Genomic DNA, 115,343 nt, shown 5'->3' with positions numbered 1-115,343 from the left:
GTGTATGTATCACTAAAACCAGCGATCACTATTGGCATTTCAAGATCTGTGTCATTGGCACTTGGAACCTTGACCGTACCTGTCCAACGGTCACTTTCACCGCTAGCAGCACCCCAATTGATTTTGGTTGTGCTGGTATTGAGATACGACTCCGAAGGCTCTGAGACCGGCTGTGAAAATTCCACTGTCACATTGATGGTATCCCCTGTATCTGCATATTCAGGATTGAGCGATAGTGATTTTACTGTTGGCAATACACCTTTAACCTCTAGATTAAACGTAGACCCTTTACCCTTGATTCCCTTGTCACTTTGATAGGCATCGTCTTCTAGGGTAAAGGTGATGGTTTTATCTTCTCCTTGCGGCGCTTTGTAGTTTGCGGTCCAATCAATGTTGTTTGTTGTAGATAATTCACTCAGGGTGCCAACGTCATCGCTTCCGCCCACTTGGGTGAGTTTTATATCGCTCAGAATAAAGTCTTGGACCTTTTCAGAAAACTTGATATTCAGCGTAGTCGTTTTGTTACCGCCAATCGGACCTTGCGGTGCGGCTGATATTGCTTTTACCTCTGGGGTCGTGGCAGCAACAACCTCGGTCTCGATTTCTTGCGCTGGATTGACCTTTCCGGCAAGATCACTAGCTTTAATCGCAACCCGATAAACACCCGCTGGGACCGAGAAACTGAAGACGTACGGCTTACTATCGTCCGTCGGTTTTGCTACAGATTTAGGCCGTATTTTGTCGCCACCTGCTTTCAACGCAAGCTCTGCATTCACCTCATTCAAGTTCGTATCCAAGACATTTGCAGTCACTTCGACTAAGTATTCGCCATTATCATTGGGTGCGAAGGTTGTTTGCTCGGCTTTTAGGTTACTCACGCTCGGGTCTTGGGTATCAACGACAGACTTTATGCCTTCAGCGCCATAATCTGTCGTCGCGTAAGTGAAGGTTTCAAGCGTGCGATCAATCGAGTCCGTTACCGCCACTTTCAACATGTACTGGCCTTGATCCGTGTCTTTGAAGCTAAATGTACTGGTCGCAGACGTGCCGCTAAACGTCGCCGACTGTTCGATTGATTCTCCAGCTGAAACAGGCACAAGAGTGATACGGTAACTTTTTGCGGTAATACTATTCGTAGCATTCGCTTTTAGTGTCATTTCTTGACTGGTACCGCCAAGTACAAGCCATTCCCCTTCTATACGCGCATTATCCGCCAGAGATAACGCTACAGTGGGTAGCGCTATATTGACGTTCATATTGGGCACTGTAACCCGGTTGCCCGCTTTGTCTTCAGCCGTGACAGTTACGGTCAACTCGCTCTTGTTAGCCAGTTTCGATGCCTCGACCTCAAAGTAGGTAGGGTCATCACCTTTTTTTACTTCTCTGGTGAAAGTCCCCAACTCTGCCACTGTGTAAGTGACTCGAGCTAACCCTCCGATGTCGGTAATGGGGAAAGTGAACCTGACTTTGTCATTCGGTTTGGACACTTTCACACCATCAGGGCCACCAACGGTAGGTTTCTGATTATCAACGATAAACGTTACCTTATTAAGATTCGTATCAACATCACTTTTGCGGTTAAACACATCCATCGCTCTCGCTGTAACCTCCAAGGATTGGGCGCTAGAGCCAGACAGATCAGCGGTAAACTCCGCACATAAGTATTCGTCATTCTCTCCACACTTTGTGACTGCCTCAAAGTTATCCTTATGATTGGTATTGGCAGTAGAATAAGTGGTGCCACCTACCTTGACAGTTAATACTTCCAGCTTCGAGCCATTAGGTAAACGCGTTTTAAGGTTGATGCTTATCAGGTCCTTAACGACGGTGTTTTGAGCAAGGGGGTTCTCAATATCGTCTTTACTGGTGATTGCAATTGTCGGTTTGCCTTCCGGAAGCTTTAATGAAAGCTGAGAGACGTCGGCCGTATTACCTGCCTTATCACTTAAGTTCTTAACGTTAAAGATATGCTCCGTGTTATGTGGATCGATGAAAGTTGTGTAATTCTCAATATAGCGACATGTCACACCATCAGAATTGCGTTCACACTCTTTAGGCTCTATTGGATCATTATTGTTGATTCTAACAAGCTGTGGTCTAAAGTCTTGCGGATCTGTATTAATATTGACCCCTGATTCTTTGTCAGTAAATCCGAGCTGGATGCTTAATTGCTTGTCTTTATTTGCAGATGGACTCGCTGGAATAACGTTTTCACCCTGTAATAAGTAGTCTTTTTGCACAGACGTTGGTGGGTTGACATCCATTTGATTGAACGTAAACCTTTGCACGTTCGGAGTTCCATTTTTGCCTTTGGTTTTAACAATTAATACCACAGGTGACTCTGTAAAGTTCTTGTCAGACTTCACCGTACAACTTGGGGTGTTCCCAAGCTCACCTTCTATTAGCCCAGAGGTCGCTACTTTAACATCTGTTGGTGCTTGGTTCGAATTATAGTTTTCACGAACCCAACATTGGAGCTCATTTGGTGTGACTGCGCTTATTACATTAAAATCCACCTTTAGCTCGCCATTGGCTATAAAGTTTTGGAAATCCTCCGGCGATTTAATCTCAAGCTTAACAGCCTGTTTTTGAACACTTAAAGACTTTGTTATTTTTAGAGGTATTCGCTGTGCCGGATGCAAGTATTTGGCGTTGTTGTATGCGTAAATAGATAGATCGTAGATACCGTCTTGAGTCAGCGCGCTTTCTTGAATAACAGATTCCCATTGATCATCGTTCTTATTAAAATTAAAGCTGAGCGTAGTTCCGGCTTCTTCACCAGTCGTAGTTCCGGCTTCTTCACTCCTAAAGCGGTAAGAGCCGGTTACCTGACTTATGCCGCTGATATCTGAAATCTTCAGAATAAGTTTGATATCGCCAGCCTTAGTAACTACATCTTCAATAGGGCTATTATTATCGCTTGCGTACTCAAACTTAAATATTTCTACTAGTTTTGGTGGATCCCTTGGATATGCAGTTTAAATGGCACCGTGGAAACATTGCCGCGGATATCTTGCGCCTTCAGTTTTACGGTAATAGCATCTGCACCCGTTGTATCGGGAATTGACGGTAGTGGGATCTTATATTGGCCACTAGGTTTATCTAGGTTTGGCTTGGTTCCTTCTCCATTTGGCGCAACATCGCCCGCGAATATCCAATACTCAAACTTGTCCTTCTTTACACCATTTGAGTTTATCGAGCCGTTGTCGTCATAGTCTTCCGCAATGATCGTGAGCTCATAACCGGGAACATAAAAATCACCGTCAGTATGCCCATTCAATTTTAGTGATGGGCCTTGCGTATCAATGATCACATTAGACACATTGGAACTTGATACAAATCCATGAATGTCGGTCGCTTTAACAAAAAGCTTAGCGCGGTTACTGTCGTCTGTAACAATCTTGTTCTCGTCATTGCTTTCCGGGTATGTGCCCTCAAAGCTGGAGCTCCACTCGCTTGCTGTCCAATCTTTTAAGAAGGTTTCACCGGAATCTGTTTTCTGATAAAGCGAGATTTTCTCTACGCCGGAGTCATCTGTGACGCTATTAAATTTCGCCGAGAACTTAGCTCCCAATACACCAGTCTTTTGTGAGACATAGTCGACTAACCATGGGTCTTGGAAGTTGATAACGGGCCCTTGTTTATCGACTTGAAATTTGATTTCTCCTCTCCCACTGGTATTCGGTGGGTATGCCTTATCTGTCGCTGTATAGAACAAGGTATTGGTTTGACCATGCGTAAAGGCATCGGCTACGAGCTTGACGCCAACGTTAGGTTGAGTCCCTTCCAAACAAGGCACAGTATCGTCATTAATACAAAGGCCTAAATTGGGTACAAGGACATTACCTATCTTAAGTTGCAAATCAAGTTTGTCACCTGGGCTATGATCGCCCCAGATAGGCGCAGGATCTAATGTAGTATTGCCTCCCAGCATTTTTTCTGCGGTCCTGTTTTCAACTTCAGGCGGTACTGAATCAACCCGAACTGTAAATTTCGGTGCTGATATTGAGTTCTCATTTACCTCATTGCCCAAGTTATCGATCGCTTTTACATATACCTCCCAATCACCTTCACCTGGATAGACGGGTTTAGTTTCGCAAACGACTTCCTTACACAGGTTAATAACAAAGCTGTCAGGGTCATTAATAGCAAATTTATTGGCATCATAACTCTTAATTTTACCCGAGCTATCTTTGAATAGCAGAACACGCTTTTCTTTTTGGTCATTGACAGTATCCACAACGTTAAACTGTAGCTTCAGTTCGTTGTTGGTATTAAGGTATACGCTGTCTTCAAGCTGATTCTTGGTTTTTGGATCCTCAGGGCGAATCAAGGAGATTTTAGGAGGTTCGTTATCGATGTAGAGAGAATCTTTACGCTTATTATCTGGGTAGCCATAGCCGTTCCCTTGGTTATCCATTGCACTGGTATGGATAGCCAATTCCACTTTGTCTTTATGCTCACTTAACGCGGTATTTACAGAAAAAGCGAACTGTTTGACGTATTCATCATTAGCATTGTTCTTGTTTGGCGTGATCGAAATACCGGCTGATTCTTCGTCATTAGGATCTGAGCGTTTGTACCACATCGGAGCGACAGTTAACGGAGTAGATGCATCATCTTTTATGCCCGATGGATCAGAGACAACCAATGTTGCATTGATATTACCTGCGACATATTGATTGTTGTTGTTAATCGGCGTATAGGTTCTACCCTCTACTACCGTGAGTTCCACGTTAGGCGCGTATTTATCAATACTGACTCCATCTTTACCAAATAGGTCGAGAGTACCTAACATGGGCCTAGCTTTGGATATATCATCCGCAAACAACTGGGCGATGTTGTCTGCTACCCAAGGTTTATTATTATGATATTTGCCAGTGAGTACATCATAGTAAGCTTGAGCCAAATCCTTACGATAGACGTCTGCATTCAACTCGTCGCCATCCAGTTCAATGACAGTTTGGTCTTTTCCTTTTCCATCAGGCTTACCATCTGCCCTTAGATCTTGATAAAAAGCGGAGGCAAGTTCATGAGGAGAAACTCGCGGCCATTTTTTAGACATATTTGCCATTGATTCTGCAAGGAAACGATGCTGATATTCGACAGCTAGCTTACTGAATGTGTCTTTGATTGGACGCAACATTTCGTTGGTCGCATAACTGGTAGTGGTAGGGTCAAAGCCAAAAAAGCTACCTGGCTTTTGTAACGCCACTGCGTTATTCACTTCAGCTAAAAATGACTTCGCCACTTCTGTGTTTTTCGTACCTTGATAGTTGTCCCAACGATAGTCGAATAGGCCAGTATGATAGGTAGAGAGTTCCGTTACATAATAGGTTTGAGAGCCTTTAGGCTTCTCGAAGTAAACTCCAAAATTAGCATCTTGTAGGTTAACTTTTTCGGAGTTACTGGTATCATCAGTCCAGTTATAGGAGTGTGTGTTTTTGCCCTTTGGGCTTGCCAATTTAATTCGTAAGAAGTCGTAATTAGACTTTTTGCCACGCAACAGGCAAGACGCAACATCAAGAGCCGGTTCTCCAGTCGACTCAGAGTTTTGTGTTGTTGTACACTTATCAATATAAGCAAAGTCCGAACCTTCTAACCCTTCTAACTGCGCTTGCGCACCAACAAAAGGCGTTACAACTGTATAGGTAGGTAAGTTAAAAGTTGTCTTGAAGTATACTGTTATCGGATCCGACACGTTTTTCGAGCCATCGAGCGTACTAATGACCAGCTTTTGCGCGTCAGACTCAGATATGTTACCGAATGACTCTCCGAGTATATCTTTGGTAAAGGGGATATAGTAGGTCATGAATTCTACCCACTTATCTTCTCCTTCTTGAGAACCTTCTTCCTCATCTATCTTTGCGTGAGGTATAGTAACGCTTTCTTGTTGATTATACGCATTGGCGATAATCGTCTTTCCGTCGCTGTAGTCACCTGAACCACCTTTTTTAACGGAATAATTCACCTGTAATGTTAACTTGTTAGCCGGAGTACCAACATTAACACCATCTGGCGCCCTCTCGTCCCTTACTGTTACCTTGATGTAGGGGATCTTGTTGTCATGTAGGTATCCAGGATCAAACGACTGGAAATTAACACCGACATTATTTCTTATATTGTTAGCAGCATACTGATAATCAATATTGAGGTAGTTTTTTGCAGTCGTTACCGATGATGCGTTGTAGGTATTCGCCGTGAAATCTCCAGGGTATGGGTCGCTAAAGGCACCGGACTCATCTTCAAGTACAAATGAAACTTCCTCCTGCGGATAGCTTATCTCCTGCTTTGGCTCTCTAGCATCTTGGGTGACAAAATGGTATTCTCGGCCGACATTGCCCTGGGCATCCGTAGCAGTTATCTCAAACTTTGTCGATGTCCCGAATTGCTCCAACTTATACTTGTTAGAAAATTGGCATACGCCGTCATCTGCAGTAGGAGAACACACTAACCCTTCTGGCGTATCCCCTTTAAATGAAACAGTAACCGTAACGCCACCAGACGTGGGTTCAGTAACCGTACCCGTCAAGAGGTACTCAGTCTCGCCCGTGTCCTTTTTAATTCCCGGATCTGAAGTCACTTTAATGATTGGGTTTTGGTTATCCCATTTGAAACTCACGATATGAGCTTCTGAGCCGGTCTCAATTTTGTTGCCAAGTACGTCTTCGGTATAAAATACCAGACGCGCCTGACCAGAGCTCATTTTGAGGTCGTCAAGGGAAACAGTATTGACGTTAATTTTAACATTCGAGCTTCTTAAACCTTGCTGAAACTCAGTGGTGTCGATGGCGCAGTAGCTCGAACCTATCTCACCCACTGGGCAGGTTTCTAATTCGCTCCAGGTGCCACTCAAATATGACTCGAGTACCACTTTTGGAACCGCAACGCCGACTTCATCCTCAAGTTTGACTTCTATACTGCCGGTACGCGCAATAATATCGTTTTCGGTTGCTTTTGGTCGACTCGCGACTGGAGGCGTAGAATCGATCGGAGAGGGTTTACGTTCCGGAATGACACTGGTATCTCCCTCACCTATTTTATTAACTTTATCACTAAAAGGTTTAAATTCGTCCGCCTTAATACTCGATTTATTCAACTCGGGGCTATTGGCGGCGATCATTACGTGCTTAGCGAGCTCTTTGGTGTATAGCTCGCTGGTAACTTTAACCGCACCAAAGTCCAAACTCTGGCTATGGTTACCAACTTTACCCTGCCCATCCAACTTACCATCCAACTGGATATCGTTATATTGAATCCGTGCAAGGTTTATTGACGAGTATTCGTTTTCGGCACCATTGTTTTGTATCTTCATATCCTTCGCATAGGAAGAATAGGCCGTTAGCAAGGCTCCGTATTTATGGCCATCTGTCGCATACGCACCTTGAGGGCCATTGGTAATATCAACAGGTCGGGTGGTATTGGCGTCAAAGCCGTACATACCCTCGATCGCACTAATGGATTGAGACACCGCCGTCGATGCACTTGAGCCTTCCCTAATTTTATATTTCGCTAAACCAGCGGCCATGTTAGTGAGAGGCGTTACCATGACTGACTGCTGTGAGCCTTCGACATAATTGGCGACACTGTCTAACCGGATACTGCCCTCTTGACTGATAGACACTTCCTGTCCTGTAGCAGGATCAATATACGACCCGCCTTCAGCTCGAATCAATACCGGGCGGGAAGCCGATTCCACTGAAACACTATAATTACCGCTTGTGTCTGTTTTGGTCGAAGCAATCAGGCGCCCTTGCTGGCCATTATCATACTCCCAAATATAGACATTCGCGTTCGATACTGGTGCATCAAACACATTGCCAGAAATTGAACCAATGGTTCTTGACGGTGGCGAACTGTCACCACCGCCATCACCACCGCCACCACAAGCGACAAGTAGTAGAGATGCACTCAGTGCAAGATAATTATAGTGTTTCATTTTTTAAGCCAATGCCAATGACAAGTTAAATTTTCAACGATTATATTTACTAAATTATTTTTCTCAACGTGGCATATTGACTATGCAAAACGTCATTTTCACTAGCAATAAAACGCTTTTAATTATTTATCGGCGCTGGTTAATGGCATAAAGTATATATAAGCCTTCAAAGCGACTAATTATGACTCGTATCCATTGATTTTTTATATGGATTTTATTGTTTAAAACCCTATCATTAGCCGAAAATCTCAAATAACTATTAAAATGCATTCAACGTCTGTCCCTCAAAAAACTTATCGAGACTATTTGTCTTTCTGGTATCTGGCGCTTATTCCATTAAGCCTATGCTTGTTAGTCGAAATATCTCCACTAAGTGACGTTCCGACTAGCCAAACCAACAATGTGCACACCAATAAAGTCAATAACACTATTCAAAACGACACAAGAACACCAAAGAGCCCCGTAAAAAAAGATAAGTTTATTAGCAGCCATGTCGGCTACTCTTTTTATGGCACTGCGTTAGGTTTAGGTATTGCCCCAAACACGATTCAAGATCTCACCTCCCTGTCGGCAGGTAAGTTCGACTTTATTAACTCCGTTTCTGGCTCTGGACAGTTTGCTTTCAAGCTTGATGAAAACGACCAACTTGTCGCATTCTTATATCGCGACAAATCACATGCGTATTATGTCTACAGTACCAAAACAGGATCTTTGTTTAGTACCGATGGAAAGCGCTTTTATAAAGATAAGTTGCTCCTGTCTCCTGTCTCTCGCCAGTTCAGGATCAGCTCGCAATTCAGCCATTCTCGCTTACACCCAGTGACTCGCACCATGGCTCCCCATCTTGGAACGGATTACGCCGTACCTGTAGGCACACCAGTGGTGAGTATCTCTTCCGGTGAAGTTATCGCCTCTCGATACCATCCGATTGCGGGAAACTATTTGGTGATTCAACACCCTGGCGGACTGAAAACACGCTATCTGCACCTCTCTAAACGTTATGTAAGAAAAGGCGACATTGTCTTACAAGGGGAAACCGTGGGTGTGAGTGGTAATACAGGGCGAACGACTGGTGCTCACCTGCATTTTGAACTTTGGAAGAATGGACGGCCGATCGACTTTGAGAAAAAACGCGCATTTGCCGAAAAAGTTGCGGTGCAACTGGTGTCATCCAAGTATCAAGATGCTCAGAACGCCTACCTGCAGTTAAGTCAGCAGCTCAATTAACTGCGGTTTAGCGACTCTAAATGATTGGGTATAAGGTGTATCCTTCGCAGAACAACAAGGTCTGTCTGGGTTTGATGGGGCCCAGACTAGCCCAGTGTTGGGCAGAGATTTTAGGGTGACTGTCCCGTTAGTGTCTCGGGTTTTTAAAGTGACTGTCCCATTAACTCTGTTTTTTCTGTTCAAAGTGTTCGAAGTGCCTGTCCTTTTAACTATTTCTGCTGTCATTCCGTCTCTTTTCGTTTTTGATTTACATTTGAATAGAGGTCGATGAAGTTCTCTTTTAACGCTTTTGACTGAGCATTTATCTTATCCAATGCAGCTAGATAAGAGGCGTCACCAGTCTCTATAAAGTTGGCTAGAGCAACTCCACTGGCCTGCTCCAAAAGCGTATTCATATCGCGATACGAATTCTCTGCATCTTCAACGTTTAAAGCTCCCTGCTGAGCTAGTGATTTATCAGCAATATCGACATTTTCTTTAGTCTTATCTTTAGACATGATTTGCTCTCCCAAATTAGGTCAATATAGCGGTTCCATCCCTATTAGTCTTATCTCGCTCGATAAAACTAATCGGAAAAGCTCGATTAAACTTGGTGCAATCTACGCTTTTCACATAGCTTCCGCTCATAACCGACCCCGATTGTGCTTTTAAGAGTGCCTGTCCCTTCAATAGTTTTACTGTAACTATGTTTCTTCGAGCATTTAAAGTGCTTATGTTTAATGTATGTTTAATGTGCCTGTCCTTTTAACCATTCCTACTTTCATTAGCTCTCTTTGGATGGTTTTGACCATTTAAAATAGTACCTAACCCATTTTACTATCTTCAAATCGAGCCACTTATTGATTGTATTAATGATTAAGTTCTGGGAGTTTCTTTAGGGTGTCTGTCCCTCTATTTCTAATCAGTTAATCATTGAAAAGTATAGATATCATAGCTAGAATTTGGCATTTAAAAATTCAGACATCGTTTCTCAGTAGGAACTCTAGCATTAGGGTTTATTCGCTTATTTCTGAGGTGATATATCAAATCACTTGTTCGTGAGTGAACATCTTGACGTATAGATAAAGCTTAAATCGATTTATTTCTTCAGAGATAGAAACATACTAAGAATATCGTTTTCCTGTCGCTTTAAACAGAAAACTGACAATCATAAAACAAAGAGGCAAATGTGAATATAAAACATCGAGCGTTAGCGCAATACCGACAGCGAGAGCAGCTATGAACGAGTTTATTATTACTGTGGTTATGGGGCTCATCGCTTTCTTCTTTGCCACTAGTTTTATGAACTTGATTCTATGGCGCTCAACGTCGAAGAAACTCGCTAGAAAGCCTCCGCACAGAATGGCGACCACCCAAGAACAGCAAACTCTGAATATTGTTTACAAACGTTCCTTTGGACTTGGTTCTGTTTATCAAGTAAAAGGCAAATTTAGACACGCTGGTTCAACATACTACAGAATAGATTCTGATGATGTTTACTATGTCAAAGCTCATCATCCACATTTAAAACGTGAGAAGGCTGTTTCTGACGATGACAACCAAGCAGAAATCCTAGTCGATAACAATACCGCCTACCTGATGAGTTTAAATGGTGAAGCACTAACAGAGCTGTATCAATTACAGTGGGAAGCGAGCTTCGCCATGCCAAGTGACGAGGTCTCGGCGCTCAATATAGAGGTAAAAGGCCGACGGGCATTGACTCCTGATGAAACCCTCCAACTTAAATTTGAGGAAAAAGCGACCGATCATGTCATAATCATACTCCTACTGGGTCTCACTCTCGTTTTTTCTTTTCAGTTGTACCCCTTCTATAGCGATTTTGATTTTTTTGCTGCCCTAGTGCCCCTAGCTATTGGCCTATATTACCTTCCGCGTTTGCTTACTCATCAATGGCCTCATTTGAAAATAGGTAGACCCGGCGGCTATTGCTCAGAACACATCGTCACTTTGGCACAAGGAACTGTCGCAGGGTGTGATGGCAAGCAGGTTTGGTTTAGCGGTGAAGCTAACACTCCCCCTGAAGACCCCAATTTGCGCTTTCGCTTGCCTTCTTTGCACCCAAACACCACGCTCAAACCGGGTGAAACAGTGGATTTTGCCTTTGTGGGAAGTCACTGGCTAAGTAAAAAGGAGTGCAGCCCTGCTCTTGTGTTAATTGAAAACCACTATTCAGCTGAGAAAGAATATTGGGATGCTCCATTTATGTGTTGGGATGAACCTGTCTGTACCTTAATATTAGGCCTTACTCCTCTTTGCCTAATTATCGAAACTTTCTGGGGATATTGGTCTTTTGCGCTAGTTTTTGACCTCATTGGAGTTCCATTGTTGGTTCTGCTTATGTCTGTCGGTTGGGTGCTACTAGGGGGGACTATCCTCTTATCTCGATACCAGAGGCTGCGTCGTTCTATCCGGTTGGCAAAGATTTGTCTAGGCCCAGATTACAAGCCTTTTAAGAAGTCCTACCAAGAATCCAAACGAGCAAGCCAGAGTAACTGATCAACGCAAATCACCCGCCCTAAAGGGGCGGGTTCACTAAATACCTGAGCCTTTCTCATCCCCCATGCCTCAAACCAGTTTTAGTTTATTCATTGGAAACCATTAGCGATAACTAAGGAATAATTAACCCTGCCACTCGTCGACGTTGTAATTTTGGCAACGCGCTATTGACGCTCTGTGCGCTTCCAACAATGGTGCCGCGTTCGATGTTAAAACACGTGTTAAACCAAATGTGGCTTTCGAAACCAAGTCGGCTAAGTATGGGAGGAATGGATTCAGGAGTCACCCATTGCTTATCTTTACGAAGATGACGGCTAGTCCAATCCACCAACTCTAAGTAATCTATGAGCCTAAAGGGTAACCCTTCGGGCCTTCCTTGTCGTGGATACCCGGAAAAAGGGAACAAGTTTGGTGGCGAGGCTTGATTGTTGCGCACCGATTTAATGCGTAACTGAAGCGAGGTATATTCAGAATGTTCTGGCGTATCGGCGATTCCCGCTCGCACTGGGTTGAGGTCTACGTACGCCATGGCGGCAGCGAGCGCTTTCTCATCAAGCAGCGCCTGGCTTTTAAACCGCCCTTCCCAAAAGTGCCCCGTGCAGTTGTCTTCTTTATTGGCTTCATTCGAAACAAACTGATTGATCAGGCGCATAAACCAACTAACGGAATACAATCGTTCGCGCCACGTATCAATGATGCCTTGGTAGACGTGCTGCTCTGGCTTGGTTAGTTTGTCACCCCGTAATTTTCTTTGGACCATTGCGGGTGCTATATGAAAGGATGTCCAACGTTCAATGACCTGTTGATCCGTTAGCGCTTGTGCTTTACGACGGTTTATATGCAAGACAACATGATAATGATTACTCATCACCGCGTAGGCGCATACATCAATGCAAAACACCTTGGCGACCGTATTTATACGCGCTTCAACCCACCCTCTTCGGTGTTCGTAGTTGGTTTGGGTAATCGCATCATAGCCACAAAGAAATGAGCGCCGTACACAGCGCGAAACACAATGATAATACGGTGTGGCTTCTAAACTAATTTGTTGGCTGCGTGCGATGGTCATGCGTCCTCCTATTCGTGATACGCTGACTTTAGTTCACACAGTTTTTCTAGAAAAGCCCACTTTCTCTATTTCACGAGGACCCTAGTTTTTTGATGTAATTGACTAGTTTATTGGTAATCGAAAGGTATTTCTTAGGGTGACTGTCCCGCTATTTTCTATTTTTTCTATTTTTTAGCTATTTTTTTAGGGTGTCTGTCCCTTTCTAAGGAGAGGCATAGGAATTCAGCAGGATCGGGGCTTGAAAGTACTAGGGATTTAAATAGGGATGGAGAATTGTAATATGACGCTAGGAATTGGAGCGTGCAGCGGGAATCGAACCCGCATCATCAGCTTGGAAGGCTGAGGTAATAGCCATTATACGATGCACGCATCATCGTGAAGACCCGTTCAATATGCCACATCTGACTGAAAAGAAAAGTAATTTCTACATAGTTTGCGCTCAAGTGCGCAAGGATTGGACAAATCGTTGAAATTACCTTCGCTCAGTGATCGATAAGCTCAATTACTGCTCTATTTTTTCCTTGTTGTTTGGCTTTGTACATCAGTTTATCTGCAGCGGCTAAATCGACTTTTTCACTTCCATGTGGATAAAATGCACACCCAACGCTCACTGAGATATGCCTATCACACTCAATCTGTATTTTAGTGGCTGAGACTTTGACACAAATATTTTGTGCTAACTCTAGCGCAGCTTCTTGACTCAGCTCTCTCGCGACCAGTGCGAACTCTTCACCACCGATTCTGCCAAATAGCATGGTCGGCGTTAATATGGATTCTATGCTTTGTGCTACTTCTCTAATGACTTCGTCCCCTATCGCGTGGCCCCAATTGTCATTCACTGATTTAAAGTTATCGATATCAAAAACCATGACCGTTAACGAGTGACTTTTCGTGTCTAATTGACGAATGGCCTCCATAAAGCTGCGACGGTTTTTTATTCCAGTCAACTCGTCTGTTGTAGACAGTACGGTGAGTTGCTCGTTAGCCAGCTCTAACGCTCTTGTTCTGGATCTAACGGTTCGTTTAAGCATAATGATATACATCAGCACAACAAAACCACTGACCCCAACTACAGTAGCGAAGAAGTATTGAGGGTACACCGTTTCGATGTGCATCCATTTATGTAAAATCGTTTCGCGCGTCGGTTTACCGACTTTTTTAAACCCAAGATTTACTTTATCAAGCATGGCTAGGTTACCTTCTGCCACGGCTGGATATAGATCACCGGAGTATAAATACTTCACAGGTACAAAACTCATTGGATCGCCTGAGGAATAGAGGTAGAAATTAGCGACTTGTAAGTCAGCGACAAATGCGGATATTTCTCCCTTAAACGCTGCGTTTATAAGTCTTTGGTTGTTAGAGTAGACTTTGAGGTTGGCGTTCGGAAACTCCTTACGTGTGTAGTATTCTTCATAACCACCTTTCACCACTCCCACGTAGCGCTCCACTTCACCGTCAAGGAGCTCATCGATGCCAGAGCCAACCAAGGACTGGCTATAATAGAGCTGAGTTTCTATATTGATCAGGGCATCGCCAAAGTCGAGGAATTGCTCACGTGGCTCCGACCATAGCAGTCCCGCATGCACATCAGCTTGGTTGCTCTTCACCGCTTGTAGCGACTCATTCCAATCCATCAAAACAAACTCAATCTTTATTTGATTTCTTTTACCGTATTCACGCCATAAATCAATGAGAATGCCGTCTGGCTCACCGTCATTGTTGATGTAAGAAAAGGGTTTCCACGCTTTTGAGTTAGCAACCTTGAGTGTTTGTTGTTCTGCATCCGCTGTGCTAGCAATGATTGGAGAGCTTGAAAATAATGTCGTAAGCAGCGTAAAAGCAAAAAGACGCCACGGTGCAACTGGCGTCTTTTTGTCTGCAATCCCTTGATGTCCCATCACACTCATCACTTAATTACAAATAACATAATATAAGTAATAGACTAAAAAACGCACGTAAGGGACGAGTTTGATCGCTATGGTGTCTTAGCTGTCTATTGAACTACATCGTACTGAACGCAAAATATGCACCAAGGAACCGATAATACGCGTTCTGCACATTGGGACGCGCCGCTATATCTAAACTCAATCGCAATTGACGACTTTTTGTTCTATGTTGCCCTGCACGTTGATTTGTTGGATCACCGCTCTATCTTTGCCCAGCGCTTTCGCTCGATACATTAACTGATCAGCATCAGACAGTGTAATGTTGAATGACGTTAAGGGATAGTAAGCGCAACCTAAGCTGACCGTAATCGCCTTGTCTTCAATAGCGACACTTCTGACTGAATAACAAACTTTATGAGCAATTGTGGTGATTTGACCTAACGAATGCCCACTAACAACCAACGCAAACTCTTCGCCTCCTATACGTCCAAAAAGGTGCTCGTTCTTAATCACGGTTCTGACTGCTTCAGCCACCTGCTGTATGACCCTGTCTCCAACCTGGTGCCCGAAGTTGTCATTGATAATTTTAAAGTCATCGATATCAAAAATCATAACGGCGAGCGATTCGGGAACGACAAGCCTTTGCTGAAATTCTTCTACGAAATGTCGGCGATTACTCAGTTGGGTTAATGGATCAGTCTCAGAGAGCACCCTCAGTTCCTTGTTTGCTTTGGCGAGCTCGCGTGTTTTGGCGTTAACAGAAAAACGTAGGCTAACGATGTAAGCCACCACTGTCAGTAATATGGCCACTGCGGCCAATGGCCAGAGGTAATCAGGATACACAGTATTGATATACATCCAACGGCCAAAAATACGCTTCTTCTCTTCATTGCTGATCTGGTTTAGCCCTTGTGATAGTTGATAGTTTAGGTCGTCGTTACCTTCCGCAACCGCTGGCCTTAAATAGCCAGAATACAGGTGCTTTATCCCAATAAATGTATTTTGTCGGTCGGCGGTGTGGAGGTAGAAGTTGGCAACTTGCAGATCCGCCACAAATGCCTCAATTTCACCGGCGAAGGCGGCTTCTATCATCTCCTCATTATTGCGATAAGCCACAATTTGAAGGGATGGGAAATGAAGGCGAGTAAACTCTTCTTCATAAGCACCTTTTATTACCCCAGTGAGGTGATGATGATTTCCGAGTAAAAATGAGTTGACGTCCATGCCGATCAGTCGACTGCTGATGTAAAGCTGTGTATCAATGGGCATGATAGACGCATTGTAATCAAGGAAGGCTTCACGGGTTGCAGACCAAAGCAAGCCAGAATGCACATCAGCCCTGCCAGATCGAACCGCTAGAATTGAATCATTCCAGTCCAGCAACAAGAACTCGATGTTCTTGTGATTCTTTAGACCATATTCATTCCAGTAGTCGACTAATATGCCTGCAGCTTTACCATCTTCATCGATATAAGAGAAGGGCTTCCAAGCTTTGGAGTTGGTGACTATCAGAGTCTGTTTTTCGGATCCATTGGCGAAATTTGTCAAGAAAATCAACATACACCATGCAGCAAACACACGTAACACAACTAACCTCAAAGAATAAAATGAGCTCAAACAACCTAGGCTGCTTGAGCTCTATTGCTATACATTTCATTGCATTGAGATTATGTATAGATTATCTGTCTCACATCTGCAGATTTTGAAAATTTAACTTTGAAGCGTCTCGCACATATTTACTTTTATATTAATAAGGAATGCTGCACTGATATTTATTCTGTCCTAAAATGCCTCATCTCTTCATTCAACGCCTCTACCTGTTGACGAACTTGCTGAGAAACCTGAGAGGATGAATTGGATATATCAGCCACTTCTTCGACGCGACTTGTCACTTCAGACATCAAACCATGAATCTCCTGAGTGGCCACAGATTGGCTTTCTGCAGAATGCAGTAGCTCTTTCATCTGTGAGTCAAGGCTTTCAATCTGTTCAGTCGTCGCGCTCAATGTTCCGTGCGCTTGCTTGGTGTGATTTGCACCCTCTTCAGCCAGGATTTTACTCTTGTCAATTTCAGACACGACACCCGCTGTCGAGGTTTGGATAGCATGAACGATGTTGTTGATTTCGGTTGTGGATTCAGTAGTTCTTGTCGCTAGAAGTCTCACTTCATCGGCCACCACAGCAAAACCTCGGCCATATTCACCCGCTCTTGCTGCCTCAATCGCCGCATTCAATGCAAGTAAATTGGTTTGTTCGGCTAAGCCTTCAATCACTTCCGTGACACGACCAATGGCTTCACTTTCTTTGCTCAGTTCAGTGACCTGCTGGCTTGCACTTTCAATCGTCCGATGCAGGGAGGTGACCGTCTGCATGTTCTGCTCTAACGCTTGTGAACCCGTTTCAATTTGGCTTTTCGATTCTTGTAGGTTACTCGCAGAAAGCTTGGCTTGGTTTGCTGTTTCATCCGCCGACAAACTCACTTCAGAAAGTTGCTGGCCGACTAGTGTCATGGTCGACATTTGGCTATCGACTTTGTTCGAGGTATTCACGTTCGCCTCAAGTAATGAGGTCATACTGTCACCCACGGTGCGCGCTTTCATGCTAACACCGCGCACAATATCCAACAATGCCACATTCATTTTGTTGATTGACTTGGTCAAACTAGATAACTCATCACTGCCTTCTACGCTGAGTGCTGGCTGAGAGACATCACCAGCGGCAATAAGTTGAGCACGCTTTGAGACAACTTGGATCCGCCGACCTATATTTCTGCCCATGTAAGTGGAAACCGTCAGTGACGCCAAAAGAAAAATGACCGAAGAAGCAATGAGTAATGAGATTACACTGGTTAAAGAGCTAAAAATTCCTTGCCCGCTGAGATCCGCTTGCTGTTGTTGACGTTGAATTAGGGTTTCTAAGCTGGCATTGAGTTCACTTACCGCAGGAACTAGATCTTTGGCCATTTTTTCATTCACTAGGTTCCAGCTACTCGCGGTTCTTAGCTCAACAACCTGATCGGCAAGAGGGAAATAGAGTTGCTGCATCTCTTTAAACAGATCCCATAAGCCTTGATCGCTGTCGCTCATCAGGCTGACTTTAGAATCTATTTCTGTCACATACTTAGCGTGAGATTTTAGAAAATCCTGATACTTGCTCAGATGCTCCTGTTTGCCGTAAAGAAGAAAATCACGCATCGAAGAGAGCGCATTGGCAAGCGAGGTATAACTGTCTGCATATAGGCGGAATAAGCGCTTTCTCTCGCCCCCTCTTTGTTGCTGGCTTCATCATTGATAAGACCTTGAAGCTGGTCCAGCGCCACTTCGGCAATTGGCGCGGCTTCGTTAATAAACAAGGAATGGGCAGGAAGGTTCTCATCGGAGTGACTGGTTTCAGAGATCTCATTGACCAGTCGTTTGACCACCTCCCATTGGCTCAACACTTGTTGATAGGAAGATTGGTCCAACAAGCTTTCCAATTTGGGCAATGCTTCATCGGTTGATGTAATAACGCGATTCAGTTGCTCAAGTTGGCTAGCACCAATAACCTCATCACTCCCTAACAGCATATAAGCCCTAAGGGTAGAGACGGTCGCCTGAAGTGACTGCTGTAATGAGCGACCGGTATCAACCGTCGGCAGATCAGACTCTAACAATGATTTGGTATGCTCTTCTACAGTGTTAACACTGCGAAATATAAATAGTGCGGCAACGATAAAAAGTACTGCAAGCGACAGAAAACTCAGCTGTAACTTCCCTGATATCGTGAGTTTCATCCTAATAACTCCTGATTAAATAACCTACTAACTATAGCGTTTTGACTTTTATTGTTAAATATAAGTTAACTCTTTTTATTCACTTTTGAATGATGGGTTTAATCCATTGCATTCCTCCCTTTGTAAAGCGCTCACATCAAGTATTACTTGTTGCCTAACACCACAAAAAAGACACGTAAAAACAACAATAAATACATAACATTAACAGATAAAATTAATTTTAAATTAGCCACAAAAAGAGATTCCAATCACATATAGATTGGTTATAATTCGCGCCCATTACGATTTGCGTTGATAAACGCAAACTTAATTTGAAGAAATCGACTGTTAACCTAACCTCTCTAATCAGAGGTGAAATTGAGAAGAAAAATGAGCAAGATTGATAAAGCTACACGTATCCTGCTGGCGGGATTCTGTATCAACCTTTGTCTTGGCATCCTGTATGCTTGGAGCGTGTTTAACAAAGCCCTTGTGACTGAATCAGGCTGGAGCGCAGCTGAAGCATCTTCCCCTTACGCAATTGCAACCATCACTTTCTCTGTTTGTCTTCTTGTTGCAGGTATCCTTCAGGATCGTATGGGGCCACGTAAGATACTAATTCTCGGTACAACTCTAACAGGCCTTGGCATGATTGCTTCTGGCTTTGCCACTACGCCACTCATGCTGAACCTGACCTTTGGCGTTATTACCGGTGCAGGTATTGGTTTCGGCTACGCTTGTCTATCGCCATCAGCAATGAAATGGTTCCATTCCTCGAAGAAAGGGATGGTAAACGGTTTGATTGCAGCGGGTTTTGGCCTTGCCGCGATTTATCTTGCACCTGTCACTTCTGCATTGATCGAGAGCATGGGCATCCAGACCAGTTTTATGATTCTTGGTGCTGGCGTATTGGCGATTGCGGTTCCTCTTGCGGCGACCATTAACAATCCACCAACGGGTTACACGCCTGCTGAGCCTCGACTAAAAGCGGGACAGGCACCTAAAGCGGTCAAGAAAACCGAAGATCTGACCTGGAAATCCATGCTTAAAACACCTCAGTTTTATTCACTGTGGATTATGTATGCTTTTGCCGCCTCAGTTGGTCTTATGATCATCGGCAACATCACAACCATTGCGAGTGTGCAAGCAAACTTGCCAAACGCTGTCTATCTTGCTTCTATCTTAGCCGTGTTTAATTCGGGCGGTCGTGTTGCTGCCGGTATGCTTGCCGACAAGATTGGTGGCGTTCGTACCCTTCTGCTTGCTTTTGTGTTGCAGGGTATCAATATGGTTCTGTTCGCCACCTTTAACACTGAGTTGACCCTAATCATCGGTACTGCTATCGCCGCTGTTGGCTACGGCACTTTACTTGCGGTTTTCCCAACGCTTACTGCGGAGTTCTATGGCCTTAAGAACTACGGCACTAACTACGGTGTCCTTTACACCGCTTGGGGTATTGGTGGTGCAATCGGTGCCGCTGTAGTCGGTTTCTCAATGACCAATGGCGAAGGCTACGGCTTAGCTTATACGGTTTCAGCCATCATGATGGCGGTATGTATTGTACTGGCGTTTATCACTAAACCCATTACCGAAGCCAAGGTTGCCAAGCTTAAGAACGCTTAACGATTGCAAACTTCTCTGAAAGGCTTAACCTTGTGGTTAAGCCTTTTTTGTCGCCATCCATCATGCCTGAACCTATTGTATTGCCCTCAAATTACTACCTAAGTAACTTTTTAACGCTGATTCATCACGCGCTCGACATGTATCCTGATTTACTCTCTGGCGCAGAGATGCAGTGGCTGGAAGACTTCGACCACCTATCAACTCAGGCTCAGTGCTTGATGGTCAGACTGCTTTCACGCAAAGGGGAATGGTTTCGAAGCGACAAACTCAAGTATGAGGAAATTGACGATGTTCAAGCATCGCTCAATGAACTTGAGATGTCGAAATTTATCGCTCTCAACCCCGACATATCGAACTCTACATTGGCTACTCACCTACTGACAAAGCCAGAAGTGATCGAGCTGTTTTCTATTACCAATAAACAAGCCAAGAAGGAAGTAATCATAAAGGCGTTAGCCCCTGATTTTTTCTCTCAATATGGCGCACTGGGCTTTTTGATTATTAAGCTAGAATCGCCACAAGTGATTGATGTGTTGTTGGCGCTCTTTTTTGCCAATACTCACCAAGATCTCAGCCAATTCGTACTCGACGAACTGGGATTACATCAATTTGAGCACTATCCACTTAGCCATGAGCGGCGATTCTTTTCGTCACGCAATCAACTGGATAAACTCCTCGCCCTGTCGCAAACACAAAAAAGCTACCAAGATGGCGATCGGCAGTGTGTTGACACGCTGATTAATCACCTTGAGCAACTCGCCGTTCCTATACAACACCACTACATAGAACGTAAACGTCAGCATCTTATCAACGACATCGCTCGAGATTTGGAACGTCGAGACGAGTTTGATCTGGCTATTCACTGGTTTGAGCAGACGTCATTACCTCCTTCACGAGAAAGACGGGCTAGGATCTTTGATAAGCAAAACAAGATTGGCGAAATGAGTGACGTTGTCACATCCATATTGGATACACCGCATAATATTGCAGAGCTAGAGGTGGGCAATAAGCTATACCAACGTTTGCAGCGTTTAAAGGGAGAACGAATTCAAAGAGTGAAAAAGCCCGTCTTTACCGAACATCACCTCTCATTGGATTTATCGCAACAGCGAGTTGAACTCATGGTAAAAACGCATTTTGAGCAAAATGGCTATGAGGTATTTTACTCAGAAAACATTTTACTCAACGGCTTGTTTGGGTTGGCTTTTTGGGATGTCATATTCAGTCCAGTAGAAGGGGCGTTTCTAAACCGCTATCAATATCGCCCTCTTGATCTCTACCATCATGACTTTGCGCTCAAACGTCAGATTCTTATCGACAATGTATTCGCGCGCCTTGAAAAGGATGGATTTTCACACCTTAGGCAAATCTACCGAGACAAAGTGGGCATTAGCAACCCATTTGTTGTTTGGAATATCTTCACTCCCCAGTTACTGGAATACGCGACCACCTACATGCCGAGGTCTTTGCTGTGCCAACTGTTTCGAATCATGCTACGAGACCTTAAATGTTATCGCAATGGCTTGCCAGATTTGGTGCTGTTCAAGAATGGAAAGTTTGAGTGGATGGAAGTAAAAGGTCCAGGCGATCGCCTTCAGGATAATCAGTGGCGTTGGATTTACGAGTTCAAAAACTCAATGTCCCCTTTTCAGTCTGCTATGTTACTGCGGCATGACCGACACGAACCATTAGTAAAACATGTCTCCAACTTCGCCACTTATAAGGCAATGGGTTGACATTAACCGCCGCTAAGTCATGGTGTTGTATCGACTTTTAAGCAGTTTCTCACATTTTGAACATTGTTTTATTTGCCAATTCTGTCACCGTCTGCTGCAATTATCAAACCTTGGCAATACAGTTATTTTTCAAATGAATATACGCGTTTTCTTGATTCTCTCCTTAGTGACTGTCTTCGCTGGCTGTGCGACTTATGCAGGCCTCAACTACGACCAACTGTTTGGCGATGCTCAAGCAAGGGACAGACAAGCTGATATCGGCACTTCATCAAGTGATTTTTTCCTAAACGACGTCAAGCCCATTATCGATAACCGATGCGTGGTTTGCCACGCCTGTTACGATGCGCCTTGCCAACTTAAAATGTCTTCAGTGGCTGGTATTGACCGAGGTGCCAGCAAAGAAAGGGTTTATGAAGGGACACGTCTAACCGCAGCGACACCCACTCGGCTTTTCGAAGATGCACAAACGACAGAGCAGTGGCGTTCAATCGGCTTTCACCCTGTGCTCAATGAACGCGTTCAAACGCCAACTGCCAACATAGAAGCTGGCCTAATGGCTAAGTTGTTGATGCAAAAAAGAAGCCTACCCTCAACCAGAACAAGTTCAGCTTGAAGGGTTTGATTTTTCGATTGATCGACAACAGATTTGTCCGACGGTTGAAGAATACGATAGTTACGTTCAGGATCACCCTAACTGGGGTATGCCCTATGGTATGCCTAACCTATCGTCTAACGAGTACTCTACACTGATCAACTGGCTCCAAGGTGGCGCACTCATGAGCGCTCCCATTCCTCTCTCTGCAGAGCAACGTGCGTTGGTTACCCAGTACGAGCTATTTTTCAACAGAAGTTCTCGCAAAGCGCAGCTCACCGCGCGTTACCTTTACGAGCACCTATTCCTGTCACATCTGTACTTCTCAGACCTCAATGAAACCGCGCCACGATTTTTCACGCTTGTTCGTTCTCAAACCCCACCAGGTGAGCCCGTTAAACGAATCGTAACGCGCAGACCCTACGATGACCCAGAAGTAGACCGCGTCTATTACCGCCTAATTCCTGAGCAAGCGACGATTGTCGACAAAACTCATATGCCTTTCGCTCTTAATAGTCAGCGGATGGTTGATTGGCAAGAGTGGTTTGTTGACACGGCTTACGATGTTGCTGAACTCCCTGGGTATGAGCCTGAAATCGCAGCAAATCCAATGACTGCATTTATCGATCTACCAGTAAAATCTCGCTTCAAATTTATGTTGGACAACGCACAAAACACCATCAACGCCTACATAAAAGGACCAGTTTGTCGGGGTCAACTTGCGCTGAACGTTATCAACGATCGCTTTTGGGTCTTCTTCCTTGATCCTGATAAATCAGACATTCCCGAAGTGAACGAGTTCTATCGCTCGCAAGCAGACAATTTGAAACTCCCCGGCGAGTTGGAGAGTAACACTTTACCTATCACAAGCTGGGTGTCTTATTCCCGCCAACAAGCCCGATACCTTGAAGCTAAGTCGGACTTTATTAATCACTGGTTTAAAGGAGGGAAGCACTTAACGACCGATGTCATATGGTCAGGTAACGGAACCAATCCAAACGCCGCCTTAACCGTTTTCCGCCATTTTGATAGCGCATCGGTCGTTCAGGGATTAGTCGGCTCACCTCCCAAGACAGCTTGGGTCTTGGATTACGCTTTGATTGAACGCATACACTATTTGCTGGTGGCAGGGTTTGATGTCTATGGCAACTTTGGTCATCAGTTGATGACGAGAATGTTTATGGATTTTTTAAGACTCGAAGGAGAAAGCAACTTCGTTGCTCTTTTACCAAGAAACGTCCGTCATATCGAACAGTCCAGTTGGTACCAAAATCAAAGTACTCAGTTGAGCGACTTCTTGCAACGCAATGTGAAGCCGTTTGACCAACCGACTCAGGTCCCTTATCAGACCAGCGATCCCAAACACGAACTGTACGATATTTTACGAACCCAACTTTCTCCTGTTCTGAGCAATCGATACGCGCTCGAACAAACGGGCTTTAAACCAGAGAATGAAGCCGTGTTGCAGAGCATTGATGGCATTAAAGGCCATGGATTACGCTACTTCCCTCAGATCATCATGCTAATGATTGAGTCTGATTCCGGGGACAGTCAGCTGTTCACACTACTTCACAATAATGCGCATACCAACGTCTCCAGCTTGTTTGATGAAGAAGCCAATCGTGATTATCAAAATGATGACTTCACCTTAGTGAGAGGAGTGATCGGAAGTTATCCAGCTGCGTATTTGACCTTAAATGAAAACGAGATTTCTCAACTCGTCGACATGATTAACAATGTTCGCTCGGAGAACGATTACGTTAAGTTATTGGATAGATTCGCAATCCGCCGAAGCTCAGACAAATTCTGGCCTTTCAGCGATCAAGTGCACGCTTGGTACAAAGAAAATCAGCCTGTCGAATTTGGGCTACTTGACTATAATCGTTTTGAGAATAGGTAGAACTGTTCAACCGAGCGTTTTCAAACGCGGGAGGTGGGCATGAATATTAGAGATAACATTCGCGCTATTGAGCAACAAATCTATGTGGCTTGCTCAGAGGGTGATTACGACACGGTACAAATGCTTGAGCATCAATTAGAGAGTTTGCGGGGCAAAGCCGCACAACCTTTCGATGATGACCCCTACGCACCAGAGGGAAAACTATTCCCCGAGGATGATTGGTATTAACGACGAATGCCCTGCTTTGCAGGGCTTTCTTTTGCAATCTAACCTAAGTCACACTTATCATCCTTTCCGCTACCAAAGCCAAGCAACAGTTAGCCGTGTTCAAACCACATGGTTTTGATCACTTGGCTGTAGGCTTGCCACTTTCTATTTCTACTGACGGCTCTATAAAAGGGGTTCCCTCACAGTTTGACGTCCCTATTAGAGAATAAGTGTTTTGTCGACAGCGCTTTGGTTTCAATAATAGGTGCACATCCTTTTACCATCAACTTCAATGATGTTAAACGGCGTTTCGTAGATCTTCTCTAATATGTCTGACTGGATCACTTGATTAACCGTCCCCTGAGCCACCACTTTACCCTTCTTAAGCGCGATAATATTGTCCGAATAACACGCAGCAAAATTGATATCATGAATGACGACCACGACGGCTTTATTCATCTCATGTGCGAGGCGTCCAACGTTGCGCATAATTTGTAATGAGTGCTTGATATCGAGGTTATTCAGAGGTTCATCCAGAAAAACATAATCTGTATCTTGAGCCATCACCATGGCAATAAAAGCCAGTTGTCGCTGACCTCCACTCAGCTCATCAAGATATTTATGTTGGATGTCCAACAAATCGAGATAAGATATCGATGTTTCGATCACCTGTTGATCGTCGTCCGTGAGCTTACCCTGACTGTATGGAAATCGACCAAATGACACCATTTCCCTCACGGTAAATCGCATTGTAATGTTGTTGGCTTGGCGCAGCACCGCCAGCCTTTTCGCCAACGCTTTGGTATCCCAATCTGTTAAAGATTTGCAGTCGATGAACACTTGCCCTTCATCTTGAGTGATCAGTCGGCTAGCCATTGAAAGTAAGGTGCTTTTGCCTGCACCATTCGGGCCAATGATTGACGTCACCTTACCCTTTTCAAAATCGGCACTGGCATCAGAGACGACTTTTGATTGACCAAACCACTTGGTCAAATTCTGCAATTTAATCATAAAACCTCTATATGATTCGGTTACGCAGCAACATAGTGAGGAAGTAAATACCGCCCACAAAGTTGATAACCACACTGAGTGTCGTAGAAAAACCAAATACTTTTTCTACTATCCACTGACCACTGAGTAGAGCGACAACTGAAAGTAGAGAGACCCCCAGCAACAAAACTCTATGTTGATAGCTATTGAACCATTCACGAGTCAAGTTAGTCACCAAAAGACCAAAGAACATAATCGGCCCCACCAATGCAGTCGAAATAGCGATCAGCGCGGCCGACAATAGCAAAACGCATAGCGTCGTTCGTTTCACATCAACCCCAAGGCTAGTGGCATTGTCTTTATCTAACCAGAAGACATCCAGCAAACGGTTCATTCGGTACAACAGTGCACTAATTAACAAAAGCAGTGGCGTACACAAATAGACAAGTTCAACGCTGATGTTGTTAAAACTGGCAAACATGTTGGCTTGTACCGACGCGAAGTCACTCGGATCCATCAACATAATAAAGAAGGAGGAAACGCTGCCAAACAATTGTCCTAATATCACGCCTAGCAACAACAAGACCATTAAGTTCTGTGTTTCTCCTTTGAAGTAGAAACTGAACAACAACAAGGAAAAAGCCAGCATAACCACAACAGACACACTGAAATTAAAATACGCATTCATCGCGATACTGCTTAAGCCGCCAAATATGACCACAACCAGTACCTGAGTAAACATGTACAGCGAGTCGAAACCCATGATACTCGGCGTGAGAATTCGGTTGTGCGTGATGGTCTGAAAAGCCAACGATGACTGTCCTATCGCGAGACCAGCAACAATCATTGCCAATACTTTCGGCACACGCCGAGAAAGAAAGTACTGATAGTTGTCGGCATTTAACCCGATTCCAATAAACAAAAAGCAAAACAGCAATGCAGTGGCTACTAGCCCTATCAGCTTCATCTTATCCTGCATGTTTGTGTCCCTTTAAGATGAAGTAGATAAACACACTACCGCCCAAAATACTGATAATGGTCGAAATTGGAATTTCATAGGGGAAGATAATCAATCGACTTGCTAGGTCACAGCTAAGGACGATCAGAGCACCGATAATCGCAGTAAGCGGAATGTTGCGACGCAGGTTGTCTCCATAAAATCGACTGACCAAGTTAGGAACAATCAGCCCAAGGAAAGGTAACATCCCTACGATCATCACCACGGAAGCAGACATCACGGAGACCAGCAAAATACCGATAATCAGCACTTGTTGATAGTTCAAACCTAGGTTGACAGCGAAATCTTTCCCTAACCCCACCGCCGAAATCCTTGCCGCATACAGATAGCTGAAAATGGCCACTGGCACCGCAATGTAAAGCAGCTCGTAATCGCCCTGTAGCAGGTTGGCAAAGTTAGCCACTGTCCAACTCGATAGGTTTTGCAATGCATCGTATTTGTAGGCGACAAATGTCGCGAGCGAATCGACCACGTTACCAAAAATGATTCCAATAAGCGGGACAAACACTGCATTCTTAAACTGAATGCGGTTAATGAACTGTACAAACAGTAATGTACCCAACATTGAAACGGTGAAAATCAACCACAATTGCTGACCATTGCCAAAGACCACTAAGCTAAGTACATATCCCAGCATCGCACATTCAATCGTCCCAGAGGTGGATGGCGAAGCAAATCTGTTCTGGCTGATCTGCTGCATTATCAAGCCAGCAATGCTCAGTCCTGCACCTGCCAATAGCACAGCGACCAGTCGAGGGATACGACTGGCAAGCAACAAATGCCAACTGTCCCTATCACCTGCAATTAAACCAGTGATATTCAGTTGCCCAACGCCAACAAAAATTGAACATCCGCTCAGGAGTATTAGAGCCAATAACAGTTTTTTCAATGTAAACCCTTACGACGCAAAAAAACCTCAAGCCACTTTGGCTTGAGGTGGCGTAAATCTTGTTAGGAGGATCAGTTGATACCAGAGGCGATTTTCACGTCTTCGATCATTTGCTCTGTTGCGCGCATACCTGAAATCGATAAATACCAAGCATTGATGTCTAGGTAGGCCATTTTTTTGTTTTGGTAGGCTTGAGTGGCTTTGACCAACTCATTTTCGAAATCACGTTTGACTGTACTGCCTTTACCTTTGTTAATAAGGATATCCTTATCAATTACTAACAGAGCTGAGGGATCGGTTTCGCGAATAAACTCGTAAGAGACTAGGTCGCCATGGCGGCTCTCTTTGATCCCTTTTACCGACTCTTGAAAACCGAAATCTTTGTAAATGGCAGAAAAACGTGACTGCGCACCGAAAGTGGTGATATTGCCGCCAGCGCTCATCACAGTGAGTGCATCTAAGCCGTTTTGGCTGTTGGAGGCTTGAATCGATTTGAATTCTTTATCTAACTGCTCAATTTTTTGCTCTACAAAATCCTGCTTTTCAAACACTTTACCAAGATTGCGCCATTGCTGTTGGGTGCTTTCCCAGTAGCCTTTACTGGCATCTGAAGCGTAAACAATGGTGGGTGCAATTTCAGAGAGCTCTTTGTATTTTGCTGCCGCACGTGTACCTATGATGATCAGATCAGGCTTTTGCGTATAAATAGTTTCAAAATCGGGTTCGTGAAGACTCCCCGCCGAAGTGAATTCATAGTCACGGTATTCGGACAAATAATCGGGGAACATGCTAACAGTCGAAATCGCAACTGGTTTGACATTAAACGCTTTCACCGTATCTAATGCGCCTAGGCCTATCACCACAACCCTCTTAGGGTTGGTTTCTAACTTGGTCACACCTTGTGCGTGTTCAATTTCCACTAATTTAGCATTGACGTTGAATGCCAATAATCCTGCGGTCAGCGCGACGGTAGACAATTTCATTGTTCGGACTCCATAATCACAAATGCAAGCTATTATCATTTACGTTTATGAGGATGTCATCAGTGCTTTACGTTTTTTACATTTGTTATGGAAAGGAAAAATATAATATTTTCTGTAAGTTAGGTAGTTATCGGTGGTGTATTTGCGTGCTCCAGAATTGAGCACGCTGAAGGGTTAAGCGTTAAAGAAAATCAATATTTGAACGCCCGATTTCGTTTTTCTTGGTCTCTTTCTTCTTGTCGCTTTTGTCTTTGTGGGCTTTGCGCTTTTGTGATGGCTTACTCTTGTTATCTGGTCTAAGCGCTGGCTGGCTAGCAGCCTCTTCTTGCTCTTCAGTCACTGGGGCATCGCAGACAACAACATAATACTCTTGGTTAAATTCGAAGAAGTCACCATCGTACATTTTACGACGTTTACGGGTTTCAAGTTCTCCATTAACAGCCACATAACCCTCTGAGATAATGTGTTTCGCTTCACCACCTCCGCCAACAAGGTTAGCAATTTTGAATACCTTATACAGTTCAATTGGCTGAGATGAAACCTCAATCCCTATTGCTTCGATCTCAATTTCTTGCTCATTTTCGTAGTCATCTGTCATGTTTTGTTTCAACGGTACTTGGAAAAAAACTGAGTCTAATGCCTATCTGCTCATAAATAAACTAAAGTTAAACATAGAAACCGCATCGTAAGGGTACTCGCTTTGCTCAAATGGACACTTGTTCTGTTGCTATTTTCATGGCAAACAATGGCTTATCATCCACCAACGAAAGTTGTGGTGTATGGAGACGATTCCTACCCTCCTTACAGTTACGGTGAGGATGGGGTTGCCAAAGGCATCTACAGTGACATACTCCGTCGAGTCTTCGAACAAATGCCGGACTACGATATAGAATTGGTCCCTGTCCCATGGAAGCGCGGTCTCAAGATGCTTAAAGTGGGTCAAGGCTTTGCACTCTACCCTCCCTATTATTATTCCGATCGACGCCGTTATATTTCTCCATATTCCAAACCTATTCTTGATGAGGAAGTGGTCGTATTTTGTCACCCAGACAGGATAAAAGAACGCGCTTTAACTCAGTGGCCCCAGGATTATCTAGGGTTAACAGTGGGTGTCAATGAGGCCTTCGCGCTTGGTGGGCAGACGTTTTGGGATGCCGTTAAGTCAGGAGACATCACTCTTTTAGAAGCCAAGGGAATCGCCCCAATATCATCAACCTGTATGAGAAGAAAACTGACTGCTATATGAACGATAGGCTGTCGATTTTATGGGAAATTAAACGCATGACCAATGAGGGCTTATTACCACAGGACTGGCAACTAACACTCGGTGCAGTAGTCAGCAGCGAGCAAGGCTATCTCGGTTTTACCAACCGTGCCCCTGATAGTTATCCCTTTAAAAAGATTTCATCAAAAAATTCAACCAATCACTGAACAAGCTGAAAGAAACTGGTGAAATTGACAGCATTATCAAAGCCTATTTTGAAAATGGAATATAACCGTCTCAGATCAAGATTGACTTGTGGCGAGACAGGCCAGCCATTTAACTTAACCTGATGCACGGCAAGACGACATTATACTGTCGACAGTGTGCGATTGAATTTCTGCTTCGCCAGATTGAGATGCTTCAGTGCATCAAGCCGCTCAGTCTTTCTTAAACTCGATGTGTAGCTAATCGCGGCTTGGCAGTCAAAGATCGCCTTTTTTACCTCTTCTGGACCAATCTTTTTGGGGATTTCTCGGTTAAGTAGTAACAATAACTTATTGGCTACCTGCACACATTGACGCCTAGATTTAAATACTTCTAAGCAGAGTCCGATCGCCTTCTCTGTTGATTGAAATGCATATTGATCAACTTGCCATAGAAGACGATCTAACGTGGACTTACGTTTTTGACTACGTTCAATCTGATTCTCCAGCATAAGCTGCAAAGAGCATGCTTCCAGCGAAGGTGTCTCATCTATCCCGCGATTGCGAACCCAATTCGTCACTTCATCAAACCAATGGTAATTGTCTGTCTCGTAGAGTAGATACAACAGGTAATGGAGCCATGACAAATCTAATTGATGATAGTTCTTGAGCAAATCAGCTAGCTTAATTCGAGCAACTTTATAGTTGCTATCGTGCAATTCAATATGTACCTCGACCAACGTCAATGCAAGTCTCTCATTTTCAGATAAGTCGACCTTCATGAGTTTATGCAATTCATTCTGCGCTGACATTGAGATAGAACATCCTTGCGCCTTTGCAACCGTCAATTTTAGTCGCAAAGCATAGATTGCACTCGATAAAGTGTTGTGGCGAGTGTTGGCAATTTGCTGACGGTATAGTGCAAAACCACTCATCGCTTCCTCAAGGTTATCTTCGATTTCACACAGTCGAGTATACGCTAATAGACGAGGTACATTGCCTTTGGAAAACTTAAGCGCTTGAGCTAGGGCTTGCTTTGCTCCCCGCTGGTCTTTTCTTAGTAAACAACACAGCGCTATACTATCTGACACTACTGAAGGTTGTTTACCCGTATCATCAATCCATTGCTCAAGAAGAGACTGCGCTTGACTTAGCTCCCCCATTTCGATTAAAGCCATTGCATGACCAGTCGTTGCCCATTGACTATTGCGCTTTGTTCGGCAAGCCTGAAAGTGCGCTATCGCTTGTCGCGTCCGTCGCTGGCTGAGGTATAGATCACCTTGAATACGCAAAATATGAGTGGCGTATTCAGGATAACACTTCAGCGCTTTAAAGAAGGTTTCCTCAAGATCCGAAACATCACACTGTTGTGCACTCAATAACAATGAGGACATCACTTGCTTACGCCTGTACACACGTAAAATACGCTTCTTGAAGGCATACAAAGAATATGGCTTAAGCACATACTCATCCGGCTCCACCTCAAGAATTGAACGCACCACTTCTCCATTCGTCTCGCTAGTGAGCATGACAAATGCACATTGAGGACGAAGCAATCCATGATAGCGGCACTCTTCAAAAATTTGTTTACCTGTGAGCACTTTGCCAAATCGATAGTCGCAGATAAACAAGTCGATCGAAATCTCTCGAAGGGTTTTATAAATCGAGCCGACATTCTTAGCCGTATAGATCAGACGGTCACTAAAGCCCGACTCTCTGAGCAGCATTTTGAGATTAGCTATGACCAATGGAGAATCGTCGGCGATCAGTACGCCCGCTTGGCTCACGTTTTGGATTTGGCCGAACATTATTCAACTGTTTTCATCTTGAGAAATGGTTGGTTAGGGTATAGAAACCAGGAGCGGATTAATACGATAGTTTTATCAGAGTTCTGTCAAAATCAAACAATTGCAGTAACTCTCTAAATAACTGATAAATATATATTTAAATAGGAAATAGTTTGGTGAATTTACGCACAGTTCTCTCTTTCACATCTCATCATCTGCCTCTCATGCTGTCTTCTTAGTCATCCTGTTAAGATGATTTGACAGAGCCTCATTGAAGACAAAGGGGTAACATCTCATTTTTACCAATTACTCAGCTAAAATAAGAGTATTTAAGTGCAAAAGATGAACGCATATCAATAAAAGCTTAAAATTACTGTCTCATACTTGACTCACTGCTGGAGCTCAACAAATATTTCATGTTAAAACTATAGGTTACATCGAATATATTTTTAAATTCATAACTTTAGCTTATGAAAGGCTTTTCGCGTGATGGATTTAGGTACGTCGAATTACATGTCACATAACATCAAGAACAAAACGTCACAATCGAACGCTTCGTCTGTCTCAAGTAGCCAGTCTATTAGTGACACATCACAAAGGCCAAGCTCCGTTGCTCTGAGTGGCGCCGAACTTGATCAGCTAATGGATAACCACTTTAAGCATATGTTCGACGTGTTTAATGATGGTCTTTTCTATATGACCGACGATGATAGACTCTTTTTTTACAATCCGACGTTTTATGAAAACTATGATATAGCCTCAGGGCAGTGCCATCTCGATGCGTGGCTCAATCTTGTTCACCCGCTGGACAAAGCCATGTTAAAAAATGCAGTCGACGCACACATCCAAGAAGACAATCGTAAGATTTCGACTCAATACCGAGTAAAAAACAAGGCCGGTCAATATGTTTGGGTTGAGGGTACCGCAGTGACCAAAACCATCAATGGCAATCGTTTTATGATTGGTTGTCATCGTGATATTTCAGATCGAAAACTGATGGAAACCTACGTTCAGCAGGCTGCATTTAGAGATAATGCCTCTGGGCTGTCAAACAGCCAGAAGCTGAACATTGATATTGACGGTTTAGTTGATCAACTGCCTGGTTTGCATTCATTAGTCTACATCCAGATTGGCGATATTCGTTCCTATCTCAGCGCTTATGGCCCTCACATTTTACGCGACGTGATGTCACACCTTATCACAGCGTTAAATTCATTCACGGATGACTTCGTTGATATCTATCGTGTACGTTCTGATGATTTTGCCGTGCTAGTTAGAGGCCACTATTCAACCAATGAACTCACCCAACTGGGCGAAAATATCGCCAAGACTTATCTCGAATCCCTTCAGAGTAGCAGCTACATGTATGGTACCGATATCAGTATTGGTATTTTCCCCAGCTTTGATATCGGACTTGCAGCGGAGGAAATCATCAAGATCGCGGCTCGCACCTGTCAATTCGCTGGGGAAAAGAAGCGTAACCGAGTTGGCGTATACAGTAATGAGACCAAAAGCAAAGTTGACCGACACTTCTATATCGAGCGCGAACTGGCCAATGCGATTCATAACCAAACCCTATCGGTAAAGTTTCAACCCATTATCTGTGCTAAAAAAAATCGCGTCGCCAGCTTCGAAGCATTAGTTCGTTGGAAAAGCGATAAAATTGGAGAAATTTACCCGGATGAATTTATTGAAGTGGCAGAGAAGAAGGGGCTGATCGTTGAGCTGGGGTACCTTATCTTTTCTAAAGCGAGTCAATTCATCAAGCGATACTTATCCGTTCATCGCACCAATATTCGAGTCAATGTTAACGTGTCCGTTTTACAACTGTTGAATCATCAGTTTCCAGATCGGATCAAGCAAATCGCGGATCAGCATGGCGTCGAAACTAGAAACATTGTCTTGGAATTAACCGAAACCATCATTCTCGATGGTAACAAAGGGGCGATATCTCAGTTAAGTCGTTTGAGTCAGTATGGTTTTTTACTTTCCTTGGATGATTTCGGATCCGGTTACAGCTCCCTCAATAGCTTTTTTGACCTCCCCCTAAATCAGATTAAAGTCGACAAGTTGATGGCTTGGCGATGTCTCGACAACCCTGCCACTATGGAATATCTGACCTTCATCACTCAATTGTGCCAATCACATAATGTAGATATTGTGGTAGAAGGTATTGAGAATGCTGAGATGCAGAAACGTTTCACTGAAATGGGGGCTTCATTCCTCCAAGGTTACTGGTTTTCTAAGCCTCTTTCTGTCGCTAGTGCAAGTCAATATATATCCGTCTAACGGCCGCCTCTTTCACCCACTCATCAAAAACTCGAGAGTTCGACCAGTTTTTGGGTGTAGATCTGTTGTGGCTGTTGGAATAGAGTCACGGTTTCTCCCTGTTCAACAATTGCGCCTTGCTGCATGACAATGGTGTAGTGACATAACGACTTGACCACATTCAAGTCATGGCTGATAAACAAATAGGTCAGCTGATACTTTTGTTGCAGCGATTTCAGCAAGTCCAGAACTTGCGCCTGAACCGTGCGATCTAATGACGATGTGGGTTCATCCAGTAAAATAAACTCCGGTTTTAAAATTAACGCCCGTGCTATCGCGATACGCTGGCGCTGACCTCCTGAGAATTCATTGGGATAACGATGGCGAGTCTCAGGATCGAGATCAACTTCCTCCATCACTTCGCATATCATCTTGTCGACCGTGGGGTCATCATAATCATAATGAACACGCAGCCCCTCACCGATCACCTGGGCCACAGACATTCTCGGGTTCAGAGCTGAAAACGGATCCTGAAACACCACCTGCATTTTACTGCGGTACGGTAGCATCTCTTTACGATCTAAGCCTTGCAGTTCATGCTGCTGATAAGAAATCGAACCTTGGGAGTGAACAAGACGCAGAATCGCCATTCCCGTTGTTGACTTACCAGAACCACTTTCACCCACCAAACCAATCGAATGACCACGCTTTAAATCAAATTTCATGTCAGTCACGGCTTTTATATGCGATACCACACGTTTAAACAGACCACCCGTAATTGGGAACCATACTCTAAGATTGGCGACAGATAAAAGGCTGCTGGCATCAGCGGAGACTTCAACGGGCAAACCTCTAGGGTCTGAGTTTATTAACTTTTGGGTATAGGGGTGTGTTGGCATGGCAAAGAGTGACTGGCAGTCCGCTTCTTCTACCAGCTCACCATTTTGCATGACGGCTACACGGTCTGCGATGCGCCGAACAATACTTAAATCGTGGGTAATAAATAACATCGCCATGCCTAACTCTTGTTGCAGCTCTTTTAGCAGGTCCAAGATCTGCGCCTGCACAGAGACATCCAGTGCGGTTGTTGGCTCATCTGCAATCAATAACTCAGGCTCATTGATAAGAGCCATGGCAATCATCACTCTCTGTCTTTCACCGCCAGATAACTCATGTGGATAGGCATTAATCTTTACATCTGGGTAACGTATGCCAACTTTAGCCAACCACTCGACGGCTAACATTTCGGCTTTCTTTTGCCGCACACCACGATGAATCGAGAGTGTTTCGACCAACTGCTTGCCCACTTTATGCAAAGGGTTAAGCGATACCATAGGTTCCTGAAAGATCATTCCGATCCTACCACCGCGAATTCCCCTTAATTGCCTCTCCGAGCAGCTCAGCATGTCGATGCCATCAAAATGGATGCTGCCCTCCAAATAATGGGATGAACCATTGGGCAGTAATTTCAACACTGAATTCGCGGTCACAGACTTACCCGAGCCACTCTCTCCAACCAATGCAAGCGTCTCGCCTTTGTTGATCGACAATGACACCTGATTGGTCACTCGCTCGATCGCTTTTCCACGACCAAACCCTACAGATAAGCCGTCTATTGTTAATACTGGTTTGGTCATGGTTATCTCCCTTGATGATGAGGGTCAAAGGCGTCGCGAACCGCTTCACCGACAAATACGAGCAAGGTTAGCATTAGCGACAATACAAAGAAGGCTGAAAAACCTAACCATGGTGCTTGTAAATTCGCTTTCCCCTGAGCCAATAATTCACCCAATGAAGGCGAACCCGCAGGCAAACCAAAACCCAGAAAATCAAGAGAAGTGAGGGTGGTTACGGAACCGGAAAGAATGAAAGGCATCATAGTCAAAGAGGCGACCATCGCATTGGGTAACATATGGCGTCTCATAATACGGCTATCACTGACGCCCATTGCCTGCGCGGCTCTAACATAATCGAAGTTTCGACAACGCAAAAACTCTGCTCTGACAACCCCAACTAGACTCATCCAGCTAAACAAAACCATAATGCCGAGCAACCACCAGAAATTGGGTTCAACGAAACTAGACAGAATAATCAACAAGAAAAGGGTCGGCATTCCGGACCATACTTCGATAAAGCGCTGACCTAACAAATCGAGCCAACCACCGTAGTAACCTTGAGTCGCGCCAACAATCACTCCAATTACACTGGAAATGATGGTCAGCACAAAACCAAACAACACAGAGATCCTGAATCCGTAGATGATTCGTGCTAGGACATCCCGCCCTTTATCGTCAGTGCCAAGCAGATTGACGCTATCGGGCGCAGACGGCACCGAGCTAGAGATGTTGAAATTGATCGTATCATAGCTAAAACGAATCAAAGGCCAAATGATGTGCCCCTCTTCTTCGATCAGCTCAACAACATAGGGGTCGGTGTAATCCGCTTCCGTTTCAAACTCCCCACCAAACTCAGTTTCCGCATATTGAGTGATGACTGGGTAATACCAACCTCCTTGATACTTCACAAGCAAAGGCTTGTCATTGGCGATCAGCTCAGCAAACAAACTGATCAAAAATAACGTCATAAAAATCCACAGTGACCAGTAACCACGTTTGTTTGCTCGAAACCTTAGCCAGCGCGCTTCATTTAACGGATTACGTCTTTTTTTTTGTCAGCATTAACGCGCCTCAAAATCTATTCTTGGGTCAACCCAGGTGTAGGTTAAATCAGAGATGATGCTCAGAATCAAGCCAAGCAGTGTCATAATATATAAAGAACTAAACACCACTGGATAATCTCGTTGGATCGTTGACTCAAACCCGAGCAAACCAATGCCTTCAAGTGAGAACATGACTTCAATCAACATAGAACCGGTGAAAAAGATACTGATGAACGCCGCAGGGAAACCAGCAATGATGATCAACATCGCATTACGAAACACGTGTTTGTAGAGAATACTTCTTTCATCCAAACCTTTCGCTCGTGCTGTTACAACGTATTGTTTGTTTATCTCATCGAGAAAAGAGTTCTTGGTCAACATGCTCAATGTTGCGAATCCACCAATAACCATCGCCAGTATCGGTAACGTCAAATGCCAAAAATAATCGATGATTTGCTCATACCAAACGAGCTGCTCAAAGTTGCTGGATACCAGTCCCCGAAGCGGGAACCAACTCAAGTAGTTGCCACTCGCAAACAAGATGATCAAGATGATGGCGAACAGGAAACCGGGGATCGCATAGCCAACAATCACGACAGCGCTTGACCAAATGTCAAATCGAGAGCCATGGTGGATGGCCTTCATGATACCCAAAGGAATGGAAATCAAGTAAATGATCAACGTGCTCCACAAGCCCAATGAGATAGAGACAGGTAAGCGCTCGACAATTAAATCAATCACGTTACCGCCTTTGAACAAGCTTTCACCAAAGTTGAATGTGGCGTAGTTTTTGAGCATATCAAAGTAACGCTCATGCAGAGGCTTATCAAAACCAAACTGCTTTTTTATCTCCTCAACGACTTCTGGATCCAGACCTCGTGAGCCTTTATAGCCCGTCGAGTTAGCATCACTGCCTACATCAAGGTCAACTTCACTGCCGCCACCAGCAAAACGTTCCATAATGCCAGAGCTATGCCCTTCTAACTGGGCAATAGCCTGTTCCACCGGTCCTCCCGGTGCAATCTGAATAATGAAGAAGTTGATGGTGATGATCGCCCACAGCGTGGGGATCACCAAGAATAAGCGACGAAATATATAGGCTGCCATCTATCCCTCTGCTAACGTCGTTTTTCAGGTAACTTGGCAGCTTTATCCTTTGATATCCACCAAGTATCAATACCTAAGTCATATCTCGGCATGTTGTCAGGACGCTCGAATTTGTCCCACATCGCCACACGATACTCACTCACGTGCCATTGTGGAATGATGTAAAAGTTCCACTGCAACACTCGGTCGAGAGCACGCCCTAAAGAAAGCAACGCATCTGGATCTTGCTGTTTTTTGGAAATTTCCATCGTCAGACTATCAACAACAGGATCAATGACGCCCGCCGTGTTGTAGGTTGAGTCGATGTAGTTAGAGTTCCAGACAATCATCAAGTTTGGACTCGGATATGGATTCGCCGAATAAGCCGAGGAAACCATGTCAAAGTCGCGATCACGAAGTCGCTTAATATACTGTGTGGTATCAACAGAGCGGATCTTCATGTCGATACCCATGCGCTTCATATTTTTTTGTACTGGAATCGCAATACGTTCCGTGGTCGGGCTATAGATCAATAGTTCAAAGCTAAACGGTTGACCCGTTTTGGTATTGGTGAGTACTTTGTTTTTCAGCTCCCAACCCGCTTCTTTAAGCAGTTCAAACGCAGTACGCATCTGAGTACGAATACGCCCCGAGCCATCGGTCACCGGGGGCTGGAACGGTTCAGTAAACACGCGAGGAGGGATTGCGTCTTTAAAGGGCTCTAGCACTTTTAATTCCTTAGCACTCGGGACGCCCTTCGCTTCATAGTCGGTATTCTGGAAATAACTGCGCGTGCGTGTGTACTGACCATAGAACATATTTTTGTTCATCCACTCGAAGTCCATTGCATACGTCAGAGCCTCACGGACTCTAGCATCTTTGAACACTTCACTTTGTGTATTAAAAACAAAAGCTTGTGTATTTTCTGGCTTCTGATGAGGAATTTCTTGTTTGGTGATATACCCCTTATCAAAATTCACGCCTGAGTACGAGTTGGCCCAAAACTTCGCTGAGTTTTCCAGACGAAAATCAAATTCACCGGCTTTGAACGCTTCCAGCATGACAGTGTCATCGCGGTAGTAATCGTATTGTACTTCCTTGAAATTATTACGACCGACGTTGACTGGCAGATCTTTAGCCCAATAGTCGTCTACTAGCGAATAAGTCACACTCTGGCCAGATTTATAATCAGCAATTTTATATGCTGAACTACCAACTGGAGGAGTAGCAAGAGGTTCTGAAAATTTCTTATCTTTCCAAAAGTGTTCTGGCAATACACGGGTCGTTTGGGCAAAGCTGAACATCTTTTCGCGATTAGGCGTTGCCATTTCAATACGAACAGTCAGATCGTCTTTTGCCGTGACCGACTTAATATCCTTATAGTAAACGCGATACTGAGGTACACCTTCGGTCATAAATTTATCAAACGTGAAAGCGACATCGTGCGCAGTGATTGACTCGCCATCGTGGAAACGTGCCTTGGGATTAATATCCACCTCTAGCCAGGTGTAGTCATCCGAGTATCTCACTCTCTCTGCGATCAGAGGGTAGTAGGCATCGATTTCATCACTGGGAGAAAACATGAGCGTGTCATACAACTCTCCTGTTGCGGCAGCGGCGACACCTCTGGAAGCGAATCGGTTGAAGTTATCGTACGTCCCGACTCGGCCATAAGTCATTTTGCCAAATTTCGGGGCGTCAGGGTTGACATAATCAAAGTGAGTAAAGTTGCTTGGGTATTTCGCCTCGCCAAAACCAACTAAACTCGTCGTTTCGATAACTTTGGCATAACCGATCGAGCTTAAGCTCGCAATCATTGTCCCTAATAAGACACTGCGCATTCTTATCATTACCATTCCCTCGGCTGAAATCGCTATTCTCAAATAAATAATTAATATTAATAATTCAATTACTTGAATAAGTATAGGTGTTCAACACAAACCTTTCGAAGAGTTCACGTAAGAATGGGCATACGTCACTGGTGAGTGGCGTGTTTCAATGTCGAGTTGTGAACTGATCCTAGTTCTGAAGTTACTCGACGAGCCACTCCGAACGCTGCCAGCTCAGAAAGCCGAAACGTATATGAAGACTTGATAATTGTGGGTGACGAAACACGATACACAACCAACCTTTTCTAGTTGTTGTGCTGTTCAAACATCACATACCTTTGGGTGACTGTCCCCAAAGGTGACTACATTTGAGTGACTGTCCACGAAGGTACTGTACACGAAGGTACTGTACACGAAGGTACTGTACACGAAGGTACTGTACACGAAGGTACTGTACACGAAGGTATGACTTGATAATTGTGGGTGACGAAACACGATACACAACCGACCTTTTCTAGTTGTTGTGCAGTTCAAGCGTCACATCCATATGAGTGACTGTCCCCATCCATATGGAAGGTACGATATGAGTGACTGTCCCCGAAGGTACGTGCCGAAGGTACGAAGGTAAGGTCATTTGAGAACATCAGCAATCAAGATAGGGCTGACGCACTGCAATGGTGGCTCAGTCGGGCATGATCTCAGAGCTATCTTTGTGCCGATGTTATTCCCGACTCATTTAATCAATTAATTAAGTATTAAACCCACTAAGGCAGTGAAATCAGTACGGTTTAGAGCATTTCTTTAGCAATCATGTGTAGCAAAAACGTTTCACGCTCAATGCTCATGCCTTTTTTTGGGCTCTCCGCCATCGTTTTTTCATTGTGAGCAATGGCTTGATGAATATTCATCCAGACCGCCTTCATACCGTTGTTAATTTCATAGTCTTCGTAAGCGGTTTCACCTAATTCACGATCGACTTTGCAAGTGTAACAATATGAATGCATGTGAATGACATCCGCATCGTCTTTGTACCAAGGTCGGAATTCTTCATAGATTCCATATGGCTTGATATTGTGAATATTTTGCGCTCCGGTTTCTTCCTGCAGCTCACGTACCATACCGGCAATCACATCTTCACCCTCATCAATACCTCCGCCAGGAATGGTGTAATCATGATAGCGCTCGGTATACAAAAGAAGAATATCTTCACCATCAACGACAATCGCTCTTGCCGCATTGCGTTGGAAAACCGTTTTATCGTCTAAGTGACCAATATCAGGGTGAATGGCCGTTTTGAGATGTCGCATGAAATCGTCGTCATTAAAAAATGTGTCGCGATTCTACCATATCACCCTGCTGTCTCAAGCTAAGCAAGCTTAAAGCGATTTATCATTGCCATCAGATCATCCGACACTCGCCCAAGCTCCTTACTGGAACTGGCCATTTGTGCCGACTCCCCAGAAACGGTCGATGCCATATCACTCAGACTCACAACATTGCGATTGATATCATTCACCGTCACCGTCTGCTCTTCCGCAGCGGTGGCGATGTGCTGATTCATGTCCTCAATCGTATGAACTTCTTTGTTGATCTTGTTCAGAGCCTCACCAGCTTGACTCGATAGCTGTGATGCGTTGGTGGCTTTGCTGTGCCTTCATCCATGACTTTCACCACATTCTCAGCGCCGATCTGCAGTTTCTCAACAATGTTCTGAATCTCCAAAGTAGACTCGTGGGTGCGAAGAGAGAGGCTTCTTACTTCATCAGCCACCACCGCAAAGCCGCGCCCTTGCTCACCTGCCCTTGCCGCTTCAATGGCTGCGTTCAGCGCGAGTAAATTGGTTTGCTCGGCAACACCTCGAATCACTTCAAGCACGGTGTCAACATTGCGTGCATCAGAAGCAAGCTTCTGTACCACTTGACTCGCAGACTGTATTTGCCCTGCAAGCTCATTGGCCCCCTCAACGTTTCTGTCAATGATAGTACGGCTGTGATTGGCTTCCTGTGCAGCTAAACGACTGGCATCATTCGCTTCCACAGTGCGAGCCGCCACCTCTTCAACCGTTGCTAGCATTTCAGTCATCGCCGTCGCGAGCATATCTACATCGCTCCGTTGTTGGTTGAGACTGTCGTCGATATGATGAACGGAATTAGAAAGTTGATTCGCTGCGCTCGAAACCTGACTGCCTGAATCGCTGATGCTGAGCATGATTCCCTGAACGGAAGCCACAAACTGGTTGAAATAGCGAGCCAAAAGCCTCAATTCTTTGCTGCCCTCTTCAGGCAACCTTTGTGTCAGATCACCCTCCCCCTTGGAAAGGGTCTGCATGGCACGAACCGTACGCTTGATTGGAGATGTGATGGTTTTAATGAAAAAGCCAATGGCAATGGAAAGTCCTAAAAGAATACTGATCGCATAGCCCGCGGATGCAACTTCAGAACGATGCATATCAGCTTGAAGTGCAACCATATTCATTCCCGAGCCAATCATCCAACCCCATGGCTGGAAAATCAACGCATAACTGGTTTTAGGATCCAATGCCTCACTGTCTGGATTCTTCCAGCTATAGTCGACAAAACCACCGCCACTATGAGCAACTTGGTAAAGTTCCTGAACAAAGAATTTACCTTCACTGTCCTTCAGCCCAAGAATATTTTTGCCGAGCAAAGACAGCACGCCACTGGCTAGCTGCACACCATCAGCATCACCGACAAAAATATAGTTGTCACCATCAAAACGCATGGAGGAAATGGTCTGTAACGCTCGGCCTTGAGCCTCACTTTCTGAAATTTGACCCGACTGATAGAGTTGATAGTAATGTTTCGCGACACCTGAAGCGGATTCGACCAGAGTCGAAACACCTCGCTCATAGTTTTCGCGCATGTGCTCGCGGGACTGTGCAATGTTGAGGAGAGTATTCGCAAATAAACCAATAGCAAACAAGCCCAATATAGACCAAGCTCGTGCTGCTATGGACACTTCAGAAAGCTTTTGTTTAATCATATCCATATTTCCTAGCCAAAGAACAAAATCCCACTTGCCCTTAGCTTCACCTTTATTTAAGTAGATGATTAATAAGCTAAGAGCTATTTAATTTATAAATACCACTTTAGCAGCAAAAAAGTGATCTTGAGATGAAAAATGAGCAAATTTTGCTCGCAAAACTATTAATAACAAAAGAGTCACTGTAAGCATTTGAGCAATATAAGCGTTTAATACTCCATATAAAATTTATGGTTTAATTTTTCTTGAAATCACGGTTCAATAGAGGCCGTTCTATTTCCTCCCGTAATATTTGAGAGAGGCCTACCATGTTAGATGTCGCGGTGTTTAGCGCTAAGTCTTATGACGAAGCGTCGTTCGCCAAAGTAAACAAGCAGTATGGATTTGAACTCCATTTCCATGAGTTTCAGTTAACCAAAAAAACCGCCAAAATGGCTCACGATTGCGAGGTGGTTTGTGCGTTTGTTAATGATGATTTATCTGCACCTGTATTAGAAGTACTGGCAGAGCAAGGGGTAAAACTGATTGCAATGCGCTGCGCAGGTTTTGATCGCGTGGATTTAGATGCAGCCAAGCGAATTGGCCTTCAGGTGGTTCGTGTGCCCGCTTATTCACCAGAATCTGTCGCAGAGCATACGGTTGGTCTAATGATGAGCCTGAACCGACGTTTCCATAAGGCCTACCAGCGTACCCGAGATGCCAATTTCTCATTGGACGGTTTAGTTGGCTTTAACTTTCATGGTAAGACTGTGGGCGTGATTGGTACAGGTAAGATTGGCATCGCGACTATGCGTATCCTTAAAGGCCTGGGCATGAACATACTTTGCTTTGATCCATTTGAGAACCCTATCGCCATCGAACTGGGAGCGCGTTACTGTTCAAAACAAGAGTTATTTGAAAAAAGTGACATCATCACCCTGCACTGCCCAATGTCAGAAGAAAACTACCACCTTCTGGATGAAAAAGCATTCAGTCAGATGAAAGACCGCGTTATGATCATCAACACAAGTCGTGGAGGATTGCTGGATGCCGCTGCTGCCATCGAAGCTTTGAAGACTGGGCGGATTGGGGCCCTCGGACTGGATGTTTATGAAAATGAAAAAGAGCTCTTTTTCCGAGACAAATCTAATGACGTCATTGTCGATGATGTCTTTCGTCGCTTGTCCGCTTGTCACAATGTCCTCTTCACTGGGCACCAAGCTTTCCTCACCGAGGAAGCGCTCGGCAACATCGCTGATACTACCTTAGGTAACATTGACGCTTTCGGAAAAAACCGCGCTTCTGGTAATGAGCTGGTGGAACGATAGGATGAAAAGGGCTTTCAGATGAAAGCCCTTTTGAGTTACTTCCTTAATGCGTTGAGCTTGGCTTGGGCAATGCCAAATACCGTATCGATTGGATAACTGCCCTCATCACTTGGTTCACCAGCAGGTCGACCCATAAACAATTCGATGGCCTCAGTCACGTGGTCAATCGCCCAGATTTGAAACTCACCTCGTTCAACCGCCTTGACAACGTCAGGACGTAGCATAAGGTTGTGCATGTTGGCTCTTGGTATGATCACACCTTGGTTTTCGCTACGGCCTTTAATTGAGCACACATCGAAGAAACCCTCAATTTTCTCGTTAACACCACCAATAGGCTGTGCTTCACCAAATTGGTTCATTGAGCCAGTAATGGCGATGTCTTGTCGGTTCGCTTGTTTAGAGAAGGCTGATACGACCGCACAAAACTCAGCCATACTGGCGCTATCGCCGTCGACGCCACCATAAGACTGCTCGAAAGTGATGGTTGTGGTTAATGGTACTTTCGCCGTTTTGCCAAAAACCGAAGAAAGGTAAGCGGTTAATATCATCACACCTTTGGAGTGAATGCTACCACCTAAGTCGACGCTGCGTTCAATGTCGATCACTTCACCGCCACCATAGCAAGTCGTCGCCGTGATACGGTTTGGTGCACCGAACATGTACTCACTGGTGCTCAACACAGATAGCGCGTTGACCTGACCAATCGCTTCCCCTTCGGTTTGAAGCAAGGTCGTTCCGTTAATAAATCCTTCCATCACACTGTCTTTGAGACGACTGACTCGCATCTCCTGATTGGCCAGAGCCTCTTCAACATGACTAGAACGAATCATGTTCGAATTGGCCTGACGAGCAACGTAATTGGATTCTCGGATCAGGTTTGCGATATTGGCTGAGTGTAATGATAGCTTAGTCTGGTCACCTGACAGCCGAGAACTATGCTCGATAATCCGGGCGATGGCCTTCTTATCACAATGGAGCATGTTGTTGTCGTTGACGACACTGGAAATAAAACGCGCATACTGCAGTTCAGACTGCGGGCTGCGGGTCATTTCGTCTTCGAAGTCAGCCGTGACACGGAACAGCTCACTAAACTCCGGATCGTAATGTTGCAGCAATTGATAAGTACGGTAATCACCAAACAGGATGATCTTTACATCCAATGGGATAGCTTCAGGGTCCAGCGAAACCGCACCTGTTAATGTGACTTCTTTTTCGAGCGAGGTAAAGCTTAGTTTTCGAGCTCGCAGCGCACGCTTCAACCCATCCCAGACATAAGGTTGTTCAAGCACTTTTTGAGCGTCCATCATTAGTACGCCGCCATTGGCTTTATGTAGGCTGCCTGGGCGAATCAATGAGAAGTCGGTAAATACGGTACCTTTGAAGGTGGCTGTTTCAATGTAACCAAACAAACTGTGATAGTTAGGGTTCTCTTCGACGACAATAGGAAATTCATCACCCTTACGGCTTACAAGAACATTAACTTTATAGCGACGAGGGAGTTTCTTATCTAGAGATGCCGTAGCAACCTCTCCTTGCTCTGCACTTTGTTCAAGAAAAATATCCGCATTTTCAACAATATCTTGCTGGAGTTCTGTCAAATAAGCTTTTATTTCGGCGTAGCCAGAGTAGTCCTTTTTCAGCTGTTTGATGAAGTGAGTTATGACATCCAAGGTCACGTCGTCGTTCAGCTTCTTGATTTTTTCACTGTACGCTTCTTCCCATTCCGTCAGCTGACGAACCATGTCTCTCAACTTAATTTCAAGCTCATCAATCGTAGAACCAAAATATTCTTGTTCTTTTTTAGTCAGTTCCTCAAAAGACTCTTCAGTGTGCATCTCCTCACCATTCATAGCGACAAACTGGTAGTCACCCTGAGTCGTAATCGTGAGACTGATGCCTTTGGTTTTGGCTTCTTTGGTGATGACGGCTAACTCTGCTTCCTGTTTTTGCGCTAATTGGTTTTTAAGCTTGTCAGCTCGACTGTAGTAGAGCTCATTATCGAATGCGAGAGGGATTGCATTGACTAATTTTGACATCAGTTTTTCGATGTCTTGCTTGAGTTGGCTGCCAATTCCACAGGGGAGTGCCAGTACTTTTGGTGTCCTGATATCCTCGAAATTTGCCACATAACACCAATCATAAAGTGCTTTCGCATCATGCTGGTGGCGATTGAGATAACGCAAAATCATTGTTCGCTTGCCAAGGCCATTCTGGCCAATAGCATAGATGTTGTAGCCTTTCTCCTTAATGGACATCGCGAACTCTACTGCCTTTTGCGCACGTTCTTGACCGACGATTTCGTCAATGGGTGCCAGCTCTTTTGTAGACTTACTCGGTAGCATTTCCAGCTCCGCAGCATGATACAGCTGGCTCATTTCTAGCCGTTGAATTGCCATCTTTCTTTCCTTATTGTTATTTTCCATCAACTCTATAACGACCTAGTGTAGGCCAGTTTTGGTTATATTTTAGTGACTTAGGCAGTATTAGAGTTCAACTGGCTAAATATCCACCAATTATGCTGACAAATATCATTTAAATGATAATTGTTTGCAATAGATAATAAATTGCATTTAAATATGCCTTGTTACGATTTTGGTGGAGTAATTGAACATGGATCTACAACAGTGCTGGACACATTACCTAAAAGCTGAACAGTTATTAGAACAAGGTCATTGGCCAGAGGCGCACTACTTGTACGATCAAGTTCTGCATCATTTACCGACGCATATCCAAAGCGCGCTAAGTGACGACCAAATCAAACCTTGCCAATTCAGCTGTTTATTAACTGGCTTACGAGATGCTGCTGTCTCTCAATCAGAGATCCTCAACAAGATGGGTCAGCATCAAAGTGCCTTCGATTTACTCAATCAAAGTTATGCTTTGCTTCAGTTTATGTCGATTGAATCTGCAGAGTTGGTTCAGGCGACCCACCACGTTCTTGCTAAAAACTGTGAGGATCTTTTGCGCCATATGGGCGCGTTTTGTAGTGCTCAACGTAATGCACAGTGGATGTTAGAGTTTCAACAAGTTCAAAAGGCTCATCACCACTTTTCAGCATTGAAGAGCTATGGCAATGCAACGGAAAGCTCGCATCAAATAAATTAAAACAAGGAATGCAAATGTCACAGATGCCAATTCTAGAGGTGAAAAACCTTTCAGTAAGCTTTACAACCAACGACGGTATTGTAGACGCAGTAAAGGATGTTAACTTTGAACTCTTTCAGGGGGAAACGCTCGCTATCGTAGGTGAATCCGGTAGCGGTAAGTCCGTTTCGACCAATGCTCTGATGCAGTTACTACCAAATAACGCCATTGTTCACTCTCAGTCCAGCATCATTTTTGAGGGTGAGCAACTGGTCGATAAAGCCGAAAAAGAGATGCAGTCCATTCGCGGCGACCGCATTGGTATGATTTTTCAGGAACCAATGACGTCTCTCAACCCGTTCATGCGAGTGGGTATTCAGGTGGCGGAAGCCATCATGTGTCATCGTCCAGTCTCGCGTTCTCAGGCTAAACAAAAAGTACTTGAGCTGTTTAATCTGGTTCATCTTCCAAATCCAGAGCAGGCGTACACTAAGTATCCGCATGAATTCTCAGGCGGTCAGTTGCAACGTATTATGATTGCGATGGCATTGATCAACGAACCTGACATTCTTATTGCTGATGAACCGACGACTGCGCTTGATGTAACAGTACAAGCCGAAGTCCTGAATCTAATTAAAGAGATTCAGGCTAAGATGGGCATGGCTATTTTGTTCATTACACATGACTTAGGGGTCGTAAAACACCTTGCTGACCGAGTCATCGTTATGTGTAAAGGCGATGTGGTTGAGGAAGGACAGTGTCAGGCCTTGTTTAACCATCCTCAGCATGATTACACAAAGATGTTGATCAACTCGATTCCAAAAGGCAGTAAAGATCCGGTAGAAGATGGCGCACCGCCATTACTTAAAGCCGATAATATTCGCGTCAAATTCCTCATAAAGTCTCATTTTATTCAGAGCAAAAATGAGTACTTTGAAGCGGTTAAGGGTATTTCCCTTGAGCTTAAGCAAGGTGAAACTTTGGGTATTGTCGGCGAATCAGGATCAGGAAAATCGACGCTTGGCCGCGCACTTATCGGCCTGTTACCTTGTACAGGTGGCATTGAATTTAAAGGTCAGGATGTTAAAGCGCTAAGTGAAAAAGAACGCTTTGCGCTTAAGAAAGACATTCAGATGGTGTTCCAAGACCCTTATGGTTCTCTATCTCCACGTATGACCGTCGGCGACATCATTACTGAAGGTCTAACCGTGCATCAGCCTCAGATGGGCCGTGCTGAACGCATGCAGCGCGCTCGCAAAGCATTGGAAGAAGTGAGACTCGACCCTCACTCAATCAACCGTTACCCACATGAGTTCTCTGGTGGTCAGCGTCAGCGTATCGCCATTGCTCGTGCTTTGATCCTAGAACCGTCATTCATTCTATTGGATGAACCGACGTCTGCACTCGACCGTTCGGTACAGTTGACCGTTATCGACCTGCTTAAAGATATTCAGAAAAAGCACAACATTGGTTTCCTGTTCATCAGCCATGACTTGAGCGTAGTGAAAGCACTTTCTGATCGAGTACTCGTGATGCAGAAAGGCGAAGTGATGGAAGAAGGCACCGCCGATGACATCTTCCACTCGCCGAAAAATGACTACACTAAGATGCTTATTGATGCATCTTTCGACTTAGACGAAGAGATCGTTGCAGCATAAAACAGAAATATATTGGTTTGGCCGCCAATCAAAGCCGATGCATGGACGCATCGGCTTTTTTCTCTTAGAAATAGTGCGAAATAGCTAAATAACGCGCCCGAATATGCTCAATTAACAGCTTAACTTTATTGGGCGGTTGACGAGTAAACGGATAGACTGCGTAAATTCCCAACCGCTTGCCGACCAATTCTGGAAACAGATCCACCAATTGACCATTGCGAATGTCGTGATAAACCAAACATCGTGGTACGTATGCAATCCCATGCCCGCCCATTGCTGCTTTTCTTAGTGCCGTCGCATTATCCGTCGAGAAGGAGCCTGACACCTTGACCGTATAGTTCCCTGACTCAGATTTAAATTCCCACTCAGAGGCGCCTGTTGTTTGATAGGCGTATTGCAGGCAGTTGTGGGTAACAAGATCTTCGGGCAGGATAGGTTTTCCATTCCGTGCAATGTAAGAAGGTGAGGCACAAACCACCCATTGAGAATCAAGAATATGACGAGCAATAAGACTCGAATCTTCAAGGTAGCCGGTACGGATCACAAGATCATACCCGCCTTCGACAAGATCAACAAAGCGATTATCGAGAGACATATCGACCGTTAAGCCTGGATGCAAGTTGCAAAATTCTGCCACTGCATCAGCCAAAATCAGGTCACCAGAAATTGAGGGCACCGACATTTTGATGTGACCGCTGATATTCTCACCAAATCCCGATACGGCATCCATCGCTTCCTGAGCGGCTTGCTTCACATTTTTCGCGCCGTGGGTCAGCGCCTTACCAGCCTCCGTTAACGTCAATTTACGCGTAGTTCGATATAATAATTGAACGCCAATTGCTTCTTCTAATCGAGCTATTCTTTTGCTAACTACCGAATTTGTAAGGTTATTCATCTCTGCAACTTTACTAAAACTACCCAGTTCTACCACCTGAGAAAATAAAATTATATCGTCCGCACGCATATCATTATGTCATTTTTGGAATTAATTATTTTCATTATTTCCCTATATCAATAAAAAATAAAGGGGTAAATTCACCTCGAATTAACACAAATATCACAATTATAAAATCTAAGAGATTCTAGAGAATCCTGATTTGTAAAAGTAAAAGCCTGTACGAGGATGTACCAATGAGTGAAACCTTACTGGCCTTAGTGGCCTTTTCGCCGATAGTGGTTGCGGCTATATTATTAGTCGGTCTCAACTGGCCAGCGAAACGCGCGATGCCTGTTGCTTTCGGATTGACCGTAGTGATTGCCCTGTTCTGTTGGGATATGTCTACTGCGCGAGTTCTTGCCTCCATTTTTCAGGGACTGGGCATCACTGTCTCTGTACTGTGGATTGTCTTCGGTGCCATTTTCCTGCTCAACACACTAAAACACACTGGTGCGATATCAACCATCCGCAATGGATTTACCAATATCTCGCCAGACCGTCGAGTTCAGGCGATCATCATCGCTTGGTGTTTTGGCTCATTCATTGAAGGCGCCTCTGGTTTTGGTACCCCTGCTGCCATTGCGGCTCCGCTTCTTGTCGCTATTGGTTTTCCAGCCCTTGCCGCTGTTCTAATGGGCATGATGATTCAGTCTACACCCGTGTCTTTCGGTGCAGTGGGAACCCCGATCATTGTCGGCGTGAACAAAGGCCTAGACACACATAACATTACTGAAGCGCTTGTGGCTAACGGTTCAAACTGGGACGCCTACCTTCAGCAGATAACGTCCAGCGTTGCGCTGATCCACGCTTGTGTTGGCACCCTAATCCCGGTACTGATGGCGATGATGTTAACACGCTTCTTTGGTAAGAATAGAAGCTGGACAGAAGGCCTAGACATCATTCCATTTGCTCTTTTTGCAGGCCTTGCTTTTACCATTCCTTACGCATTAACGGGTGTGTTCTTGGGCGCGGAATTCCCATCACTTATCGGTGGTCTGGTTGGCTTAACGATCGTGGTTTCTGCTGCTAAGCGTGGCTTCCCTTGTTCCAAAATCAACGTGGGATTTTGAAGACGAGAAGAAATGGCCTGCAGAATGGTTAGGCTCTCTTAAGATTGATCTGGCGGATTCTAAAGACAAGCCAATGAGCATGGTTATGGCTTGGCTGCCATACGTACTTCTTGCTGTCGTCCTAGTAGCAAGTCGCGTCAGCGCTGAGTTTAAAGCCATGCTGCGTAGTGTGAGTTTGTCGTTTGGTAACATTCTTGGCGAGGTTGGTATCAGTACCGCTATCCAACCTTTATATCTGCCTGGTGGCATCTTAGTGTTTGTCGCTTTGATTGCAGTACTTCTTCAAGCACGCAGTGCTACCCCATTGACGAAAGCATTTGGTGAATCGAGTAAAACACTGATTGGTGCAGGCTTCGTACTTGTGTTTACCATCCCAATGGTACGTATCTTTATCAACTCTGGAATCAACGGTGCTGATTTAGCCAGCATGCCTGTGACTACTGCAAACTTCGCTGCAGGTTTGGTGGGTGAAGCGTTCCCAGCACTCAGCGCAACAGTGGGGGCTTTGGGTGCATTCATCGCAGGCTCAAATACCGTCTCTAACATGATGTTTAGCCAGTTCCAATTTGAAGTAGCCCAAACGTTATCTATTTCAAGTGCCGTCGTCGTCGCCCTACAAGCCGTCGGTGCGGCAGCGGGTAACATGATCGCGATTCATAACGTTGTAGCCGCTTCCGCAACCGTCGGTCTTCTGGGTCGTGAGGGTGCGACACTGCGCAAGACCGTTATCCCAACGTTCTACTATCTTGTAGTGACTGGTGTTATTGGTCTGGTTGCCATTTATGGTATCCAAATTACCGATGCTCTAATGAAGTAAACCTTTTTGCGCGAATACCCGTCCCTGACAAGACTGGCCACTGGTGTCGAATCACTGCGGGTATTAACGCCTTGTTAATCTATTAAAGATGTCGTTCTTGCCTTATTTAGGCCCCCAATATGTAAATGTAGGACTGAATTTATGATCATCTCGGCTTCAACAGACTACCGTAAAGCGGCTAAATCTAAACTTCCGCCGTTCTTGTTCCACTATATTGATGGCGGTTCTTATGGAGAGCATACATTAAGACGCAATACCGAAGATCTCGCGGATATCGCGCTAAAACAACGTGTGCTCAAAAACATGTCTGACCTGAATCTAGAAACCGAAATCTTTGGTGAAAAATTCGCTCTGCCTATTGCTCTGTCTCCAGTTGGTCTAACTGGCATGTACGCGAGACGCGGTGAAGTGCAGGCTGCCATTGCTGCGGAAAACAAAGGCATTCCATTTACGATGTCGACCGTGTCTGTCTGCCCTATTGAAGAAGTCACCCCAAAGCTGGCACGACCCATGTGGTTTCAGCTCTACGTGTTAAAAGACCGTGGATTCATGAAAAACGTGCTCGAGCGCGCGAAAGCAGCCGGAGTCACAACCCTTGTCTTTACGGTTGATATGCCAGTGCCGGGAGCGCGCTATCGTGATATGCATTCTGGTATGAGCGGACCAAATGCTGCAATGCGCCGAGTCTTTCAAGCGATGCGTCATCCTTCTTGGGCATTCGATGTCGGCCTGTTTGGGAAACCACACGATCTAGGCAACATTTCAACCTACCGCGGTGAGCCAACCAAGCTCGAAGACTATATTGGCTGGTTAGGTGAAAACTTTGATCCTTCCATCTCGTGGCAAGACCTAGAGTGGATCCGTGACTTCTGGGATGGCCCCATGGTCATCAAAGGAATTCTGGATGAGCAGGATGCAAAAGATGCGGTTAAATTTGGCGCTGATGGCATTGTGGTTTCCAACCACGGCGGTCGCCAGTTAGATGGCGTGATGTCGTCGGCTAAAGCATTGCCGAGCATTGCTGATGCAGTAAAAAGGTGATCTGAAGATCTTTGTTGATTCTGGTATTCGCACTGGCCTGGATGTAGTCAGAATGCTCGCCTTGGGTGCAGATTGCGCCATGCTTGGCCGTTCTTACATTTATGCACTTGCCGCACAGGGACAGGCAGGTGTAGAAAACCTTCTCGATCTCTACGAAAAGGAAATGCGCGTTGCCATGACTCTGACGGGTGCACAAAACATTAACCAACTCAATCAAGATTCTTTGGTACGGTTTACGTAAAACAACTCGTCGTGGCCCGATGGAAATCATTTGGGCCACAACGCCTTTCTCTAATTCCAGCCTATAATTTCAGGTTCCCTCTACTAATTCATTTAAAGAAATGCAACAAAAGCATTATTCTGTGTGAATCTATTCTCAATGAGAAACAGTACACCGTTACAAAGCATTGCCTTTATGAATACCATTAAAAAAACAAATTCAAACAACGTATGGAGATAGATATGGAACTGGAAATGTTCACCTGTGACGCATTTACAACACAGCGCTTCAAAGGTAACTCCGCAGCAGTCGTTCCTTTGATAGACTGGCTCAGCGACGAAACAATGCAAAATATTGCAACGGAAAACAACCTTTCTGAAACCGCGTTTATTAAACCCACTGGTGCTAACCAATACGAAATTCGCTGGTTCTCACCTAAAGCCGAAGTTGATTTCTGCGGTCACGCTACACTCGCTTCATCCTTTGTCCTTTATCAATTTTTTGAGACTAGTGGCACTATCGAGTTTGAGACTCGACAAGTGGGTAAGCTCAAAGTAGAAAAAGACCTTTCAGGTCGAATATTGATGACATTTCCCATCAGGGAACCAGTAGAATGTGACATTCCTTCAGCGTTGTATGAATCGGTCTCTCTCTGCCCAAGCAAGGTCCTGAAAAGCCCGCAGGCCTACTTTGCTATCTATGAGAACGAACACGATATCAGGGAACTCACTGTGCGTAGAGAGCACCTGGAATCCCTCGCTCCATTTGATCTGGTGGTCACCGCGCGAGGAACAGAATACGATTTTGTATCTCGCTATTTCTGGCCAGATGTCGGTGATTGCGAAGATCCAGTGACGGGATCAATTCATGCTGGGCTAGCCCCTTATTGGTCTAAGCAACTCGGTAAATCTCATTTAAAAGCTTACCAAGCATCAACACGTGGAGGCATCCTATACTGTCACATCGAAGAGAGTGAGGTTATCGTTTCTGGCGACGCCGTGTTATACTCTCGCAGTAAAATCTACATTTAAACCTGTGTGTAAGGCAGGCTAGTTAGCCTGCTTTTATCAGTCACGCGCTTAAAAATAACTCTGCAAGTCACCGCCCTTGTCCCTCGCCAGCGACTCGCTTTGCTATTGTCGCAGGCTCGAAGCTGATTCACTTCTTTATCATCATATCAATCAAGCAGATTCGTCAATTACTGTCAGCGAATTATCAAATATGATAATCCTTACTGGTTAAGCCAGTACAGAATTGGCAAAATAAGGGGAAGATTTTGTATTGAGGCACCCGATGAAAATAGTCATTCTTCATGGCCTGTACATGCACGGATTGGCGATGCAGCCATTGAGTCAAAAGTTGCGTTCATACGGATATGAGACTCAGACCATCAGCTACAACAGTGTATCAATTGATGAACACAAGGTTTTTAATACGATAGACCAAGCACTATCCCCTCATCAGCCGAACGTTCTTGTGGGTCATAGCCTTGGCGGCTTGATCATCAAGCACTATTTAGCCTCCAGAGAGCCAGATACTCACAACGTATCGCATGTCGTTGCCGTAGGTTCTCCTTTAAGAGGCGCTTCTATCGTTAGCCGTATCCAAGACCTTGGTATGGGTGCGATGCTCGGCAATGCTGCTGAGTTTGGTTTAAAAGAACATGAGGATGTTTGGCGCTTCCCGCAGAAACTCGGCAGTATTGCAGGTACACTGGCGTTGGGGGCCAGAGCGCTGCTAATGATGGGTAACAAGACACTGTCTGATGGTACGGTCACCGTCGATGAAACAAAAATTGAAGGGATGAGTGACCATATAGAAATGAAAAGCGCGCATACCAGTATGATTTACACTTCGTTTGTACCAAAACAGATTGATCATTTTGTTCGCACTGATCATTTCTATCGTTGACGCTGAAGTGGTATTCAAGCGGTAAGCGCCCCAAGACACGGCGCGCAATGCCTACACATCATGCGCCGTTGGACTTTTTTAGTATTTAGTACTGTGCTAAGCCGCTTTTGAATGATTGAGCTTTCCTAGCAAGCCCGCATAAAAATCGCTGTCGTCCAACACGCCAATCAACTCATCATTTTCAACCAATAGTATCGGTTGACCACTGCGTTGTTTTAACTTGATCGCTTCTCGCATACCGATATCTGGGCTAGCAATCACCACCGATTCTTGACTGATGTCGCATAGCTCAGTGGCCTCATCACGCCAATCCACCAGTTTGAGATCGGCTTTATTATCCAGATGCAACTGATTATTACGTTCTTCAACCCACACTTTTTTCGTCGGACAGATTTGCCATCTCGCGTCTTCCTGTACTAATTCACTCGCAGGTTGCATCAGAGAACGGCCTTTTAACACATTGAGCGGATTGGTGTGAGACACAAAGTCTTTAACGTAGTCGTTTTCTGGAGATAGCACGATTTGCTCTGGCTTACCGTGCTGAATCAATTTTCCCGATTCCATAATAGCAATGTTGTTACCAATTTTAAGTGCCTCGTCGAGATCATGACTAACAAACAGAATCGTCTTATTGAGCTTTTTCTGTAGCAGGATGAGCTCGTCTTGCAATTGTGCACGAATCAAGGGATCAAGGGCTGAAAACGGCTCATCCATTAAGAGAATATCGGTGTCCATGGCGAACGCTCTTGCTAAGCCAACACGCTGCTGCATACCTCCAGATAGTTCATGCGGATACTTGTGTTCCCAGTCTGAAAGCTCGACCATTTCCAACTGCTCTCGTGCTTTCGCTCTTCGTTCAGCTTTCGGAATGCCTTGCATTTCGAGACCAAATGCAACGTTATCGAGTACGGTCAGCCATGGCATTAAAGCAAATTTCTGAAATACCATGGACACTCTATGAGTGCGCAGGTGTCTTAACGTTTCTTCATTGCAAGAAGAGAGCTCGACCTGATTATCGCCATCCTTGACCTGCAACGAACCACGGCTGATGGAGTTCAAGCCATTCACCGCCCTAAGCAGGCTGGATTTACCTGAACCAGACAAGCCCATTAACACGCAGATTTCGCCTTCTTTGACACTCATGGTGACATTATCGACACCTACTACCTGCCCTGTTTGATCAATAATTTCCTGACGGGCTTTGCCTTCATCGAGCAGAGCTAAAGCCTTGTGCGGCTGATCACCAAATACCACATCAAGGTTCTGAATCTTAATCGCGTCCATGATTACACTTCCTTCTGATTTGGAGATTTACACAAGCGGTCTAGGATAATCGCAACCAGCACGATAGCCAGACCAGCTTCAAAGCCCTGAGAAATATTCACTGTATTCAGAGCGCGAACCACTGGTTTACCCAGACCATCAGCACCAACAAGAGCAGCAATCACCACCATAGAAAGCGACAACATAATACATTGGGTGATACCCGCCATAATGCTTGGTAGCGCCGCAGGTAGTTCTACCTTGAATAACAGTTTCATTTTGCTGGCACCAAATGCTTGCCCCGCTTCAATCAACTCTTCCGGCACTTTGGTAATACCCAGGTAAGTCAGGCGGATAGGCGCAGCGATCGCAAAGATGATGGTTGAAATTAGCCCAGGAACGATGCCCAAACCAAACAACACCAAAGTAGGTATCAGGTAGACAAAAGTAGGAACGGTTTGCATCAAGTCCAAAATTGGCCTCAATAAGGTATATAACCACGGACGATGTGCTGCCATTACGCCAACTGGAACGCCAATTAATACGGAAATCGTTGTCGCAGCAAACACTAAGACAAAGGTTTCCAGCATTTCTTGCCAGTAGCCAAGGTTAAGGATCGTTAGAAGTGCACCGATGATAAACAGCACTAAAGGAATGCTGCGATGTAGATACCAAGCAATAGCCGCCGTAAGAAGAATAGGCAACGCCGGTGGCATCCATTTAAAAAGATCGACAACAAAAAGAATGATGGTTTCAAGAAAATAAGAAACAGAGTCGAAAAAACCCGCTGCATTCATTGTCAGCCAGTCGACGCCCGTTTCCATCCACTCACCCACAGGGATTTTGTTGTTGGTAATAAAATTCACAATAAAACCTTACGTTGTTAGGTGGGCGAAACCGCCCACCTAGTCACTTTATGCATTTGATTTGACGTAGTTGCTTACAGCTTCAGCTGCATCACTACCAGAAAGAGTCTTCACACCCTTAAGCCAAGATTTCACTTGCTCTGGGTTTGCTTGCAACCACTTGAGAGCCGCTTTTGATGGTTTGACGTTTTGGTTAAGGATCGCTTCCATCAACTCATTCTCCATCTCTAGGCTAAATTCAAGATTCTGAAGTAGCTGACCTACGTTTTGACATTCATTTAGATAGTTAGAACGTACGTTGGTGTAGACATTCGCACCACCGTAGTTCGGGCCGAAGAAGTCATCACCGCCATCAAGGTATTCCATGTCGACATTGCTGTTCATTGGGTGTGGTGCCCAACCGAGATAAACAATCCACTGGTTGCGACGAGCCGCTCGTGATACCTGCGAAACCATACCCGCCTCACTAGACTCAACGAGGCTGAAATCTTTAAGGCCAAACGCATCACTATCAATCATTGACTGAATCAGGCGGTTGCCATCATTGCCAGGCTCAATGCCGTAAATACGATCTTTAAATTTGTCCGCATTTTTTGCTATGTCAGCAAAGCTTTTTACGCCTGCGTCATAAACATATTTAGGTACGGCTAACGTGTATTTTGCACCTTCGAGGTTTGCTCGAACTGTTTCTACTGTACCCGCTTGACGGTATTTAGCGATATCTCCCTCCATGGTTGGCATCCAGTTGCCAAGGAAGATATCGATATCACCGTTTGCCATAGATGAATAAGTGACGGGAACAGACAATAAATCCGTTTTCGTTTTGTAGCCCAGACCTTTAAGTAGCTCGCTGGTGACTGCTGTTGTAGCGGTAATATCAGTCCAGCCGACGTCCGCAAATCGAACGGTTTCACACTGGTTGGCATAGGTCGCTGTGGCCATCGTACTTAGAGCGACAGTCGACAGCGTTTTTGTCATCATAGACATAATCATTTCCTTGTAATATTTACTGACTTTACGAGATAGACGACACGTCTCTTTTCGGTGTCTTGGGTCTCTGTTTTTCTTCCCAGTCCGGAGCAATCCATACTGGTAATTTTTTTCCTTCAATCAGCGGCTTACCCAATATCAAATCAGCAGCACGTTCCGCAACCATGATAGTCGGGGCGTTGAGGTTGCCATTTGGAATCGTTGGGAAGATAGAAGAATCCACAACTCGCAATCCTTCGATGCCACGGACTCGACATTGCTCATCTAACACAGACATCGGATCATCTTCTGCCCCCATTTTGCAACTGCATGATGGGTGGTAGGCACTCTCTACGTTTTGTTTCACCCACTCATCAATCGCCTCATCAGTCACTATGGTTTCACCCGGCTGTATTTCGTTACCGCGATAGGCATCCATGGCAGGTTGAGAAAGGATTTCACGGGTCAGACGAATACAGTCACGCCAGTCCTGACGATCTTGATCCGTTGAAATGTAGTTAAACTCGATGTTTGGTTTGTCACTTGGATTAGCAGAGGTAATAGCGACACGCCCACGGCTCTGTGGTTTGTTCGGCCCAACATGAACCTGAAAACCATGGCCATCAAACGCCGCCTTACCATCGTAGCGCATCGCGGCAGGTAGGAAATGATACTGAATGTTTGGCCACTTCAGCCCTTTGCGAGAACGGATAAATGCGCATGACTCAAAATGGTTCGTCGCGCCTAAGCCTTTACGGGTCAGGATCCATTCAGCGCCAATCATCCCCTTACTCACGAGACCAAGCTTACTGTTGAGAGTAATCGGTTTTTCACAGTGGTACTGGAAGTACACCTCAAGGTGATCTTGAAGGTTCTCACCTACCCCCGGTAAGTCATGCTTGACTTCAACACCGGCATTTTTGAGTACGGATTCAGGTCCAATGCCTGACAATTGCAGCAGTTGAACCGAGCCGATTGAGCCTGCACTCGATACCACTTCTTTATTGGCATAACTCTTGACGACTTTTCCAGAGCGTTCGAACTCTACGCCAATCGCTTTTTTGCCATCCAGTAACACCTTGTGGGCAACAACACCTTTAATTAGTGTCAGGTTAGAACGTTTCAGTGCGCGCCTTAAGTAGGCGTTAGAGGTCGAAGCACGGATGCCTTTATCCACCGTCATGTGCATAGGGCCAAAACCTTCCTGCTGATAACCATTGTAGTCCGCAGTTTCCGGATAACCCGCTTCTTTACCCGCTTCAATAAAGGCTTGGTATAGAGGATTAAGCTTCATGTCGTTACCATTACAGGTTCCGACCGGACCGCTTCCTCCACGATACTTATCTTCGCCGCCAATCCACGATTCAGCACGGCGGAAATAAGGTAAACAAGACTGGTAGTTCCAACCTTTTGCTCCTTGTTCTTCCCACTCGTCAAAATCACAGGCATGGCCACGGACATAAACCATTCCGTTGATGGAAGAGCTGCCACCCAGCACTTTACCTCGAGGACAATGTAGCTTGCGCCCATTCAAACCCTCTTCCGCGGTGGTCTCAAATTGCCACGCATACTTTTCTGTATTCATCGGGTAAGACAGTGCAGTCGGCATTTGGATGAAAATGCTTTTGTCCGTACCTCCAGCTTCAAGCAGAAGCACTTGATGCTCACCACTTTCAGACAAGCGGTCAGCCAGTACACAACCCGCCGACCCTGCACCAACGATAATATAATCGTAGCGTTGCTCCATTTCCTATCTCCGTTGCTGCTTAGGCGTAAGGGCTGGCGTAATCGCCAAGTTCAATTAGGACACTCTTTGTCTGAGTGTAATGGCGAAGCGTTTCTGGTCCGTTCTCACGGCCAATACCAGAATGCTTATAGCCACCTACTGGCATTTCAGCTGGAGAGTCACCCCAAGTGTTAACCCAGCATATGCCCGCTTGCAATTGGTGAATCACTCGGTGCGCGCGAGACAGGTCCTGCGTAAATACCCCGGCAGCCAAGCCATATGAGGTATCGTTAGCTCGCTCAATCACATCCGATTCCTGTGAGAATTTCAGAACAGACATAACAGGGCCAAAAATTTCATTTTGAACGTGTGGCATGTCATCGGTGCAATCGGTGAATACCGTCGGAACAACAAAGTTGCCATTCTCCAACCCATTTTCTTTGACTTGATAACCGCCCGTCAGCAGCGTCGCACCGCTTTGTTTCGCTTCTTCAATCGCACCTAAAACTTTACCCAGATGTTCTTTGGAGATCAGAGCGCCGATTTGAGTATCCATATCCATTGGATTACCCACAATGAGCTTTTCAGTTCGTTCTTTCAACTGACTAACAAACGCGTCGTAAATGGATTCATGAACGTAAACACGTGTGCCATGAGTGCACACTTCACCTTGGGTATAGAAGTTGGCAACCATCGCAGCAGAAACTGCATTGTCTAGCTTAGCATCGTCAAAGATCACCATTGGAGATTTGCCACCGAGCTCCATCGTGACTTGTTTCAGTGTTTTGGCGCTATCCGCCATCACAAGTTTGCCAGTACCCGACTCACCCGTGAATGAGACTTTTGCAATCTCTGGGTGTGCCGTTAGCATTTGTCCGACGCGATGGTCTCCCTGCACGACGTTAAACACACCATCTGGCAGACCAGCTTCAGAGAAAATTTCTGCTAGTTTTAAAGCGGTCAGAGGTGTTTCTTCCGACGGTTTGAAGATCATGGCATTACCTGCCGCCAAAGCTGGCGCAGATTTCCACATTGCAATCTGGATTGGGTAATTCCAGGCACCGATGCCAGCACAAATACCGAGTGGCTCGCGGCGTGTATAGAAAAACTGATTCTCACTCAGCGGTTGCTGCTCACCCTGCATTCCAGGCACCAAACCTGCAAAGTATTCGATAACATCGGCGCCAGTAACAATATCCACTTCAATCGCTTCCTGAAGCGGCTTACCTGTATCAGCCACTTCCAAAGCAGCTAGTTCATCATTGCGCTCACGCAAGATTGCAACCGCTTTAAGCAAAATACGGCTGCGCTCCGTTGGAGTCATGGCCGACCAAATTTTAAAGCCTTGCTTGGCGGATTCGATAGCGCGCTCCAAGTCTTGAGGGCTCGCCTGACCAATAGTAGCCAGCGGCTCGCCATTGGCAGGGTTGTAAGTTGTAAAGCTTTCACCTGATGTTGCGTTACATGCGCTGCCATCGATGTATAGTGATTTCATTTCCATTTGATAGTTCTGACTTTTCGTTATTTTTGAGAATAGAAAGTAAGTTGCTTGTCCAGATAATCGTTGATGATCAATCTAGCTTTGTTGGCATCTATGCCATCAGGATTCATTGTCCCGCGGAGCCAGATCCCATCGATCAAAGCCGCGATACCATGAGCAATGATTTCCGCCTGCTCTTTTTCAAACAGCGCTTTTAGCTCAATGCTCAAGTGAGAAAGAAGTCGCTTTTCATTAACACGTTGGAGGCGTTTCAGCTCAGGTTCGTGAACAGAATAGGACCAGAAAGCTAGCCATGTTTTGGCCACTTTGTTTTCCGCTTGATAGCCGACAAAGTTCCCATCAATGATGGCGTTAATACGCTGTTGATGGGCATGTTTTGGTAGCTGACTTAAACGCTCAGTCACAGTAGTGGAAAGCTGGCGAAGTACCTCTCTCATGGTTTCATGAAGCAAACCCTGCTTGCCACCAAAGTAGTGATTAACAATGCCTGTAGACACACCGGCTTCTTTGCTAATCAGCGAAATACTCGCAGCATACAAGCCGACTTTATCTATCACTGCCATAGTGGCTTGTACCAGTTGAGGCTTCCTGATGTCTGGCATCCCTACCTTAGGCATTACCGCACTTCCTTTTTTAATTGAACGTTCAATTAAATATAAAATGCCTGAAAATTAGTTAGTACTCAAACTATTTTTCACAAAACCGATACATTAAACCTAAATTTTAGAGAATTTTGATTAATAACTCGATCAATCAATTTAGTCAAAACCAATCAATCAACAAAGCAGAAAACACATCCAACCCGCTGAGAATATCTAATTTAAAACTATAAATATCAATTAGATAAGATAAACCTAAATACTTAAACACTTGAGCACAAGGCTTTATATAAATACACAAACGTCACTCACCCAAGGCTACGACCTTTGCTAATATGCAATTTATTATTTAGAGCACTAAAGATAAGAATTCTTTCGTTCTGTAAAAGTCAAGCTGGCGAAATAGGCATCAACTTGAAACTAGTCAATCAAGGCTTTATTGACTATTTTAAGAACAGTTTACTCATTGCATGGGGCTGAAAAGGTATGAGGTTGTTTTTACTGGCTTGTGTTCCATTTCTTGCACAGGGTTCCTTGATAAGCGTGAAAGGGACACAAGACGTATGGCCACCTTACTTTCAAGAAGCGCCAAACACAGGAAAGGCGCAGCTGATTCTGATTGATATTTTTGAACAATCAGGTTTTCAACTCGACATTAAGCTGCAACCTTGGAATCGAGCATTAAAGAGCGTGCGAACCATGGAAAACGATGTCATTTTAGGCGCATGGAAGACTGGAGAGAGGGAGCGCTTTCTTTATTTCAGCCAACCTTATTACTGGAATGAAATAGTGTTGCTGAGTCGACATAAAAGCCCACTACAGTATAGCGGTCGTGAAAGTTTAACTGGATTCACCATTGGTGTTCAGAGAGGTTACCGATACAGTGACGATTTTGAACAGCTTACCCATTTTAAAAAGTATGAGATAAGCAGTGCAGAAGAAGGTATTGAAAAGCTGATCAAGCAACGCGTTGACGCCATATTAGTCGACAAGAACGTGCTGACTTACACATTAAAAAATGCTCAGATAAACCGCGATCTTTTCCATATCAGCACGATTCATTTCAGTTGTATTCCTTTACACGTTGCGACAAGCAAAGAAAATAGCGCGGCCAAAAAGCATATAGATAAAATCAACACCACGCTCTCAGAAAGACAGGTAACAAGCCCCTGCATAAAAGTAAATCGTTGACTCAGTGTGAACGGCTTAATCTGATACTAAACTTCGTTGAATGTGAGATGGCAGTCGCCCAGTATTGTAGCGCCAATGAATCGCCCCCAGCACAGAGACGTCATAATAGCGAGTGACCCAATTTTTGCCCTTTACGCTTTGTAGGAATGAGGTTGGTAACACTTCAACATAGGACCCAGGGTTATAGTTTACAATCCCGGCTTTCTGAGCAATGGCCATAGACTCATGAAAACTATGCATACCGCCACCAATTAGATACCCAACAATCGCCAACATGTATTGTTTACAAAGTTCAGCATTCCAAGTGTGCAAACCGCCAAATGCACATGCTGCTTGAAGCAATGTGCCAGTTGTTCCCGAGATTCCCGCGCCAAACAAGAGGTTACGGACATCAACATCATCATAGAAGCTATCTGCCGTTGCATGCTCTTCTCGGTTTGGGTCTCGCTCAAACATATCAACACCACGGTTGCGCTTCTGGTCAACGGCTCCAACGATATCCTGGCTTGAGGCCGGCACAATGCCCCCTACCGTGCTTGCAGGTGCAGCATCACCCATTTTTTTTCGGCGGCCACGATAGCGGCTGTCATCAAACCAAGCTTCTCGAACTTTGTTGGCCAATACTGCATATTTGCCTGCTTCTGGCCCTTTGAGTTTTGGCAAAATTTTTCGCCCAACCGCATCGTGAATGGCGAGCTTCTGCTCCAGCGTTCCACTATCTAGCGCTAGAATCAGTTTTTCCCAAATCACAGAAGCGGCAATATCTTTGGCTTTTTCCTCACTAATACGGCCAAAACCCATTCTTCCACCAGTGAAAAAATAGTGTCCAATCTGCGCTTTGACCATTTCAGTGACACCTTGAGAATCGTTACGTTTGTGTGTTTGGAGATATTGCTTAACACCGGTTGAAACCTTATTCACCGCTTCTTCTGTATACTCTGTAACGTTCAGTGCCATTACACCAAGCACAGATTGCGCCTCCGCCCGGCGTGTCTGACTGATGTTCGTATCGTAAGGCTTCAGTCGATATTTTCCCCTGCCCATGTTGAAGCCCGTATGCTCGCCTGTTTTGGCATAAACAACTTTAGAGTCTAACGTCACACCCCATGGCACATAAGACTCGTGGCGGCTACGTGGAAGCCTACCGTTCTGAGTGTTTTTTGTTGTGTACCCACCTTGGCTACTAAAATCTCTTACTAAAAATTCAGACATGTCTTTATTACTCCATTCGGCATACCAATATACGAGTAGACCTTTTTAAATGCCAAATGATTTCAGTCTGACAATAATAATGAGATAATGATTCAATAATTAGGCAAATTATTCTCGCTGTTTCTAGGTAGGTGATTCTCAGGCCAATGACGCTTTGTCTTCTGAAATCAAAAAATGACAAAAGAATAATGATTGATGGGTTTCATCTATAGCACGCTGAATCAGTCGCTGAGCCTGCTAAAGTTGAGCTGTTACTATTAGGCAAAGGTGTCAAGCTCTATATCGCCTTTCGATGTTAAAACTCGTCTAAGTTCACGCTGGACCACTGCATCTTTTGCCAAAAACTGCAGTCTTACGCCACTGACAAAAGACGCTTGCTTCATCTCGACGTATTCCATCAATGCGTCTGCTAATTCAAGATAGAGCTGAGCCTTAACATAGATTTTTAACGTTCCCTCATTCACCTCTCCACATATATCTTTGGCATAAATGTCAGCAATATTGTAGAAGGTGAGCGCTTCATCAAGAATTTCTCCCGATGTTTTGTTATGCACAACCTTTTCAAAAACGGTACTGACCGCCGAGCCAATATAAGGAATTTTACCAAGAAGAATGGTAGCGACTTCTTTAGCGGCTTTTTGAGCATTTTCTTTGCGCATACGCTCTGAGACCTGAAGTTTTGCCACCTCATAATTTTTTCTAATAAATGTTTCGACAATATTACGACCTGCTAAACGACTCTTTTCTGCCGAGAGTATTTGGTTTAACGCAGTTTTAGATAACATAACTTTCTCCCTAGCTGCTGAAATAAGATCTAACATCAAACACAGATAGTCGGCACTATCGAATATCTGTGTTTGGAACGCATTACTGGTCGCGTTTACGCAGGCGTAAAGTCGCCTTTTTCCACCTTAAGCTGCTCAATGCTTGGTACATGCTCTGGCACTTGCAGAGTAACGCGTTGATTTTCGACCTCAATCCATTCGCCCGAGCTGTTTTTGTATTGATACGATGCTATACCTGATTTCCAGTCATCATTGAGTAGGATATTGAGTGTTACGTTGTGAAGATCGACTCCCACAGGAGGAATGCCTGGATAAGGCTGGTAGCCCTGCAACGTCACCATGATATGGCAATCACGCATCGTACATTGATAATTGAAACTGCCATTGAGATCAGTCAGCACATTTAACGGTGGATTAACTGCCTGAAAAATATGTCCCTTACCCAAAATTGATTTGTCTTCGCTGGCGACGAGTAGCTTAATGTCAAAACTCACTCCTCCAAGTAAACCGTTACCAATATGATAATGCGCAGCCAAAATTTCTTGTGATTCCATTTTCATTGTTTTCTCCAACTGAGTTGTCGTTAGTGACTCATTCAATGTAGATACACTGTCATTCACATTCAGTATCACTTTAGGCTCAGTTCCATTTCCCAATATAAACCCCAACAGCCACGCTGATGCTGGCCGTTTCTTTTTATCAACAAGCTCTTTGCCCTCTCACATCTGTTTTGGCGATTCGCAGCGACCAACTGATACCAAACTGATATGGCACAGTTGTGCACTTAAGTTGATAAATAACCAAACATTCGACAACAAAGATTAATGGAAGAGAAAATAATTCAAGAAACTCAAGACAGCCACGCCCTCGCCAAACACCCTAACCCCGAAAGACAACGCCTTGCGGTACTCGGTGCCTGCTCAATTGCGAATAATAGACTCGCTTAGCGCAAAAATAAGCGCGATTGACATAGCGCGCTCACCAAAATAGCGCAAGGCTTCAACGTTGACTCTACTGATTAAGGAACAATCGAGCACCTTGCTCATGTGCGATTTCATGGGACCTTTTGATCAGATCAATGTCATCATCAACTAAACGACCCAAAAGCGCATACATTGGAGATAAATAACAGGCTTCATTCTTTTCGAGAGCGACTGCGATCCCATCTTGCAAAATGTCCTGTGCTTCTTCTGAACGGCCGACTTCACAATAGAGTTCCGCTTTCATCAATGAATAAAGCGAGTGCGCTATTTGGTCGCCGCTCGATGCTAACCAATGCTGATAACCTTCCTCAAAAAGCGTGAGCGATGTTTCTTGGTCCAATGGTGCGGTGAAAAATAGCGCCCACCCCTTGAATAGAGAAGCTATGCCTGTATAAAAAGGAAAGTCGTTGACGGCAGCAATGACCAACAATTGTTCAGAAAGCGTGATGACCTGCTGGAATTCCTGCAGATGATAAGCAGACCAGATCTCTCCTTGTAACACGATAGCATAGCTGAACGGCTCATTCTCAAGGCTGATGTTGGATTGGAAACGCTGGAAAAATCGGATATCTTCATCACAACAACACAATGTCGCGGATAAACGGCCAAAGCACCCCGCCAACGCGATCGGATTAATGCCAATAGAAGTATAAAAATCCTTATTCACATTTTTTTGGTAACAATCAAATGACGCTTTTGCATGACCAATAGCAGCCTGATGCTTGGCAAGCCAAAACTGCGAATTAGTCAAACAGCTATAGGCCAGAGATTGACAGCGAGTATCATTTGATTGCTCAGCAAGAGAAAGCATTTCATTTGCTGTCTCCTCAGACAACTTAAAGTCCATCGCCATCAATTGCCTAACCCATAATCCGCTGAGTGAAATACAGTGCCGAAAGGTACAACTCAGCTTTTTGCCAATTCTATACATCGTTGATAAGCCACGACCGTACTATGACTTACCCACCCTTTTGTCGTTCGAGCGACTGTTGCCTGTGCCAAGTAAATATCAAACAATAATTCCAGCCACTGTTCAGGGTTTGGTAAGCGTTGGTAGTTTTCCAGCGCCGTATTAAGGTCAAGCTTGGCACTGTTATAATCACCTGATTCTATGCATCGTCGTCCGAAAGAGAGCGACAATTGAGCCGCTTGTTGCCACTCCTCTGCCTTCGTATAGTAGCCGATGAGCTGTCGTTGTGTCCCTTGACAGGGAGAGGAATCACCAGACGCCAGATAATCGGCAATGGTTAAATTAATCGCCCGTTTCTCTCTATGGCTTGTTCTTCGTTGAATAACGTCCTTCAAAAAAGGATGATTCAAATGAATCCCCTTTTCTGAAGACAGACTGATAAGCTTCTTTTCGAGCAGTGCTTCTATCACACCAGAGGTAGGATTCGACACCGCATAGATGTCCGCAGATGTCACGTTACCGTCCCAAAAAGATATCAATGACATCACGCTTTGCCATTCACCGGGAAGTTCATCAACTTTGCTTTCAAGGTCTAGAGTAACCTCATTGGGTATTTTGTTTTGGCTATATGATGTCAAAAGCTGATAAAAATGAGATGGGTTCCCTTGGGCCCTTTCTAAAACTGAATTCATGACCTCCGTTGTGACGTTAAATCCCTCAAGAGATAACTTTTCCATTTCTTGGTGCAGAAGCGGTGTCAGCGTCATGTTGATCATAGGCACTCTGAATGAACTGAACGCTTCAACATGATGATTTGCTGTACGGGTCGGCAAAAAAGCGGCACCGATCAGTAGCGTCTCATTGTCAGACATCGCTATGAATCGGAGCAAGGTAGCAAGCGTGTGCTCATCGATTAAATGAAAATTGTCCATTAGTAAACATACCGGATCATTATCTCTTTGACGTCGCTGCTCTGGTTCTTTTCGTATGCTGGAATCGTGCTCATTGCTTTCCTGCATACTCGTATCGATAGCCGTGCCTGAGCGCAATTCTTGTAATGCAGTCAACAGCGATTCACTCGGTGATGAAGCAAGCTGAAAATCGACCCTGACCGTTTTCCACCTGCGCTGGTCAGCCATATCTGAGAGAACGTTCAGCAAGTGACTTTTTCCAATTCCCTGAACGCCTTGAAGCGTTAAAAGGCAATGTTCGTTGATGCGCTCTACCTTATCGATGGCATAATGAAACAACTCAATTTCATGAGTTCTACCTTGTGTTTTGCCAAAACAAGCATCACTTCTTTTTAACAACGCCTTGTAACCTGCGACAACAGCTTGGTCAGCATAACAAAAACACTGAAGGCTGGCTTCGATTAACTCATCTGAAACCAGAACTGTCGCGCTTTCAAGCTGCAAAGCGAGTTCTGACATTTCGTGAATGTACGCTTCGTTAAAATACCAAAGGTTGTCAGTCTGTAGAGATAAACCTTGAGTTGAAATGATCGCTCGAAAATAGGGCGTTACACGGTGAGAAAGGTTGAGTAGGATTTGTTGAATCGTCAAATACAACTTCTTGCCATCATAAATACACGGCACAGCGGCAACTAAGGTGTTACCAAAACGTTCAGTAATCAACGGGGACAACAAGGAAATATGGTCTAGTATTTCGTTTATGATTATTTTTGAATCAGCACGAACCCACAACGCCAAAGCCATTTTTTCAACACAAGGCTCTTTTTCTATCTCAGAATCGGCCAGTGTAGTACTCAATAATTCTTCAATAGGGACAGAGAAGAAAGTGGCCAATCGCCCAACGGTTCTTTTACTCAATTTGTTACCAAGTTCAGCACGTTTTATCGTGGCAATGGAAACACTACACCCCTTTTTTTGACTGCATGCTTGCTCAAGCGCTTCCTGAGATAACGCATGCTTTTCTCTTAATGCTTTCAGCTTCTTGCCATTGATCAAGACAGTGTCTGCCATTTTCGCTCCCTAGCATCATCTCCGTATGATAAATCATACTAGCTAACAAAGTGATATTTTCAAGGTGAGCAATTTTGTAACCGAATGATTTACATTGCTAAATGGACAAATTGATACTCGGTGATACTTTGTCATCAACACATGATGCTGGTTTGATACAGAAACATTCTTAGGCTTGTTTTATCTTAATCATGTCGTCCGAATAGTGAAATAGAGGTTCAATATATATAGCTGACAGGACTTGCCTATCCTGTGGACTATAGATTGCGGATATAAAATCACTCAAAGTTTATTTTAAATAACAACGTCAACTAGGTAATATGGAGATACATGATGGAAAATATGCGACTGGTCGATCAGGTAAAAGTGAAAGTAGAATGCAAACCAAGGTATAATACACAGGCAGAGGAAATTAACGGTTTTCTAAAACTTCAGCCAAATAAAGCAGGAGAAGTCGCTCAAAGAAAAATCTTTGTCGCGACAAACAAAGAGGAAGACGCCACTGTTTTTTGCCGCTATACAACATTACAACCTAAAGACACTGGCTATTACTATGTGGTGAAGGATTCTGAAGATGATGATGGTACCGTATTATACATGGATGAAGAAACCGCATCTGGTATAGTATACGCAAATAGAAGTTCACTAAATGACGAGTTTACCGCGCAAAAAACGATTCACTCATGGAAAATTACCGAATCTACGAAACACAAAACACCTCGATTAAGCGCATTTCTAACCGGACACAGCCCAGACCTATTTAACGAAGCTCTTGCTGTTGCCCGAAAAGATCAGCTGGCTATTAGTAAACAGAATGGTGGTAAAGAAATCTTCTGTAATTCCAAAAAAAGCCGCGATGGACTTGTTGTAGAGATTATAACAATTAATGTAAATAATAAAGAATTAGAGAATGCTTAGATAATTCAATATATATTAATTAACCTCACTATCTTAACGTTAAAAGCAGCCTTATATTGGCTGCTTTTTTAAAATGATATTTTTACTTTTTAAATTGGCATAAAGTATCATTTTCCTTGATATGGATAACTCAACCCACTTTGATACAAGTTATTTTCCACCAACATAATTAAATACCCTATCGCACAACAGTTTGGATCCATTACCGGTACATTTTGTTTATATTTAGCCATCAGTAACTCATGTAACGGTGCTGAAAAATGTGTAAATCCGGTACAACCAAACATAATGCTGTCGGCACCATCTTGGTCAATGGCCTGACAAGCCAGCTCGAATAACTCCTCAAGAATTTTAGCTTCCGCTTCTAAAGAGGGTTCTTTCAATTCATTCACGTTTTTGTTTAATGGCAATATAGAAGCAAGATTCTCGGTAACGCCAAAAGCTCGCACGTGTTCGTTCTGAAGGTCAACCACATCGCGCACCGTTAGAATAGAAACCTTCTGACTCAGCAACATGGCTGTAAAAAAGCTCGGCCTGAACCCGCCGATAACCGGGATCTTGACTGCTTGTCTTGCTGCTTCCACCCCACACATGTCCATGTCCGTCACAAATACACCATGATATCCATCTTTTTCTGCCTGAATCACTTTCTCTAGGACATAAGGTGCATTAATAGTCAGATCAATTCTAGATTGAATAAATGGAGTTCCTTGATCAATATGCTCTAAATCAATGGTGACTTTATCACTTCTAAAGCGATTCACACTGTTTGAGATTTGTTGTGTAAACTCAGTTGTGTTTACCGGAATAATTATCTTAAGTTTCATCCTCATCGACATTTCAACCTCTCAAGTTATTTTTTAGTGGGGGGTGATAGCTACCAAAGAAACCGAATCTTTTGAATATTGTGGAAAAATGCTGATGGAACCAAGGCTGATTAATTTGTGGAGCAGCATCCACGGTAAAAATCGCCATCTCTTTGAGTCGAGGGTCAGCGCAATCTTTCTTCCATGCATCGATAATTTCATCATTGCTCATTAGCGAAGCATCACTAGACAAACAGCAAATTAAATCAGGAGCCATAGCGATTGGCGTACTTAAATCATCTACCCACAAAAGCATATTTTCATTTTGTGAAATGACGTAATATTTTTTACCACTACCCTCTTCCTGATATTCTTGCGCGACCCAGTCAAAACCATTGCTTGTCATGGTAATAACGTTGCTCAATCTGCCTTTCATCACACAATGTGCACCATCTAACGCCTCTATCGCATTAAAACAAGACAGCTGATCTTGAATACACTCTCTGATGTGCCGACCAAGTGCTCTCGCTTTCAGTAACATACCTGGGACAACGGCATTATTTTGCTTTAGTTGCTCCCCTGACATAGCAAATGAAGCAAGGGAGGCACGATCATCAAAACTCTTCGATGTGCTAATGATTCCTCTGGTCATCGCATCGACATCCGAACTCGATTCACATTCAATAAGGATGACCCCACCATCTTCTGTTAAAGACTTTTCTGATGTGAGTACACAAGGTGAAACAGAGATTGGGCTTTCCAATGCCAAGTTTGCAAACGTTGATAGCTGTAAGCATGGAAAGGCTCGCCCTCCACCATCACCATTGATGATCGGTATTTGTCTCTCTGCGGCAACCAGTAAACTCATACCATAGGCAATCGGACCAGTTTCAACGGGTGACAATGTGGAAAAGGCGACCTTTTGGATTTTTTCTAGGTCGTGAAATGCCGTAACGGGAGAGTATCTATATCCTTTTTGAAGAAACTTTTGTGGTGCTCCCATAGCTGCGAGTACTGGAAGCATATCAGTATCTTGGACGTCATTAACGTCAATATACTGCACTGTAACCTCAGATTTTGACGCGAATAGCTTGTCAATTTCCTTGAGCAATTCTTCGCCATTTTCCTGTGCCCCACCGCCGCCACACGCATAAAAATGAGCACCGCGAATAATATCTTCCAAATCTAAGCGATTTAAGCTTTTTACTCCTGATTCCATAAGTAGAGTCCTTTTTCCAAATCAGTGGACACAATAAACAGATGTCGAGATCAGTTCAGTATCACGTTGGTATCAAATCAGTATCATAAGTAATGTTTCCCCATCATATTCATGAGAAAACGCCTTTGCTCGAGCAAAGCGTGAGGTTTGTTTAATGTGGGATGCAAAGAGTTACAGCTTTGTTTTCAGAGGGTGAACAGCCGTTATTGTCTCTTAATACAGGTAAGTCGTTTGAACTGGCGATGAAAAGAGTCTTGGTCGATATCGTTCGTCAACGCAATAAAACCTGTTAACTCTATCAACTGATACTAATCTGCTACTGACGTTTTTTGGTTGAATACGTAGCTTAATCGCATGCACTTATCTCAAAGGGTCAAATCCATTGGTTAAGCGCAAATCTTTTTATCCACGATATTTCTAAGTATCTGATGTAAAGAGTGTCTTGGGTATACATCATTCAAATTAAGCAATAAAGAGCATGGCTATGTGTACAGATTTCAATATCAACTTTGGTTGTAACAATCGCCCCCTAACCCTATCCGCTCGGACCATGGAGTTTGCAGTAAACCTTCAGACCGAGATTTGGTTTAGAGCTCAACAACACTTCCAAATTACTACCTTGACAACTAGCGGAAAAGCCGATCGTGTTTTTAATGGTCAGCCGCCAGAGTGTCATAATAGTGAGCATGAGTTTAAAGCAAGCTGGAAAGGAAAATTAAGCTTCATCCACTGTAACGGCGTTGCCCAATACAACAATCCTCTTATTACCGCTGATGGTATAAATGAGTCAGGCCTTTCAGTGGGCTCACTCTACTTGCCTATACTCAATCAAAATGTCTCAACCTCTGACATACCTGAAGATGCCTTTGCGTTAGGCAGCAGTCTGTTGGGCACTTTTATCCTGTCTAAGTTTACGACTGTGGAAGACATGGTGAACTACTTCACTACCCACCCTGTCTACGTGTTTAACTCAACGATTTCAACAGGGGAAAGAGCGAGTGACAATATGCCTTTAGACCAGCACCTCGTGATTCACGATGCAAATAATGACAGTGCTGTCATTGAGTTTCTCAACGGCAATATACATATTTATCGAGCATTTAAAGAGAGCGAGACGGTCAATCAGCAATGCCGATATCAAACTATCGAATATGCTTTCAATGCTTACAAAGTGATTGTGGACCATTCCTACGTGGGCGTTATGACCAACTGCCCGAATTATCATTGGCATGTCAACCATCTTTCCTATTTTTCCAATTTACGCAACTACAATCCACAGCCGGACAAAGACGTATCCATGCAACGTCATGTCCAGATCCCAGGACCACTGCAAACAGTCAATGGGGCTGGATTAATGGGGCTACCCGCCGACCCTACACCGCCATCTCGATTTGTACAAACCTATGCAATTAAGCAATTAAGCGAGCAACCAATCCACTTCGATGAAGCATTCTCCCTTGCACAAAAGCTGCTCAATCGCGTCGATATCCCTTTGGGCATTATGGCGAATGATCTGGACACATCAGACAACCCTGAAGTATTTTTCAGCGATATTACCCAGTGGAGTGTGATTAGAAATAACAGTCATCATTCACCTGCATTATATCTGCGTACTTATGGAGACATGACTTGGCGAGTCGCGAACGTCAAAGACTATGTGGGATTAAATAGAGATTATCAGATTTCAAGCGTCTTACAGCTCATGCCAACGACAACAGCATTACCGTTTGAACAAGTCGAATCTAGACCAACGGTCAAAATCGCCTAAATCGAATTTCAATACCACACGCCCCATGGACTCATGGGGCAGATACCACTAGAAGAATATGAGAGACCAGTGCCGAACGTTTGGTAGCATATCAGCTAAAAGTGCTTGTTCCCGCACAGCCATCCAGTGCGGGAACAAAACAAGTGGAGGGTTTAGTTGATGTATGGTAGACAGATTTCTGGGATGATTGGTTCGCTAGGTGGACCCATAATATATAGATAACTTTCTGAGTGTTCCCCTTCAAGTAAACCAGAGCCACGCCCTTGCCATAGAACACCATTACCATTACCATAAATCATAGGTAAAATTGTCTGGCTCGAAGGTTTGCCTGTCCGCTGTGATATACTGGGCTGAATCATCTTCTGATGAATGCGGTCAAAATAAACGACCTGATAAGAAACACTGTTCAAAGCTAAGTAATCGCTGTTTCTGGTTGAAAAGGCAAAGCTTTCGGCATCATTTGAAACAGAGGGCTTATAAATCGCTTGAATCAGTTCTTCGTTGATATCTTTGACGTATTCATATTTCTTCGTCGCAATATGGTATAGGACAAGATAGCTTTGATATTTTTCGTAGTGGCTGTATTCAGGAGAGGATGGCTTTCTAGCCTCGTAAACAACGTACTGACCATCGGGACTGATACTAAAAGCACTAGTATAAGCTGAGTCTAATGCATAGTTTTCTCTGTGTAAGGACGATATTTTGATGTGTTTATCCTCGATACGATCATACAAATACAGATTCTGACTATCTATATCACTAACATTGTCTGGATCCATTTCCGATTTATATGCCACATAAACTGTGTATCTACCGTCATCACTAAACGGACGTATCGAACTTATCTTTATTTCTGCCTCGTTTCCATAAATATCTATATTGACTTTCTTCGTCACTTTTTCTTTTAGATCCGTAATAGATAACTTGCCTAATACATGGGAAAGCATCACAATGCGCTCGTTGATTGGGTAGACAACTGATGTCATTTCGCCCTTGTCTTGAATATATGGAAGGTGGTTCTCGTCATACTCTGCTGGCATTACTTCATCAGTCATTCGATCCCACACAGCTGTCTGTGAACCCGATTTATGGGAAAAACCTATATAACGTCCATTAGGAGATATCCTTACCCAACTCATCAAATCTCTTGGGCCTAAAAGGGATGGTCGCCCTAGTGGCTTTAGTTCTTCAGTCTCTGTGTTTTTGATAAACCACTCAGTCTCAACACCCTCTGAAACCCAGTCTTTATCCCTAGAATTAAACACAACATATTTATTGTCGCGTGTCATTTTTGTAGATAAAGCCCAATTAACTCCCTGTATCCCGTATTGTGAAGTTACAGAATTTGAATCTGAGGCCACAGAATGTGGAGCACCTTCCATCACCCTATTTTGGGAGAGAAGCTCAGGGTTGAATTCAACGGCATAAGCTGACTGCGATAAAACCGCTAGCAAAGCAAAATATAGTATGCGCATAGTAATGGCTCTTAGTAATTGTTCAAGAAACAATTAAGGCGACCACTTGTCACAAAAATTAAATAACAATAGCTAAAAGTTTTCAGGCAAAGAAAGCCGCAAAATACGGCTCTTAATTATTCGAATTTTTCGAAGTGTTGGATTACTTCTCTTTACCGAAAACGTTGTTCTCTTGCTCTTGTACGCGGAAGAACTTAAAGGGACAGGCACTTTATCTCCAATTCAGACTAGTTCCAAGTTTGCGGAAACTTAAAGGGACAGGCACTTTATCTGGTTTAACAAGAATGAGCTTTTGCCGCTGATTGATATGATGCAATAGTTGCATGAGTTTGTGGGGCAAGAGGTGATTGCCCCAAATGAGTACGAATCTTTAGAAGTATTGTAGAAAAAGGGAACGCAAAGAAAGCACATTCTGAGAATTGAAACTCATTCAATTGAATTGTTCATACTTCCGTTTATAGGCATCTGCTTGTTGTTGTCTAAGGATTCTATCTATATTTTCTTGAGATTCTATGTACTTTCTATTTTCTTCAGCTTGTGCTGCAAATCCTTCTGCGTCACACTCGAGCAATATATCAGCCGCATTCTTTGCCCAAATCATAAAGTCTGGGTTTTCACGATCGGCTCTCATTTTGTTTATCCACTCTTGGAAATTAGGGTTCTCGCGGTAACAACGTTCACTGGCACTCTCTTTTACAGTTTCTTTTGGCGGGGTCGCACAGCCAAAAAGAAAGAGCAGAGGAAGCAAAAATCTAAGTATTGTCATAATTATCTTAACTAGTGGAATTGTGGTTTACATGAGCCTTAGTAGAACTCACCAATAACATCATTAAACTTAAAGGGACAGGCACTTTATCTGGTTTAACAAGAATGAGCTTTTGCCGCTGATTGATATGATGCAATAGTTGCATGAGTTTGTGGGGCAAGAGGTGATTGCCCCAAATGAGTACGAATCTTTAGAAGTATTGTAGAAAAAGGGAACGCAAAGAAAGCACATTCTGAGAATTGAAACTCATTCAATTGAATTGTTCATACTTCCGTTTATAGGCATCTGCTTGTTGTTGTCTAAGGATTCTATCTATATTTTCTTGAGATTCTATGTACTTTCTATTTTCTTCAGCTTGTGCTGCAAATCCTTCTGCGTCACACTCGAGCAATATATCAGCCGCATTCTTTGCCCAAATCATAAAGTCTGGGTTTTCACGATCGGCTCTCATTTTGTTTATCCACTCTTGGAAATTAGGGTTCTCGCGGTAACAACGTTCACTGGCACTCTCTTTTACAGTTTCTTTTGGCGGGGTCGCACAGCCAAAAAGAAAGAGCAGAGGAAGCAAAAATCTAAGTATTGTCATAATTATCTTAACTAGTGGAATTGTGGTTTACATGAGCCTTAGTAGAACTCACCAATAACATCATTAAACACTTTCCAACCTGGACTTAAAATTTTAGTGTTCTCTTTATCTTGAATGTATAAGTTTGTCGTATCTCTCATAAGAACTGTTCGCAAAGACTTTAATCCTGCAAATCCGGTCATGTCTATCCAGGACCAATCTGTCCCTTCAAAGTTCAGCGTGCGCAACCGTGTGGAGTTGCGAAATGGGAATGAACTGAACTGACCAATGGACTCACAATCAGTTATCTTTAACACTTCTAGGCCTTTTGCCATTTCATCTGAGAATTTTAGCTCGCACTCAAGTAGCCTTCTTAAGGCTAGCCTTTGAAGTTTGAGGTGATCTAAGTCAGCCAAGTCAAAATCAGTAATTGGACCATCAATGGACAGGCCTTGAATGCTTGCGGGTAGGAGGTCAAGAGATTGATGCATCAAAGGGATGCGAGGCTCAGGGTTTTTCGCCAAGCCAAATAGGCTTTTTACAGCAGTCACCAATCTATGAGATATAGATTTATTGTTTTCACTAGCCACCTGTTCTTTTTCAATATCTAAAAAATAGATGGATAGTTTTTTTAGCTTTTGCAAACTCATGATTGACTGATGGGGATCACAATTGCAATAACAATAAACGACTAACTCTTCGATATTTGTGTTTTCTAATACTGAGAAATCTAAATCAAAACGCGTACCTACGTGTAGTTTTTTTAGGTTCATGCATTTTGCGATATCATTAAGGTGCTCTTGATTTAGGACTTTAGTGAAGGAGAAAATGATTTCTTCAATATTTTCAACTTGCGATAAGTTCGAAAGATCAAGCGAAGAAAAGGTACTGCGAGCCTTAGCGACTTCCTGATCCATTCTTAAAACGCGAGTTCTTTTTGTTATCAGTTTTTTATAATCGTTACCGTCAGAAAAGGTACCTGTGATGTACGGCATTACGTATCCCTGCTTGATTCATTCATATCAAAATACAAAAATTGATAATTGCTAAGAAGTGCAAGCTCTTTAGGTAAAAACCAACTTCTTTGCATGACTTTATATAGTGATTAAAAAGAGTCAAACATTACCTGTACACATTAAATTGGTCAATCAATTGAAATTAATTATGTCCAATTGATTTCTTAAACTCACATTTGACCATTTATCCATCTTGCAGAACAAGCAACTGCCATGCATTCTCTGTACAGTTTTCTAGATTAGCTACATATTCGGCTAGGACTTCGGCGTCTAACTGGTGACCTGGAGTGGCTGTGGCGATATCATCAGCGAGGGTGGCGGATGGCTGAATACCGATTGCTCGATTATGCGATCGCACAAAAAACTTAAAGAACTTATTTTTGTTCGTGCTTGATGCCAGTAGCAAGCTCCCATGCTCGAGTCCGCAACTCACTAAAGACTTCGTTTTGCCGAGTGATTTGACTTAGATACACATCATTGAATGAGCCCATGCCACCATATGCGAGCAACACTTTTTCAACCCCATAAAAATCAGATTCAAGTAGCCAATTTCTAGCTTGTGACATCCAATCACACCAGTGTTCTTGACCATCCTCATCCAACATTTGGATCAGCCTGTCTAACACATCTATCAACTCTTTCGTTTTCGGTCCCATAGATACCTAAATACAATGCCCTGTTATATTTTGTTACGTGAGACGACTTTATATTCTAGAGCGTAGTTTCTTAAATTTGTATCCGCCTCACTCGGAGCTCGGCAGTTTCGTAAATCCTTCTTTTCAGCTGATCCAAACACCAAGAAGTTAAATCTTGCTTCACTCAAAGAAACACCATTAGGGCCACCTAGACAGTGTTCAGAATCTGGGTCATCTTGTCCATCATCCTCCCAAAAACAGATTTCACATATTTCGTACTCAGCAGGCTCTCCAATCGTCGCGTACCCACAACAAGGGCAAGCATACAAAGTGTTCTTAGCTTGCTCTCGAGTTTTAGTCATGTAGCCTCCTGACATATAAAAATTTGAATAGAACGCAGTCTCATTTTTCTGTCTGCCTAGCTTGCCATCAATTTATCATAAGCTTCACAAACGTAAAGGAACACCGACTTAATGACCTTCCACACCGCTTTTTCTTGCGGCTTTCGCCTGTTCTTGCACAGCCTTACTCTTTCTAAAGGCCGCCATATCCATGACAATACGGTCTGGGTTAACCATTTTCAGCATTGGGTAAGAACGCTTTTTACTTTTATCTTTACCAAACAAATTTCGGAAACTATTCTCAATCCAACTCATAAACACCGCCTAGATAACATCACATCATCAAGAGAATGACCACCAAACAGCGGACACCAATTTAAGCGAATTTTCCGCGCTTTCTGCTTATCTTGCATCAAATTAACTGATATGAAAACGAATGGGCTTGGTCAGGCTCAATAGATAGGAGCTGATACAAGGCTTCAAACTGAGCCGGTTCGGTTTGATGGCTAAACCAGATTGCACTTGTATCACCGAGCGTAAGTGTAATTTGATTGGCCACTTTGATGGTGACCTTATGGCGCTTGTTAATCTCTGAGTTTCTCTCATATAGCTGCCCATCAACAACTTCATAAGCGATTTGTTTTCGGCTACTGTGACCAACATTAGCCACATGATCCAGAACTCTTGATGTAATCTTTAAATTTATGACGCTCATCTCAACTCCCTTACACCTTTAAACAACTTACTTTCAACAAATCACAAAGCAGCACGAAGCATTGCGCATTTGTTCGTTATGGGCCACTTCAAACATTGCGCGCGACTATACAATAAATTACTGTCCATTTATACAGTATAGATTGGTAATTTATGTCTGTCCGCAACTTAACGGCTCTCAGCTCACTAAATACAAAGTCACCTATACCAATACTAAAACTAAGAAGAATCGCTCTGTGCCCATCTCTGAGGCGCTTTACCATGAAATCCATAAACCAACTTCAGGTAAGTTATTCGAAGAGTGCTACACACCCTTTTGCTACATCCTTAAGAATAAACTCGGTATTACCCTACCCTCAGGTCAAGCTTCGCACGTTCTTCGCCATTCATTCGCCAGCCACTTTATGATGAACGGCGGTAATATTCTGGTACTGCGAGACATCCTTGGCCATGCCGATATCAGCATGACCATGCGCTATGCTCACTTCGCTCCAGACCACCTTTCAGAAACTGTAGAAATGAACCCACTTGCAGCTCTTGAACTTGAATAACTGATGCATTCTTATGCAAACCTGCCAAATAACGCAAAGCAAAAATGTTTCAGGTGTCGCCACTTTACAATTTTCGGGCAAAAAAAGAGCCGCAAAATGCGGCTCTTAGTTATTCGAATTTTCCGAAGTGTGGGATTACTTCTCTTTACCGAAAACGTTGTTCTCTTGCTCTTGTACGCGGATGAAAGTCGTACGCTTGGTAAGCTCTTTAAGCTTTGCTGCGCCTACGTAGGTACAGGTTGAACGCACGCCACCAAGGATGTCTGAGATAGTGCCATGAACACTGCCACGGAATGGCAATAGTACGGTTTTTCCTTCAGCTGCGCGGTACTTTGCAACACCACCTGAGTGCTTGTCCATCGCCGACTGAGAAGACATGCCATAGAACTTCATGAAGGTCTCTCCGTCTTTCTCAATTAGCTCACCACCGGACTCTTCGTGGCCTGCCAGCATACCGCCTAGCATAACGAAATCAGCGCCGCCTCCGAAAGCTTTTGCTACGTCACCCGCACATGAACAGCCACCGTCACCGATGATCATACCACCTAAGCCGTGGGCAGCATCACCACATTCGATGATTGCAGAAAGTTGAGGATAACCAACACCTGTTTTAACGCGAGTAGTACATACAGAACCTGGGCCAATACCCACTTTCACAATATCTGCACCAGCCAGGATAAGCTCTTCACACATATCACCAGTCACAACATTGCCCGCAGAGATAACTTTGTTAGGGAATGCCGCACGTACCTTCTCGATGTACTCAACTAAGTGCTCAGAGTAACCGTTCGCGATATCAATACAGATGAAGATAAGTTCTTCAGATAGCGCCATGATTTCTTTTGTCTTTTCGAAATCAGCATCTGAAGTACCCGTAGAAACAAACACGTTGTTTAGTGTTTTTTGATCCGCTGATTTCACGAAGTCAGCCCATTGCTCTACGGTATAATGTTTGTGAATTGCAGTCATCACGCCATGTTCTGCTAAAGCCTTAGCCATGTCAAAGCTACCGACTGAGTCCATGTTTGCTGCAATTACGGGTGTGCCAGACCATTGACGACCACTATGCTTGAATGTAAAATCGCGGGTTAATTCAACTTGAGAACGACTTTTAAGAGTAGAACGCTTCGGGCGGAATAGTACATCTTTAAAGCCTAACTTAAGTTCTTGTTCGATACGCATGATAAATTTTCCTATAAGCAAATTTACGTGTCGTGCGTTTTCGGGAAACGTTGGCAGACGCTTTACCGAGTTTCGGACACAAAAAAACCGGAGCGTTGGCAGACGCTCCGGTTTTCAGCATTATAGGCTGTGATTTATTTCCCGCAAGACTGATATTTTCAATTTTTTTGTGATACCATTTTGTCATCTTGCAAATCCAATTCCCCTATCTTCAAGCATAAATCAAAACAAACGTTAATAAACAATAACTTAACAAACAAACCCTATCACCGCGCAACCGTTTTCCGGAATCGATAACACTGTTGTTTTTGAACATTTCCATCTCGGGCAGCACTGGCCGACTATTTTTCATTAACTAAATGGCGAATATGAGGCAATAAATCACGTGCACAGAGTCCTCGTTCACCGTTTATTTCAGCGTCTCTGTCAGCAGCAAGACTATGTATCATGACACCTCTCACGGCAGCATTGACCAAACTTTCACCTTGCACCAATAACCCAACGATGACACCCGTCAGAATATCCCCCATTCCTCCTGTCGCCATACCAGGGTTCCCTGCATTGCAGATATACGTTTCCTTACCGTCAAAAATGAGAGTGCCTGCTCCCTTTAATACAACAACGCCACCATATTTTTTGTAAAGGGCCTCTGCTGCACTGAACCTGTCACTCTCAATCTCTTCAACTGAGCACTTTAAGAGTCGAGAAGCCTCACCGGGATGAGGCGTAATAATACGCTTTGCATCATAATTTTCATTTTGGGCGAGTAAGTTGAGTGCGTCTGCATCATACACTTTTGGCAATGTAGAAAACGACAGAGCTTTAAACATCTTGGTAACATTGACGTCCATCCCTAACCCTGGACCAATAGCAAAACAGTCACACCATTGGTTCAACCTAAAATCACTCACCTCGCTATCCAGCCAAGAGGATATCATCACTTCGGGACAGGATACTAAAGCGGGTTGTGTATTCTCCGGGTGGGTAAGTAATGCCGTTAAACCAGCTCCCGCTCTCTGGCAAGCCAGTGCCGAGAGTATTGCAGCACCTCCTAAACCTTGGTTCCCACCTATAATAACAGCTTTGCCATGAGAGCCTTTGTGGGCACTTCTTGAACGAGCTATGACGGGGGCAAAATCGACGATACTATTTAACAGTAGTGACGACGGCGCGTTCTGTTGCTTAAAGACGTCGTCAACACCTAGACCAGCGAAATGCACTTTTCCTGTGTAATCGCGAGCTCGTCCGGTAAACAAGCCTTGCTTCAAGCCTATAAACGAGACAGTATGTTCAGCCTGAACACATGTGCCTAAAACCTGTCCAGTATTGCTACATAACCCAGAAGGAATATCCACTGAGACTACCGGGACATCTGCTTGATTAAGCATCTCAATGATAGCAAAAGCCTCTGCCCTGACATTACCGATCACCCCCGTACCCAACAAGGCGTCAAGAATACAAGTGTAATCGAGTACAGAATCTAAGCTGGGCAGCTCAGTACGGCCGCCCACTGAAATAAAATCCAGATATGCCTGCAGCGCGTCACCTTTTAGTCTGCTCGATTCGACACACTGCCACAGGGTCACATCTATGCCAGCTTCAATCGCCAGTTTTCCCACAACATAACCGTCTCCACCGTTATTTCCACCACCACAAACAATGAGCAGTGAATGGCAGTTCGAATATTGGCTTCTCACCACTTCAAAAACCGACTGGCCTGCGCGAGTCATAAGTTCATACATAGTGACTGATTTACTTTTCGCAGCAGTGGCTTCACCTGATTTCACCTGCTCGCCACTATAGAGAGGAATGGGTACTGACATTGGCTCTCCTTGGTTAAAAATAAAGCCAGAACAACTCTGGCTTTCATTAACGAGGTCAGTTGAGGCTATTTATTTTGATTCTGTGACACCAAAGCTTCGGCCGTCGCATCTTGTATAGACAAGAACAAAGAACGAATTTCACCTGTCGGCGTTCTCATCGGGTTGAGTGTAATATTTTGGTACATGAATTCCGACTGTTGCGTGACTGGACGCACATTGCGGCATTTGAACAAGTAAGGACGCTGTTGCCACGTGATAAAGCTTCGGCACCCAAGATCATAGACAGGTTTAGTCTTAAGCTTAAACCAGTCTTCTGGTATTTCAGGGAACAACTCGAATAGCGGCTTTTCTATCGCATCATGGGCTTGTACACCACTATGATGCGTCATAAAACCGTTCCAAACCTGAACTTTATATTCTCGGTCAATTACAATCAGCCCAAGATCGACATTTTGTACCATGTCCACCATCCAGTGGAATTGCTCAAATTCTGCGGGAAGATTTATCATTAAAAGTCCTCCATCAAGTAAGACAACTTGTTGTCGAGCAATGGGAGGGACTCATCAACAAACATAAACAACAAATCACATCGAATAGATGTACCATCAATGTTGTAACTCACCTCAAAGGTCATGGTTTTCTGAAACGAGCCAGTCGTTGACTGAATTACCGAGTCAATGGAAATATGCTGGCCTAAAAGCACGGGTGAGCTTTGGAAAAAACGCACCTCCGCTTGCTTGCCCAAACCATTCAAAAACGAACCAACAAGGATATTTGAAACATCCATGAGAAGTTCCAGTTCTTCCAGCTCTTCACTGTCAGCCGGAACCTTCATAAGTTTTTTAAGATCACAAACACTAGAATCACTCAGCAATACTAGGGCCTCACCGGCAATACCCTCACCACTAAATCCCTGACACACTCCTGAAACTTGATCATTTTCTGCTAGGTCACGCAGTGCCATATGCAGCTCACTGACTTCAAAGATATTGACATTGGGAAGAGGAAGGTGGACAAACACATCAAAATGGCGAGCTAAGGCATCTGCCGCTCGGCCGATAGACACATTGGCCACCTCCATATAGATGTCTCGGCGACGAAGAATAGGCAGTTCAACAGTAACAGGCGTGACAATTTGTGGTTGACTTGGTTTTTCAACCAACTCTTTCAGCACAGCGTTCAGAGCATCTTTATCAATCGGCTTTTGGATAAACGCTTTTGCACCGAGCGTCATCACTCGCTCTTTCGCTTTGGGTTGGATGTCACCCGATACGACAACGACTTGGATATCTATACCACGCGTACCGATTTCTTCGAGTGTTCCAAAACCATCGAGCTCTGGCATGGTCAAATCAAGGAACATTAACTTGAAGTCGTTTTGTTCCAACTGCTCCAAGGCATCCAAACCATGAACAGCAAAAGTAATATCTGCATTCAATGAAGCAGGTAATGAACGCGCCATTTGCTTTCGAGCTAACGCGGAGTCGTCACAAATAAGGACAGGAAAAGCCATGCATATACCTACTGCTATTCTTGTTACTAATAGTTTCAGTGTAACAGATAGTTAGATCATCAGGCATGAATCTAAACAGATTAAACGTATCTATTTTGAGAACGCCGAGCAGACACTCTCATGCTGCCAAAAGACGCTGAACCTACTACCAACAAATTAAACAAAACTACAACCAATAAAGCCTAGAGTCATTTTTCTTCACTAGCTTTCAACTGAAACAAATCTTCATCAGAACCTACCCTACCCCATGTACTTAGGTGCAATCTTTTTGAAAATCCGCTCTGTGTGAAGAAAAACATCGATGAGCACTAGTTCCCAAAAGGATACGGCTCCTTCGACCTAAATTTCGCCTGTTTCCGTATGAAGGAAAGCTGGCTTTACGCTAAAACTCGGTTGTCTGCGGCATCATACAAATCAAGAACGCTGATTGAGTGACCAACCGTATTTCCACCAAAGACTTTATCCGTATAAAACAAACTGTTCTTCTATAGGCAACACAGACAAGCATATATTCACAGTCGTCAATATGCTTGAAACATGTGTCAGACTCTTCCGAACCTAGTAAAGTATTGAAGTACATGTAATGCTCGTCAAGGCAATCAAGTAAGTGAACGCCAAACTCTTACAAAACTACTTATGCCTAATTTGATATCAAGCCGATTATCACCACGGCACTATTTGGTCACTCGATGTAAGCTACTTTTGACATCTAAGCAACCAAGATAGAGACTATTAAATTATCCCAAGTTCCAAAAATTGTACTTACGTTGATTGAGAAGTAACGAACCCGTTTGATTGTCTTGTCGATGCGAGGTCAAATCGCTACAGCGATTGAAGAAATGGCAAGGGTAACCGAAGACATGAACTCAAGCGTTCAGCCTATCATTGATAGTATGCACCGCCACCAACATACTGGCGAGCGACACACGGGATGAATGTGAAGGGTTAGTCACCAACTTAGACTCCCTAGGAAAATTGGTCAATCAATTCCGCAAGCTATAAATACAAAAAGCCTTCCAATCGGAAGGCTTTTTTGACTCGGCAACGATATGATCAATTACTTCGCCATGCGAACCAGTGATTTACCAATTAACCACTCTAACTCTTTGGCACTGTCAACACCGAATTGAGCTTCAGTCGTTTTGTAAAGGCGTTCAATCCCGTTCATTGCAAACTCATGAGTGTTTTGAGAGGTTACGATATGGTGGAATAGCAGGCGCAGAATCGCTAGGAACTCGGCATTGTCTAACGCTTTTACCCAGCTGTCTGAAAAATCTTGCAGACTATTGTCAAAATTCAGATGCTCGACAAACATCTTGAAGATTCGACCGTCTAACGCCGCGGTAAAATCCGTCTTCTTTGGAAAGTGGTGGCTGATACCTGTTCGCGATACACCTGTCTGTTGACTTAGGGTTGTGTAAGACATCTTGTCATAGCCCAGACGCAAAAGTTGATCCACTACTGCGTCCATAATCTTCTGAATCGTGATTTCAGTATCTTCTTTACTACGCTTTGGCATGTTCAGGCTCTTCTCTCTGTAAATCCATCTAACTCAAACGAGTCAATAATGATGCCCATCAGATATCCTACAAGACATCCACTGTAGCTTCACAGGGTCCCTGTGGGGAACCTAATAAAGCCATCGTACCATATAATACGAACGGCGTCTTAGATGGAGCACACGATGCCGTGCAAGATAACTTTTCACAAATCACCACATCAGGGAAATTTATAAAATAAATAGGCATTATCTTTCATTTATATAATTTAGCTGACGATAATTATATAAATCGAACTTGCTTACAACTAACTGCACATCATCATGACTCTATAATGACATGATATTTCGCAACAACATGACTAACATCACACTATTTGACGTGTTTATCAATTCCAATCCATTCACCTAACCATTTTATAACATAGCATCCGGTTCCGAGCTCATTTTTCAAGTGTTCGCATTTTAATGGATCACTTGAAAATAACTCGATAAAATAACCATAACTTTTGTAAGAGGATTGTCGTAATGAGCACACAACAAGAACAAGCTGACGTATGTGAAGCATGTGGTTGCGCTGGCGAAATGGGCTTTATTATCAAAGAAGGGGACGATGTCGCAGAAGTGACGATTTTTGCCCAAGGTAAAGCCCTTCTCGAAGCGGAGCTGAATAAGTACATCGATTTGGCAAAACAGGTCTGCGAAGGCGTAGAGTATGAAATGTCTTCTATTGAAGAAGACTCGAGTGAACTAACAGCCCGATTCAAATTCGAAGTCAGCGCGGAAAAACTGATTTTTGAACTAAAGACTCGCTCCCTAGCGCGCTAAGCTATTAAAAAGCGGACATTCAGTCCGCTTTTTTGTTTACTACTTCATCTCTTTATTGACCCGAACCAAACTCCTCATTAATACTTAGGGCAAACCATTGTCTGGATTGTCCTATGAAGCACTGGCTTGTGCCTTCTCTCATTGTGCTGCTGTCTGCACCTGCTCTCAGTGAGCCGATTGATCATTATCGTATTCTCAATCACTTAGATAATTACGGGAACTTGGATCTGCGCAATAAACCTTATAAAGAGCTGCCATCAGGTTTGATTGTAAAAGGTAACCTCAATATTGCCAAAACCAGCATTAAAGAGATTCCTCAAGGCGTGGATATTCAAGGCAGTCTAGACGCTTCTAACAGTCAGCTAAAAAAAGATAGCAAAAGGCGTCAATATTAGAGGCTATGCCAACTTACTTGCATCGCAAATTGTTCGATGGCCAGCAGGAATCAAAGTCGGCGGATACGTAAACCTTACAGATACTCCCTTAACCAAACTCCCTCCTCGCTTTAGAGTGAAAGGGGATTTAAGTGTGATTAGAACACCATTGGAATCGTTACCAGAGGGTTTAACAGTTGAGGGAGATCTCTATATTGGCGGGTCAAAAATTACTAAGTTTCCGGACAAGATGACAGTCAAAGGCAACATATTCTTAGGTGGAAACCGAATAACCAAGTGGCCTTCTCAACTCGACCTTGGTGGTGCGGTGGCACCTTAACCAATAGAAAAAAGGACGCTCATCGCGTCCTTTCTGATCTTTTAGCTTTGGTTTTTAACTGGGTTAGCGTAGCTTGCGACCAAATAAGACTGAGCACCTTCCGGAAGCTGGTTCAGTTTGCCAGCCAAAACATCTTTAACCTGCTGTTCGACTTGCTCATCACCTGCCGCCAATTTATTAATTGGGAACAGCTTATAGTTGTCATGTATCTGGCGATCAATTTCTTCTGCCAGAGCTTCCGGTGACTCGAACTCATCACTAATCACATCACCAAATGCAACATGGACACGGCCTTTGTCGCCTACGATTCCCTGAATAATACTTTCAATATCTTCAAATTCGCCTTTTTCATACGTACCGCTTGTCGCCTTCTCAAAAAGCTCACGCGCTTTAGCAATGTCACAAGGATCATTTTCATAAGAGATAGCAACAGGGACAATTCTTAGCGACTTTATGTACTCAGCGAACTCTAACTTCTGCTTACGGCCTTCAACGTGGAACATTTTTAGGATCGCCGGATCAGTAAAGTCATTGCCATCTTTAGCACGACCTTCTTTCTGCGCAATCCAGATAGAGTTCCCCGTATCCAACGAATGTTTGATGTAGCCCGACAAAGTACCTAGCGCCTTCATCATTTCACGAGGGCCTTTTGCAGAGCGCTTTACAATAAAGCTCTTGTTTAGCTTCATCAACTCAGTCGCACAAGGTTTTTTCAGTAGGTTGTCGCCAATAGCGATACGTACTGTTTTATGATCACTCTGGTGTAGACCGTAGTTGACCAATGCTGGATCCATAGCGATATCACGGTGGTTGGAGACAAATAGATAAGACGTCTGCTTATCCAGCTTATCTAAACCTGAGTACGTTACGCCCTTAGTTGTTGAATTCAATGTCTGCTCAAGGTACTTCTTTACTTCCATCTGAATCGCTTCAACGGAGTTCAGTTTAGACCACTTCATCTTGAGGTAGACTTTAACGATTGGTGACATCAAGGCTTTAAACCAACCTGCATGGTTTGCAAATCGATGTTGTAGAATTGCACTGATGAATTCTTCATCGTTAATCAGGCGGTCGATCGCCGCTGGAATTTCTTCGTCATTGTACGGACGAATTTCAACAAAAGGGTCGTTTTTAGAAGTCATTTCTTATTACATCTGATAAAAAGCTCGCCTATTCTACGCGGAGATGGTGGGATTAACAGCTATACTTCTCTCATAATCAAAAAGGTCAGACCAGAGTAAAATCACCGCTTATTTAGAAAGTCGGAGTTAAGTTGGCTTTTTGTGCAAGAAACGTTAACCTTAGCGCCCCTTGAGCATACAAGAATATGAGCAATTTAATGCACTACGCAATCTCGCATAACAAGAGTGAATTTCAGTATCTAACCATGACTCCACGTAAAAAGAGTATCAAACACATGTTACTCAAGGTGGAACAAGGTTTAGCACTAATGAAACTTGGAAAGTCTGAGTATGCGATTGAAGCAGGTCAGACAGTTTGGATTCCGTTTGATGTATTATGCGCATTGACCTTTTTCCCTCAAACTCAAGTTCAGCAAGTGGAAGTCTCTTGTCGCGTTACAACGCCCCTGCCAAAACAAGGTGGATTTGTTGCCCTTAATGAGTTGACTAACGCTTTGTTAAATAGGCTGAAGGTGATGGAGGAAACTCATGACGCCCAAAGAAACATTCTGAATGTATTGCAGGCAGAGCTGTCCGTCTTAAAGCCGCAGTTAAAAGAGAGCAAGCTAACCCAATTAATTAACCAGTGGTCACCGAATACCGACAGCAAACTGTTGGCAGAGCAACAACTCGTTTTGACGGTTCGTGAAGCCTATAAGCAAATGAAGTCTGGTAAGAAACGAGAGCAGATCATTGCCGACCTGTTCGACAACAATGAAGCGATGTACTCACAAATTGAACATGCAATTCTGGGTAAATAGCCGAAAACTTCGCTCAGTTACTGGCTGATTATCAATTTCGTAACTATAGATCTATAAATATCCTCTGTATTTGTAGATAAAATAGGAAGGCGAATATGAAATTCAGCCATAAAATTGTGGCGGCATCCTCTCTCCTTTTACTGGCCACAGTCACTTTACTTACCCTACAGCAGTACTACACGGTTCAAACAGAAATTAAATCCCAGGTCACCTCTAGTGTCGCTGAAATCGTCGATGGCGTCAGAGACACAACGGCTGCAGAGATTAATGGGCGAAAAGCCATTGCTAACTATGCGACCAGTATGTTGGAGTCCAACCTTGCTTTGGACGCCATGGAAACCGTCATTACTCGCCCTATAGTTAAAGAGACCTTCCTATTAGCCGGACTGGGCTTCGAAAAAGATGGTTCAAACATTAATAACGATCCTTCTTGGAATCCTGGTCCTACTTGGGACCCACGAGCTCGCCCTTGGTACATCGATGCGAAAAATGCCGGTAAGCTCATTATTACGGCTCCTTATGCGGACTCGGCAACCGGGGAGATTCTCGTGTCGATTGCCACTCCGGTGAATGACAGCGGGAAGTTCATTGGCGCGATATTCTACGACGTTAGCCTTGCAGGTCTAGCCGATGTCGTGAATAAAGTACAGCTGTTCAATGCCGGATACGTGTTCATTGTCGCTGGCGATGGGACCACCATTGCGCACCCTCAGACCGAACTTAACGGCAAACCAATGAAGGACTTCTTAGGTAACGCTGGTATTCAGGAAGATCCACAACAAGTCTCTATCGAGGGTAAAGATTACACCCTCGACTTCTCTAAAGTCCCGGAGAAGATTGGTACATCGGCGTTGTTCTCGACGAAGAAGTGGCCTATCAATCATTGGCGGACTTGCGCAACAGCTCCATTATCTACACTGTCGTGGCCTTAATCATCAGCGTCGTCATTCTGCTCGTCTTGATGACTGCCCTGATGAGACCACTCGGCGCACTGAATAGTGCGATTCAGGATGTGGCTTCTGGTGAGGGTGACCTCACTCAGCGTCTCGATACCAATACCGACCAAGAATTTTCATCACTGGCGGCAGGGTTTAACTCATTTACAGGTCGCCTCCAGCAACAGATTGTTCAATCCAAGGCTATAGGGGAAGAAATACTACGCGGCTCTGAGATGACCTCTATGGGGTTACAAGAGTCAGCCGCTGCTATGCAAGATCAGCTGAGGGAACTGGAACAACTTGCGACCGCTATGCACGAAATGGCGACAACGTCAGGCGATGTTGCCAACAATGCGCAGGGAGCAGCATCGGCAGCAAAAGATGCCGATGAAGCAACGGAAGTGGGCACACGTGTTGTAGGAGATACAACGGGCGCTATTACAGAATTATCACAACGAATTGATGAAGCCGTTGAAGAAGTAAAAACGCTTGAGTCCGCCACTGGTAACATTGAAACCATTTTGAAAGTTATCAATGACATTGCAGACCAAACTAACCTACTCGCACTCAACGCGGCGATAGAAGCTGCACGTGCTGGTGAGTCGGGACGAGGGTTTGCGGTTGTAGCAGATGAAGTTCGAACGTTAGCTCAAAGAACACAAGAGTCCACCACTGAAATCCGCAATATGATCGAACAGTTGCAATCAGGAGCAACTGCAGTGGCTGGGGCAATGAACATGAGTAAAGAGACCGCCAGCAATGCGGTGCTGCGTGCTGAAGAGGCTAACGCAGCCCTGAATAGCATTCGCGATGCGATCCAAGCCATCAGTGACATGAACATTCAAATTGCTTCAGCGGCGGAAGAACAGAGCTTAGTGGCCGAAGAAATAAACAGCAATACCGTCAAAATCAAAGACCTATCTGTTCAGGTAGCAGACGCCGCTGAGAACGCCAATATTGCCATGCAGGCTCAGACCGAAAACATTCGCGAGCAGGATGCCATTCTCAACAAGTTTAAAGTGTAAATGCTCTCGCCCTCCCAATTGGGAGGGCTTTTTTATTCCGCCACCAGCATCAAACTTTCTTCTCCGGGTACTTTGAGGTTTAGCGTCCCCTTCTGAGCTTGATGTTTCTCACAGGAAAGCAAATCTAACCATTCACCACTTACTGCTATTTGTACTTTCTGCGAACGTTTCGATTTATTAATCACCACTATGCCTTGCTCCCCTCGTGAGAACACTAAAAGATCATCAGATGCCTCGATCAACCGCATCGTTTTACCATGCATCAAGTTATAAAAACGAATTCGGGCAGTCATTCGCTCATCATTCCAAGCGTCTACCCAGCGTGGTTTACCATCAACTCCTTTCAAACCACTGGTATCAAGATCGGTATAAACCAACGGGACACCACCATCTCTGCCCAAGATGTAGCTGTATGCCAACCATTCTGTTTTGTCTGGCATCACTAAATTAGCAAACACATCGTTGTTAGGTATGTCATGTGTAATCGCAAAAGTAATCGCTCGATTCTCAGACAGTGCTTGGCCAAAACAATAAGGGTTAACCAAGCTCTTGAGACTTCCTTTGGCTTCAAATGCATCAAACATAGTCTGGAATAGAGGAAAATCATACGCACCCAAACGTGTTTGAGCCAAAAACGGCTCGAGAAAAATGTCATACTCGGGCTTGGTAGCTCCACCGTCTGTAATAATTTCGCCAAAGATATGAATACCTTCACAGATATCTTCACTCCAAACCTGCTGCAAATGATCGAGTGTCATGTGCTTGGCCGCATCGATTCGAAACCCTTTGACACCCAGTTCTTTCAGCGCCTTCAGGTAATGCTGTTGTTGTTCAACCACGCGTTTATGCACTCGCAGAGTTGGCAATCCCGGATCCGTTGGGCCACCAGTAATACGACCATTTTGCACCTGCCACTTGTCTTGCCAATCTTCAATACCGAACGCTTCAACAAAATCATCTTCAATAAATAAAGGTTTGCTCAGATCGCCGAATAGTTTTATCTCTTCGTAGTAATCAGAGTCGCTTTGGTAGGATTCCATAACCTCTTTCGCTGGATATTGAAGATCCAACCGTTGATGAGATTCGTTCGCCATGTGGTTAAACACCACATCCGCATACACATAGATAGAACACTGATTCAGAACGTCGACCATGCGTGTAAAGTCTTGTGTGTTGCCCAACTGGTTATCAATTACACGATAATCTTGTGGCTGATAACGCTGCCACCACTTTGTACCTTGTGCTTGTTTTAAAGACTTCATTGGAGGAGAAACCAGCACAGATTTATAACCCGCCGCAACGATCTCATCAGCGCGTTGAGCCACTAATGCATACGGCCAGTCGAAGGCATGAAGAATGACGTTGGCTGTCTTAAAAACGGTCATGTCATGTTCCTTAAATTCAATTTCCATAATCATCTGTTCATCCACAGATGAAGAGTTGAAACAATTATAATCACCCAAGACTTTTTTTCTTCCCCCTAACAAGCGGAATGGGTGTAGTAGTTCTAAGGCGTAGAATTTGAACTATTTATAAATTTAATTATCTTCACTCGCTATAATGAAATATGAAGCAGGAAAAAGGCGTCAATCATGAAAAGTGTCCGCATAGACATAGTGTCAGATCTCGTTTGCCCGTGGTGTATCATAGGATACAAACGACTGGAGCAAGCTTTGATGACGCTATCAGACAGTATTGAGGCTGAGGTACATTGGCACCCATTCGAATTAAACCCGGCAATGAAGCCAGAAGGCCAGAACCTGCGTGAACACTTAGCGGACAAATACGGCACGTCACTAGAAGCAAGTATATCGGCTCGTCAAACTATTGCCTCGCTAGGTGAAGAACTCGGTTTTGAATTTAATTTCACCGATGAGATGCGAATCTACAACACACGTAAAGCCCACCAGCTTCTATTGTGGTCACAATCGCAGGATTTGCAGCTGGATCTCGAAATAGCCATGTTCCACGCCTATTTTACCGATGGTAAAGATGTCAGTGACGAGAAGGTTTTACTCGATATAGCGGAGTCATTTGGACTAAATCGAGAAACCTGTCAGGCCGTTCTGGAAGACAGCAGCTGGGAAGAGACGGTCGCCTCCACGGAACAACAGTGGCTAGAAGCTGGGATCAATGCGGTGCCTGCTATCATTATTGACCGCAAGCACCTGATTTCTGGCGCTCAGAGTAGTGATATTTTGGTTGAAGCGCTAATAGAAATCACTCATCAACAGAGCGATATAGACTAAAAACTAGCTGTGTTGGCGAATCTTACCAATAACCCCCAAGCCAGCACAATCAGCACGCCAGCGACAACGCCAATTAGACCGTTTAGTATCGATGGAAACAAGGCTTTCGCCAATGTTAGGTTGGGTAGATTTAGTAAAATCGGCTCAATCCAGTGGTGAATCGCTGGAACATTGTGTACCACAATACCACCACCGACTAAAAACATGGCCGCTGTACCTACGACCGCAAGAAACTTCATTAACTTTGGTGCGAACACGATTAAACCTTTACCGATTGACGCCCTGATACCCTGCCCTTTTGAAATACGATTGAGATAAAAACCGAGATCATCCAGCTTAACAATGGCAGCCACTAGACCATAAACACCGATTGTCATTAACACCGCAATCAGGCTAACAACGATAATTTGCGTCAACATTGAGTGACCTTGAACGGTGCCGAGCGCAATGACAATGATTTCAGCGGATAAAATAAAGTCGGTGCGAATGGCACCAGCTACTTTCCTCTTCTCATAATCCTCGATGGAGCCTGTTGGTTCCTCCTCTTCGGCTTCCGTTTCTTCACCTGAGTGAAACAACTTCTCCACTAGCTTTTCAGCACCTTCAAAACATAAGAACAATCCACCGAGTAACAACAAAGGCATGATCAACCACGGAGCGAGCGAACTCATTAATAATGCCGCAGGCACCAAAATCAATTTGTTGCGAAAAGAGCCTTTAGCAACACTCCAAACGATAGGGATTTCACGTTCCGCCGCCACACCGGATACCTGCTGCGCATTAAGCGCTAAATCGTCGCCCAGCACACCAGCGGTTTTTTTTGCTGCTACTTTGGACATCAAAGCGACATCATCCAACACCGTAGCGATGTCATCTAACAGGGTTAACAGACTCGCACCCGCCATTTTTTTTCTCTTAGAAATAAGACATGTAACCAAATGTAACACCACCTCGAAAGAACTTAAACAGAATTCTCGTCAGTAATGGGTCAATACCAATCGGCTGGATATTGGTTCAACTTATATTGATTGCTTCCCCAAAATGGGCGTTTTATGCTGTGGACCACATTCCATAACAAACATAGGCAAAGTGATGCACTGTTCTTACTCTTACCCTATTGGAACACCCGGTCAAAAGTGGCAAGACGCAGAGCGACTGGCTTGGCGCGAACAAACCACCATCAAACGTGAATACCACCAAGAGGTGGTTCCAAAGATTTTAGCCCTACAAGCAAGGTTCGATATCGAACAATATGGTGCGCTCTCCTACGATCCAAACCGCTACCCACTTTTTTGCATTAAAAGTACTAATTGGAACAGCGCAAAGCCCGTTGTTCTGATCACAGGAGGCGTTCATGGCTACGAGACCAGCGGCGTTCATGGTGCACTCAAATTTGCTGACACTCAGATGGAAGAATACGCTGAACACTTCAATATCATCGTCGCTCCATGTGTCAGCCCATGGGGTTACGAGACCATCAATCGCTGGAACCCATTAGCGATTGACCCAAACCGCTCTTTCTATGACAACAGCCCAGCAGAAGAATCCGCCAACCTAAGAGCGCTTGTGGCATCAATAGGACAAGAGGTATTGGTTCACATTGATTTGCATGAAACGACAGACACAGATGAAACCGAATTCAGGCCGGCTCTGGCTGCCCGTGATGGCATTGAATATATCGAAGGTATGATTCCTGATGGCTTCTACACCGTGGGTGATACGGAAAACCCTCAACCTGAGTTTCAGGCAGCGGTGATTGAGTCAGTGAGAAAAGTGACTCATATTGCTCCCGCAGATGAAAAAGGCGAAATCATCGGCTCGGCCGTGGTACAGCATGGCGTCATCAACTACCCGATGGTGAAGCTTGGCCTGTGTGGCGGTGTAACCAACTGCACTTACGGCACCACGACCGAAGTCTACCCTGATAGTCCTAAAGTAACCGATGAAGAGTGCAACGATGCTCAGGTTGCAGCGATCGTAGGCGGTTTGGATTTCGTCATCAAAACGCTATAACAACTTACTTTTGTACTGCTCCGGGGTGTGCCCGGAGTATTTCTTAAACATTGCGATAAATGGACTGGCTTGATTGTAGCCTAACGTCAAAGCGACTTCTTTGACTGAATGCCCCTTTCTCAGCAAGTCCATTGAGTATAAATAGCGTACTCTCAGCCTCCACTCGGTAAAACTCATCCCTAGCTCAGACTGACAATGTCTCGCCAGAGTACGTTCGGTGGTATGCACTTTCTCGGCCCACTCAGACAGACTGGTGTTATCGATCGGGTTTTCTTCTACTTCCGCCAAAATTCTTGCTAGGTACTTATTGTCCGAAGATGGCAGAAAGTGATGCTGAGTATCTCGAGTCGCCAATTGATCTAACAAAACCTGTACCAAGCGTCTATCTGGCTCTGTCTGTGCAACGTTAATCCCTCTCTGACGAAAATCATCGATGATTGAGGAAACGATAGGTGTGATTTTGATCAAACTGGTACAGTCGGGAAAGTTCGTGGTCAGATCTTGTGCAACGTTCAGCGAACAATAGGATAGCGGCTTACGATTGTAGCTGGTGTGCATAACCCCCGCTGGCACCCAGATAGCGAGATGCGGCGGCGCAAGAAATCGAGTGCCTTCCGCCTCCATTTCTAAAATACCACCACTAATGAGCTGCACTTGGCCCCACGGATGACTGTGCATTCTCGTTTCCGTATTCGACAGGAACGCTTCAAAATTCATAAACACATCTGATGGTGCCTTATCAATTGATAAGGAAGGGTGAAGGTGTCTGACTGGTTTTCTCAACATTGTCTTCCTGTCGCGCCCGATGTCTTATAGGAGATATCTACAATCATACAGACCTGTCAAACTCACTTCCACTGTTCACTTTGAGGTTGGGTTCACATGGTTTATTTACTGCCACTTTTTACTGTCCTTATCTGGGGGGCAACGCCATCATCAACAAAATGGCTGCTTCCGTCATCGAACCCAGTGCGATGAGCTTCTTTCGCTGGTTTTTTGCCATGCTGGTACTCACCCCTTTCTGCTTACCTCAAGTCATCAAGCAGTGGGCTGTAATCAAGCCTCACTTGAACAAACTTGCCTTCCTAGCTTTACTTGGCATGGTGTTGAATCAATCTCTAGGATACTACGCGGGCGTGACCACCACGGCTTCCAACATGGCATTAATCACCTCACTGGTTCCACTCCTTAGCGTATTTATGAGCCTACCGCTGCTTAGCAAAAGTATCTCTCCGCTCAGTATTATCGGTGGCATTATTTCTCTGGTAGGCCTCTCCTTCATGCTAGGCCAAGGAGATATGGTTTTCTTCCTCCACCAAAGCATCACTGAAGGCGACGCCCTGATGGTGGTAGCCGCCATTTGCTACGCCACCTATTGCGTTCTAATAAAGCGCTGGAGAATGCCTTTGTCTAACTGGGTTATCATCTACATGCAAGGGGTATTTGCTGTACTTATGCTTGTGCCACTTTGGCTGTCGAGCGAGCATTTAGCCCCCACTTCGGATTCCATTCCTCTGATTGCTTATGCGTCTATCGCAGCATCTATCCTTGCTCCTTGGATGTGGGTTAAAGCAATTAATGCTATAGGTGCAGATTCAAGTGCAATGTTTATGAACTTACTCCCTGTGGTTACAGTGACACTTGCAGCAACGTTACTGGAAGAAAATATTGCGAGCTACCATGTTATGGGCGGAATTATGGTGATTTCAGGTGTCATACTTTCACAAATAAAACGAGAGCAGAGCTTAAAAAATGCTAAACAAATGTAGGCTACTGGTCTCAGGAGACTAGAGGCTGACATCAACCAATATCAATATAATACTGATCGGTTTTGTAATGGCCTATCCTGAGCCAACGTTACGTTGCCACAAGCTGATGAAATAGGTCGAGGCTTTCCATTTGTCACTTCGAGTCGATAAAACTCAGTACATCACTGAAAATAGGGTTCAAAACCAACGTGCTAGACGCGCCAATATAGGTTCGTTGATGTGAACATTTTCTTAAAACGAACGTAATTCAGACAGTTTCGCTCACAAATTATTGCTTTGCCGTCTGCAAACCGTAGAATTACTCTATTCCAACAGACAAGGACATTGTTAGTGAAAGCCATTAAGCGGCACCAGGAAATCATCGAGCTGGTGCAAACTCAGGGTTTTGTTAGTACAGATGAATTAGTCGAACGCTTTGACGTAAGTCCACAGACCATCCGACGTGATCTCAATGAGCTCGCGGATGAAAACAAGATTCGCAGAAATCATGGCGGAGCCACCATTGCATCCAGCTCAGAAAACTCCTCTTATCAAACTCGACAAATTTCCTATCAAAAGGAAAAAGGCCAAATTGCTTTAGAGCTAGTGAAACATATTCCTGACGGTGCAACTTTGTTCATTGATATTGGTACCACCCCAGAAGCGGTTGCACGAGCCTTGCTTGGAAAACACCAGAATCTGCGTATCGTAACCAACAACATCAACGTCGCAACCATTCTAATGTCTAAACCTGACTTTAAAGTCATTCTTGCTGGTGGTGAAGTCCGCGGCAAAGACGGGGGGTAACTGGTGAAGCAACACTAGACTTTATTTCTCAGTTCCGCCTTGATTTTGGTATTCTCGGCATTTCAGGCATTGACTATGACGGCTCATTACTCGACTTCGACTATCATGAGGTTCGCGTCAAAAGAGCAATAATTGAAAACAGTCGTTCAGTTCTTCTCGGTGTGGACAATAGTAAATTTGGTCGCAATGCCATGGTCAAACTTGGCACTATCGCCGACGTAGATCTCATCATCACAGATAGAAGCCCCCCAAAGAAATCGAGTCCTACGCAAAAGAAAACGACACCGTCCTTCAGGTTGTAAAATAATACAAGGCGCTAAATGCGCCTTGTATTATATTTTCGCTGTTTTAATGTCCAAAAATGCCACACTCTCACTTCGAACGTAAGAAAAACATTACATAACCAGAATGTAATTTGTTATAAGTAGAAAAAAACGACGTTATTGGCAATAAATGAAAGAAATTCTACGTCTGATCGATGACTATCAAACCATTGATTCTATTGAATCAATGCAAGAATTGCTGGCGCGGTTGAACACGATTGTTAACAGTGAGTACTTTGTGCTGGGTGTGTCCTTTGAACCACATATCAAAAATGGTCGATTTATTGTCGTAGACAACTTTCCCAATCCATATCGAGAAGACTCCTTCAGTCTAGGGCTGATGTATGTTGAGGTAATCAGTAAATTTGGTGCGTCAAATTCTATGCCCAGCGTTTGGCAGTCTGCCAAGCAAATTGATACTCACTGTGAAGAATTCTACTCGTTGTCACATGTCAACAAAATAGAACAAGGTATCAGCATTCCGATTCACGGATTGAATGGCGAAGTCGGCATGCTCAGCTTCGCTACCTCCGACGTCACAAGCTACCCGACCAACACTGATGTGTTGCTGTTCACTCAATTGGTTGTTCCTCTAATTGTTCAGAATCTATGTCATCTAGCTAAGGCCTCTCAAGCCGAAAGCACCAAGTCGATACTCACCAATCGGGAAATAGAGTGCCTGACTTGGGCAGCCGATGGAAAAAGTGCATTAGAAATAGCGGGTATTGTTAACTGCACTGAGAGAACCGTAAAGTTCCACCTCAGCAACGCTTGCAAAAAGCTCGGCGCGACCAATCGCTGCCAAGCGGTAACGCGAGCTTTGCTTGGTGGGCATATTAAACCGTACCAGTAAGGGAAAGTAGCCAATCCCACTTTAGTAACAAATAATCAAAGTTAGTTTGATTAGTTATTAGTATATTTTTTGCTTTAATATACTATTTCTTATCAAATTTAATACAAAACCTGTCCGATCGTACAGTTACGCCATCCTATTGTTTTTAATATCATTATTTCACTGAGTTACGACACGTCAGTTGGCTCAGACTGATGAATACACCTTAAATACAAATTAAACAAAGTATTCACACTAAAAAAAGCCCCGGACCATTGGTTCGGGGCTTTTTACCAATAAGCTTCAAAAGTTAACTCACCACATCAATATCTGTTTCAGGAATACAGCAGCAAGCGAGAGCAACGCCCATATTTATTTCGTGATCTTGCAATCCGGGCACATCCGGTTGGTGGACTTTTCCCGATTCAATCGTCACTCTACATGCACCACACAAACCAGCACGACAGCTATGTGCAATTGGAATACCTGCATCCTCCGCCTGTTCCAGTAAAGGCTGCTGGTTATTGCCGACAAAAGGCTGACCGTTAACACTAATCTGAACCTGTTTAAAAGGTTGTGTGGTGGTTCGTGAAACACTAAACGCTTCTTGATGGTAATACTCTTCTGGCAGCCCTTTTTTCAACAGAAGGTTTTTAGCTTTCTGCATAAAACCATCAGGACCACATACAAACACCTGACGCTGTTCAAGGTTTTCAATCTGCTTTAAGTGAGCGGTCGTTAAGCGCCCTTTTAAACCAAACCAGTCAAGAGGAGGCTGAGACAGCGAAATCAACACTCTCAAACTAGGGTGTTTACGTTTATAGCGATCTAACTCTTCTTTACATGGGATATCTTCAATACTACGGCATTGATGATAAAAGATGACATCATCCGCTTGGTCATGATCAGATAAGTATCTCAGCATGGACAACATTGGCGTCACACCGCTTCCCGCAGATAAAAGTAAAATAGGTTGATCGTGTTTATTTCCAAGATGGAAACTGCCATCGGGATTTTCACAAGTTAACGTATCACCGACTTTCAGGTTGTCGTTAAGCCAATTAGATACTTGCCCACCGTCAATACGCTTGACAGAAATGGCTAACCGGCTAGGTCTTGAAGGACTGGAAGAAAGTGTATAACGACGTGCAAATTTTTCACCATCAATATCAACTGAAATCGGTAAATGCTGGCCGGGTTGATACGCCGGAGCAGTGCCATATTCTGGTTCTAACCAAAATGTGACAAAGTCACGAGCAATTTCTTCGCGTTCTACACAAGTCATCGTCAATTGTTGCGTAGTGTTGTCTGGATAGAATTCTTTCTCTTTGTATTCGAGAACTTCAACAACATCTCCCTGACGAACCATACCTTCGTTCTTAGCGACTAGGTTTTGACCGAAGAAAACACCACCTCGCTCGTTGGCGCGAAACTGAGATAATGTATTGAGTGGCTCTTTACTGGCTCTGAATTCACCTTTATCGACGTCAACCGTTGTCAGGATGCAGCGTTCACAAGCTTTGACCGCTTCAAACTCTACATCACCGATACGAATTCGTTTCCAACTGTCTTCCTCAAATGCTTGATTTGTAGATACGATTAAGTTTGCACGAAACTGGTCCATAGAGTGATGTTCAGGACTGCGACGGTTGAGTTCATCTAAAGATCCCTGACCAATTACCAGCATTGGGTAACCGTCGGCAAAGCTTACGTTGTGCCCAACTTTTTCTCGCACTCGGTTCGATTGCTCGCCTGAAAACAACAACTCGACTCTCTGTTGCAATACTTCACTAAACCAATCGTCCGCCTCGTCCGTTGTAGTATAAGCAGTGAAGGTATCTTTCCATACCTGAGCAGGGGCTTCCTGCATTTTGAAATCTGAGTACCTTAGGCGAAGTGGCGATTTGCCATCGGCGACAAAAATTAAGCCATCTGGCGTTAAGCTAGATTGGACTTTAACCATATGTGGATACTTGCGAGCTGTCACCATGGAGCCATCGGACAAAGCGAGCATGAAACGGCGGTCAAACATCAGGCCTTGCTTTTCTACCCACGAAGAGGATTGTGTAATCCCACCTAATGATTTCACTGGATACACGTTTATCTGAGAAAGAGTTAGAGCTGGCATTGCGATTCCTGAGCTTCGTTGTTTGCTGCGATTATACCCGACTCTTTAGCGAGATGTTTCATGAAGATACCTATTGAGAGCGGAAAATTTACTGCTTGATATCATTCAGTCTGCGATTATCTCAAGTATGGTAATTGCAACATTGTTGTTTTGCATATCGAAATATAAGCCCGCACTGTTTCTGAATTCAAGGCTTACCTTTCCGTCTCAATGAGGCACATGAGATAAAAAACAGATGCAATAGCAAGCGCTTTGCTCTATCATCCTGTCGCCTAAGCGTAAGCGTTTGCCTTCACAGTTTTTCGTTAATGCTTAGGCTCCAATCAGACAACTCAAATTATGGTGGGAGCAATAATGACAACACTTACGATCACTCGTCCTGACGACTGGCATGTTCACTTACGCGATGGTGATGTTCTAACGGATACCGTCCGCGACATCAGCCGCTACAATGGCCGAGCGCTAATCATGCCAAACACAGTCCCACCAGTTACCGACACTGAAATGGCACTCGCTTATCGAGAGCGCATCATGGCAGAAAAACCAAACGCGCAATTTGAGCCCTTGATGGCATTGTACCCTACAGACAACACATCACCCGATGAAATTCGCAAGGCAAAAGCCTCTGGAAAAGTGGTTGCTGCGAAGCTCTACCCTGCTGGTGCGACAACCAACTCTGATTCAGGTGTGACGTCTGCAAAAAACATCTACCCTGTGCTTGAAGTAATGCAGGAAGTCGGCATGCTGCTTCTGGTCCACGGTGAAGTGACGACTCATGATGTCGATATTTTTGACCGTGAGAAAGAGTTTCTAGATACCGTTTTGGCGCCCATCGTCAATGATTTCCCAGAAATGAAGATCGTACTTGAACACATCACAACGGCGGATGCGGCCACTTTCGTTAAAAACGCCAACGATAATGTTGCAGCCACCATCACAGCTCACCACCTACTATACAACCGCAACCACATGTTGGTTGGTGGAATTAAACCTCACTTCTACTGCCTGCCGATTCTTAAGCGCAACACCCACCAAAAAGCGCTGATTGAAGCAGCTACGAGCGGTAGCAAGAAGTTTTTCCTCGGTACAGATTCCGCTCCGCATGCAAAAGGTATGAAGGAAGCAGCGTGTGGCTGCGCTGGTTCATATACTGCTCACGCAGCGCTAGAGCTTTATGCAGAAGTATTTGAGCTTGAGGGTAAGTTAGAGAACCTTGAAGCATTTGCGAGCCACAATGGCCCAGACTTCTATGGCCTACCACGTAACTCAGATACCGTGACACTCACTAAAGAAACGTGGGCAGTGGCGGAGTCGATGCCCTTTGGTAAGGATATTGTCGTCCCCATTCGCGCGGGTGAGACCATCGACTGGTCAGTAAAATAACCGAGTCATACGTGAATCAGGCCACCAATAGGTGGCCTTTTTTGTTGTTGTACTAGGCTGCTGACGTTTCCATTTTCTGCCGGAAAACAAACCAATCAATCGCACCAAAGAGCACGATAGTCACCGCTGCTAGCGGGAAAAAGACTGCAACCATAGCGAGTGTCATTACTCCTACCTTCCAGATACCGTCACTTTCAAAGCGAGGCGGAATACCGACCTGAGTCTTGCCTGATGGTCTTCTGATCCACCACATCACAATACCGCTGATAGAAATGGCAATAAACGCCACACAGAATACAACATTGAGTACCTTGTTCACGACACTGACATCCCCTTGGTGCAAAGACACGCCTGCTGCCATAAACTTAGCGAACAAACTGTAGTCTTCCCATGTCACATCCACCAACACTTCACCTGTGTACTGGTCTATGTGAGTGGTTTTGTCTTTTCTTGGATCGTTAATGTCGCCCGCCATAGAATTCGCTGCGAGCGTATACACACCCGTTTCAGACTGAGGCAAAAAGAGATTAAACTGAGTAAAACCAAGGCGCTGTGCTTGCTCGACTATCGAATCGATGCCAATACTCTGACTGATATCATACGAGCTATGTTCATGATGAGCATGATCTTCGCTGCCATGAACATGCCCCGTAGATTCAGGTAACGGAGCTTGTTCTAAGTTCCATGGCATTTCTTTCTCACTATCGTGATTGAGATCAGCGTGAGTCAGCAGTGACTCTGGCTTATCGCCCCAAGTGTAGTAAGTAGGAAACGTATTCCACGCCTGAACCAGCTTGCTGCCCCAAACGCCAGCCCACGCCAAACCTGAAATGACGAAAAACAGTAACACAACTGACAACACACCACCCAAGTTCGCGTGCAGATCACGCATCAAGATACGTGTACCCGATGTAAAACGCACTTTCAGAAATCCCGCTTTGCTTGCGTTGTCCCTTGGTAACCACAAATAGATCCCCGTCACCAACAGTAAGATACTCAAGCTAGCAGAGACTTCGATTAAGTAGTCCCCCCATTGACCAATCAGCAGAGTTCCGTGGATTTCATTCGCAAGCTGATACCAGCTGTCACTGCGATCTATTTCACCTAATACCTGACCACTATAGGGGTTCACGGTGGCAAACACCGAGGTACCATCTTCCAGACGCACACTGAACTTATTGACCAAGTTGGCTTCAGCGCCAGGGGTATACTGAGTAACCTGTCCAGATGGGTAACTGGCTTGGACGTTCTCTAGTTGCTGCGAGACCGGAACTTTTGAAGTTTCCGGCATGACGATCATTTGATCTCGGTATCGGGCTTGTTCGATGTCATCATCAAACAACATCACAAGTCCTGTCAGGCTGAGCATCAACATAAAAGGGATAACATAAAGACCAGCATAGAAGTGCCAGCGCCATGTCATGAAATAGCGTGATTTGATTCGAGTTTTATCTGAAGATCGACGTGAAGATTCCTTAGGCGAAGTCTGAGTTTGACTACCCAACATTACAATTTCCTTTTTATTGCGCGCAGCAAAACCTTCAGATTTAATCCGAATGGTTCATTCAATAATGTATGCTGAGCATTGACTTTACAGTGAGGTGTTATGCCTTATTTAATAATTTTATTTTTACATCAAGCAATAGACAGAGGCGGCGCACGCGGGAGTGCGAGCTGATAGCGAACGCTTAGAGCCAAAAAAGCATAGGCTTCATCACTCACATACGACTGTCGTGTAAAGTAAAGTGGTGTTGGAAGTGAATCCTGGTGGAAAGAAGAAAAGTGACTGAATGGACAAGGCTTACCGTGCTGAGTTTCCGGCTTACCTTCTTCGACCTGAACCAGTTCGAAACCATTGATGGTACATAAGGTAGCCCAAACACCGGCGTTGGAGCCGTGCGCATTTATGACCGGCATCAGAGAAACGAGCAGCCAACTCAGGGCACTCGCCAATAACATCATCCGGTTAAAATTCGTTGCGCGTAACATGATCACTCTCGATTTATTAGCTGCCACTATATAACGTGAAGTTAACAAACTCAGCCATTTACGCCGCAAAATATAAGCTTAGTCATAACTTTTCGACAAAAGGAACAATAACTAACCGAAACGCATTCAGCAAATCATGTGACGTTATTCACGAAACACTCATTAGCTAGCTCGATCTAGGAAATATTCCTAACCCACCTAAGAGCATCTCTCAAGCCACAACGTACCACGGTGAATACACTTAGCGCCATCGATTTAACTCTGATTGTCCGTCAGCTAAGTCAACCAAATTTATTATTTGCTTCGCCCAAAGGGCTAAGCTGGGCTCTAAGGATTCACTATGTTGAAATTTCTAGAACAAGTGCGTAAACCGACATTGGACTTGCCAGTCGAAGTACGCCGTAAAATGTGGTTTAAACCCTTCTTGCAATCTTACCTTGTCGTATTCATTGGCTACATGACCATGTACCTGATCCGCAAGAACTTTAATATTGCACAGAACGATATGATCTCCACTTATGGCCTGTCAATGACAGAGCTTGGCTTGATCGGTCTTGGCTTCTCGATTACTTATGGCATAGGCAAGACTGTGGTGTCTTATTACGCTGATGGCAAAAACACCAAACAATTTCTGCCTTTTATGCTCATCCTCTCTGGCTTGGCTATGCTGGGTTTCAGTATGAGCATGGGTGGTGGTAGTATTAGCCTTTTCCTAATGGTCGCATTCTATGCGTTGAGTGGTTTCTTCCAGAGTACTGGTGGCCCTTCTAGCTATTCCACCATCACCAAGTGGACACCACGTAACAAACGCGGTTCATACCTTGGCCTGTGGAACATGTCTCACAACGTTGGCGGTGCTGGCGCTGCAGGTGTTGCTCTATTCGGGGCGAATTACCTATTCGATGGTCACGTGCTCGGCATGTTCGTATTCCCATCTATCATCGCGCTGATTGTTGGTTTTATCGGTATGCGCTTTGGTAGCGACTCTCCAGAAGCCTATGGTTTGGGTAAAGTGGAAGAGCTGTTCGATGAGGTTGTCAGCGAAGAGGACAATGCCGCGGAAGAGCAGCAAATGTCGAAGCGAGAAATCTTTGTTGAATATGTCCTGAAAAACAAAGTGATCTGGCTGCTGTGTTTCGCCAACATTTTCCTTTATATCGTGCGCATTGGTATCGACCAATGGTCAACGGTTTATGCATACCAAGAGCTGGGGCTATCGAAAGAAACCGCAATTTCTGGTTTCACCCTATTCGAAGTAGGCGCCCTAGTTGGTACATTAATGTGGGGTTACTTATCAGACTTAGCTAACGGTCGCCGTGCGCTGGTTGCTTGTGTATCACTGGGTTTGATTATCGTATCACTTGAGTTCTACCAACACGCCACCAGCGAATTCATGTACCTAGCTTCACTCTTTGTATTAGGCTTTCTCGTTTTTGGTCCTCAATTGCTGATAGGTGTGGCAGCTGTTGGCTTTGTACCAAAGAAAGCAATCAGTGTCGCTGACGGCGTTAAAGGTACGTTTGCGTATCTTATCGGCGATAGTTTCGCAAAACTTGGACTAGGTATGATTGCAGATGGTACACCTATTTTTGGTCTGACAGGTTGGCAAGGTACTTTTGCTGCTCTGGATACTTCTGCAGCTATCTGTATCGGCTTACTTGCTTTCGTAGCGATAGCTGAAGAGAAGAAAATTCGTAAAGCTAAAAAGCAGCTCGCTCAAGTCAACGCTTAATACCCCCTTAGCGCTATCTAATACTCTCTGCTTTGCCTGATTCAGAGTGATATAGATAGCGCTTTTTTTAGTTCCAAACGCTATTTGCCTATTGGCAAACTTAACGGTAACTTACCTCTGATTCTACCTTGCTTGGATAATTGCCATGATAAATGTTGCTCTCGTTGATGATCACATCATCGTTCGATCCGGTTTTGCCCAGCTGCTAAGCTTGGAAAGTGACATTAACATCGTGGGGGAATTCAGTTCTGTGTCCGATGCCAAACAAGGCTTGCCCGGCAGTGACGCTCATGTGTGCATTGTCGATATCTCTATGCCAGACGAAAGTGGCCTCACTCTACTAGAGTCTATCCCTTCAGGGATCGCCTGCGTGATGCTAAGTGTCCATGACTCTCCTGCAATGGTAGAAAAAGCGCTGGAAGCCGGGGCTCTTGGTTATTTGACGAAAAGATGCAGCCCCGACGAGCTGGTTCAAGCGGTGCGAACCGCGTCCACTGGTGGCTGTTATTTAACACCAGAAATCGCATTGAAATTAGCCTCGCCTAAAGCAACAACCGCTGCATTGAGCCAGCTAACCAAACGAGAAAAGCAAGTCTGTGAATTGCTCGCAGCGGGTATGGATGTCAAGCTAGTAGCCAATCAACTCGGCTTGAGCCATAAGACGGTTCATGTCCATCGCGCCAACGCTATGGATAAACTCGCGGTCAAAAACAACGTTGAACTGGCTAAGCTGTTCAGTCAGGAAATTCCGCTCTGATGCGTAACTATCTACTCACTTCTGCTTGTGCTTGGTTTATCACCCTATGTAGCTGGTTTTGTCTTTGGGTCATTTCCTATTACTTTGTCAATGACGCCGAGTTGGCGATACTCTTTTTTTCCCTTCGCTCTTAGACTAGGCGTAACATTACACACCGCCAAAAAACACTGGCCCGCGATTTACACGGCAGAATGGCTACTCACGGTCTGCCTCGCGTTACTATTGGAGCAACCCCAATGGCTCACCGTGATAGCTGCCAGTATGGCCAGCATTCCCGTCACAGCATTGGCTATGCGTTTCAACTATGGTAGCCAATCTCAGCGCTTAATAGTGCAAGCCTCTGCCATCATAGTGACGTCATTGATCAACGTTGCAGCCGTAAGTAGCCACGCAGACCCACTGAGCTTAGTGTGGTTGGTCAGTATCACGGGGGGCTTATGCTGGTACCAACGTGTTACCTTGTCTGGAACTACTTGTTTCAGAGTACCTGGCTACCACTCACTTCCAACGTAATCACTCAACCAATTCAGTTCAAGATCAAGCCGATTATTCTGTTTGTCGCTTTATTCTCTGTCAGCATAGCCATGCAAATTGGGCTTCCAGACGAATTGCGCCGCTTTGCGCCATTCTGCCTGGCTATTCCAATTGTTCTGCTCGCTTATCGCTACGGCTGGCAAGGCGCTATGCTTGGTACGTTGCTTAATAGTATTGCTTTGATCGCAGCACGCAGTGGGGTTTCTCAAATTGAAATCACCGACCTTCTGCTGTCCATTACCGCGCAGACCCTAACAGGGATATTGCTCGGTATGGCCGTTCAACGTCAGCGAGATCTAAACCAAAAGTTACGCTTCGAGCTAAGCCGCAACCAAAACTTGTCACGTCAATTGGTGAAAGCCGAGGAATCCGTCCGTCAAGAAGTCGCACGCGAGCTACACGACGAAATTGGACAGAATATTACTGCCATCCGCACTCAAGCTAGCATCATTAAGCGCGTTGAAAACTCAGAGATGAGCGCTAATTGCGCCACCACTATCGAATCTCTATCGCTGAACGTTTATGACACGACCAAAGGGCTCTTGACTCGGCTCAGACCCAAAGCACTAGACGACCTTGATCTGATCGACGCACTCAAGCAGTTGGTTCGTGAAATGGAATTTGAGCAGCAAGGCGTTGATGTCACATTCCAGCTACAAGGCAAGGATGTATCAGCGCTTAGCGATGCAACCAGCGCCACTTTGTATCGAATATGTCAAGAAGCCCTAAACAATGCGAAAAAGTACGCTCAGGCAAGCTGTTTAGAAATAGATATCAAGCTGGGTGAGAACGTCGAACTGAACATTCAAGATAACGGCATTGGATTCAAACTGCAGGACAGCCAAAAAGGCTTTGGCTTAAAAGGTATGCAAGAGCGAGTGCAAGCACTCGGTGGCAGGTTTAACATTCGCAGCTATAGCCAGCATGAGTCAGAACAACATGGGACTGCTATTCATGTCGAGCTACCAGGGATTTGAGGTTTAGCCTATGTCCGATTTTATCGATGCGCCTAATCGCAGTTCCCAAGAGGTAAACTCAACTTACCATTACTGGCGACTGCACATCATGGTCGGCATGTATCTCGGCTATGCTGGTTTTTACTTTACCCGTAAGACATTCAATTACGCCACGCCCGCTTTGATCACAGACCTAGGTTTAGACAAAGGTGACATAGGTTTAATGGGCACCTTCTTCTATTTGACCTACGGTTTATCTAAATTTATTTCCGGAATCGTCTCGGATCGCTCCAATCCTCGCTATTTTATGGGGATTGGTTTAATTGCAACTGGAATTATTAACATTCTGTTCGGTTTATCCAGTTCACTCTACGCACTTTTCACACTTTGGGTTCTGAATGCTTGGTTTCAGGGTTGGGGGTGGCCTTCCTGTTCAAAGCTGCTGACTACATGGTATTCACGCTCAGAACGTGGTTTCTTTTGGGCAATCTGGAATACAGCTCATAACGTTGGTGGCGCGTTAATCCCTCTTGTGGTCGGTTACATGGTCCTGCATTACAGCTGGCGAGAAGGTTTTATTGTCCCTGGGGTGATTGGTGTCATCATCGGACTTTTCCTTTGTTGGAGACTCAGAGACAAACCTATCACCATGGGGTTACCCACCATAGGTCGATGGAAAAACGACAAGCTGGAGCTGGCACAAGAGAACGATGGTATTGGCCTCAAATCTCACCAAATATTGCGTACCTACGTCCTGAACAACAAATACATTTGGTTGCTGGCGTTTAGCTATGTGCTGGTTTACATCGTACGAACAGCGGTGAATGATTGGGGTAACCTTTACCTGACTGAACAGCATAACTTCGATTTGATCAACGCAAATGCTGCTTTGTCCTTGTTTGAAATCGGCGGTTTTATCGGCTCTCTGGTGGCCGGTTGGGGCTCAGATAAGTTATTTGGTGGAAATCGTGGCCCGATGAACCTGATTTTTGCGATGGGAATCTTCTTGTCAGTCGCCGCTTTGTGGCTAATGCCAGTGACTAATTTTGCGTTTCAAGCGGCAGGCTTCTTTGTGATTGGATTCTTTGTATTTGGTCCCCAAATGCTGATTGGTATGGCTGCGGCAGAATGTTCGCACAAAGACTCAGCAGGTGCTGCAACAGGCTTCGTTGGGCTATTTGCTTATATGGGAGCCGCACTGGCTGGATACCCTATGGCCATGATAATGGAACAATTTCACTGGACTGGTTTTTTCGTCACCATCTCGATCTGCTCAGCGGTTATTGGACTGTTACTCCTGCCTTTCTTACAGGCACAATTTGGTAACAGTCCAAATAAAACATTAAGTTAGCCGAATAACTTACTCCAGATACTTGGGTTACGTTTATCGTGATATTCAATGCGAAGATCATCGACCTCACGAAGGGATTCCTTCGCTGACGCCATATCACCCGCATCCAATTCAGCTTCTATCTGCTCCAAAGCACCTGAAAGCTTATTAAAACCTTCAAGATAGGTATCAAACTTTTCGGGTGGGTAATCTCCACGCTTCGATTGCTCAACGAGGTTTGACAGGTTAGACACTGCTGCTTTCATATCCGTAATTTCAGTCGCTTCAGCAGCGTGTTTAAATTCAACTTTCATTTGCTTCATTGTTGCCTTCAGATCGAAATCTGACGCAAAAGCCTGTGCTGATACCATCAGTACCAGAGCCGGAATTAACTGTTTCATTGTCTTGTTCTTATCTTGAAATAGTAGAGATAAGTATACTGAATTCATTCAACACACTTGAGATGGAAATTATATCAACTTATAAATTGATGTACTCCTCGATAGGGACTCGACCACGCAGTTCAAGAAAATCGAGGAATTGACGAACAGAATACGTGATAACCTGAGCACTGTCGATGCCCACATCATCCATCAGCTTGGACACCAAACTAAGGTTACCGACTTCATGACAGAAATGTGCATCACTCCCTGTGGTAAAGTACACGCCCAATTCCTTGCCGATTTGTGCAATCTCATAGCAGCGTTCAACACTCCCCACCCTGCTATTGCCTTTTAGTGTGGTGTTATTAATTTCGATGGCAACGTTATTATCTTTGGCACACGCAAGAACCGATTGATAGTCAAAATCGAAGTTTGGGTTGCCCAAGTGGCCCAGCGCATCGATTCGACCACGGCGTATGGTATTGATAAGCGCTTCAGTGTGTTCTTTCTCACTCGCAGGACGAAACACTGCTTCATGGAAACTTGCGATTGCCCAATCAAGGTTTTTTTGTGACGAGGGATGAATATCCACTTCACCTTGAATGTTGAGTATATTGGATTCAATCCCCCGAATCACCGCAACACCTTCAATAAATCGAGGCAAAACCCGTTGGTTTGAAAAAAACCAGTAATGCGGCGCACCGGGCATAGATTCTGCGTGATCAGTGGTACAAAACATCTCCAAACCGTTCATTTTTGCCAGCTTAGCATTCTCAATAAGCGTACTATAAGCATGGCCACTGGCATAAGTATGGGTATGAGTATCAACAACAAGCTTCATAAAGACAATTTACCTCAATTTCAACGTCGTCCAGCCATAATGTTAACCATTTACGGATTCTGTTGCTCGCAGATTACTTTGATCATAGGCAACGCTTTCCCCCATCCAACATTAAACATGCTGACAAAATCTGGATGAGTTTCAATTGTCACTTTAAGCAAAACTGAGTTTTCCAGAGGGGTAATCTGATAGCTTTCTTTACTGCCTATCCACTTTTGTGCTGCATCACTATCTATGTCTTGAATATGTTCCGGGTTAAAAATAGCAATATGATGATATTCAATCACTTTGTGCTTTTCTATCCGGTCAACAAGCGCCCTTGTTCCACCGAGTTCGGGATCAAAAAAAGCGATATGATTCCCTTCTAACCACTCACCTTCAAACTGAGACTGAGGTGAAAAGGCTGTTGCCCATTGTGAGTACAGTTCTAGTTCGGTGAGCACTTTCCAGATGATTTCTGGCGTTGACGCCACTTCGATCTGATAGTTTAAAGTCAACATCCTGTTTATTCCCTTTACGATACCTTTAATAATTATAGTCGATTCAATAACCTATTCCTTTATAAATCCGCTCACTATCGACTGAGCCGCCATACATTCCACCACAACTTTTGCATGATTCATATATTGACCAATACTTATTAAGTATCTCACTAGTGGGCATGAAATGAAGAAACGTCACTATTCGTTGAGCATCCATATTACGAGCTTGTTTCTAGTACTGACCTCTTTGGTTGGTGCGGTACTCATTGCGATAAGCTATCACCACTCCCAACAGTTGCTTACCGTCAGTGCCAAAGAGCTGAGCAGCGAAAATAGTCGTAAATTAGAGTCGACGTTCAAAGTAAGTACGGGACCCATTCTCACTACGCTCGATTTCATGGCACTTAGCTCCATCATCAGTGAACGCCAAGCCCCTGATAAGGCGGAGCAGTTCCTTTCATCATTAGAACTTATTTTCCAAAGAAATCAGGGGCTTGTTGCACTTTTCTATGCTAACGAAGAGGGTGAGTTCACTATGATTCGTCCACTGCGTGACAATAAGTCACGCCAGAGATTTGGCGCACCGCCCAAAGCAAGCATGATGATCAACTTCACCAAAACTGACGGTTTCAATGAGTTCCACTACCTGGATGGCAACCATCAGCGCGTCGGCTACAAAAAAACCAATGACAATGAATTTGATCCAAGGGTCAGGCCGTGGTTTGTGAATGCCGACCCTGATGGTGATATACGACTGACCGAACCCTACTTTTTTTACTTTCTGAAAACCAACGGGGTGACTTTATCTCGCCGCTCCTCGGATGGAGGAAAAGTCGTTGCGGCAGATTTCACTTTGTCTTCACTATCTGAGCAGATTGGTGAAATTGGCTTCTCCAACAATACCAAATTGGTTCTGTTTGATAACCAGTTTAGGGTTCTAGCTCAGCATCAAGCTAGTATTGACTTAACTCAAGAAAACGGCCAAATACGGCAACAGCTTGAACAGAGCTTATTCGCACCAATCCTCAACCGGCATAGTAGCCAAACACTTTACGAAGCTTTTGTCCAAGAGGGTCAAGACTGGTCGGTAACGCTAACCCCCGTTGTCCTTAACGAGCATGTGCGCCTTTTACTCGCGGAGGCGACACCACAAGACGATTTATTAGTAAATCTACTGTCCATGCGGGACAGGCAAATCATAGTAGCCATTGTTATGCTGGCACTGAGCTTTTTGGTTGTTTGGCTTGTCGCTAACAAACTCGCCACCCCTTTGCACAACTTGGTATTATTGACTGATAACATCACCCGCTTTGATTTTAAGAAAACTCGTTACCCCAGGAGTGCCATCAGAGAAGTCGCTAATTTGACCCAATCGATCGAACTCATGGAACACACATTGCACGACTTACTGAGGTTATTGCGAGAGACAGCCAGCAATCAGGACTTTTCTGTTTTAGCCAAAACCATCACCCACCAAAGTTACCTCGTCACGAAAGCAGAAACCATCGTTCTCTATACATATTCAGAAAAGCAGAATGCGTTTGAAGTTTCGGCAAACCATGCCATTATTCCATTCAAAATCGAGTTAAATGAATTCCTGTCTGAAACGGCTTGGTTAAAAACCGACTTACACCGAGGTGAGATCGTACACCTCAATCGAAGTGACAATGTCCTCAACCGATATAAAGCGTGTTTCTATAATTCTGACGTTTACTTTTTCCCATTACTCAACCGAGAAAAACGTTTAGTTGGCATTTTACTGCTTGGGTATGAACGAAACATCTCTAAAGCACAATGCGATAAACATGCCTTCCTTAAAGAACTGCTGAGCTTTGCTGAAATCGCCAAAGAAAACATCGATCAGATGCAGCAACAAAAAGATATGCTCAACGCATTCATCGAATTGATGGCTTCCGCAATAGATACTAAATCCCCTTACACAGGTAGCCATTGCCAACGTGTACCTGAATTAACAAAAATGCTCACTCAGGTCGCACAAGATGACAACATCCACTTCCCTCAGTTTAAGATGAACAAGGAAAAGTGGGAAGAGCTTCACTTAGCGGCATGGCTGCACGACTGTGGCAAGATAACCACACCGGAATACGTGATAGATAAAGCAACGAAACTAGAAACCATTTACGATCGCATCCACGAAGTCCGAATGCGTTTTGAACTGCTCAAAGCACAAGCTGAAGTGGACTACTGGCAAGGGCTTTACCAAGGAGGTAGCGCCTCAGAGCTAAAACATGCACTAGAAGAGACGCTGAACGCTCTAGACGACGAGTTTGAGTTTGTCGCTCAATGCAATGTCGGTAGTGAGCAAATGGAAGAATCTGCCATTGAGCGACTCCATACCATTGCTAAAAGACAATGGAAACGCACTCTCGACAACCAAACTGGTGTGTCTTGGGTTGAGAAGCAACGCGCTGGTAGGACTGAAACATTACCCGTGATGGAGCCTTTACTAAGCGACAAACAAGTCCACCAAATACCATGGGAACGGGGCGAAAGCCCACAAGATGTCTGGAAAGAGAGTTTCGTTCTGCAACCAAGCGACCTCAAATACAATCGTGGCGAACTGTACAACCTCTCCATTCGCTACGGAACCTTAAATGATGAAGAGCGCTTCATTATCAATGACCATATCATTCAAACGATTACGATGCTTGGTCGTCTTCCTTACCCTGAGCATTTGAAAAATATTCCGGAAATAGCAGGCGGACACCATGAACGCATGGATGGGAAAGGGTACCCAAGAGGGTTAAACGAAGACCAACTTTCTATCCCGGCCAGAGTTATGGCCATTGCGGATGTATTTGAAGCACTCACTTCCAGTGACAGACCTTATAAAAAAGCGAAGAATCTGGAGGAATCACTCAACATCATGACTCACATGGCCACTTCAGGTCATATCGATCCTAAGCTTTACTTACTCTTCTTAGAACACGAAATTGATCAGAAATACGCTGAGATGTTCTTAGCGCCTCAGCAAATCGTTCCTGTCGAAAGAGAAGCGCATATTCAAACCATCAAAGCACACCTGAGGACTTCATTCTAAATCCGTATAAAACGTTTCAATCATGTAAACAATTAGATTTGTTACTCTATTTATACTCATCTATACAACCTCTCTATAAACCTATAAAAATCAATAATCTGACTATTTGGCTAGTCAATATTTAATCGATTGCCTTCACAAAGGTTGATGTATATCAAATACTCATAGACAATACGCTGCCGAACTGAGATTTATCTCTATAGCTCAAGAAGATTAAGGTTTTGGCTATCAAAGTAATAGGCATCACCGATTATCAATTTTGAAGTCCCGTTGATAGGGTTGGCACTTCCAAAAGCCAGCATTGACGGCACATGATAACTACCTCGTTTCTAAGGGAAAGATGATGGTAATACCAGAAAACAGCAGCATCGTTATTTTTGGTGCTTCGGGAGACTTAACGTATCGTAAGTTAATCCCTGCTTTATACCACCTTTATGCGAGTAAGCAGCTTCCACAAAACTTCGCCATTCTAGGTGTCAGCCGCACGGAATACAGCGACGAGTCTTACCGCGAGAAACTGAAGCACTCACTTCAGGAAATGGAAAAAACTGAGCCTGCAACGCTAGATGCATTCATTAATCACCTGCACTACCAAGCGATCAATACCTCTGATACCGCAGACTACAGCAAACTGGTTACCCGTCTTGACCAACTGTCCGAACAGTACCACTTCGAGCAACGTAACACGCTATTCTACCTAGCTACTCCACCAAGCCTATACAGTATCATTCCTGCTAGCCTTGCTACACATGGTCTAAGTAACGAAGAGGATGGTTGGAAACGACTCATCATCGAAAAGCCGTTCGGCTACGATCTTGAGTCTGCTCAAAAGCTCGATAAAGAGATTCACGAACACTTCCAAGAGCACCAAATCTACCGTATCGACCATTACCTTGGTAAAGAAACAGTACAGAACCTACTGGTTCTGCGTTTCTCAAATGCGATGTTTGAACCGCTTTGGAATCGCAACTTTATTGAATACGTTGAGATCACCGGTGCTGAATTCTTGGGTGTTGAAGAGCGTGGCGGTTATTACGATGGCTCTGGTGCGGTACGTGACATGTTCCAAAACCACTTGCTGCAAGTTCTTGCTATGGTGGGGATGGAGCCACCAGCACAAATCAACGCCGATTCAATGCGTGACGAAGTGGTTAAAGTTCTACAGTGTTTGAAACCTC

The 115,343-nt window shown here is 44.4% G+C and carries 81 protein-coding genes, 1 tRNA gene and 13 pseudogenes (2 of these 95 cut by a window edge); 36 read left to right on the top strand and 59 right to left on the bottom strand.

Features of this window, described 5'->3' with window-relative positions; genetic code table 11:
- Positions 1-2,516, bottom strand: partial view of a tandem large repeat gene (locus tag KW548_23590; protein ID QXX08582.1) — the 5' portion only. It extends 2,647 nt beyond the left edge of the window; only the first 2,516 of its 5,163 coding nucleotides appear in the window; its start codon is at positions 2,514-2,516; the stop codon falls past the left edge of the window.
- Between the two features lie 192 nt (positions 2,517-2,708).
- Between KW548_23590 and KW548_23585 the strand changes: the two genes are divergently transcribed.
- Positions 2,709-2,852: a hypothetical protein gene (locus KW548_23585; protein QXX08581.1), complete on the top strand. Its 144-nt coding sequence runs from the start codon at positions 2,709-2,711 to the stop codon at positions 2,850-2,852.
- A gap of 95 nt (positions 2,853-2,947) precedes the next feature.
- Here the strand turns inward: KW548_23585 and KW548_23580 are convergent, their stop codons facing one another.
- Positions 2,948-7,939: a carboxypeptidase-like regulatory domain-containing protein gene (locus KW548_23580; protein ID QXX08580.1), complete on the bottom strand. Its 4,992-nt coding sequence runs from the start codon at positions 7,937-7,939 to the stop codon at positions 2,948-2,950.
- A gap of 264 nt (positions 7,940-8,203) precedes the next feature.
- On the opposite strand from KW548_23580, the gene KW548_23575 reads away from it, so the two are divergent.
- Positions 8,204-9,166, top strand: a complete 963-nt coding sequence (locus tag KW548_23575) for a peptidoglycan DD-metalloendopeptidase family protein (protein ID QXX08579.1) — start codon at positions 8,204-8,206, stop codon at positions 9,164-9,166.
- Between the two features lie 221 nt (positions 9,167-9,387).
- Here the strand turns inward: KW548_23575 and KW548_23570 are convergent, their stop codons facing one another.
- The gene (locus tag KW548_23570) at positions 9,388-9,663 is read right to left on the bottom strand and encodes a hypothetical protein (GenBank protein QXX08578.1); all 276 of its coding nucleotides are present in this window, start codon (positions 9,661-9,663) and stop codon (positions 9,388-9,390) included.
- 721 nt (positions 9,664-10,384) lie between these two features.
- On the opposite strand from KW548_23570, the gene KW548_23565 reads away from it, so the two are divergent.
- Positions 10,385-11,662, top strand: a complete 1,278-nt coding sequence (locus KW548_23565) for a hypothetical protein (GenBank protein ID QXX08577.1) — start codon at positions 10,385-10,387, stop codon at positions 11,660-11,662.
- A gap of 112 nt (positions 11,663-11,774) precedes the next feature.
- Here KW548_23565 and KW548_23560 read toward each other — a convergent pair whose 3' ends face one another.
- From KW548_23560 to KW548_23540, 5 genes and pseudogenes are all read right to left on the bottom strand, one after another.
- Complete coding sequence (locus KW548_23560) at positions 11,775-12,731, bottom strand: transposase (GenBank protein QXX08576.1); 957 nt, start codon at positions 12,729-12,731, stop codon at positions 11,775-11,777.
- 294 nt (positions 12,732-13,025) lie between these two features.
- Positions 13,026-13,100: transfer RNA gene (locus KW548_23555), tRNA-Gly, on the bottom strand.
- Between the two features lie 113 nt (positions 13,101-13,213).
- Positions 13,214-14,632, bottom strand: coding sequence for a sensor domain-containing diguanylate cyclase (locus KW548_23550; protein ID QXX08575.1), 1,419 nt, complete (start codon positions 14,630-14,632; stop codon positions 13,214-13,216).
- A gap of 186 nt (positions 14,633-14,818) precedes the next feature.
- Positions 14,819-16,180 (bottom strand): sensor domain-containing diguanylate cyclase, encoded by a 1,362-nt coding sequence (locus KW548_23545; GenBank protein QXX09521.1) that lies wholly within the window; start codon positions 16,178-16,180, stop codon positions 14,819-14,821.
- A 212-nt stretch (positions 16,181-16,392) separates the two neighbouring features.
- Positions 16,393-18,392: pseudogene (locus tag KW548_23540) on the bottom strand (methyl-accepting chemotaxis protein).
- Positions 18,393-18,761: 369 nt separating this feature from the next.
- Between KW548_23540 and KW548_23535 the strand changes: the two are divergent.
- From KW548_23535 to KW548_23520, 4 genes and pseudogenes are all read left to right on the top strand, one after another.
- Complete coding sequence (locus KW548_23535; protein QXX08574.1) at positions 18,762-19,994, top strand: OFA family MFS transporter; 1,233 nt, start codon at positions 18,762-18,764, stop codon at positions 19,992-19,994.
- 62 nt (positions 19,995-20,056) lie between these two features.
- A pseudogene (locus tag KW548_23530) lies at positions 20,057-21,669 on the top strand (VRR-NUC domain-containing protein).
- 194 nt (positions 21,670-21,863) lie between these two features.
- Positions 21,864-24,222: pseudogene (locus KW548_23525) on the top strand (fatty acid cis/trans isomerase).
- A gap of 39 nt (positions 24,223-24,261) precedes the next feature.
- On the top strand, positions 24,262-24,450 hold the full coding sequence (locus KW548_23520; GenBank protein ID QXX08573.1) for a hypothetical protein: 189 nt from the start codon (positions 24,262-24,264) through the stop codon (positions 24,448-24,450).
- A gap of 234 nt (positions 24,451-24,684) precedes the next feature.
- Here KW548_23520 and vctC read toward each other — a convergent pair whose 3' ends face one another.
- The 5 genes from vctC to KW548_23495 all read right to left on the bottom strand — a co-directional run bounded on the left by vctC (position 24,685) and on the right by KW548_23495 (position 28,907).
- Positions 24,685-25,440: an iron chelate ABC transporter ATP-binding protein VctC gene (vctC, locus tag KW548_23515; protein ID QXX08572.1), complete on the bottom strand. Its 756-nt coding sequence runs from the start codon at positions 25,438-25,440 to the stop codon at positions 24,685-24,687.
- A 7-nt stretch (positions 25,441-25,447) separates the two neighbouring features.
- Positions 25,448-26,398 carry an iron chelate uptake ABC transporter permease subunit VctG gene (gene vctG / locus KW548_23510; protein QXX08571.1) on the bottom strand — a complete coding sequence of 317 codons (951 nt, stop codon included), beginning with the start codon at positions 26,396-26,398 and terminating at the stop codon, positions 25,448-25,450.
- Positions 26,388-27,326 carry an iron chelate uptake ABC transporter permease subunit VctD gene (gene vctD / locus KW548_23505; protein QXX08570.1) on the bottom strand — a complete coding sequence of 313 codons (939 nt, stop codon included), beginning with the start codon at positions 27,324-27,326 and terminating at the stop codon, positions 26,388-26,390. The genes vctG and vctD overlap by 11 nt, the downstream gene beginning before the upstream one ends.
- 71 nt (positions 27,327-27,397) lie before the next feature.
- Positions 27,398-28,309: a siderophore ABC transporter substrate-binding protein gene (locus KW548_23500; GenBank protein ID QXX08569.1), complete on the bottom strand. Its 912-nt coding sequence runs from the start codon at positions 28,307-28,309 to the stop codon at positions 27,398-27,400.
- Positions 28,310-28,490: 181 nt separating this feature from the next.
- Positions 28,491-28,907 (bottom strand): RNA-binding S4 domain-containing protein, encoded by a 417-nt coding sequence (locus KW548_23495; protein QXX08568.1) that lies wholly within the window; start codon positions 28,905-28,907, stop codon positions 28,491-28,493.
- 147 nt (positions 28,908-29,054) lie between these two features.
- Between KW548_23495 and KW548_23490 the strand changes: the two are divergent.
- Positions 29,055-29,805: pseudogene (locus tag KW548_23490) on the top strand (transporter substrate-binding domain-containing protein).
- Positions 29,806-29,880: 75 nt separating this feature from the next.
- Here the strand turns inward: KW548_23490 and KW548_23485 are convergent.
- Entirely contained in the window at positions 29,881-31,524 is a 1,644-nt protein-coding gene (locus KW548_23485) for a response regulator (GenBank protein ID QXX08567.1), read from the bottom strand.
- Between the two features lie 492 nt (positions 31,525-32,016).
- Between KW548_23485 and KW548_23480 the strand changes: the two genes are divergently transcribed.
- Complete coding sequence (locus KW548_23480) at positions 32,017-33,792, top strand: EAL domain-containing protein (protein ID QXX09520.1); 1,776 nt, start codon at positions 32,017-32,019, stop codon at positions 33,790-33,792.
- 23 nt (positions 33,793-33,815) lie between these two features.
- On the opposite strand, the gene KW548_23475 is transcribed toward KW548_23480, so the two are convergent.
- The 6 genes and pseudogenes from KW548_23475 to KW548_23450 form a co-directional block, all read right to left on the bottom strand.
- Positions 33,816-35,408 carry an ABC transporter ATP-binding protein gene (locus KW548_23475; GenBank protein QXX08566.1) on the bottom strand — a complete coding sequence of 531 codons (1,593 nt, stop codon included), beginning with the start codon at positions 35,406-35,408 and terminating at the stop codon, positions 33,816-33,818.
- Positions 35,409-35,410: 2 nt separating this feature from the next.
- Positions 35,411-36,439: pseudogene (locus KW548_23470) on the bottom strand (ABC transporter permease).
- A 9-nt stretch (positions 36,440-36,448) separates the two neighbouring features.
- A complete protein-coding gene (locus tag KW548_23465) occupies positions 36,449-37,537 on the bottom strand; it encodes a microcin C ABC transporter permease YejB (GenBank protein ID QXX08565.1) in 1,089 nt (362 codons plus the stop codon).
- Between the two features lie 11 nt (positions 37,538-37,548).
- Positions 37,549-39,366, bottom strand: coding sequence for an extracellular solute-binding protein (locus KW548_23460; GenBank protein QXX08564.1), 1,818 nt, complete (start codon positions 39,364-39,366; stop codon positions 37,549-37,551).
- Between the two features lie 767 nt (positions 39,367-40,133).
- Positions 40,134-40,652: an NUDIX domain-containing protein gene (locus tag KW548_23455; protein ID QXX08563.1), complete on the bottom strand. Its 519-nt coding sequence runs from the start codon at positions 40,650-40,652 to the stop codon at positions 40,134-40,136.
- A 59-nt stretch (positions 40,653-40,711) separates the two neighbouring features.
- Positions 40,712-42,348 (bottom strand): annotated as a pseudogene (locus tag KW548_23450) (methyl-accepting chemotaxis protein).
- Between the two features lie 308 nt (positions 42,349-42,656).
- Between KW548_23450 and KW548_23445 the strand changes: the two are divergent.
- Entirely contained in the window at positions 42,657-43,655 is a 999-nt protein-coding gene (locus KW548_23445) for a 2-hydroxyacid dehydrogenase (protein ID QXX08562.1), read from the top strand.
- 35 nt (positions 43,656-43,690) lie between these two features.
- On the opposite strand, the gene KW548_23440 is transcribed toward KW548_23445, so the two are convergent.
- Positions 43,691-46,051, bottom strand: a complete 2,361-nt coding sequence (locus tag KW548_23440; protein QXX08561.1) for an AAA family ATPase — start codon at positions 46,049-46,051, stop codon at positions 43,691-43,693.
- 214 nt (positions 46,052-46,265) lie between these two features.
- Between KW548_23440 and KW548_23435 the strand changes: the two genes are divergently transcribed.
- Both KW548_23435 and KW548_23430 read left to right on the top strand, forming a co-directional pair.
- Positions 46,266-46,760: a hypothetical protein gene (locus tag KW548_23435; protein ID QXX08560.1), complete on the top strand. Its 495-nt coding sequence runs from the start codon at positions 46,266-46,268 to the stop codon at positions 46,758-46,760.
- Between the two features lie 14 nt (positions 46,761-46,774).
- Complete coding sequence (locus KW548_23430) at positions 46,775-48,397, top strand: ABC transporter ATP-binding protein (GenBank protein QXX08559.1); 1,623 nt, start codon at positions 46,775-46,777, stop codon at positions 48,395-48,397.
- A 64-nt stretch (positions 48,398-48,461) separates the two neighbouring features.
- Here the strand turns inward: KW548_23430 and KW548_23425 are convergent, their stop codons facing one another.
- The gene (locus KW548_23425) at positions 48,462-49,361 is read right to left on the bottom strand and encodes a LysR family transcriptional regulator (protein ID QXX08558.1); all 900 of its coding nucleotides are present in this window, start codon (positions 49,359-49,361) and stop codon (positions 48,462-48,464) included.
- A gap of 167 nt (positions 49,362-49,528) precedes the next feature.
- On the opposite strand from KW548_23425, the pseudogene KW548_23420 reads away from it, so the two are divergent.
- The 4 genes and pseudogenes from KW548_23420 (at position 49,529) to KW548_23405 (ending at position 54,393) form a co-directional block, all read left to right on the top strand.
- Positions 49,529-51,221 (top strand): annotated as a pseudogene (locus KW548_23420) (L-lactate permease).
- Between the two features lie 141 nt (positions 51,222-51,362).
- Positions 51,363-52,503 (top strand): annotated as a pseudogene (gene lldD / locus KW548_23415) (FMN-dependent L-lactate dehydrogenase LldD).
- Between the two features lie 221 nt (positions 52,504-52,724).
- Positions 52,725-53,513: a PhzF family phenazine biosynthesis protein gene (locus KW548_23410; GenBank protein QXX08557.1), complete on the top strand. Its 789-nt coding sequence runs from the start codon at positions 52,725-52,727 to the stop codon at positions 53,511-53,513.
- 262 nt (positions 53,514-53,775) lie between these two features.
- Complete coding sequence (locus KW548_23405; GenBank protein ID QXX08556.1) at positions 53,776-54,393, top strand: alpha/beta fold hydrolase; 618 nt, start codon at positions 53,776-53,778, stop codon at positions 54,391-54,393.
- 96 nt (positions 54,394-54,489) lie between these two features.
- Here KW548_23405 and choV read toward each other — a convergent pair whose 3' ends face one another.
- The 6 genes from choV to betI are packed head-to-tail and all read right to left on the bottom strand — an operon-like array spanning position 54,490 to position 61,335.
- Complete coding sequence (choV, locus tag KW548_23400) at positions 54,490-55,677, bottom strand: choline ABC transporter ATP-binding protein (protein ID QXX08555.1); 1,188 nt, start codon at positions 55,675-55,677, stop codon at positions 54,490-54,492.
- A 2-nt stretch (positions 55,678-55,679) separates the two neighbouring features.
- Positions 55,680-56,522, bottom strand: coding sequence for a choline ABC transporter permease subunit (gene choW / locus KW548_23395; protein QXX08554.1), 843 nt, complete (start codon positions 56,520-56,522; stop codon positions 55,680-55,682).
- A gap of 48 nt (positions 56,523-56,570) precedes the next feature.
- A complete protein-coding gene (locus KW548_23390) occupies positions 56,571-57,509 on the bottom strand; it encodes a choline ABC transporter substrate-binding protein (protein ID QXX08553.1) in 939 nt (312 codons plus the stop codon).
- Positions 57,510-57,537: 28 nt separating this feature from the next.
- Positions 57,538-59,238: a choline dehydrogenase gene (gene betA / locus KW548_23385; GenBank protein QXX08552.1), complete on the bottom strand. Its 1,701-nt coding sequence runs from the start codon at positions 59,236-59,238 to the stop codon at positions 57,538-57,540.
- Positions 59,239-59,257: 19 nt separating this feature from the next.
- Positions 59,258-60,718, bottom strand: a complete 1,461-nt coding sequence (betB, locus tag KW548_23380) for a betaine-aldehyde dehydrogenase (GenBank protein QXX08551.1) — start codon at positions 60,716-60,718, stop codon at positions 59,258-59,260.
- A gap of 20 nt (positions 60,719-60,738) precedes the next feature.
- The gene (betI, locus tag KW548_23375) at positions 60,739-61,335 is read right to left on the bottom strand and encodes a transcriptional regulator BetI (protein ID QXX08550.1); all 597 of its coding nucleotides are present in this window, start codon (positions 61,333-61,335) and stop codon (positions 60,739-60,741) included.
- Between the two features lie 468 nt (positions 61,336-61,803).
- Here betI and KW548_23370 point away from each other — a divergent pair, with 468 nt between their 5' ends.
- Positions 61,804-62,508 carry a transporter substrate-binding domain-containing protein gene (locus tag KW548_23370; GenBank protein ID QXX08549.1) on the top strand — a complete coding sequence of 235 codons (705 nt, stop codon included), beginning with the start codon at positions 61,804-61,806 and terminating at the stop codon, positions 62,506-62,508.
- Between the two features lie 15 nt (positions 62,509-62,523).
- Here KW548_23370 and KW548_23365 read toward each other — a convergent pair whose 3' ends face one another.
- The 5 genes from KW548_23365 to KW548_23345 all read right to left on the bottom strand — a co-directional run bounded on the left by KW548_23365 (position 62,524) and on the right by KW548_23345 (position 68,380).
- A complete protein-coding gene (locus KW548_23365; GenBank protein QXX08548.1) occupies positions 62,524-63,720 on the bottom strand; it encodes a hypothetical protein in 1,197 nt (398 codons plus the stop codon).
- Between the two features lie 257 nt (positions 63,721-63,977).
- The gene (locus tag KW548_23360; protein QXX08547.1) at positions 63,978-64,505 is read right to left on the bottom strand and encodes a hypothetical protein; all 528 of its coding nucleotides are present in this window, start codon (positions 64,503-64,505) and stop codon (positions 63,978-63,980) included.
- 95 nt (positions 64,506-64,600) lie between these two features.
- A complete protein-coding gene (locus KW548_23355; protein QXX08546.1) occupies positions 64,601-65,065 on the bottom strand; it encodes a DUF1842 domain-containing protein in 465 nt (154 codons plus the stop codon).
- 451 nt (positions 65,066-65,516) lie between these two features.
- Complete coding sequence (locus KW548_23350; protein QXX08545.1) at positions 65,517-66,341, bottom strand: hypothetical protein; 825 nt, start codon at positions 66,339-66,341, stop codon at positions 65,517-65,519.
- A 53-nt stretch (positions 66,342-66,394) separates the two neighbouring features.
- A complete protein-coding gene (locus KW548_23345; protein QXX08544.1) occupies positions 66,395-68,380 on the bottom strand; it encodes an XRE family transcriptional regulator in 1,986 nt (661 codons plus the stop codon).
- Between the two features lie 330 nt (positions 68,381-68,710).
- Between KW548_23345 and KW548_23340 the strand changes: the two genes are divergently transcribed.
- Positions 68,711-69,298 carry a hypothetical protein gene (locus tag KW548_23340; GenBank protein ID QXX08543.1) on the top strand — a complete coding sequence of 196 codons (588 nt, stop codon included), beginning with the start codon at positions 68,711-68,713 and terminating at the stop codon, positions 69,296-69,298.
- 107 nt (positions 69,299-69,405) lie between these two features.
- Here KW548_23340 and KW548_23335 read toward each other — a convergent pair whose 3' ends face one another.
- Both KW548_23335 and KW548_23330 read right to left on the bottom strand, forming a co-directional pair.
- Positions 69,406-70,125, bottom strand: coding sequence for an aspartate/glutamate racemase family protein (locus KW548_23335; GenBank protein ID QXX08542.1), 720 nt, complete (start codon positions 70,123-70,125; stop codon positions 69,406-69,408).
- Between the two features lie 13 nt (positions 70,126-70,138).
- On the bottom strand, positions 70,139-71,287 hold the full coding sequence (locus KW548_23330; protein ID QXX08541.1) for a DUF917 domain-containing protein: 1,149 nt from the start codon (positions 71,285-71,287) through the stop codon (positions 70,139-70,141).
- Positions 71,288-71,807: 520 nt separating this feature from the next.
- On the opposite strand from KW548_23330, the gene KW548_23325 reads away from it, so the two are divergent.
- On the top strand, positions 71,808-73,091 hold the full coding sequence (locus tag KW548_23325) for a linear amide C-N hydrolase (GenBank protein QXX08540.1): 1,284 nt from the start codon (positions 71,808-71,810) through the stop codon (positions 73,089-73,091).
- 152 nt (positions 73,092-73,243) lie between these two features.
- Here KW548_23325 and KW548_23320 read toward each other — a convergent pair whose 3' ends face one another.
- The 9 genes from KW548_23320 to KW548_23280 form a co-directional block, all read right to left on the bottom strand.
- Positions 73,244-74,566: a hypothetical protein gene (locus tag KW548_23320; protein QXX08539.1), complete on the bottom strand. Its 1,323-nt coding sequence runs from the start codon at positions 74,564-74,566 to the stop codon at positions 73,244-73,246.
- A 430-nt stretch (positions 74,567-74,996) separates the two neighbouring features.
- Positions 74,997-75,332 carry a hypothetical protein gene (locus KW548_23315; protein QXX08538.1) on the bottom strand — a complete coding sequence of 112 codons (336 nt, stop codon included), beginning with the start codon at positions 75,330-75,332 and terminating at the stop codon, positions 74,997-74,999.
- Positions 75,333-75,582: 250 nt separating this feature from the next.
- Positions 75,583-75,918 (bottom strand): hypothetical protein, encoded by a 336-nt coding sequence (locus KW548_23310; protein ID QXX08537.1) that lies wholly within the window; start codon positions 75,916-75,918, stop codon positions 75,583-75,585.
- Positions 75,919-75,956: 38 nt separating this feature from the next.
- Entirely contained in the window at positions 75,957-76,892 is a 936-nt protein-coding gene (locus KW548_23305; GenBank protein ID QXX08536.1) for a hypothetical protein, read from the bottom strand.
- Between the two features lie 205 nt (positions 76,893-77,097).
- Complete coding sequence (locus KW548_23300) at positions 77,098-77,271, bottom strand: hypothetical protein (protein QXX08535.1); 174 nt, start codon at positions 77,269-77,271, stop codon at positions 77,098-77,100.
- 16 nt (positions 77,272-77,287) lie between these two features.
- Entirely contained in the window at positions 77,288-77,569 is a 282-nt protein-coding gene (locus KW548_23295; GenBank protein QXX08534.1) for a hypothetical protein, read from the bottom strand.
- 23 nt (positions 77,570-77,592) lie between these two features.
- Positions 77,593-77,910 (bottom strand): hypothetical protein, encoded by a 318-nt coding sequence (locus KW548_23290; GenBank protein ID QXX08533.1) that lies wholly within the window; start codon positions 77,908-77,910, stop codon positions 77,593-77,595.
- Positions 77,911-78,018: 108 nt separating this feature from the next.
- Positions 78,019-78,204 carry a hypothetical protein gene (locus KW548_23285; GenBank protein ID QXX08532.1) on the bottom strand — a complete coding sequence of 62 codons (186 nt, stop codon included), beginning with the start codon at positions 78,202-78,204 and terminating at the stop codon, positions 78,019-78,021.
- Positions 78,205-78,301: 97 nt separating this feature from the next.
- Positions 78,302-78,604: a hypothetical protein gene (locus KW548_23280; GenBank protein ID QXX08531.1), complete on the bottom strand. Its 303-nt coding sequence runs from the start codon at positions 78,602-78,604 to the stop codon at positions 78,302-78,304.
- A gap of 148 nt (positions 78,605-78,752) precedes the next feature.
- Between KW548_23280 and KW548_23275 the strand changes: the two genes are divergently transcribed.
- On the top strand, positions 78,753-79,154 hold the full coding sequence (locus tag KW548_23275; GenBank protein QXX09519.1) for a tyrosine-type recombinase/integrase: 402 nt from the start codon (positions 78,753-78,755) through the stop codon (positions 79,152-79,154).
- Between the two features lie 135 nt (positions 79,155-79,289).
- On the opposite strand, the gene KW548_23270 is transcribed toward KW548_23275, so the two are convergent.
- From KW548_23270 to KW548_23250, 5 genes are all read right to left on the bottom strand, one after another.
- The gene (locus KW548_23270) at positions 79,290-80,336 is read right to left on the bottom strand and encodes a GMP reductase (protein ID QXX08530.1); all 1,047 of its coding nucleotides are present in this window, start codon (positions 80,334-80,336) and stop codon (positions 79,290-79,292) included.
- A 341-nt stretch (positions 80,337-80,677) separates the two neighbouring features.
- On the bottom strand, positions 80,678-82,159 hold the full coding sequence (locus tag KW548_23265; GenBank protein ID QXX08529.1) for an NAD(P)H-hydrate dehydratase: 1,482 nt from the start codon (positions 82,157-82,159) through the stop codon (positions 80,678-80,680).
- Positions 82,160-82,224: 65 nt separating this feature from the next.
- Entirely contained in the window at positions 82,225-82,668 is a 444-nt protein-coding gene (locus KW548_23260) for a PAS domain-containing protein (protein ID QXX08528.1), read from the bottom strand.
- On the bottom strand, positions 82,668-83,672 hold the full coding sequence (locus KW548_23255; protein QXX08527.1) for a response regulator: 1,005 nt from the start codon (positions 83,670-83,672) through the stop codon (positions 82,668-82,670). The genes KW548_23260 and KW548_23255 overlap by 1 nt, the downstream gene beginning before the upstream one ends.
- 1,057 nt (positions 83,673-84,729) lie before the next feature.
- The gene (locus KW548_23250; GenBank protein ID QXX08526.1) at positions 84,730-85,191 is read right to left on the bottom strand and encodes a TetR/AcrR family transcriptional regulator; all 462 of its coding nucleotides are present in this window, start codon (positions 85,189-85,191) and stop codon (positions 84,730-84,732) included.
- Positions 85,192-85,698: 507 nt separating this feature from the next.
- Between KW548_23250 and KW548_23245 the strand changes: the two genes are divergently transcribed.
- Together KW548_23245 and KW548_23240 are read left to right on the top strand one after the other, a co-directional pair.
- A complete protein-coding gene (locus KW548_23245; GenBank protein QXX08525.1) occupies positions 85,699-85,998 on the top strand; it encodes a YfcZ/YiiS family protein in 300 nt (99 codons plus the stop codon).
- 113 nt (positions 85,999-86,111) lie between these two features.
- A pseudogene (locus tag KW548_23240) lies at positions 86,112-86,712 on the top strand (hypothetical protein).
- A 41-nt stretch (positions 86,713-86,753) separates the two neighbouring features.
- Here KW548_23240 and KW548_23235 read toward each other — a convergent pair.
- The gene (locus KW548_23235) at positions 86,754-87,854 is read right to left on the bottom strand and encodes a 1-acyl-sn-glycerol-3-phosphate acyltransferase (protein ID QXX08524.1); all 1,101 of its coding nucleotides are present in this window, start codon (positions 87,852-87,854) and stop codon (positions 86,754-86,756) included.
- A 197-nt stretch (positions 87,855-88,051) separates the two neighbouring features.
- Here KW548_23235 and KW548_23230 point away from each other — a divergent pair, with 197 nt between their 5' ends.
- The gene (locus KW548_23230; GenBank protein ID QXX08523.1) at positions 88,052-88,654 is read left to right on the top strand and encodes an AraC family transcriptional regulator; all 603 of its coding nucleotides are present in this window, start codon (positions 88,052-88,054) and stop codon (positions 88,652-88,654) included.
- Between the two features lie 95 nt (positions 88,655-88,749).
- A pseudogene (locus tag KW548_23225) lies at positions 88,750-90,617 on the top strand (methyl-accepting chemotaxis protein).
- Positions 90,618-90,649: 32 nt separating this feature from the next.
- Here the strand turns inward: KW548_23225 and KW548_23220 are convergent.
- Entirely contained in the window at positions 90,650-92,002 is a 1,353-nt protein-coding gene (locus KW548_23220) for an alpha-amylase family protein (GenBank protein QXX08522.1), read from the bottom strand.
- 207 nt (positions 92,003-92,209) lie between these two features.
- Here KW548_23220 and KW548_23215 point away from each other — a divergent pair, with 207 nt between their 5' ends.
- Positions 92,210-92,866, top strand: coding sequence for a DsbA family oxidoreductase (locus tag KW548_23215; GenBank protein ID QXX08521.1), 657 nt, complete (start codon positions 92,210-92,212; stop codon positions 92,864-92,866).
- Here KW548_23215 and KW548_23210 read toward each other — a convergent pair.
- Entirely contained in the window at positions 92,863-93,771 is a 909-nt protein-coding gene (locus KW548_23210; GenBank protein ID QXX08520.1) for a DUF808 domain-containing protein, read from the bottom strand. The two genes, KW548_23215 and KW548_23210, sit on opposite strands and share 4 nt — an antisense overlap.
- A gap of 187 nt (positions 93,772-93,958) precedes the next feature.
- On the opposite strand from KW548_23210, the gene KW548_23205 reads away from it, so the two are divergent.
- Entirely contained in the window at positions 93,959-94,879 is a 921-nt protein-coding gene (locus KW548_23205; GenBank protein QXX08519.1) for a M14 family metallocarboxypeptidase, read from the top strand.
- Here the strand turns inward: KW548_23205 and KW548_23200 are convergent.
- Positions 94,874-95,662: a helix-turn-helix transcriptional regulator gene (locus KW548_23200; protein ID QXX09518.1), complete on the bottom strand. Its 789-nt coding sequence runs from the start codon at positions 95,660-95,662 to the stop codon at positions 94,874-94,876. The genes KW548_23205 and KW548_23200 overlap by 6 nt on opposite strands.
- 99 nt (positions 95,663-95,761) lie before the next feature.
- On the opposite strand from KW548_23200, the pseudogene KW548_23195 reads away from it, so the two are divergent.
- The 3 genes and pseudogenes from KW548_23195 to KW548_23185 all read left to right on the top strand — a co-directional run bounded on the left by KW548_23195 (position 95,762) and on the right by KW548_23185 (position 98,610).
- Positions 95,762-96,648, top strand: a pseudogene (locus tag KW548_23195) (DMT family transporter).
- Between the two features lie 330 nt (positions 96,649-96,978).
- Positions 96,979-97,741 (top strand): annotated as a pseudogene (locus tag KW548_23190) (DeoR/GlpR family transcriptional regulator).
- Between the two features lie 146 nt (positions 97,742-97,887).
- The gene (locus KW548_23185; GenBank protein QXX08518.1) at positions 97,888-98,610 is read left to right on the top strand and encodes a LuxR family transcriptional regulator; all 723 of its coding nucleotides are present in this window, start codon (positions 97,888-97,890) and stop codon (positions 98,608-98,610) included.
- A gap of 289 nt (positions 98,611-98,899) precedes the next feature.
- Here the strand turns inward: KW548_23185 and KW548_23180 are convergent, their stop codons facing one another.
- Positions 98,900-100,717 carry a hybrid-cluster NAD(P)-dependent oxidoreductase gene (locus KW548_23180; GenBank protein ID QXX08517.1) on the bottom strand — a complete coding sequence of 606 codons (1,818 nt, stop codon included), beginning with the start codon at positions 100,715-100,717 and terminating at the stop codon, positions 98,900-98,902.
- A 354-nt stretch (positions 100,718-101,071) separates the two neighbouring features.
- On the opposite strand from KW548_23180, the gene pyrC reads away from it, so the two are divergent.
- Positions 101,072-102,100: a dihydroorotase gene (pyrC, locus tag KW548_23175; protein QXX08516.1), complete on the top strand. Its 1,029-nt coding sequence runs from the start codon at positions 101,072-101,074 to the stop codon at positions 102,098-102,100.
- A gap of 52 nt (positions 102,101-102,152) precedes the next feature.
- On the opposite strand, the gene KW548_23170 is transcribed toward pyrC, so the two are convergent.
- Positions 102,153-103,523, bottom strand: a complete 1,371-nt coding sequence (locus KW548_23170) for a PepSY domain-containing protein (GenBank protein QXX09517.1) — start codon at positions 103,521-103,523, stop codon at positions 102,153-102,155.
- Positions 103,524-103,735: 212 nt separating this feature from the next.
- Positions 103,736-104,089 carry a hypothetical protein gene (locus KW548_23165; GenBank protein ID QXX08515.1) on the bottom strand — a complete coding sequence of 118 codons (354 nt, stop codon included), beginning with the start codon at positions 104,087-104,089 and terminating at the stop codon, positions 103,736-103,738.
- Positions 104,090-104,429: 340 nt separating this feature from the next.
- On the opposite strand from KW548_23165, the gene uhpT reads away from it, so the two are divergent.
- The 4 genes and pseudogenes from uhpT (at position 104,430) to KW548_23145 (ending at position 109,419) form a co-directional block, all read left to right on the top strand.
- The gene (uhpT, locus tag KW548_23160; protein ID QXX08514.1) at positions 104,430-105,821 is read left to right on the top strand and encodes a hexose-6-phosphate:phosphate antiporter; all 1,392 of its coding nucleotides are present in this window, start codon (positions 104,430-104,432) and stop codon (positions 105,819-105,821) included.
- Positions 105,822-105,966: 145 nt separating this feature from the next.
- On the top strand, positions 105,967-106,578 hold the full coding sequence (gene uhpA, locus KW548_23155; GenBank protein QXX08513.1) for a transcriptional regulator UhpA: 612 nt from the start codon (positions 105,967-105,969) through the stop codon (positions 106,576-106,578).
- Positions 106,578-108,089 (top strand): annotated as a pseudogene (uhpB, locus tag KW548_23150) (signal transduction histidine-protein kinase/phosphatase UhpB). The gene uhpA and the pseudogene uhpB overlap by 1 nt, the downstream one beginning before the upstream one ends.
- Before the next feature lie 10 nt (positions 108,090-108,099).
- Entirely contained in the window at positions 108,100-109,419 is a 1,320-nt protein-coding gene (locus KW548_23145; GenBank protein ID QXX08512.1) for an MFS transporter, read from the top strand.
- On the opposite strand, the gene KW548_23140 is transcribed toward KW548_23145, so the two are convergent.
- The 3 genes from KW548_23140 to KW548_23130 all read right to left on the bottom strand — a co-directional run bounded on the left by KW548_23140 (position 109,416) and on the right by KW548_23130 (position 111,122).
- The gene (locus tag KW548_23140) at positions 109,416-109,799 is read right to left on the bottom strand and encodes a cytochrome b562 family protein (protein ID QXX08511.1); all 384 of its coding nucleotides are present in this window, start codon (positions 109,797-109,799) and stop codon (positions 109,416-109,418) included. The two genes, KW548_23145 and KW548_23140, sit on opposite strands and share 4 nt — an antisense overlap.
- A gap of 79 nt (positions 109,800-109,878) precedes the next feature.
- Complete coding sequence (locus KW548_23135; protein ID QXX08510.1) at positions 109,879-110,622, bottom strand: phosphatase; 744 nt, start codon at positions 110,620-110,622, stop codon at positions 109,879-109,881.
- A 50-nt stretch (positions 110,623-110,672) separates the two neighbouring features.
- Positions 110,673-111,122 carry an SRPBCC domain-containing protein gene (locus tag KW548_23130; GenBank protein ID QXX08509.1) on the bottom strand — a complete coding sequence of 150 codons (450 nt, stop codon included), beginning with the start codon at positions 111,120-111,122 and terminating at the stop codon, positions 110,673-110,675.
- A gap of 166 nt (positions 111,123-111,288) precedes the next feature.
- Between KW548_23130 and KW548_23125 the strand changes: the two genes are divergently transcribed.
- Together KW548_23125 and zwf are read left to right on the top strand one after the other, a co-directional pair.
- On the top strand, positions 111,289-114,165 hold the full coding sequence (locus KW548_23125; protein ID QXX08508.1) for an HD domain-containing protein: 2,877 nt from the start codon (positions 111,289-111,291) through the stop codon (positions 114,163-114,165).
- A 343-nt stretch (positions 114,166-114,508) separates the two neighbouring features.
- On the top strand, positions 114,509-115,343 hold the 5' portion of the coding sequence (zwf, locus tag KW548_23120) for a glucose-6-phosphate dehydrogenase (GenBank protein ID QXX09515.1). The gene runs 668 nt beyond the window's last position; the window shows 835 of its 1,503 coding nt (coding positions 1-835); the start codon lies at positions 114,509-114,511; the stop codon falls past the right edge of the window.

Source organism: Vibrio neptunius (genome assembly GCA_019339365.1).
Classification (GTDB): domain Bacteria; phylum Pseudomonadota; class Gammaproteobacteria; order Enterobacterales; family Vibrionaceae; genus Vibrio; species Vibrio neptunius.
The sequence above is the reverse complement of the archived record's forward strand: the minus strand, read 5'-3'. Positions and strand labels throughout refer to the sequence as shown.

Coding starts and splice junctions, on each gene's coding strand:
- KW548_23475 (QXX08566.1), bottom strand. CDS start 35,408: ATGACCAAACCAGTATTAACAATAGACGGCTTATCTGTAGGGTTTGGT.
- KW548_23170 (QXX09517.1), bottom strand. CDS start 103,523: ATGACATGGCGCTGGCACTTCTATGCTGGTCTTTATGTTATCCCTTTT.
- uhpT (QXX08514.1), top strand. CDS start 104,430: ATGTTGAAATTTCTAGAACAAGTGCGTAAACCGACATTGGACTTGCCA.
- KW548_23440 (QXX08561.1), bottom strand. CDS start 46,051: ATGGCAATTCAACGGCTAGAAATGAGCCAGCTGTATCATGCTGCGGAG.
- betI (QXX08550.1), bottom strand. CDS start 61,335: ATGCCTAAGGTAGGGATGCCAGACATCAGGAAGCCTCAACTGGTACAA.
- KW548_23295 (QXX08534.1), bottom strand. CDS start 77,569: ATGGGACCGAAAACGAAAGAGTTGATAGATGTGTTAGACAGGCTGATC.
- KW548_23285 (QXX08532.1), bottom strand. CDS start 78,204: ATGAGTTGGATTGAGAATAGTTTCCGAAATTTGTTTGGTAAAGATAAA.
- KW548_23305 (QXX08536.1), bottom strand. CDS start 76,892: ATGCCGTACATCACAGGTACCTTTTCTGACGGTAACGATTATAAAAAA.
- uhpA (QXX08513.1), top strand. CDS start 105,967: ATGATAAATGTTGCTCTCGTTGATGATCACATCATCGTTCGATCCGGT.
- KW548_23335 (QXX08542.1), bottom strand. CDS start 70,125: ATGAAACTTAAGATAATTATTCCGGTAAACACAACTGAGTTTACACAA.
- KW548_23140 (QXX08511.1), bottom strand. CDS start 109,799: ATGAAACAGTTAATTCCGGCTCTGGTACTGATGGTATCAGCACAGGCT.
- vctG (QXX08571.1), bottom strand. CDS start 26,398: ATGCAGGATAAGATGAAGCTGATAGGGCTAGTAGCCACTGCATTGCTG.
- KW548_23260 (QXX08528.1), bottom strand. CDS start 82,668: ATGATAAATCTTCCCGCAGAATTTGAGCAATTCCACTGGATGGTGGAC.
- KW548_23280 (QXX08531.1), bottom strand. CDS start 78,604: ATGAGCGTCATAAATTTAAAGATTACATCAAGAGTTCTGGATCATGTG.
- KW548_23315 (QXX08538.1), bottom strand. CDS start 75,332: ATGACAATACTTAGATTTTTGCTTCCTCTGCTCTTTCTTTTTGGCTGT.
- KW548_23205 (QXX08519.1), top strand. CDS start 93,959: ATGCACTGTTCTTACTCTTACCCTATTGGAACACCCGGTCAAAAGTGG.
- KW548_23465 (QXX08565.1), bottom strand. CDS start 37,537: ATGGCAGCCTATATATTTCGTCGCTTATTCTTGGTGATCCCCACGCTG.
- KW548_23370 (QXX08549.1), top strand. CDS start 61,804: ATGAGGTTGTTTTTACTGGCTTGTGTTCCATTTCTTGCACAGGGTTCC.
- KW548_23290 (QXX08533.1), bottom strand. CDS start 77,910: ATGACTAAAACTCGAGAGCAAGCTAAGAACACTTTGTATGCTTGCCCT.
- KW548_23350 (QXX08545.1), bottom strand. CDS start 66,341: ATGGCGATGGACTTTAAGTTGTCTGAGGAGACAGCAAATGAAATGCTT.
- KW548_23445 (QXX08562.1), top strand. CDS start 42,657: ATGTTAGATGTCGCGGTGTTTAGCGCTAAGTCTTATGACGAAGCGTCG.
- KW548_23355 (QXX08546.1), bottom strand. CDS start 65,065: ATGAAAATGGAATCACAAGAAATTTTGGCTGCGCATTATCATATTGGT.
- KW548_23165 (QXX08515.1), bottom strand. CDS start 104,089: ATGTTACGCGCAACGAATTTTAACCGGATGATGTTATTGGCGAGTGCC.
- KW548_23365 (QXX08548.1), bottom strand. CDS start 63,720: ATGTCTGAATTTTTAGTAAGAGATTTTAGTAGCCAAGGTGGGTACACA.
- KW548_23580 (QXX08580.1), bottom strand. CDS start 7,939: ATGAAACACTATAATTATCTTGCACTGAGTGCATCTCTACTACTTGTC.
- KW548_23495 (QXX08568.1), bottom strand. CDS start 28,907: ATGACAGATGACTACGAAAATGAGCAAGAAATTGAGATCGAAGCAATA.
- KW548_23500 (QXX08569.1), bottom strand. CDS start 28,309: ATGAAATTGTCTACCGTCGCGCTGACCGCAGGATTATTGGCATTCAAC.
- KW548_23390 (QXX08553.1), bottom strand. CDS start 57,509: ATGTCTATGATGACAAAAACGCTGTCGACTGTCGCTCTAAGTACGATG.
- vctC (QXX08572.1), bottom strand. CDS start 25,440: ATGATTAAATTGCAGAATTTGACCAAGTGGTTTGGTCAATCAAAAGTC.
- KW548_23560 (QXX08576.1), bottom strand. CDS start 12,731: ATGACCATCGCACGCAGCCAACAAATTAGTTTAGAAGCCACACCGTAT.
- KW548_23575 (QXX08579.1), top strand. CDS start 8,204: ATGCATTCAACGTCTGTCCCTCAAAAAACTTATCGAGACTATTTGTCT.
- KW548_23345 (QXX08544.1), bottom strand. CDS start 68,380: ATGGCAGACACTGTCTTGATCAATGGCAAGAAGCTGAAAGCATTAAGA.
- KW548_23235 (QXX08524.1), bottom strand. CDS start 87,854: ATGACTTCTAAAAACGACCCTTTTGTTGAAATTCGTCCGTACAATGAC.
- betB (QXX08551.1), bottom strand. CDS start 60,718: ATGGAAATGAAATCACTATACATCGATGGCAGCGCATGTAACGCAACA.
- KW548_23485 (QXX08567.1), bottom strand. CDS start 31,524: ATGTTCGGCCAAATCCAAAACGTGAGCCAAGCGGGCGTACTGATCGCC.
- KW548_23265 (QXX08529.1), bottom strand. CDS start 82,159: ATGTCAGTACCCATTCCTCTCTATAGTGGCGAGCAGGTGAAATCAGGT.
- KW548_23270 (QXX08530.1), bottom strand. CDS start 80,336: ATGCGTATCGAACAAGAACTTAAGTTAGGCTTTAAAGATGTACTATTC.
- KW548_23125 (QXX08508.1), top strand. CDS start 111,289: ATGAAGAAACGTCACTATTCGTTGAGCATCCATATTACGAGCTTGTTT.
- KW548_23320 (QXX08539.1), bottom strand. CDS start 74,566: ATGCGCATACTATATTTTGCTTTGCTAGCGGTTTTATCGCAGTCAGCT.
- KW548_23480 (QXX09520.1), top strand. CDS start 32,017: ATGTCACATAACATCAAGAACAAAACGTCACAATCGAACGCTTCGTCT.
- KW548_23435 (QXX08560.1), top strand. CDS start 46,266: ATGGATCTACAACAGTGCTGGACACATTACCTAAAAGCTGAACAGTTA.
- KW548_23230 (QXX08523.1), top strand. CDS start 88,052: ATGCACTACGCAATCTCGCATAACAAGAGTGAATTTCAGTATCTAACC.
- KW548_23220 (QXX08522.1), bottom strand. CDS start 92,002: ATGACCGTTTTTAAGACAGCCAACGTCATTCTTCATGCCTTCGACTGG.
- KW548_23255 (QXX08527.1), bottom strand. CDS start 83,672: ATGGCTTTTCCTGTCCTTATTTGTGACGACTCCGCGTTAGCTCGAAAG.
- KW548_23310 (QXX08537.1), bottom strand. CDS start 75,918: ATGACAATACTTAGATTTTTGCTTCCTCTGCTCTTTCTTTTTGGCTGT.
- KW548_23340 (QXX08543.1), top strand. CDS start 68,711: ATGATGGAAAATATGCGACTGGTCGATCAGGTAAAAGTGAAAGTAGAA.
- KW548_23210 (QXX08520.1), bottom strand. CDS start 93,771: ATGGCGGGTGCGAGTCTGTTAACCCTGTTAGATGACATCGCTACGGTG.
- KW548_23565 (QXX08577.1), top strand. CDS start 10,385: ATGAACGAGTTTATTATTACTGTGGTTATGGGGCTCATCGCTTTCTTC.
- KW548_23135 (QXX08510.1), bottom strand. CDS start 110,622: ATGAAGCTTGTTGTTGATACTCATACCCATACTTATGCCAGTGGCCAT.
- KW548_23520 (QXX08573.1), top strand. CDS start 24,262: ATGAATATTAGAGATAACATTCGCGCTATTGAGCAACAAATCTATGTG.
- KW548_23455 (QXX08563.1), bottom strand. CDS start 40,652: ATGCGACATCTCAAAACGGCCATTCACCCTGATATTGGTCACTTAGAC.
- KW548_23460 (QXX08564.1), bottom strand. CDS start 39,366: ATGATAAGAATGCGCAGTGTCTTATTAGGGACAATGATTGCGAGCTTA.
- KW548_23405 (QXX08556.1), top strand. CDS start 53,776: ATGAAAATAGTCATTCTTCATGGCCTGTACATGCACGGATTGGCGATG.
- KW548_23545 (QXX09521.1), bottom strand. CDS start 16,180: ATGTTGATTTTCTTGACAAATTTCGCCAATGGATCCGAAAAACAGACT.
- KW548_23410 (QXX08557.1), top strand. CDS start 52,725: ATGGAACTGGAAATGTTCACCTGTGACGCATTTACAACACAGCGCTTC.
- KW548_23180 (QXX08517.1), bottom strand. CDS start 100,717: ATGCCAGCTCTAACTCTTTCTCAGATAAACGTGTATCCAGTGAAATCA.
- KW548_23425 (QXX08558.1), bottom strand. CDS start 49,361: ATGCGTGCGGACGATATAATTTTATTTTCTCAGGTGGTAGAACTGGGT.
- KW548_23215 (QXX08521.1), top strand. CDS start 92,210: ATGAAAAGTGTCCGCATAGACATAGTGTCAGATCTCGTTTGCCCGTGG.
- KW548_23535 (QXX08574.1), top strand. CDS start 18,762: ATGAGCAAGATTGATAAAGCTACACGTATCCTGCTGGCGGGATTCTGT.
- KW548_23185 (QXX08518.1), top strand. CDS start 97,888: ATGAAAGAAATTCTACGTCTGATCGATGACTATCAAACCATTGATTCT.
- KW548_23250 (QXX08526.1), bottom strand. CDS start 85,191: ATGCCAAAGCGTAGTAAAGAAGATACTGAAATCACGATTCAGAAGATT.
- KW548_23570 (QXX08578.1), bottom strand. CDS start 9,663: ATGTCTAAAGATAAGACTAAAGAAAATGTCGATATTGCTGATAAATCA.
- KW548_23325 (QXX08540.1), top strand. CDS start 71,808: ATGTGTACAGATTTCAATATCAACTTTGGTTGTAACAATCGCCCCCTA.
- betA (QXX08552.1), bottom strand. CDS start 59,238: ATGGAGCAACGCTACGATTATATTATCGTTGGTGCAGGGTCGGCGGGT.
- KW548_23360 (QXX08547.1), bottom strand. CDS start 64,505: ATGTTATCTAAAACTGCGTTAAACCAAATACTCTCGGCAGAAAAGAGT.
- KW548_23550 (QXX08575.1), bottom strand. CDS start 14,632: ATGGGACATCAAGGGATTGCAGACAAAAAGACGCCAGTTGCACCGTGG.
- choV (QXX08555.1), bottom strand. CDS start 55,677: ATGGACGCGATTAAGATTCAGAACCTTGATGTGGTATTTGGTGATCAG.
- KW548_23145 (QXX08512.1), top strand. CDS start 108,100: ATGTCCGATTTTATCGATGCGCCTAATCGCAGTTCCCAAGAGGTAAAC.
- KW548_23130 (QXX08509.1), bottom strand. CDS start 111,122: ATGTTGACTTTAAACTATCAGATCGAAGTGGCGTCAACGCCAGAAATC.
- KW548_23430 (QXX08559.1), top strand. CDS start 46,775: ATGTCACAGATGCCAATTCTAGAGGTGAAAAACCTTTCAGTAAGCTTT.
- pyrC (QXX08516.1), top strand. CDS start 101,072: ATGACAACACTTACGATCACTCGTCCTGACGACTGGCATGTTCACTTA.
- KW548_23245 (QXX08525.1), top strand. CDS start 85,699: ATGAGCACACAACAAGAACAAGCTGACGTATGTGAAGCATGTGGTTGC.